113 protein-coding genes, 1 tRNA gene and 2 rRNA genes (1 of these 116 only partly in view) are annotated in these 113,322 nt (G+C 65.4%); 39 read left to right on the top strand and 77 right to left on the bottom strand.

Annotated elements, in window-relative coordinates:
* The 3 genes from H977_RS0122395 to H977_RS0122385 all read left to right on the top strand — a co-directional run.
* Positions 1–5: the end of a TetR/AcrR family transcriptional regulator gene (locus tag H977_RS0122395; protein ID WP_081681804.1), read on the top strand. Its footprint begins 715 nt before the window's first position; 5 of the gene's 720 nt are visible here — the last part of the coding sequence; its start codon lies beyond the left edge, outside the window; it ends in the stop codon at positions 3–5.
* A gap of 49 nt (positions 6–54) precedes the next feature.
* A complete protein-coding gene (locus H977_RS0122390; protein ID WP_029109967.1) occupies positions 55–384 on the top strand; it encodes a hypothetical protein in 330 nt (109 codons plus the stop codon).
* A gap of 148 nt (positions 385–532) precedes the next feature.
* Positions 533–1,378 (top strand): mycofactocin-coupled SDR family oxidoreductase, encoded by an 846-nt coding sequence (locus tag H977_RS0122385; protein WP_029109966.1) that lies wholly within the window; start codon positions 533–535, stop codon positions 1,376–1,378.
* Positions 1,379–1,385: 7 nt separating this feature from the next.
* Here the strand turns inward: H977_RS0122385 and H977_RS0122380 are convergent, their stop codons facing one another.
* The 11 genes from H977_RS0122380 to H977_RS0122330 form a co-directional block, all read right to left on the bottom strand.
* The gene (locus tag H977_RS0122380) at positions 1,386–2,195 is read right to left on the bottom strand and encodes an SDR family NAD(P)-dependent oxidoreductase (RefSeq protein ID WP_029109965.1); all 810 of its coding nucleotides are present in this window, start codon (positions 2,193–2,195) and stop codon (positions 1,386–1,388) included.
* Between the two features lie 72 nt (positions 2,196–2,267).
* Positions 2,268–4,685 carry a CaiB/BaiF CoA transferase family protein gene (locus H977_RS0122375; RefSeq protein ID WP_029109964.1) on the bottom strand — a complete coding sequence of 806 codons (2,418 nt, stop codon included), beginning with the start codon at positions 4,683–4,685 and terminating at the stop codon, positions 2,268–2,270.
* Positions 4,686–4,717: 32 nt separating this feature from the next.
* The gene (locus H977_RS0122370; protein WP_029109963.1) at positions 4,718–5,701 is read right to left on the bottom strand and encodes an enoyl-CoA hydratase/isomerase family protein; all 984 of its coding nucleotides are present in this window, start codon (positions 5,699–5,701) and stop codon (positions 4,718–4,720) included.
* Positions 5,694–6,827, bottom strand: coding sequence for a M24 family metallopeptidase (locus tag H977_RS0122365; RefSeq protein ID WP_029109962.1), 1,134 nt, complete (start codon positions 6,825–6,827; stop codon positions 5,694–5,696). Before H977_RS0122365 ends, H977_RS0122370 begins: the two co-directional genes overlap by 8 nt.
* Positions 6,817–8,085: a M24 family metallopeptidase gene (locus H977_RS0122360; RefSeq protein ID WP_029109961.1), complete on the bottom strand. Its 1,269-nt coding sequence runs from the start codon at positions 8,083–8,085 to the stop codon at positions 6,817–6,819. The genes H977_RS0122365 and H977_RS0122360 overlap by 11 nt, the downstream gene beginning before the upstream one ends.
* Positions 8,086–8,146: 61 nt before the next feature.
* A complete protein-coding gene (locus H977_RS0122355; protein ID WP_036476787.1) occupies positions 8,147–9,310 on the bottom strand; it encodes an amidohydrolase family protein in 1,164 nt (387 codons plus the stop codon).
* A gap of 51 nt (positions 9,311–9,361) precedes the next feature.
* Positions 9,362–10,537: a cytochrome P450 gene (locus tag H977_RS0122350; protein ID WP_502691197.1), complete on the bottom strand. Its 1,176-nt coding sequence runs from the start codon at positions 10,535–10,537 to the stop codon at positions 9,362–9,364.
* A gap of 55 nt (positions 10,538–10,592) precedes the next feature.
* The gene (locus H977_RS0122345; protein ID WP_029109958.1) at positions 10,593–10,787 is read right to left on the bottom strand and encodes a ferredoxin; all 195 of its coding nucleotides are present in this window, start codon (positions 10,785–10,787) and stop codon (positions 10,593–10,595) included.
* The gene (locus tag H977_RS0122340) at positions 10,784–11,452 is read right to left on the bottom strand and encodes a TetR/AcrR family transcriptional regulator (RefSeq protein WP_231396039.1); all 669 of its coding nucleotides are present in this window, start codon (positions 11,450–11,452) and stop codon (positions 10,784–10,786) included. The genes H977_RS0122345 and H977_RS0122340 overlap by 4 nt, the downstream gene beginning before the upstream one ends.
* Positions 11,453–11,545: 93 nt before the next feature.
* Positions 11,546–12,352 carry an SDR family NAD(P)-dependent oxidoreductase gene (locus H977_RS0122335; RefSeq protein ID WP_029109956.1) on the bottom strand — a complete coding sequence of 269 codons (807 nt, stop codon included), beginning with the start codon at positions 12,350–12,352 and terminating at the stop codon, positions 11,546–11,548.
* Positions 12,353–12,492: 140 nt separating this feature from the next.
* The gene (locus H977_RS0122330) at positions 12,493–13,011 is read right to left on the bottom strand and encodes a CGNR zinc finger domain-containing protein (protein WP_029109955.1); all 519 of its coding nucleotides are present in this window, start codon (positions 13,009–13,011) and stop codon (positions 12,493–12,495) included.
* A 26-nt stretch (positions 13,012–13,037) separates the two neighbouring features.
* Here H977_RS0122330 and H977_RS33690 point away from each other — a divergent pair, with 26 nt between their 5' ends.
* Positions 13,038–14,435, top strand: coding sequence for an MFS transporter (locus H977_RS33690; RefSeq protein ID WP_051289001.1), 1,398 nt, complete (start codon positions 13,038–13,040; stop codon positions 14,433–14,435).
* Here H977_RS33690 and H977_RS0122320 read toward each other — a convergent pair.
* The 9 genes from H977_RS0122320 to H977_RS0122280 are packed head-to-tail and all read right to left on the bottom strand — an operon-like array spanning position 14,427 to position 24,285.
* Entirely contained in the window at positions 14,427–15,260 is an 834-nt protein-coding gene (locus tag H977_RS0122320) for an alpha/beta fold hydrolase (RefSeq protein WP_029109954.1), read from the bottom strand. The genes H977_RS33690 and H977_RS0122320 overlap by 9 nt on opposite strands.
* Positions 15,257–15,838 carry an NADPH-dependent FMN reductase gene (locus H977_RS0122315; RefSeq protein WP_029109953.1) on the bottom strand — a complete coding sequence of 194 codons (582 nt, stop codon included), beginning with the start codon at positions 15,836–15,838 and terminating at the stop codon, positions 15,257–15,259. The genes H977_RS0122320 and H977_RS0122315 overlap by 4 nt, the downstream gene beginning before the upstream one ends.
* Positions 15,839–15,844: 6 nt before the next feature.
* Positions 15,845–16,831 (bottom strand): cyclase family protein, encoded by a 987-nt coding sequence (locus H977_RS0122310; RefSeq protein ID WP_155946785.1) that lies wholly within the window; start codon positions 16,829–16,831, stop codon positions 15,845–15,847.
* A 14-nt stretch (positions 16,832–16,845) separates the two neighbouring features.
* Positions 16,846–17,679 (bottom strand): coniferyl-alcohol dehydrogenase, encoded by an 834-nt coding sequence (locus H977_RS0122305; RefSeq protein ID WP_029109951.1) that lies wholly within the window; start codon positions 17,677–17,679, stop codon positions 16,846–16,848.
* Positions 17,680–17,708: 29 nt separating this feature from the next.
* Positions 17,709–19,016 (bottom strand): LLM class flavin-dependent oxidoreductase, encoded by a 1,308-nt coding sequence (locus H977_RS0122300; protein ID WP_029109950.1) that lies wholly within the window; start codon positions 19,014–19,016, stop codon positions 17,709–17,711.
* Positions 19,013–20,821: an FAD-binding protein gene (locus H977_RS0122295; protein ID WP_029109949.1), complete on the bottom strand. Its 1,809-nt coding sequence runs from the start codon at positions 20,819–20,821 to the stop codon at positions 19,013–19,015. The genes H977_RS0122300 and H977_RS0122295 overlap by 4 nt, the downstream gene beginning before the upstream one ends.
* Positions 20,818–21,741, bottom strand: coding sequence for a 3-carboxyethylcatechol 2,3-dioxygenase (locus H977_RS0122290; RefSeq protein ID WP_029109948.1), 924 nt, complete (start codon positions 21,739–21,741; stop codon positions 20,818–20,820). Before H977_RS0122290 ends, H977_RS0122295 begins: the two co-directional genes overlap by 4 nt.
* Positions 21,698–23,380, bottom strand: coding sequence for a bifunctional 3-(3-hydroxy-phenyl)propionate/3-hydroxycinnamic acid hydroxylase (locus tag H977_RS0122285; RefSeq protein ID WP_029109947.1), 1,683 nt, complete (start codon positions 23,378–23,380; stop codon positions 21,698–21,700). The genes H977_RS0122290 and H977_RS0122285 overlap by 44 nt, the downstream gene beginning before the upstream one ends.
* Positions 23,377–24,285 (bottom strand): alpha/beta fold hydrolase, encoded by a 909-nt coding sequence (locus H977_RS0122280; RefSeq protein WP_029109946.1) that lies wholly within the window; start codon positions 24,283–24,285, stop codon positions 23,377–23,379. The genes H977_RS0122285 and H977_RS0122280 overlap by 4 nt, the downstream gene beginning before the upstream one ends.
* A gap of 130 nt (positions 24,286–24,415) precedes the next feature.
* Between H977_RS0122280 and H977_RS0122275 the strand changes: the two genes are divergently transcribed.
* The 4 genes from H977_RS0122275 to H977_RS0122260 all read left to right on the top strand — a co-directional run bounded on the left by H977_RS0122275 (position 24,416) and on the right by H977_RS0122260 (position 29,310).
* Positions 24,416–25,141 (top strand): IclR family transcriptional regulator, encoded by a 726-nt coding sequence (locus H977_RS0122275; protein WP_036476780.1) that lies wholly within the window; start codon positions 24,416–24,418, stop codon positions 25,139–25,141.
* A 6-nt stretch (positions 25,142–25,147) separates the two neighbouring features.
* Positions 25,148–26,824 (top strand): FAD-dependent oxidoreductase, encoded by a 1,677-nt coding sequence (locus tag H977_RS33685; protein ID WP_051289000.1) that lies wholly within the window; start codon positions 25,148–25,150, stop codon positions 26,822–26,824.
* 162 nt (positions 26,825–26,986) lie between these two features.
* Positions 26,987–27,922, top strand: coding sequence for an SDR family NAD(P)-dependent oxidoreductase (locus tag H977_RS33680; RefSeq protein WP_051288999.1), 936 nt, complete (start codon positions 26,987–26,989; stop codon positions 27,920–27,922).
* A 221-nt stretch (positions 27,923–28,143) separates the two neighbouring features.
* The gene (locus H977_RS0122260; RefSeq protein WP_029109944.1) at positions 28,144–29,310 is read left to right on the top strand and encodes an amidohydrolase family protein; all 1,167 of its coding nucleotides are present in this window, start codon (positions 28,144–28,146) and stop codon (positions 29,308–29,310) included.
* Positions 29,311–29,370: 60 nt separating this feature from the next.
* Here H977_RS0122260 and H977_RS0122255 read toward each other — a convergent pair whose 3' ends face one another.
* The 10 genes from H977_RS0122255 to H977_RS0122210 form a co-directional block, all read right to left on the bottom strand.
* Positions 29,371–30,123 (bottom strand): SDR family oxidoreductase, encoded by a 753-nt coding sequence (locus tag H977_RS0122255; protein WP_036476777.1) that lies wholly within the window; start codon positions 30,121–30,123, stop codon positions 29,371–29,373.
* Positions 30,124–30,189: 66 nt separating this feature from the next.
* Complete coding sequence (locus tag H977_RS0122250) at positions 30,190–30,597, bottom strand: SRPBCC family protein (RefSeq protein ID WP_029109942.1); 408 nt, start codon at positions 30,595–30,597, stop codon at positions 30,190–30,192.
* 36 nt (positions 30,598–30,633) lie between these two features.
* Positions 30,634–31,116, bottom strand: coding sequence for a hypothetical protein (locus H977_RS0122245; protein ID WP_155946773.1), 483 nt, complete (start codon positions 31,114–31,116; stop codon positions 30,634–30,636).
* Between the two features lie 182 nt (positions 31,117–31,298).
* Positions 31,299–31,682, bottom strand: a complete 384-nt coding sequence (locus H977_RS33675; RefSeq protein WP_036476773.1) for a nuclear transport factor 2 family protein — start codon at positions 31,680–31,682, stop codon at positions 31,299–31,301.
* Positions 31,683–31,739: 57 nt separating this feature from the next.
* Positions 31,740–32,942, bottom strand: coding sequence for a cytochrome P450 (locus H977_RS0122235; protein WP_029109940.1), 1,203 nt, complete (start codon positions 32,940–32,942; stop codon positions 31,740–31,742).
* Between the two features lie 70 nt (positions 32,943–33,012).
* Positions 33,013–33,285, bottom strand: coding sequence for a hypothetical protein (locus H977_RS0122230; RefSeq protein ID WP_155946772.1), 273 nt, complete (start codon positions 33,283–33,285; stop codon positions 33,013–33,015).
* Between the two features lie 149 nt (positions 33,286–33,434).
* The gene (locus H977_RS33670) at positions 33,435–34,748 is read right to left on the bottom strand and encodes an amidohydrolase family protein (RefSeq protein ID WP_081681801.1); all 1,314 of its coding nucleotides are present in this window, start codon (positions 34,746–34,748) and stop codon (positions 33,435–33,437) included.
* Between the two features lie 31 nt (positions 34,749–34,779).
* Positions 34,780–35,310, bottom strand: a complete 531-nt coding sequence (locus H977_RS34495) for a VOC family protein (RefSeq protein WP_051288998.1) — start codon at positions 35,308–35,310, stop codon at positions 34,780–34,782.
* A 26-nt stretch (positions 35,311–35,336) separates the two neighbouring features.
* A complete protein-coding gene (locus H977_RS0122215) occupies positions 35,337–36,152 on the bottom strand; it encodes a phytanoyl-CoA dioxygenase family protein (protein WP_196808300.1) in 816 nt (271 codons plus the stop codon).
* Positions 36,153–36,227: 75 nt separating this feature from the next.
* Positions 36,228–37,595 (bottom strand): amidohydrolase family protein, encoded by a 1,368-nt coding sequence (locus tag H977_RS0122210; RefSeq protein ID WP_051288997.1) that lies wholly within the window; start codon positions 37,593–37,595, stop codon positions 36,228–36,230.
* A gap of 142 nt (positions 37,596–37,737) precedes the next feature.
* On the opposite strand from H977_RS0122210, the gene H977_RS0122205 reads away from it, so the two are divergent.
* Together H977_RS0122205 and H977_RS0122200 are read left to right on the top strand one after the other, a co-directional pair.
* Positions 37,738–38,382 carry a TetR/AcrR family transcriptional regulator gene (locus tag H977_RS0122205; protein WP_029109936.1) on the top strand — a complete coding sequence of 215 codons (645 nt, stop codon included), beginning with the start codon at positions 37,738–37,740 and terminating at the stop codon, positions 38,380–38,382.
* A 30-nt stretch (positions 38,383–38,412) separates the two neighbouring features.
* Entirely contained in the window at positions 38,413–38,970 is a 558-nt protein-coding gene (locus H977_RS0122200; RefSeq protein WP_029109935.1) for a TetR/AcrR family transcriptional regulator, read from the top strand.
* Here the strand turns inward: H977_RS0122200 and meaB are convergent.
* Together meaB and H977_RS0122190 are read right to left on the bottom strand one after the other, a co-directional pair.
* On the bottom strand, positions 38,959–39,837 hold the full coding sequence (gene meaB / locus H977_RS0122195) for a methylmalonyl Co-A mutase-associated GTPase MeaB (RefSeq protein WP_155946771.1): 879 nt from the start codon (positions 39,835–39,837) through the stop codon (positions 38,959–38,961). The two genes, H977_RS0122200 and meaB, sit on opposite strands and share 12 nt — an antisense overlap.
* Positions 39,838–39,863: 26 nt before the next feature.
* On the bottom strand, positions 39,864–41,039 hold the full coding sequence (locus H977_RS0122190) for a thiolase family protein (protein ID WP_029109933.1): 1,176 nt from the start codon (positions 41,037–41,039) through the stop codon (positions 39,864–39,866).
* A 79-nt stretch (positions 41,040–41,118) separates the two neighbouring features.
* Between H977_RS0122190 and H977_RS0122185 the strand changes: the two genes are divergently transcribed.
* The gene (locus tag H977_RS0122185; RefSeq protein ID WP_029109932.1) at positions 41,119–41,883 is read left to right on the top strand and encodes an SDR family NAD(P)-dependent oxidoreductase; all 765 of its coding nucleotides are present in this window, start codon (positions 41,119–41,121) and stop codon (positions 41,881–41,883) included.
* 12 nt (positions 41,884–41,895) lie between these two features.
* A complete protein-coding gene (locus tag H977_RS0122180) occupies positions 41,896–42,636 on the top strand; it encodes an SDR family NAD(P)-dependent oxidoreductase (RefSeq protein WP_029109931.1) in 741 nt (246 codons plus the stop codon).
* Between the two features lie 85 nt (positions 42,637–42,721).
* Here the strand turns inward: H977_RS0122180 and H977_RS0122175 are convergent, their stop codons facing one another.
* Genes H977_RS0122175 through H977_RS0122160 form a run of 4 tightly spaced genes read right to left on the bottom strand, consistent with a single transcriptional unit; the run spans position 42,722 to position 46,744 of the window.
* A complete protein-coding gene (locus H977_RS0122175; RefSeq protein ID WP_029109930.1) occupies positions 42,722–43,486 on the bottom strand; it encodes an enoyl-CoA hydratase/isomerase family protein in 765 nt (254 codons plus the stop codon).
* Between the two features lie 4 nt (positions 43,487–43,490).
* Positions 43,491–44,579 (bottom strand): acyl-CoA dehydrogenase family protein, encoded by a 1,089-nt coding sequence (locus H977_RS0122170; RefSeq protein ID WP_029109929.1) that lies wholly within the window; start codon positions 44,577–44,579, stop codon positions 43,491–43,493.
* The gene (locus H977_RS0122165; RefSeq protein WP_029109928.1) at positions 44,566–45,396 is read right to left on the bottom strand and encodes an acyl-CoA dehydrogenase family protein; all 831 of its coding nucleotides are present in this window, start codon (positions 45,394–45,396) and stop codon (positions 44,566–44,568) included. Before H977_RS0122165 ends, H977_RS0122170 begins: the two co-directional genes overlap by 14 nt.
* Positions 45,374–46,744, bottom strand: a complete 1,371-nt coding sequence (locus H977_RS0122160; protein ID WP_036476766.1) for a class I adenylate-forming enzyme family protein — start codon at positions 46,742–46,744, stop codon at positions 45,374–45,376. Before H977_RS0122160 ends, H977_RS0122165 begins: the two co-directional genes overlap by 23 nt.
* Before the next feature lie 143 nt (positions 46,745–46,887).
* Here H977_RS0122160 and H977_RS0122155 point away from each other — a divergent pair, with 143 nt between their 5' ends.
* Positions 46,888–47,199 (top strand): 2Fe-2S iron-sulfur cluster-binding protein, encoded by a 312-nt coding sequence (locus H977_RS0122155; RefSeq protein ID WP_029109926.1) that lies wholly within the window; start codon positions 46,888–46,890, stop codon positions 47,197–47,199.
* A gap of 58 nt (positions 47,200–47,257) precedes the next feature.
* Here H977_RS0122155 and H977_RS33660 read toward each other — a convergent pair whose 3' ends face one another.
* From H977_RS33660 to H977_RS0122135, 4 genes are read right to left on the bottom strand one after another with little or no spacing between them, the layout of a single operon-like run.
* Positions 47,258–48,337 (bottom strand): CaiB/BaiF CoA transferase family protein, encoded by a 1,080-nt coding sequence (locus tag H977_RS33660; protein ID WP_155946769.1) that lies wholly within the window; start codon positions 48,335–48,337, stop codon positions 47,258–47,260.
* 28 nt (positions 48,338–48,365) lie between these two features.
* Positions 48,366–49,322, bottom strand: coding sequence for an LLM class F420-dependent oxidoreductase (locus H977_RS0122145; protein ID WP_029109925.1), 957 nt, complete (start codon positions 49,320–49,322; stop codon positions 48,366–48,368).
* Positions 49,319–49,720: a cobalamin B12-binding domain-containing protein gene (locus H977_RS0122140; RefSeq protein ID WP_029109924.1), complete on the bottom strand. Its 402-nt coding sequence runs from the start codon at positions 49,718–49,720 to the stop codon at positions 49,319–49,321. The genes H977_RS0122145 and H977_RS0122140 overlap by 4 nt, the downstream gene beginning before the upstream one ends.
* Position 49,721: 1 nt before the next feature.
* The gene (locus H977_RS0122135) at positions 49,722–51,323 is read right to left on the bottom strand and encodes a methylmalonyl-CoA mutase family protein (RefSeq protein ID WP_029109923.1); all 1,602 of its coding nucleotides are present in this window, start codon (positions 51,321–51,323) and stop codon (positions 49,722–49,724) included.
* A 268-nt stretch (positions 51,324–51,591) separates the two neighbouring features.
* Here H977_RS0122135 and H977_RS0122130 point away from each other — a divergent pair, with 268 nt between their 5' ends.
* From H977_RS0122130 to H977_RS0122120, 3 genes are read left to right on the top strand one after another with little or no spacing between them, the layout of a single operon-like run.
* The gene (locus H977_RS0122130; RefSeq protein WP_029109922.1) at positions 51,592–52,440 is read left to right on the top strand and encodes an SDR family oxidoreductase; all 849 of its coding nucleotides are present in this window, start codon (positions 51,592–51,594) and stop codon (positions 52,438–52,440) included.
* Positions 52,437–53,942 (top strand): class I adenylate-forming enzyme family protein, encoded by a 1,506-nt coding sequence (locus H977_RS0122125; protein WP_029109921.1) that lies wholly within the window; start codon positions 52,437–52,439, stop codon positions 53,940–53,942. The genes H977_RS0122130 and H977_RS0122125 overlap by 4 nt, the downstream gene beginning before the upstream one ends.
* A complete protein-coding gene (locus H977_RS0122120) occupies positions 53,939–54,241 on the top strand; it encodes a hypothetical protein (protein ID WP_029109920.1) in 303 nt (100 codons plus the stop codon). Before H977_RS0122125 ends, H977_RS0122120 begins: the two co-directional genes overlap by 4 nt.
* Before the next feature lie 28 nt (positions 54,242–54,269).
* Here the strand turns inward: H977_RS0122120 and H977_RS0122115 are convergent, their stop codons facing one another.
* The 8 genes from H977_RS0122115 to H977_RS0122080 all read right to left on the bottom strand — a co-directional run bounded on the left by H977_RS0122115 (position 54,270) and on the right by H977_RS0122080 (position 61,821).
* Positions 54,270–55,007, bottom strand: coding sequence for an SDR family NAD(P)-dependent oxidoreductase (locus H977_RS0122115; RefSeq protein WP_029109919.1), 738 nt, complete (start codon positions 55,005–55,007; stop codon positions 54,270–54,272).
* A 54-nt stretch (positions 55,008–55,061) separates the two neighbouring features.
* On the bottom strand, positions 55,062–56,138 hold the full coding sequence (locus tag H977_RS0122110; protein WP_029109918.1) for a phosphotransferase: 1,077 nt from the start codon (positions 56,136–56,138) through the stop codon (positions 55,062–55,064).
* 59 nt (positions 56,139–56,197) lie between these two features.
* The gene (locus tag H977_RS0122105) at positions 56,198–57,400 is read right to left on the bottom strand and encodes a cytochrome P450 (RefSeq protein ID WP_029109917.1); all 1,203 of its coding nucleotides are present in this window, start codon (positions 57,398–57,400) and stop codon (positions 56,198–56,200) included.
* A gap of 101 nt (positions 57,401–57,501) precedes the next feature.
* Positions 57,502–58,488: a LacI family DNA-binding transcriptional regulator gene (locus H977_RS0122100; RefSeq protein ID WP_029109916.1), complete on the bottom strand. Its 987-nt coding sequence runs from the start codon at positions 58,486–58,488 to the stop codon at positions 57,502–57,504.
* On the bottom strand, positions 58,485–59,831 hold the full coding sequence (locus H977_RS0122095) for an MFS transporter (protein ID WP_502691194.1): 1,347 nt from the start codon (positions 59,829–59,831) through the stop codon (positions 58,485–58,487). Before H977_RS0122095 ends, H977_RS0122100 begins: the two co-directional genes overlap by 4 nt.
* 97 nt (positions 59,832–59,928) lie before the next feature.
* Complete coding sequence (gene ahpD / locus H977_RS0122090; protein WP_029109914.1) at positions 59,929–60,462, bottom strand: alkyl hydroperoxide reductase AhpD; 534 nt, start codon at positions 60,460–60,462, stop codon at positions 59,929–59,931.
* A 2-nt stretch (positions 60,463–60,464) separates the two neighbouring features.
* Positions 60,465–61,052 carry a peroxiredoxin gene (locus H977_RS0122085; protein ID WP_029109913.1) on the bottom strand — a complete coding sequence of 196 codons (588 nt, stop codon included), beginning with the start codon at positions 61,050–61,052 and terminating at the stop codon, positions 60,465–60,467.
* A 118-nt stretch (positions 61,053–61,170) separates the two neighbouring features.
* Complete coding sequence (locus H977_RS0122080; protein WP_036476752.1) at positions 61,171–61,821, bottom strand: nucleoside/nucleotide kinase family protein; 651 nt, start codon at positions 61,819–61,821, stop codon at positions 61,171–61,173.
* Between the two features lie 99 nt (positions 61,822–61,920).
* Here H977_RS0122080 and H977_RS0122075 point away from each other — a divergent pair, with 99 nt between their 5' ends.
* The 3 genes from H977_RS0122075 to H977_RS0122065 all read left to right on the top strand — a co-directional run bounded on the left by H977_RS0122075 (position 61,921) and on the right by H977_RS0122065 (position 65,825).
* Positions 61,921–63,354 carry a neutral zinc metallopeptidase gene (locus H977_RS0122075; RefSeq protein WP_029109912.1) on the top strand — a complete coding sequence of 478 codons (1,434 nt, stop codon included), beginning with the start codon at positions 61,921–61,923 and terminating at the stop codon, positions 63,352–63,354.
* 27 nt (positions 63,355–63,381) lie between these two features.
* On the top strand, positions 63,382–63,900 hold the full coding sequence (locus H977_RS34955; protein WP_231396037.1) for a DUF4333 domain-containing protein: 519 nt from the start codon (positions 63,382–63,384) through the stop codon (positions 63,898–63,900).
* Between the two features lie 92 nt (positions 63,901–63,992).
* Entirely contained in the window at positions 63,993–65,825 is a 1,833-nt protein-coding gene (locus H977_RS0122065) for a fatty acyl-AMP ligase (RefSeq protein ID WP_036476749.1), read from the top strand.
* A gap of 115 nt (positions 65,826–65,940) precedes the next feature.
* Here H977_RS0122065 and H977_RS0122060 read toward each other — a convergent pair whose 3' ends face one another.
* The 5 genes from H977_RS0122060 to H977_RS0122040 form a co-directional block, all read right to left on the bottom strand.
* Positions 65,941–66,687 carry an alpha/beta fold hydrolase gene (locus H977_RS0122060; RefSeq protein ID WP_029109909.1) on the bottom strand — a complete coding sequence of 249 codons (747 nt, stop codon included), beginning with the start codon at positions 66,685–66,687 and terminating at the stop codon, positions 65,941–65,943.
* Positions 66,688–66,725: 38 nt separating this feature from the next.
* On the bottom strand, positions 66,726–67,094 hold the full coding sequence (locus H977_RS0122055) for a SpoIIAA family protein (protein WP_029109908.1): 369 nt from the start codon (positions 67,092–67,094) through the stop codon (positions 66,726–66,728).
* A gap of 42 nt (positions 67,095–67,136) precedes the next feature.
* Positions 67,137–67,550 carry a hypothetical protein gene (locus H977_RS0122050; protein WP_196808299.1) on the bottom strand — a complete coding sequence of 138 codons (414 nt, stop codon included), beginning with the start codon at positions 67,548–67,550 and terminating at the stop codon, positions 67,137–67,139.
* Positions 67,551–67,639: 89 nt separating this feature from the next.
* On the bottom strand, positions 67,640–68,335 hold the full coding sequence (locus H977_RS33655; protein ID WP_051288996.1) for a TetR/AcrR family transcriptional regulator C-terminal domain-containing protein: 696 nt from the start codon (positions 68,333–68,335) through the stop codon (positions 67,640–67,642).
* Between the two features lie 124 nt (positions 68,336–68,459).
* Positions 68,460–69,089 (bottom strand): nitroreductase family protein, encoded by a 630-nt coding sequence (locus tag H977_RS0122040; protein ID WP_036476833.1) that lies wholly within the window; start codon positions 69,087–69,089, stop codon positions 68,460–68,462.
* Positions 69,090–69,264: 175 nt separating this feature from the next.
* On the opposite strand from H977_RS0122040, the gene H977_RS35660 reads away from it, so the two are divergent.
* The 7 genes from H977_RS35660 to H977_RS0122005 all read left to right on the top strand — a co-directional run bounded on the left by H977_RS35660 (position 69,265) and on the right by H977_RS0122005 (position 75,663).
* Positions 69,265–69,570 carry a hypothetical protein gene (locus H977_RS35660; RefSeq protein ID WP_196808298.1) on the top strand — a complete coding sequence of 102 codons (306 nt, stop codon included), beginning with the start codon at positions 69,265–69,267 and terminating at the stop codon, positions 69,568–69,570.
* A gap of 257 nt (positions 69,571–69,827) precedes the next feature.
* Complete coding sequence (locus H977_RS0122030) at positions 69,828–70,436, top strand: UCP032817 domain-containing protein (protein ID WP_231396036.1); 609 nt, start codon at positions 69,828–69,830, stop codon at positions 70,434–70,436.
* 103 nt (positions 70,437–70,539) lie between these two features.
* On the top strand, positions 70,540–71,856 hold the full coding sequence (locus tag H977_RS33650; RefSeq protein ID WP_231396035.1) for an MFS transporter: 1,317 nt from the start codon (positions 70,540–70,542) through the stop codon (positions 71,854–71,856).
* Between the two features lie 10 nt (positions 71,857–71,866).
* Positions 71,867–72,532 carry a response regulator transcription factor gene (locus tag H977_RS0122020; protein ID WP_029109903.1) on the top strand — a complete coding sequence of 222 codons (666 nt, stop codon included), beginning with the start codon at positions 71,867–71,869 and terminating at the stop codon, positions 72,530–72,532.
* A 1-nt stretch (position 72,533) separates the two neighbouring features.
* Positions 72,534–73,919: a sensor histidine kinase gene (locus tag H977_RS0122015; protein WP_029109902.1), complete on the top strand. Its 1,386-nt coding sequence runs from the start codon at positions 72,534–72,536 to the stop codon at positions 73,917–73,919.
* On the top strand, positions 73,916–74,857 hold the full coding sequence (locus tag H977_RS0122010) for a TAXI family TRAP transporter solute-binding subunit (protein WP_029109901.1): 942 nt from the start codon (positions 73,916–73,918) through the stop codon (positions 74,855–74,857). Before H977_RS0122015 ends, H977_RS0122010 begins: the two co-directional genes overlap by 4 nt.
* A gap of 38 nt (positions 74,858–74,895) precedes the next feature.
* On the top strand, positions 74,896–75,663 hold the full coding sequence (locus tag H977_RS0122005) for a potassium channel family protein (protein ID WP_353588940.1): 768 nt from the start codon (positions 74,896–74,898) through the stop codon (positions 75,661–75,663).
* Between the two features lie 51 nt (positions 75,664–75,714).
* On the opposite strand, the gene H977_RS0122000 is transcribed toward H977_RS0122005, so the two are convergent.
* Positions 75,715–75,798 (bottom strand) — tRNA-Leu (locus H977_RS0122000).
* Between the two features lie 89 nt (positions 75,799–75,887).
* Between H977_RS0122000 and H977_RS0121995 the strand changes: the two genes are divergently transcribed.
* Genes H977_RS0121995 through H977_RS0121985 form a run of 3 tightly spaced genes read left to right on the top strand, consistent with a single transcriptional unit; the run spans position 75,888 to position 77,406 of the window.
* The gene (locus tag H977_RS0121995) at positions 75,888–76,622 is read left to right on the top strand and encodes an LAGLIDADG family homing endonuclease (protein WP_029109899.1); all 735 of its coding nucleotides are present in this window, start codon (positions 75,888–75,890) and stop codon (positions 76,620–76,622) included.
* A gap of 41 nt (positions 76,623–76,663) precedes the next feature.
* Positions 76,664–77,047, top strand: a complete 384-nt coding sequence (locus H977_RS0121990) for a hypothetical protein (RefSeq protein WP_029109898.1) — start codon at positions 76,664–76,666, stop codon at positions 77,045–77,047.
* Positions 77,044–77,406, top strand: coding sequence for a DUF3817 domain-containing protein (locus H977_RS0121985; protein WP_029109897.1), 363 nt, complete (start codon positions 77,044–77,046; stop codon positions 77,404–77,406). Before H977_RS0121990 ends, H977_RS0121985 begins: the two co-directional genes overlap by 4 nt.
* A 3-nt stretch (positions 77,407–77,409) precedes the next feature.
* On the opposite strand, the gene H977_RS0121980 is transcribed toward H977_RS0121985, so the two are convergent.
* Positions 77,410–77,862: a MarR family winged helix-turn-helix transcriptional regulator gene (locus H977_RS0121980; RefSeq protein ID WP_051288994.1), complete on the bottom strand. Its 453-nt coding sequence runs from the start codon at positions 77,860–77,862 to the stop codon at positions 77,410–77,412.
* Between the two features lie 52 nt (positions 77,863–77,914).
* Here H977_RS0121980 and H977_RS0121975 point away from each other — a divergent pair, with 52 nt between their 5' ends.
* Positions 77,915–79,147, top strand: a complete 1,233-nt coding sequence (locus H977_RS0121975; RefSeq protein ID WP_029109895.1) for a multidrug effflux MFS transporter — start codon at positions 77,915–77,917, stop codon at positions 79,145–79,147.
* A gap of 20 nt (positions 79,148–79,167) precedes the next feature.
* On the opposite strand, the gene H977_RS0121970 is transcribed toward H977_RS0121975, so the two are convergent.
* The 11 genes from H977_RS0121970 to clpS all read right to left on the bottom strand — a co-directional run bounded on the left by H977_RS0121970 (position 79,168) and on the right by clpS (position 86,624).
* A complete protein-coding gene (locus H977_RS0121970; protein WP_029109894.1) occupies positions 79,168–79,773 on the bottom strand; it encodes a non-canonical purine NTP pyrophosphatase in 606 nt (201 codons plus the stop codon).
* The gene (gene rph, locus H977_RS0121965; protein ID WP_029109893.1) at positions 79,774–80,553 is read right to left on the bottom strand and encodes a ribonuclease PH; all 780 of its coding nucleotides are present in this window, start codon (positions 80,551–80,553) and stop codon (positions 79,774–79,776) included. It abuts the gene before it with no gap.
* 17 nt (positions 80,554–80,570) lie between these two features.
* On the bottom strand, positions 80,571–81,338 hold the full coding sequence (locus tag H977_RS0121960) for a cyclic nucleotide-degrading phosphodiesterase (RefSeq protein ID WP_029109892.1): 768 nt from the start codon (positions 81,336–81,338) through the stop codon (positions 80,571–80,573).
* Positions 81,339–81,402: 64 nt separating this feature from the next.
* Entirely contained in the window at positions 81,403–82,227 is an 825-nt protein-coding gene (murI, locus tag H977_RS0121955) for a glutamate racemase (RefSeq protein ID WP_029109891.1), read from the bottom strand.
* A gap of 4 nt (positions 82,228–82,231) precedes the next feature.
* The gene (locus H977_RS0121950; RefSeq protein WP_029109890.1) at positions 82,232–82,900 is read right to left on the bottom strand and encodes a rhomboid family intramembrane serine protease; all 669 of its coding nucleotides are present in this window, start codon (positions 82,898–82,900) and stop codon (positions 82,232–82,234) included.
* A gap of 6 nt (positions 82,901–82,906) precedes the next feature.
* Positions 82,907–83,878, bottom strand: coding sequence for a cysteine synthase (locus H977_RS0121945; RefSeq protein WP_029109889.1), 972 nt, complete (start codon positions 83,876–83,878; stop codon positions 82,907–82,909).
* 10 nt (positions 83,879–83,888) lie between these two features.
* Positions 83,889–84,170, bottom strand: a complete 282-nt coding sequence (locus tag H977_RS0121940; RefSeq protein ID WP_029109888.1) for a MoaD/ThiS family protein — start codon at positions 84,168–84,170, stop codon at positions 83,889–83,891.
* A gap of 9 nt (positions 84,171–84,179) precedes the next feature.
* On the bottom strand, positions 84,180–84,599 hold the full coding sequence (locus tag H977_RS0121935; RefSeq protein ID WP_029109887.1) for a M67 family metallopeptidase: 420 nt from the start codon (positions 84,597–84,599) through the stop codon (positions 84,180–84,182).
* A 97-nt stretch (positions 84,600–84,696) separates the two neighbouring features.
* Positions 84,697–85,716, bottom strand: a complete 1,020-nt coding sequence (locus tag H977_RS0121930; protein ID WP_029109886.1) for a P1 family peptidase — start codon at positions 85,714–85,716, stop codon at positions 84,697–84,699.
* A gap of 8 nt (positions 85,717–85,724) precedes the next feature.
* Positions 85,725–86,303, bottom strand: a complete 579-nt coding sequence (aosR, locus tag H977_RS0121925; protein WP_029109885.1) for an oxidative stress transcriptional regulator AosR — start codon at positions 86,301–86,303, stop codon at positions 85,725–85,727.
* A gap of 6 nt (positions 86,304–86,309) precedes the next feature.
* Positions 86,310–86,624, bottom strand: a complete 315-nt coding sequence (gene clpS / locus H977_RS0121920) for an ATP-dependent Clp protease adapter ClpS (protein ID WP_029109884.1) — start codon at positions 86,622–86,624, stop codon at positions 86,310–86,312.
* 104 nt (positions 86,625–86,728) lie between these two features.
* On the opposite strand from clpS, the gene H977_RS0121915 reads away from it, so the two are divergent.
* The 3 genes from H977_RS0121915 to H977_RS0121905 all read left to right on the top strand — a co-directional run bounded on the left by H977_RS0121915 (position 86,729) and on the right by H977_RS0121905 (position 91,629).
* Positions 86,729–88,006: a nicotinate phosphoribosyltransferase gene (locus H977_RS0121915; RefSeq protein WP_502691196.1), complete on the top strand. Its 1,278-nt coding sequence runs from the start codon at positions 86,729–86,731 to the stop codon at positions 88,004–88,006.
* Between the two features lie 18 nt (positions 88,007–88,024).
* Positions 88,025–90,097, top strand: coding sequence for an ATP-dependent DNA helicase (locus H977_RS0121910; protein WP_029109882.1), 2,073 nt, complete (start codon positions 88,025–88,027; stop codon positions 90,095–90,097).
* 89 nt (positions 90,098–90,186) lie between these two features.
* Complete coding sequence (locus H977_RS0121905) at positions 90,187–91,629, top strand: neutral zinc metallopeptidase (protein ID WP_029109881.1); 1,443 nt, start codon at positions 90,187–90,189, stop codon at positions 91,627–91,629.
* A 17-nt stretch (positions 91,630–91,646) separates the two neighbouring features.
* Here the strand turns inward: H977_RS0121905 and H977_RS0121900 are convergent, their stop codons facing one another.
* The 3 genes from H977_RS0121900 to H977_RS0121890 all read right to left on the bottom strand — a co-directional run bounded on the left by H977_RS0121900 (position 91,647) and on the right by H977_RS0121890 (position 95,917).
* A complete protein-coding gene (locus tag H977_RS0121900) occupies positions 91,647–92,372 on the bottom strand; it encodes an MspA family porin (protein WP_029109880.1) in 726 nt (241 codons plus the stop codon).
* A 78-nt stretch (positions 92,373–92,450) separates the two neighbouring features.
* A complete protein-coding gene (locus H977_RS0121895) occupies positions 92,451–93,299 on the bottom strand; it encodes a virginiamycin B lyase family protein (protein ID WP_029109879.1) in 849 nt (282 codons plus the stop codon).
* Positions 93,296–95,917: a glycosyltransferase family 1 protein gene (locus H977_RS0121890; protein ID WP_029109878.1), complete on the bottom strand. Its 2,622-nt coding sequence runs from the start codon at positions 95,915–95,917 to the stop codon at positions 93,296–93,298. Before H977_RS0121890 ends, H977_RS0121895 begins: the two co-directional genes overlap by 4 nt.
* 184 nt (positions 95,918–96,101) lie before the next feature.
* On the opposite strand from H977_RS0121890, the gene H977_RS0121885 reads away from it, so the two are divergent.
* Together H977_RS0121885 and glgB are read left to right on the top strand one after the other, a co-directional pair.
* On the top strand, positions 96,102–98,180 hold the full coding sequence (locus tag H977_RS0121885; protein WP_029109877.1) for an alpha-1,4-glucan--maltose-1-phosphate maltosyltransferase: 2,079 nt from the start codon (positions 96,102–96,104) through the stop codon (positions 98,178–98,180).
* A 7-nt stretch (positions 98,181–98,187) separates the two neighbouring features.
* Complete coding sequence (gene glgB / locus H977_RS0121880; RefSeq protein WP_029109876.1) at positions 98,188–100,395, top strand: 1,4-alpha-glucan branching protein GlgB; 2,208 nt, start codon at positions 98,188–98,190, stop codon at positions 100,393–100,395.
* 77 nt (positions 100,396–100,472) lie between these two features.
* Here glgB and H977_RS0121875 read toward each other — a convergent pair whose 3' ends face one another.
* From H977_RS0121875 to H977_RS0121865, 3 genes are read right to left on the bottom strand one after another with little or no spacing between them, the layout of a single operon-like run.
* Positions 100,473–101,378: a tetratricopeptide repeat protein gene (locus H977_RS0121875; RefSeq protein WP_029109875.1), complete on the bottom strand. Its 906-nt coding sequence runs from the start codon at positions 101,376–101,378 to the stop codon at positions 100,473–100,475.
* A gap of 13 nt (positions 101,379–101,391) precedes the next feature.
* A complete protein-coding gene (locus H977_RS0121870; RefSeq protein WP_029109874.1) occupies positions 101,392–101,775 on the bottom strand; it encodes a DUF3817 domain-containing protein in 384 nt (127 codons plus the stop codon).
* A 44-nt stretch (positions 101,776–101,819) separates the two neighbouring features.
* Entirely contained in the window at positions 101,820–103,013 is a 1,194-nt protein-coding gene (locus tag H977_RS0121865; protein WP_036476740.1) for an acetyl-CoA C-acetyltransferase, read from the bottom strand.
* Positions 103,014–103,096: 83 nt separating this feature from the next.
* Between H977_RS0121865 and mce the strand changes: the two genes are divergently transcribed.
* The gene (gene mce, locus H977_RS0121860; RefSeq protein ID WP_029109872.1) at positions 103,097–103,570 is read left to right on the top strand and encodes a methylmalonyl-CoA epimerase; all 474 of its coding nucleotides are present in this window, start codon (positions 103,097–103,099) and stop codon (positions 103,568–103,570) included.
* A gap of 4 nt (positions 103,571–103,574) precedes the next feature.
* Here mce and H977_RS0121855 read toward each other — a convergent pair whose 3' ends face one another.
* Together H977_RS0121855 and nucS are read right to left on the bottom strand one after the other, a co-directional pair.
* The gene (locus H977_RS0121855) at positions 103,575–103,856 is read right to left on the bottom strand and encodes an Rv1322 family protein (RefSeq protein WP_036476737.1); all 282 of its coding nucleotides are present in this window, start codon (positions 103,854–103,856) and stop codon (positions 103,575–103,577) included.
* The gene (nucS, locus tag H977_RS0121850) at positions 103,856–104,527 is read right to left on the bottom strand and encodes an endonuclease NucS (protein ID WP_036476825.1); all 672 of its coding nucleotides are present in this window, start codon (positions 104,525–104,527) and stop codon (positions 103,856–103,858) included. The genes H977_RS0121855 and nucS overlap by 1 nt, the downstream gene beginning before the upstream one ends.
* Positions 104,528–104,573: 46 nt before the next feature.
* On the opposite strand from nucS, the gene H977_RS0121845 reads away from it, so the two are divergent.
* The gene (locus H977_RS0121845) at positions 104,574–106,178 is read left to right on the top strand and encodes an adenylate/guanylate cyclase domain-containing protein (protein ID WP_029109869.1); all 1,605 of its coding nucleotides are present in this window, start codon (positions 104,574–104,576) and stop codon (positions 106,176–106,178) included.
* Here H977_RS0121845 and glsA read toward each other — a convergent pair.
* Positions 106,175–107,458, bottom strand: coding sequence for a glutaminase A (gene glsA / locus H977_RS0121840; protein WP_029109868.1), 1,284 nt, complete (start codon positions 107,456–107,458; stop codon positions 106,175–106,177). The two genes, H977_RS0121845 and glsA, sit on opposite strands and share 4 nt — an antisense overlap.
* An 87-nt stretch (positions 107,459–107,545) precedes the next feature.
* Here glsA and H977_RS0121835 point away from each other — a divergent pair, with 87 nt between their 5' ends.
* Positions 107,546–109,039, top strand: coding sequence for a DNA-3-methyladenine glycosylase 2 family protein (locus H977_RS0121835; protein ID WP_029109867.1), 1,494 nt, complete (start codon positions 107,546–107,548; stop codon positions 109,037–109,039).
* Positions 109,036–109,533 carry a methylated-DNA--[protein]-cysteine S-methyltransferase gene (locus H977_RS0121830; RefSeq protein WP_029109866.1) on the top strand — a complete coding sequence of 166 codons (498 nt, stop codon included), beginning with the start codon at positions 109,036–109,038 and terminating at the stop codon, positions 109,531–109,533. Before H977_RS0121835 ends, H977_RS0121830 begins: the two co-directional genes overlap by 4 nt.
* Before the next feature lie 101 nt (positions 109,534–109,634).
* On the opposite strand, the gene rrf is transcribed toward H977_RS0121830, so the two are convergent.
* Positions 109,635–109,748: ribosomal RNA gene (gene rrf / locus H977_RS0121825) — 5S ribosomal RNA — on the bottom strand.
* A 158-nt stretch (positions 109,749–109,906) separates the two neighbouring features.
* Positions 109,907–113,033, bottom strand: a 23S ribosomal RNA gene (locus H977_RS0121820).
* Positions 113,034–113,322: the final 289 nt, after the last annotated feature.

Genomic DNA, 113,322 nt, shown 5'->3' with positions numbered 1-113,322 from the left:
GCTAGTTGAGAATTTCGTTCTCCTAACGAAAGAATTCTCCTTACACTCAAGCGCGTGGCCGATCTCCGGACTCACCGCCATCGCATCGCGCAATGCGCAGCCGGCACCACCGGAACCCACGGTTTGCGCTCGATCATCGAGCATCCGCACCTGGATCTGAGCGCTGTTCATGTCTTCGGCGCCGACAGGATCGGCGTCGACGCAGGAGATCCGCGCGGCCTGAAGCCAACGACATCGTGTCCCCCACTGCGTGGCCTGCATGCCCGCAGCGCCCAGAAACCGACCAGTTGCGCAGGGCTGCTCGCCACGGGAATGGACCGTGGTCAGCCGGGGATCCGTTCGACCATGCACCCGCCGCAGATTGCGGCGCAGATTCGTGTCTGAGAACTGCATTCTTCTAAGCAGAGAGTACAAAATGCCCGAAACGTATCTGTCGTTGACACGATGGGCGACCCGGTGACAGAGTGCTGAGCAGCTGCACAGATTTTCGCCGTATTCGTAGCAGACACGAGCAGAGAAGTGGGGATAACCAATGACTGGACGGGTGGAAGGCAAGGTCGCGTTCGTCACCGGCGCGGCCCGCGGCCAAGGACGTAGCCACGCTGTACGGCTGGCACAAGAGGGCGCCGACATCATCGCGATCGACATCTGCGGACCGATCCGACCCGGCGTGGAGACCGCCATCCCAGCCTCCACGTCTGATGACCTTGCCGAGACCGCGAACTTGATCAAAGGTCTCAATCGCCGCGTCGTCACGGCCGAGGTCGACGTGCGCGACGCCGACGCCATCAAGGCCGCCGTGGACAGCGGTGTCGAGCAACTCGGTCGCCTCGACATCATCGTGGCCAACGCAGGCATCGGCAACGGTGGCGATGTCCTGCACGAGACCAGCCAGCTGGACTGGGACGAGATGATCGACATCAACCTGTCGGGCGTCTGGAAGTCGGTCAAAGCCGGTGTGCCGCACCTGATCAAGGGTGGCAATGGCGGGTCGATCATCCTGACCAGCTCCGTCGGCGGCCTCAAGGCCTACCCGCACTGTGGTAACTACGTCGCCGCCAAGCACGGCGTCGTCGGCCTCATGCGCGGATTCGCAGTCGAGCTGGGACAGCACAACATCCGGTGCAACACCGTGCATCCCACGCACGTCGCGACCCCGATGCTGCACAACGACGGCACGTTCAAGATGTTCCGGCCCGACCTGGAGAACCCGGGCCCCGACGATATGGCGCCGATCTGCCAGCTTTTCCACACCCTGCCCATCCCGTGGGTTGAGGCCGTGGACATCAGCAACGCCGTGCTGTTCCTGGCCTCCGACGAGGCCCGTTACATCACCGGTGTGACGCTGCCGGTCGACGCGGGAAGCTGCCTCAAGTAGGTCCGCGTCACCGGGCCGGACCCAGCGTCGCGACTCCGGTCTGCGGGTGGCGGTACCAGCCGCCCGCAGCCCGGGTGCCACCGTCGACGTGAATGGTCTGTCCGGTGACGTAGCCGGACAGTCCGGAGGCAAGAAAGACTGCTACTCCTGCGATTTCGTCGACATGGCCGGCACGCTCCATCGGGATCGCATCGGCGATGCCCGAGGGCAGGCCATCCGGCGACAGGGCCAAGAGGCCTTCGGTGATGGTGAGGTCGGGCGCGATCGCGTTGACCCTGATGTTGTGCGGCGCAAGTTCGAACGACGCGGTCTGGGTGTAGTTGATGACGCCGGCTTTCGCTGCCGCATATGCGGCATAGCCGGGTGCGGCGCGCACCCCCTCGATCGACGTGAGATTGATGATGCTGCCGGGCAGATCCTCGGCAACGAGCCGGCGCGCCACCCGCTGCGTGCACAGCAGCACGTGGCGCAGATTGCTCTTGTACAGCGCGTCCCAGCCGTTCTCGCTGGTCTCCAGCAGCGGCGAGGCGAACACCCCGCCGGCGTTGTTGACCAGGATGCCAACGGGCCCCAACTCGGCGGCGGTCTGCGCCAACGCCGCATCCACCTGCTCGCTGTCGCGCACATCGGTGACGATGCCCAGGCCACCGATCGATCGAGCGGATTCCGCACAGCTGTCCGCATCGCGCTCCCAGATCGCCACCGAGGCTCCGAAGGCCGACAAACCGGCGGCGATGCCCCGGCCTATACCGGTGCCGCCGCCGGTGACGACAGCCACCTGTCCGGTGAGCAGAACGTCAGAGGGATTGATAGCCATGGTTGTTGAGGCTAGATGCAACGCTGGGCGGCCGGGGAGATACCGGCCTGTGATTTTCCCGGCCGAGCACGTTCAGCGGGTCGCCTTCCGGCGGCCACCCACCCCGGGTTCGTTACCGATCACACCGTCCTCGACCAGTCGGTCGATCTCATCGTCAGAGAGTCCCAGCTCGGTGAGCAATTGGTGATTGTGCTCCCCGAGCAGCGGTGCCGCCTGCCGATGAAATTCTCTCGGACCGTTGGCCAGTGATACGGGCAGGGTGCTGTGGGGCGCGGCGTTGTTCACCGGGTGTCCGACATGTTCGAAGAACCGGCGGAACCGCACTTGCGGCAGTTCCAACTGGCGGTGCGGTTGCATCACCTTGGCCACCGGAATACCAGCAGGCCACAGTGTTTCGACGATCTCGTCGCCGCTGCGGGCCAGGCACCAGGCCGCCAGCTCCTCGTCGATCAGATCGTGATGTGCTCGTCGCCCCTGGGCCGTGTCCAGGCGTGGGTCCATGGCCCATTCCGGCTGTCCGATCGCCGAGCGCAGGGCGACCCATTGGGCATCGGAACTGACCGCGATCGCCACCCAGCTGTCGGCACGGCCGAATTCGTCGATCTCGGCGCTCTGGTAGATGTTCTGCGGTGCCGCCGCGGGTCCCCGATTGCCGTCGCGCTGCAGCAGGGCGCCGTACGCCGAGAACTCGATGACCTGCTCGGCGGCGATGTTGAGCGCCGCGTCGACCATCGCCGCCTCGACCAGCACTCCCTGTCCGGTCCGCCGACGGTGTTCCAGCGCCAACATCAATCCGGACAGGGCGTGCACCCCCGCGTTGGGGTCACCGATCGAATACGGTTCGAAGGGGGCACGATCCGGATATCCGGTGAGCCAGCTGAGCCCGGAGGCGTCTTCGATGATGTAGGCGAATGCCGGGTTGTCTCGCCACGGTCCGTCCAGCCCGAAGCCCGGCATCCGCACCATGATGATGTCCTCGCGCAGCACCCGCAGCGAGTCGAAGTCGAGCCCGATCTGTTCGATCACCCTCGGAGTGAAGTTCTCGACCACCACGTCACAGGTGGCGATGAGACGGCGCAGTAGATCCCGGCCCTGCTCGGTCTGGAAGTCCAGCGTCAGGCTCTGCTTGTTGGTATTGAGCGCGCTGAAGATCGGCGAGCGCTCCCACCACTGTTCCACGGTGGCCGGAATACCGGCGATCAACCGGGTTCCGTCCGGCCGGGGAGTCGACTCCAGGTGGATCACCTGAGCGCCGAGCATCCCGAGTGGGTGCGTGCAGGACGGCCCCGCCCAGAACGTCGTCATGTCGAGCACCCGTAAACCGCTGAACGGCAGCCGATCCGCGTCGGGCCGACCGGTCGGGACACCGCGCTTACTCAACTCGGCCGCCGCGACCTGGGCGGTGTGCTCGCCGAGTCGCGGGGCCGGCGCCGGCTCACGCAGGCCGACACCTGATAGCCGGTACGGCAGCGCCGGCTGGGTGAACCCGTCCCGAGGATTGCGCACGAATGCGCGGCGCTGGACGAAATGATCCATGGCGGTGACATTCTCACCATTGCCGACCGGTGAGTTCGGGATCCGGAACGCCGACGCCAACTCGCGAACGTCCTCCACTTTCTGATCGCGCACCCACGCGTACAACTCGTCGGCATGCAGATTTGCCTGCTCGGTGATGGTGAGCTCCGAGGTTTCGTCGATCCAGTCGTCATGGCCGGACATCGCGCACAAATCCCACCACTGTTGGGCGGTACCGCATCCGAGTGCCACCAGACCGTCGGCAGCCTGAGCCACGCCGGGCACGGTCGGCTTGCGTTCGGTCCGCCACGGCCTCTCGAGCATTTCGAAGTACGTCACCGGGTAGTACGTCAGGCCCAGGATCTGGGCCTCCAACTTGGAGAGATCGATCAACTCGCCGTGTCCGTCGCGCAGCGCCCTCACCCGGAACGCCAGCGTCATCGCCGCGGCGAACGCGCCGGCCAGCCACTCGCCGACCTGACCGCCGATGGACACCGGCGCTTGGTCCTGCACACCCCGGCCGATTCCGATGGCGCCACCGGACCACGCCTGCAGGGTGAACTCGGTGGCCGCCCGATCGCTCCACGGCCCATCCAGCCCGAAAGGGGTGATGGTCGTGACGATCAGATGCGGATATCGGCGGAACAGGTCCTCGGGTGCAATCGACTGGGCCACCGACGATTCCGGGGACCAGATGACCGCGTCGGCTGCAGCCAGCAACCGCTCGATCAGCTGTTGGTCACCGGGTGGGGCGACCACACTGCGTTTGCCGCCGGCCAGGAAGGCAAACAGTGCCCCATCCTCGTCCGGCCCGATGTGTGCACCCGACGCCGACCAGCGGCGCAACGGATCGCCCTCGGGTGCTTCGACTTTGATCACATCGGCGCCGCCGTCGGCGAGAATCTTCGTGGCGTAGGCCCCGGCGATCCCCGACGACAGGTCGACCACGGTGTAGCCGTCAAGTGGTGCAGTCATATCCGCTTTCTCGCCGAAAAGCCGTTACGGCGCTATTCGGGTTTGGCCCGGTTCTTCTTGGACAGCCGGAAGTCCGGCGGGAACTTGTTGTCGTTGTCGTTGACGGCAGCCGACAGTCCGGAGTCGATCGATTCGAACATGTCCAGGTCGGCGTCGCTGTCGTTGGCCACGCCGTTACCCATCGATTCGAAGAATGCGCTCAGCAGGCTGCCCATGTACTCGCCCTGCTGCTGCTTGAAGATCTCGAAGAACATCTTCTGCTGAAAGACCGTGTCCACCGGACGATTTCGCGTACATGCCATCGCGTACTTGGCCACCTCGGCCTCGAGCTGATCGCGTGGCACCACCTTGTTCAGGAAATTGCAGTCGTACATCTCCGCAGCGGTGAACGGGCGACCGGTGAACACCATCTCCTGGAACTTGCGCAGGCCCATCATCTGAACCCACGTCCACATCCGCGGGCCCCAGCCGTGGTACCGGAACGACGGGTGACCGAACAGGGCGTCGTCGGACGAGATCACCAGGTCGGCGTCGGCACACTGGTAGAAGTGCCAGCCGTAGCAGTAGCCCTTCGCCTCGACGATGCTGATCTTCTTGAAATCCTGCAACGCGCGGTTGCCGGCCTGGGAGTTGGCGTACCAGGAGCTGATGGTGGCACCGTTGCGAAAAGTTCCCTTCGGCGGGTAGGTCACCTCGCCGACACCGTCGTCTTCCAGCCGCAGTTCGGCCAGCCGCACCGCCGGATTGTCGTTGCCCTCCATGAATTCCGGCAGATCCGCTCCACTGCCGAGGTTGTCGCCGACACCTCGGATGACCACCACCTTCACGTCGTTGTCGGCGTTGGCCGCACGCAGTACGTCGGCATAGCGCAACCGGGCCATCGACGTCGGGGCATTGAGGAACTCCGGCCGATTGAACGTGATGGTCGCGATCTTGGTCTTGGGGTCCTTCTCGTAGAGGATGATCTCTTCGGGTTTGGGCCGCTCTGCGGCAGAGGGCTCGAGTCGCTCAGGCATGTGCCGCCTCACTGTCCGACGGGAGCTGGGTCAGCACTTCGGGACCGTTGGCACCGACCAGGACCGCATCGCGGGTGAACACCGCGCCGACTCCCCGCTCCCAGACGTAGCTTGTGACCGCGAGCACCATGCCCTCTTCGAGGATGTCGGTCTCGGCGGTCGCCCACAGGTTCGGCGACACCACCGGCGGGTCGAATCCCAGCCCGAGGCCGTGGGCCACCGGCATCGCAGGTAGTGCCTCCCCCGCCTGCTGGTATGCATCCAGCAGAGCGCTCGTCGGGTTGCCGGGGCGGCAGGCATCGATCAGCTTCCGCCACAGGTCATCCCGACGTCGGTACAGCGACCGAACCGCATCCGTAGGTTCACCGACACATGACGTGCGCGCAATCTCGGCGACATAACCGTCGGCGAGCACGCCCGCCGACAGCGCCACCAAGTCGCCCTCGCGCACCCGTCCGTCGCCTTCGGCACGTTGCCACGGATGGTCCTTCGACGTCACCCATGCGGCATCCTGCGTGGCCGGAGTGCTCACGCCGCCGGCGGCCTCTGCCTCCAACACCGCGCCGGCAAGGCGCTTCTCGGTAGTTCCCGGGGCCAGCTCGGCGATGCCCTTGGCCAGGCCTTCCTCGGCGACTGTCAGAGCCCGCCGCAGCGCCAGGACCTCCTCGGGAGTCTTGACCCGGCGCGCCGCACGCATCGCCTGCTCACCGTCGACCAACTCCGCGTTCGGGAATGCCATCGGCAGCAGCTTGGCGAACGTCGGCGTCAGGGCGTCGGTTCCGACGCGTCGCGCGGAATCTGCCCCCGCGATGTTCTGCAGCACACCGATCAGGGTCATCGGATTCCAAGCCAGGCCATAGAGATTCTCGTGAGGAATCTCCTCGGGTATTCCCTCATCCCAGGTGCTGTTCAGGTGGATCTCACCGGTGGCTCGGACGAAGGTACAGATCGGCCCGAACGGCCGGGTACCCACCACCCACAACTGCGGGGCGCCCGAGATATAGCGGACGTTGGCCTGTCTACCCAGCACCAGCACATCGAGGTCGTACGCCTCCATCTGTGCCAGGGCCCGCTTCCGACGGCTCACCCGCAGTGCGCGGCCGTCGGCCTCGATTTCAATTCCCACGGGACACCTCATAGGGGTCGTACGGATATTCGGTCAGCGGCATCCAGCCGCCTTCGGTGACGACCACGATCTCCTCGCCGCGGTAGCCTCCGGTACCGTCCTCCCACACCACCGGCTCGAAGACCAGCAACATGCCGGCCGGGAAGACGAAGTTGTCGTCCCAAGCTTGGCCGAGATCTGTTCCGATCATCGGCATTTCGGCTGCACTCGTGCCGATGCCGTGCCCGAGGTAGAAGTGCGGCAGCCACGGCTTTTGTCCGCCTGCAGCCGCGGTCGCGGCACGGCCGAGGTCACCACAGGTGGCACCGGCCCTGGTCACCGAGAGCACCGCGTCGACGATCCGGCTCCACTTGCCGAATTGCTCCTGCTGCGCCGCGGTCGGATCCTGGCCGACGATCCAGGTGCGTCCATGGTCGGAGCAGTATCCGTGGTAGGCGATCGACACGTCGGTCCAGAGCACATCGCCTTGCTGCAGCTCGCGCTCGGTGGTCAGCAGGGGAAGCGCGAGATCGCCGGTGGTGGTCCAGGCGCCTTCGGCTCGCGACGCGGGCATGGCCTGCCAGATCGAGTCGAACATGTTGGTGGTGGCACCGAGTTCGAAAGTGCGGCGCACGAATTCGGCGGACAGATCGATCTGCCGCACACCGGGCACCACTGATTTGTGGATCTCGGCAATGGCCTGCTCGGTGATCTGGCACGCCCGCCGGACACAGGCGATCTGGTCGAGAGTCTTGACGAGTTTGGCTGCACCGACCACCGGGGCGGCATCCACCGGGGCACTGGGGAACAGTGCACTGCCGGCCCGGCGCATCGCGCCGGTCAACTCGTCGGTGGCAACCGTGGCACCCGCGGGCACCAAGCGGGCCAGGACCTTCGCGAATTCCGCCACGCCCTCGTCGAATTCGAGATACACCGGTCCGTGTAGATGGTCATCGGGCAGCCCCGATTCCATCGCCGCGCCCTCACGGAACGGGAGGAACAGGTGCGGGTGTTCGTCATCGGCCAGCACCACCGCGATCGGCCGCTCAACGTGCGACAAGCCCGCGTCGGCTAGCGGCCAGGCGATGCCGGTGGCGTACATGACGCTGCCATTGCCGAGCAGCACCAGCGCGTCCACTCCCTGCTCGGCCATCGCGGTACGCAGGCGGGCACCGACCTCTCGACGCATCCGGGCGAGGTCTGGCTCGTCGGGAATCTCGAGCGGCGTGTATCCGGTTCGCGCGATCTGTGTGACGCCCGTTTGAGTCAGAGCGCTCATGCGGTTGCCTCGCAAGCTCGGCTCCCGCAGGTCAGATCCTTCATTCGCTTGCAAGCTGCGCTCATGCCAGCCCCAGGAACTTCTGGATGTTGGTGGACACGATCTTGGTCGCATCATCGGGGCCGACCGCCTCCACAACGGTGGCCAACGACTTTTCGGAGTAGCCGAAAGTGCTCTCGTTGTGTGGATAGTCGCTCGACCACATCACATTGTCGACACCGATCTGGTCGATCAGCCGCAGCCCGAGCGGATCCACCATGAACGAGGCTGCCATGTGCTTGTCCCAATAATGCCGCACATCGTGCTGCAGCTCGTGGTTGAACATGTGCCGGTAGGAGGCCAGCATGTGCTCGGCATCCTGCAATGCCGTGGGCACCCAGGCGATTCCACCCTCGAACCAACCGATCTTGAGCTTCGGATGCCGATCGAGGATCCCGGAGAAGACGTACTTGGCGAACTGCTCGCGGAACGAGTCGACGTTGACCATCATGCCGACCACGACACTGTTGTTTTCGCACGGCGTCTTGGGCGGGGTCTCGCCGATGTGGTGGCTTACCGGGATTCCCGACGCCTCGATCTCGTCCCAGACCGCATCCATGGTCGTGCTGCCGTAGTCGTAGATGTTGCCCTCGTCGTCCTTACCGGGGTTCAGCGGCAGCAGGAACGTCTTGAGGCCGAGTGACTTCAGCTGCTCAAGGGTGCTGCGGGTGCCGGCGGGATCCCACCAGTTGATCAGCCCGACCCCGTAGAAGTGGCCATCGCTGTTCTCCTGCAGTTCGGCCATCACCTCGTTGTAGATCCGGAACACCCGCTCGCGGATCGCCTTGTCGGGGTAATGGAACAGGGCCAGGACCGCGTTGGGAAACGCGAGCTCCTTGTCGATACCGTCCTCTTTGAGCTCGCGGATCCGGGCGGAGATGTTGTTCGATGCGGCACCGGCGAGATCGTCGTACTGCATGAGCACGCGGCCGAAATCGCCTCCGGTCCAGGCTTTGCCCTTCATTCCCACCATGTAGGCGCCGTCCTCGTACCAGATGCGCGGGGCGGCACCCTTGAGGTCATCGGGGAAGCGCTCGTAGAAGATGTCGTCGGCCACCGAGATGTGATTGTCGGCCGAGAAGACCGTGGTTCCTTCAGGAAGCCCCAGGTCACCGGTCGCGTGGCCGCGTCGATTCTTCGGTGCGCCAAAGCCTTCCGGCGGATAGAGGGTCGTCGAAGCAGTCATCTGTGGTACTCCAATCGGGCTGTAGGGGGCTGAAGGCCGGCTGATCGGCAACTACCACACAACGGGAAGTTCGTAGACGCCGTAGGCGAGGCGGTCGTGCTTGAAGGGCACCTCGTCGAGTGGAATGGCCAGGCGCAGGGACGGGATGCGGCGCAGCAGCGTGTGGAACACGATCTGCAGTTCGGCGCGTGCCAGTTGCTGACCGACGCACTGGTGGCGGCCGTAGCCGAAGCCCAGTTGCTGGGTGGCGTCGCGGCTCAGGTCGAGCTTGTCGGGCTCCGGGTAGGCCTTGGCGTCCCAGTTGGCGGGGGCGAGGTCGATGATGACGCCGTCACCGGCGCGGATCGTCTCGCCGCCGATCTCGATGTCCTCCAGCGCCACCCGGCGCTGGCCGGTCTGGATGATGGACAGATAGCGCATCAGCTCCTCGACCGCGTTGGCGATCACCTTCGGATCCTCGGCGTTACGCAGGAAGTCGGCCTGCTCGGGGTTCTCCAGGAGCGCCAGGATGCCGATGCCGATCATGTTGGCGGTGGTCTCGTGCCCGGCGATCAGCAGGCCGGTGCCCAGCTGGGCGGCCTCCTTGACGCTGATCTCGCCGGCCGTCACCCGCTCGGCCAGATCGGACACCGCGTCCTCGGACGGGTTGGCCTGCTTCTCCTCCACGAGATTGATCAGGTACTGGTGCAGGCTCATCGCGCCCTTCTGCATGGCGTCCGCTGCGGCATAGCGGGCCAGACCGGCGTTGGCGTGCTCCTGGAAGAACTCGTGGTCTTCGTAAGGGACACCGAGCATCTCACTGATCACCACGGTGGGCACCGGCAGGGCCAGTTTGGCGACGAGGTCGGCGGGCTGCGGCCCGGCCAGGACTGCGTCGATGCACTCGTCGGTGATCTTCTGGATGGCCGAACGCAATCCCTCGACGCGACGGAACGTGAACGGCTTGGACAGCATGCGGCGAAACCGGGTGTGTTCCTCGGCATCCGAGGTGAACACCGAGCGCGGCCGCTTGTCCACCGTGGACAGCATGTGCTCGTTCCAGTGCGGGAAGCCCGCGATCCGGTCGTCCACACTGATCCGGGAGTCGGAGAAAAGCGCGCGGGCCTCCTCGTGGCCGGTGATCAGCCACGGCGTGCTGCCGTTCCAGATCTTCACGCGGAACAGGCCTTTGGGGTTCCCCAGCATGGGCGGCGGCGGTGCGAACGGGCACCGCGCGTCGCGCTCCATCGGGTACTCGGGGATGGCTACTTCGGTCACGGTTTCGGACACGTCATTCCTCGGGTCAGTCTTGGATCTCGATGGCTAGAGCTGGGCAGGCCGCCGCGGCGCGGCGGGCATTGTCGGTCTGGTCCGGACCAGGGTTGGGTTCGAGCAGGACGACGACGCCGTCTTCGTCGCGCTGGTCGAACACCTCACTGGCGTTCAGCACGCACTGTCCCGACGAGACGCACTTGTCCTGATCGACAGAGACTTTCATCTGAGGTCGCTTTCGTGAGTAACCGGCGCCGTCCACAGGCCGACGATCGCGTCGATCAGTCCCGATGCCGCGCCCTGCCAGGACGCCCGCGGCACGTTGCCGCCCTGGGCCATCGCACGTTCCCGATCGGCACAGCTGTGCATCAACAAGTTGCGCGCCATGATGTTGCGTTCGGCGCGGACCTCGTCGGGCAGTTCGGGCAGGCAGTTGTTCATTCCCTCGATGACCTGCACCAGCGACTCGGAACTCAGCGCGTCGCGGACGACGATGTTGTGGTAGGCCGGGTCGGTCATCACCTGGGCGGCGAACCTGGCGTACCAGGTCGGGTTACCCAGTGCGGCAAGGTGTTCGGTGAGCGGCTGCACCAGGCAGGCAACCCACTCCCGCAGCCCGGCGGAGTCGCCGGTGTCGGCCACCATCTGCTCGCGCAGACACTCGATCGGTCCGCGGTGTTTGTGCTCGATCGCGCGGACCAGATCGGTCTTGGTGCCGAAGTGGTAGCCGACCGCGGCATTGTTGCCCTGCCCGGCCGCCTCGCTCACCTGCCGGTTGGACACTGCGAACACGCCGTGTTCGGCGTAGAGCCGTTCGGCCGCCTTGAGGATCGCCTCCTGGGTGCCACTGGCCCGGTCGGCCCGCGCGCTCCGACTGGCTGCTGCTGTCACCGTTACAGTCAACGCGTCTCCTGTAATTAAGTCAAGCAGTTGATTTAAATCGACCAGACATCCGAGACAACCGGGTCAGAGGCCCCGCCGGGACTACTTGGCCTTCCGGACGATGACCTTGCCCGCGACGGTGCCGCCGTCGATCGGCAGCACCGTCCCGGTCACATAACGAGAGCGGTCGGTGGCGAAGTAGACCGCCGCCTCGGCCACGTCCTCGACCGTGCCTTCCCGCTTGAGCGGCCGGTCGTTGCGCATCTGGGCCCGGATCCCGGCCTCGAACTCTTCGATGCGCTCACGCTCCTCCGGCGCGGCCGACTTGGCCACGATCGCGGTGCGGATGTTGCCCGGCGCGATGGCGTTCACCCTGATCTCGTAGTGCGCCAGCTCGATCGCCGCCGACTTGGTGAACTGGATGACCGCGGCCTTGGACGCGCGGTACGTCATCACGCCGCCGCCGGCCTGGATCCCACCGATCGAGGTGAGATTGAGGATCGAACCGCCGCCGTGCTCGGCCATGTACCGCGCGGCGTCACGGGTTCCGGCCATGACGCCGAGCACGTTGACGCCCATCACCTTGTGGAAGTCGGCGAGATCGTCATCGAGGAAGCGACGGTGCATCGTGCCCGACACCCCGGCGTTGTTGACCATGACGTCCAGACCGCCGAAGGTGTCCACGGCCGTCGATACCAAACGCCCGACCTGCTCCACGTCGCCGACATCGGTGAAGAGAAACCGGGCGTGCTCACCAAGCTCATCGGCCAGCGCCTTGCCTCGGGCTTCGTCGACATCGCCGATCATCACCTTGGCGCCCTCGGCGGAGAACCGGCGCGCCAGCCCTTCACCAAGACCCGACGCCCCGCCGGTAATGACCGTGACTTTTCCCGCCAGTTCATTGCTCATGTAGGCCGCAAGCCCCTTCCTCGTCAGCCGCATCCCGCGGCGCTTCGCACTCAACCCGGTCAACCACAGTCAGTCAAGCGACTGATTTAAATCGGGCCGGTCGGCGCCCGGACCGTCACTGGCCCGACGAGCTCGATACCTCAGCGCGCTCGCATCCGGTGCCGCCGCACCGCGTCGCGATTGGCGCAGCGATGGCAGCAATATCGCTGGGTACCGGGTCGGCTGAAATCCACGAACGCACAGGTACATTGCGGCGCCGCGCACCGACGGATGCGGTGCATTCCGCGGTCGGTGAGGTACTGCGCGGCCGCGGCGGTGGTCGCACCGGCCAGCGTCGCGGCAAACCCCGCGTCGGGGTCGCGGTAATGCAGATGCCAACCGCTGCCGTCATGGTCGGTGATCGACGGACCGGCGGTGAACCGTGCCAACAGTGCGTTGAGCACGTCGACACGTTCGTGTTCGGTCGCGGCGTCGACGACGCCCTCCCAGGCGCGGAGAAAGTCGCGAACCTCCCGCAGATCTTCGACAGTGGCACGACGCTGAGCAGGCATACCCCGGGCGGTCCAGCGGTCTTCCAGTTCCGCGGGCATCGAAGCGGGCCGGTTGAGCAGTGCGGTCACATTGTCCAACAGCGGCTCGATGTAAGGGTTTACACGCATAAGCCTATTACACCAGGTTGACCCACATGCGTTCCGAACATGAGGTGGCCCATCGGTCCACAACCGACCGGCGCACCGACTGGCGCCCGCTCGTGACATGCTGCCTGGCGACGTTCCTTCTGCTGGCCTACACCACGGTCGTGACGGTCAGCGCGCCGGTCATCGCGCAGTCGGTCGATTCCGGATTTGCCGTGTCGCAATGGATCATCGACGTGTACACCCTGGCGCTGGCCGCGCTCGTGCTGGCCATGGGCTCCCTCGGCGATCGGGTCGGACACCGGCAGCTGTTTCTGATCGGCTTGGCCGGTTTCGGCACGGCGTCGGTCGCTTGCGCAGTGGCAACCACCGGCGGCGTGCTCATCGCCGCCCGCGGAGCCCAGGGCATCGGCGGCGCCGCGATCTTCGCCACGGTTGTTCCGCTACTGACGCTGCGCTACGACGGCCGCGCCCGTGGGGTGGCGTTCGCGGTGTGGGGTGCGGTCGCCGGCGCCGGAAGCACCGTCGGCACCGTTGCCGGCGGCGCTGTCACCGAATTCGTCAGCTGGCGTTGGCTATTCGTGGCGGCAGTCCCGATATGTGCAGTCGCGGTGACGATCGGCGCGATCTCGCTTCCCCGCGAACGTCCGGCGCACACCCGCGTCGACGTCGCGGGAACCGTCCTCCTCATCGCAGCGATGACAGGAGTGACCTTCGCCGTGATCAATGGCGGGGAGCACGGGTGGACCAGCGCGGGCACCATCGGCGGCATCGCCGTGGCCGCTGCAGCGGTGTTGGTCCTCATCCCGGCCCAGCGCCGTGCCGCCCAGCCGGCGCTGCCCGGCGTTCTCTTCGCCACCCGCGGCTTCACCGCCGTACTCCTCGTCGGCTTCGCCTACTACTTCGCCGCGTTCGCCGCACTGCCGGTGCTCTCGCGTTGGCTTCAGGGCTCGCAGCACATGGGTCCGTTGCAGGCTGCGTCGATTCTCTCCATCCAGCTGGCCGCGTTCATCGTCGTATCGTTGGGACTTGGTGCCCGATTGCACGACTCATCGCGCGCGGGGGTCCTGGGTGGCGGGACGGTGTTGACCGGCCTGGCCTGCCTGTCCGGGGCCGCGCTACTGCATTGGCCGTACTGGACCACGTTGATCGTCGCACTCATCCTGAGTGGTATCGGAGCCGGCGTCGTATCCCCCGTGCTGCCTGCGGTGGCCGCAACGTCGGTACCGGCCGAGCGAGCCGGAACCGCCGCTGCCGCGGCCAACTCGGCACGTCAGCTCGGACTCACCATCGGCATCGCGGTCTGCGGCGCGTTGAGCCAGACCACCCGCCCGACACAGGGTTTGGTGGCGGCGCTGATCGTGTCGGGGCTCGTCGCACTGTTCGGCGGCGGCACCGCCGCCGCACTACTGCGCCGCAAGGATGCGTCTCCATCAGTCTCACACTGACGACAGGAAATCCAGCAGTACCGTTGTGAGCGCAGCGGGTTGCTCGATCTGCGGGCAGTGCCCGGCACCGGCGATCACGGCACTTCGGGCGCCGGCGATCTGGCCGGCGATTCCGGCGGCCCAACCGGCCGGCAGCAGCTTGTCACGATCCCCCTCGATGATCATGGTCGGCACACCGATGCGGTCATATGCCCGTTGCGACGACGGCATCGCCGGCGCGTCCAGGCCGGGCCGCCGAAACCGGGCCGCGGCCAAGGTTTCCCAGGCCCCCGGCGCGATGCTCGACTCGTACCGCCGTTGCACGTACGCCTCGTCGGCCGGATAGGCCGGGTCGGCGAACAGAGCGGTGACGATGCGTCGCATCCCGTCTAACGTGGCGTCGTAGTCGTACAACGCCGCCGAATGTTCATTGCGCTGGATCTCCCCTCCCCCGCAGATCGCGGTCAGCGATCGCGCCGGGAGATGCGGGGACTCCGAGGTGGCATCGACCAGCAGGTTGATCGCCCCCATCGAGTTACCCACGAAATGCGCTCCGGTGACGCCGAGTTCGGCGCAGAAGCGGGCGACGTGACGGATTCGCATGCCCCGGCCGTCGTTGAAATCGATGACCTTGGCGCTCTCACCGAAACCCAGCATGTCCGGTGCGAGCACCCGGTAGTGCTCGGCGAGCGCGTCGATGACACGCTCCCAGCCCAATTCGGCCCCCGCGCCGAACTCACCGCCGTGCAACAGGACGACGGGTTCGCCCGACCCTGCTTCCAGGTAACTGGTGATGAGGCCGTCGACGTCGATGCCGCGACGCACGAACGTACGCTGAGCCGTCACCGCGCCCCTCCACCGGACTTGCCGAAGGTCAGCAGTTGGGTGGCGAGCATGTCGAGCTGGCCGCGAACCGTAGTGTCAGCCAATTCGCCTGTCTCGGACCAGATCTTGTCCGCAGAGTTGATCGCCACGCCGAGCGGGGTCGGCCACGCCCGCAACGCGTGACCGATCGAGCGCAGCTGCCCCAGCGTTCCCACGGCAGCCTGCCAGCCGTAGGCGCAGCTGATACAGCCCCACGGGGTGTTGTCCAGGTAGACCCGCGGATCCTCCCGCAGATCCTCGATGTAGTCCAACGCGTTCTTGACCAGACCGGAGATCGCACCGTGATAGCCCGGCGATCCCACCACCACCGCGTCGGCGTCACGCAACGCGGACACGAATTCCAGGGCTGCGGGTGTGCGCTCCAACGAATGTGGTGCGTACATCGGCAGTTCCAGGTCCGGCCCGGCGAACATCCGGGTCGTGCCTCCTTGCCGCTCGACCGATTCCAGGCAGTACCGCACGGCGCGCTCGGTAGAGGAATCGGCGCGCAGGGTGCCACCGAGCCCGACGACGAACGGCACCTTGTCAGTTGACGTCATACTTCCTCACTTGATCGCAATGGGGTTCACCGGCGAACCGACAGCCCCGGTCACCCGCAGCGGCGGGGCGATGAGCTGGAATTCGTATACCCCGTCGGCCGAGCAGTCATCCGCCAGCGCCCCCAGATCCCAGTACTCGCCCAGCATCAGGCCCATATCGCGCAGGCAGAGCATGTGCATCGGCAGGAACGTGCCCTCGACTCCGTTGGCCGGATCGGGATCTTCGACCATCAGATTGTCAGCGGCCACAGCAGCCACCTGGTGGTCGTGCAGCCACGAGGCACAGTGCCAGTCCAGGCCCGATCCGGGCTCTGCCCCGTCGCCGGTGCTCAAGAACCTGGTCCACCAACCGGTGTGCACCACGACGATGTCGCCTGGCGTGATCTCCGCCCCCTGTGCCCTCGCCACCTCATCGAGTTCTGCCGGGGTGATCGGATTGCCCGGTTCGAGGAACGTCCCGGCACCGCGGTGGCGCACCACATCCAGCAGCACGCCGCGCGAGGTGATGCCCTTCCCGTCCACTTTGTCGATGCCGCAGTGGAAGGCGCCGAAGCTGGTGACCGAATCGGCCGGGAAGCCGTTGTAGAGCTTGTCGTCGTAGTAGACATGCGACAGTGCATCCCATTGAGTGGCGGCCTGCAGCGGCATGATGATCATGTCGTCGTTGAAGCGGAACGGGTTGTCGACGAAGAACTCGCTGACTTGATGGGCCACCGTGTTGCGCAGCCACTGCGGGCCGTACTGCACCAGGGTGTTGGCGTCCCCGCCGTCGACCGTCATCACGTGCGTCGGGTTCTGCCGAAACTGGAAAGCTCCCTGCGGTCCGGCCGAGGAGAAGTCCCCGCCGAGCGCGAAAACCTTACCGTGGGTGACCAATGACGCACCCTCGGCAACCTTGTCCGGGGTGATCAGGTTCAGCGTCCCGAGCTCGTCGGCATCGCCCCAACGGCCCCAGTTGCGCACATCGTCAGCGACCTTGCGGAAGTCGCTCATCGTCCCGGCCAAACTCAGCTCCTCTGCTCAGCGTCGGCTACAGCATCGCCCAGCGCCGCCTCCCGCTGGGCGAGAATGCCGCCGTCGGCCCAGATCACCTGCCCGGTCACATAACTTGCGGCCGGACTACCCAGGAACGCCAGGAGAGAGGCCTGCTCGGCGGCCTCGGAGTTGCGGCCCAACGGCGTGGTGAACGAATCCAGGTACTGCTGTCCGTAGGCCGAGCGCAATTGGTCGAGAATGGGTGTTTCGGTGACGCCCGGTCCCGTGCAGTTGATCCGGACACCGCGGGCGCCGAGTTCGGCCACCCGCCGCATCCCGTACAGGATCATCGCTTCCTTGGACAGCCGGTAGCCACCGTCGGACAGCGCCACGGGATGGTCGGCGCACCACTGAAGGCCCTCCTCGACGGATCGGGTTTTGAGCAAACCCGCTGTCGTAGATGCATTTTCGCGGTATCCCGATGCCGCCAACGAGGACACCGACGTGATCGCCCCTCCCCGTTCGATGCGACCCTCAACCGCCTCGGTGAACTGGCGCGTACCCAGGAAGTTGATTCGCACCACCAACAGCGGATCGCCGATTCCGGAAGACACTCCGGCCACGTTGAACAGCGCGTCCACCGGTCCGTCGACCGCTGCGGCAGCGCGGTCGACGGACTCTGGGTCCGCCAGGTCAAGTTCGATGAACTGCTCGGGCAGGTGATCGGGTGGCCGGACGTCGAGGCCTGTCACCCGGGCCCCGAGTTCCCCCAGCATGCGGGTGACCTCGGCGCCGATACCCGACCCACAGCCGGTGACCACGACATGCTTGCCGTCGTAGCGCACCAACTCGCCGGTCGGGGTCACGTGTGCGGTTCCTCTCGGCCGACTACTTCTCAATCCGACTTCCCGCGGGCTTCCTTCTCGGCCTGGGCCGCCTTGACCCGGCCTTCGTTGATCTCGGCCATCGCCTCGGGGATCTCGCCGGCGGTGAACTTGTCGCGCCCGGTGGGCAGTCCGCCGAAGGCGTAGGTCTCGTCGAACAGAGGAGCCTCCGACGGTCGGCGACGCGCCTCGACCTTCTCGATCACCGGCTCGAGGCGCTTGACCTTGTCCGCCACCGCCTTTGCGTCCCGCTCGATGAACTCGGGCAGCACCTCCTTGCCCATGATCTCGATGGACTCCATGGTGCCCTCGTGACTGCGCGGGTTGAGCAGCAGGATGATCTCGTCGACACCACTGGCCTCGTAGCTGCGCAGAAATTCGCGCACGGTGTCGGGCGAACCGATGGCGCCACGGCCGGGACCGTAGGCCAGTGTCGGATCCTCCTTGACCGCCTCCTGGTACCGCTCCCACACCTTGGTGCGGCCGGGCGTGTGCATCCCGGTCAGGTAGTAGTGCATGATCCCGAACGAGAAGAAGCCACCCCCGATACCGAGACGCTTGAGTGCCTCATCGTCGGATTTGGCCACCATCATCGACAGGTCACCACCGATGGCGAGAACGTTGGGATTGATCGCCGGGGTGATGGGGGCGCCCTGCTCTTCGAATTCCTTGTAATACCCGTCAACCCGCTCCTTGAGCGCCTCGGGGCCGGTGTAGGCGAAGCTCAGCGCACCGATCGCCTTCTGCGCCGCCATCTGCACCGAGGACGGGCGGGTGCAGGCCACCCAGACCGGCGGGTGCGGCTTCTGCAGTGGTTTGGGGATGACGTTGCGGGCAGGCATCTCGACGTGCTCGCCCTTGAACCCGGTGAACGGCGCCTCGGTCATACAGCGGATCGAAACCTCAAGGGCCTCTTCCCACATCGTTCGCTTGTCGGCTGGGTCGATGTCGAACCCGCCCAGCTCGGCGACCGAGGAGCCCTCACCGGTGCCGAACTCTACCCGCCCGTTGGACAGGTGGTCCAGGGTGGCGACGCGCTCGGCGATACGAGCCGGGTGATTGATCGGCGGGGGCAGGTGCATGACACCGAAGCCCAACCGGATGTCCTTGGTGCGCTGGCTGGCCGCGGCCAGGAACATCTCCGGGGCGGTGGAGTGGCAGTACTCCTCGAGGAAGTGGTGCTCGGTCAGCCAGACGGTGGAGAAGCCGGCCTTGTCGGCTGCCTCCACTTCGGTGAGGCCGTGCTGGAACAGTTGATGTTCGTCATCCTCCGACCAAGGCCGGGGCAGCGGGAACTCGTAGAACAGCGAAATCTTCATCGGTTTCCTCCTGATGGGTTGCTGACGGTGTCCTGGATCGTCGGATTGGCAGCGGGTGAAACTGGTTGTGCGACAGGCTGTTGGGCCTGTGCGATATGCCTGGCCGCCACATACCCGAATGTCATCGCGGGCCCGATGGTCGCTCCGGCACCGGCGTAACTTCGGCCCATGACCGCCGCCGAGACGTTGCCGACCGCGTAAAGGCCGGTCACGAAGGTCTCGTCGGCCCGCAGGACCCGCGCGTGCTCATCGGTGCGCAGGCCGCCTGAGGTGCCCAGATCCCCGAGGATGATCTGGAACGCGTAGTACGGCGGCCTGCCGAGCGGGCGCAGATTCGGGTTCGGCAGCGTCGGATCTCCGTAGTAGTTGTCGTACGCGCTGTCGCCACGGTTGAAGTCGTCGTCGTGGCCACCGTGGGCCAACTGGTTGAACCGTTCGGCGGTGGCCCGGAGATTGGGCGCGGGCACCCCGATCTTGCCGGCCAGCTCCTCCCAGCTGTGTGCCTCGACCACGACGCCGGAATCCAGCCACGCCTGAGGAACCTTGCGCCCGGTGGGAACCGGGGCGAACGGAATCTTCGGGATGGGCAGGTGCCCGGCCACCACGTACCGGTGGAACGAGTCGATGTCGGTGATCAGCCAGCACGGGATGTGCTCGATACCCGACTGCTGCCCCTCGATCATCGCGTGGGCGAAGTCCATATAGGGGGCGGCTTCGTTGATGAACCGCTTGCCCTCTCCGTTGACCACGAACTGTGACGGCATCATCCGCTCGTTGAGCATGAACTGCAGCCGTCCGTCGGGCCAGCAGATGGCCGGGAACCACCACGCCTCGTCGAGCAGTTCGGTGGCACCGCCAACCTTTTCGCCGGCCCGGATACCGTCGCCGGTGGCCGCCGGATTGCCGAAGCTCCAGTCCTTTTCCAGTACCGGGAGGTGCTCCTTGCGCCACGCGATGTCGTGGTCGAACCCGCCGGAGGCCAGGATCACACCGCCGGTGGCCCGGATCCGCAGCGGTTTACCGTCGCGTTCGACGACAGCGCCCAGCACCGTGCCGTCCGGACCGGAGATCAGCGAGGTCATCGGCGCATCGAGCCACAGCGGGATATCGTGCTGTTGGAGCGCCATCCGCATCCGGGCGGCCAGGGACTGGCCGATGGCCGCCATCCGGTCACCGAACACCCGGGCCCGCACCATCCGCCAGATCAGCTTGAGCAACACTGCTTTGCCGCGCCAGTTCTGCCGAATCTGGTAGAAGAGGCGAAGGTCCTTGGGCGCGAACCAGATTCCCTTGGGCGCCAGCGCGAGCGGAGCGAGCAGTTCCTTCTCGTGCTCACCGAGCTTGCGGAGGTCGATGGCCGGGACATTGATCGTGCTGCCCTGCGCGGAACCACCGGGCAATTCGGGATAGTAATCGGCGTAGCCCGGCTTCCAGACGAACTCGAACCAATCGCTGTTGTGCTCGAGGAAGTCCATCATCTCCGGTGCGGCCTCGACGTACTTGCGCAACCGGGCATCACTGACGGTGCCGCCGGTGATCTTCTTGAGATAGTCGAACACCCCGTCCGGCGAGGGGACATAGCCGGCCCGGCGCTGTGACGGCGCTCCCGGAACCCAGATCCCCCCGCCCGACAGGGCGGTGGAACCGCCGAAATGGGAGGACTTCTCGACTATGAGCGTATCGAGACCGGACGCGTCGGCGGCCAGCGCCGCAGTCATGCCGCCACCCCCCGATCCGACGATGAGCACGTCCACCGTTTTGTCGAACGCCTGCCCGGCAGTCTGTGCACTGGTGTCTGAAGTCATGCTGCGATTCCTACCGCCGTCCTGATTGCGAATCCTGCGATCAATTCCGGTGCCGCCCGGTAAAAGTGGTTTCCCGTCCGGTACGGCCCATTGGCTTTCAGCGCCGCGAAGGCGGCCACCCAGGTACGGATCTCGTGTGCCGAATTGCCCCCTTCTGTAGCGATGAAGGCGTTGGACCAGCTGTCCAGATCCGTCAGGCGGCCCTCGTCGAAGACGTCCAGCAGGGCGTGATCCCATTCGGGGTTCAGCGGCCGCAGTGCACTGTCACCGTGCGCGAAGTCATGAGCGGCCTGACTCACCGCGCTCTGGCGGGCCATGCGCTGCTCGGCAGTCATCGGGACGCCGTGCACGATCCGGTCCATCGCCGCCGGAGGTGCTGTGGCCAACGTCGGCACCGGCGGATCATGCGACAGCCCACCGGAACCCAGCACCAGCACCCTCTTGTCGAGGGTCGACAGGTAGGCGCCCACGGCCGCGCCCAGCGCACGGGACCGCGACAGCGGACCCAGCGGGGTGGCGACCGAGTTGATGAAGATCGGCACGATGGGACACGCGGTCGCCTCGCCGAACAACTCCTGCAACGGCTGCACGGTGCCGTGGTCGACGTCCATGCTGGTCGAGATCGCGATGTCGACGCCGGACTCCCACAGCGCTTCTGCGCACTGCTGGGCGATGTCACCGGCAACGTTCAGCGCACCCTCGTATGTCCCGTAATCGCCGACTCCGGCGGCGGCAGTGCCGATGCAGAACGGGGGCATCAGCCGGTAGAAGAACCCGTTGTAGTGATCGGGTGAGAAGGTCACGACCAACTCAGGGTCATAGTCGGCAACGAACTCGCGGGCACTGCCGACCGCTGACCTGATCTCGTCGAGGAGCTCAGCCGACGGTCCCGGAAGATTCAGCAGTGGGCTGTGGGACATACAGCACAGGGCTACTGGCACCGTTCACGCCTCCCTCCAGCACATGCAGTACGTCGAACACGGCCTTGCTCAGCTCGGGCGCACGCTGGGCGATGTCGGCACCGGCGATGCACCGGTCCGGACGCAGCACCAGCACCGATTCGGCGTGCACGTCGAACCAGGATTTGAGCGCACCGGTGCGGTCGCCGACGATCACCACGGCGCCGTCATCGCCGTCGGCGTCGTGCCCGGTCCAGAACAACTGGGTAAGTGGTCGGGCCGCAATGAACTTCGCGCCCAAGGCTTTCCACCGCTGATAGGTCTGCTCGCCGAGCAACGCGCGCGGGTTGTTGTTCCAACACAGCACTGCGAAGTTCAGTCCGATCACGTCGTCGAGCAGCACGTTGGTCTGCTCACGGGTGTCGACCCGGGGCTGGATGAACAACGTGCCTGCCGGTGCGTCCGGCGTCGGTGGCTTCGGGTGGTAGACCGCACCCTGGTCGTAGCGGGGCATCGGCTTGAACCGCATCTCCAGCACATAGCGCTTGAGTGCCGGTACCACCGAGGCACCGCGAATCAACTTGTCGCGCACCGCCGCAACCTTGCGGTTGGTCGGCGAGATGACGCGCCCCACCAAGGTGGAGAGATCGATCATGGCCCGCGCGTGCTTGCGGCGCTCGGTGTCGTAGCTGTCCAGCAGTGCATCGCCGGCCTGGCCATTGACCACCGCGGCCAGCTTCCAGCCGAGGTTGGCCGCATCCCTGATGCCGCTGTTGTAACCCTGGCCCTGCCACACCGGCATCAGATGCGCGGCGTCACCGGCCAGCAGGAAGCGGCCCTTGCGGAAGTTCGCGGCGATACGTGAATGGTGGGTGTAGACCCGGCGACGGATCACATCGACCTTGTCCGGATACGGCACGAACGGGGCGAGCAGCCGAGCCACGAACTCGGGATCCTCGGCCTGCTCGTCGGTTTCGTCGGCGTGGATCATGAACTCGAACCTGCGGATGCCGTGGGCGATCGAGATCGAGGCGTACGGCCGATCCGGATCGGCGCCCACCTCGCTGTTCGGATGTCCCAGCGGATCATTGGCCAGATCGACCACGACCCAGCGGGTCGACGAGGTGGTGCCGTCGAACGGCACACCCATCAGTCGTCGGGTCGCACTGCGCCCGCCATCGCACCCCACCACATAGCGGGCCTGCACCGTGGGCCGATCGGGACCGAACTCCACCGTCACACCCTCGGCGGTTTCGACCGCCGTTTCCATCCGGCGACCCCAGGCCACCTGGACGTGCCCGAACCGGTCCAGCCCGGCCAGTAGCTGCGCGTCGACCAGTGGCTGCACGAACCCGTTTCGCTTGGGCCAGCCGAATCGCGCGTCAGGAGGGGCCATTTCGGCCAGCAGCCGGCGGTGACCGTCGTAGAACCGGAGGATCTGGTTGGGCACGGTGTGCGGGAGGATCTCCTCGACCAGCCCGATGGATTGGAAGGTGCGCAGGGATTCGTCGTCGAGCCCGACGCCCCGCGGGTAGTCGATGAGGCTGTCGCGTTCGTCAACCACGAGGGTGCGGACACCGTAGATACCAAGGATATTCGCCAGGGTCAGGCCGACCGGCCCGGCCCCGACGATGACGACGTCGGCCTCTTGGTCGCTCACGCGCGGTCCAACAGGAAGTCCAGATGCAGCTTGTTGAAGGTCTCAGGGTCTTCGTACTGCGGCCAATGCCCACAGTCCGGCATCACCTCGAAACGCGCACCGGGAATCATCGATGCGATACGCCTACCCTCGCTGACATCGGCGGTCGGGTCGTCACTGGTCCACAACACCAGCGTGGGCGCGGTGATCGACCCGTACTCCCTCTCCCCCAGCAAGTTCCGCGCACGGATCTCCGGATCCTGCAGGGCCATGATGTCGCTCATCGCGGCGACGAAACCGGGCTGGCGGTACACCGCCTGCCGACTCGCCACGATGTCGTCGTAATCCTTGGTCTTGTCGGCCATCAACCATTTGATCCGAGCCTGCACCGTCTCCCAGGTCGGGTTCTCCGCAGCCGCCATCGACAGCGTGATGATCCGCTTCATCACGTCGGGGTCAGCCTGTGACCCACCCGCGGTGTTGAGGACCAGGCGGTCGACGCGGTCCGGATGATCAGCGGCGGCCCGCGCAGCCACCCAGCCACCCAGCGACTCGCCGGAGATGTGGGCCCGCTGCGCGCCGATCGCGTCGAGAAAACCGATGAGGTGATCGACGTAGTGCGCGACCTCCAGCGGGTGGCCGGGCTTGTCGGTGTAGCCGTGCCCGAGCATGTCGATCGACCACGTCGAGAAGTGCGCGGCATGAGATTCCAGATTGCGCACATAGGCCTCGGCATGGCCGCCCGACCCGTGCAACAGAACCAGCACGGGCCGATTCGGATCACCGGCATGCAGGTATCGGGTGCGTACGCCGCCCACCTCGATGTAGCCCTGCGAGAACGCGACACCCTGCAGGTCAGCCCACACGCTCTCGTGCTCGGTGGCCGAAACGGAATCGGATGCCGGCCCGGCGGCAGTGCTTGTCATGTTCCCCTCTCCGGAGGTTGCGAGAATGATATTCTCCGAATTTGTAAGCACTTTGCTCATATAGCGCACACGTACGTGCATTATTATCAGAGCATCACTCTCGCGGTTCTATCTGTCAAGGAGGGGCGCGATGCCGGCCAAGGCAATCAAGCCGCAGGCACAATCGAAGACCGACGACGCCCCCGCCCGGGCGCCCGGTTCGCAGACGCTGGCGCGCGGCCTCAGCGCGCTCGGTGCCATTGCCGCGGCGCCCACGGGGCTCACCGTGCAGCAGGTGGCCGACCATGTCGGCGCGCACCGCACGATCGCCTACCGGTTGCTGGCCACCCTGAGCCAGTTCCGTTATGTGACAAAGGGTGAGGACGGCCGCTACCGGCCCGGCGCCGGTTTGGCCGCACTCGGTTCGTCTTTCGACAACAACATGCGCCAGCTCAGCGTCCCGACGCTGCGCGCCCTCGCCGACGAGCTCGGCAGCACGGTGTCCCTGCTGGTGGCCGAAGGCGATCAGCAGGTGGCCGTCGCGGTGATCGTTCCGACGCAGGTGTTCTACCAGCTGTCCTTCCACGAGGGCAGCCGCCACCCGCTCGACCGAGGGGCGGCCGGAGTGGCCTTGCTGGCGAGCATGCCGCCGCGTCCCGGTGAACGCGAACTGGTCCGCCAGACCCGCGAACAGGGCTGGGTGATCACCCACGGCGAGATCGAACCCGACACCTACGGTCTCGCGGTACCCGTGCGGCGGCGGCTGCCGTCACCGCCCACCTGCATCAATCTCATCTCGCACCGCGAAGACGTCGTGCTGGGCGGCAAGGACGCGGTGGTCCGAGCGGCAAACGAACTATCGGCGATCCTGTACTGAAAGGGAATGACAGTGACCCGTACCGAATCTGACGAGGCCGGCCGGAACGAGGGCGTCGACTGGGACGCCGAAGTCGACGTCGTCGTCCTGGGCAGCGGTGGCGCCGGACTCACCGCCGCACTGACCGCGGCGGTCAACGGCGCATCGGTCGCGATCTACGAGAAGGCGCCCACAGTGGGCGGCACCACCGCGGTCTCCGGCGGCATCGTGTGGATACCGGCCCACGACCGCAGCGCCGACGGACCATTGCCCGTCTCCGACGCCGTCGACTATCTGCAGGCCCAATCGCTCGGTTACATGGACGCCGATCTGGTGGACACCTTCGTGCGCACCGGCCCGGCGATGCTCGATTTCGTCGAGGAACACAGTGAGCTGCGCTTCGCGGTCGCCGAGGGCTTTCCCGATTACAAACCCGAACTGCCCGGCGGGCGGCCCGGTGGTGGGCGGTCCCTGAGCGCGGGCCCGGTAGACCGGGGCAAACTCGGCGTTTGGAAAGACCGGATCACTTCCTTCCCAGCGGATTTCAGCAATGTCGGCATCGATGCCGAAACGCGCGCGCGGATCCACGCGGTCTACGACGATCCCGCCGCCGACCTCTGCGTCGCCGGTACCGCGCTGATCGCCGGTCTGCTTCGCGGCCTGCTCGATCGCGGTATCGAACCGGTCACCGAGGCCCGCGCGGTCGAACTGACCGATGACGCCACCGGCATCACCGGGGTGCGCATACACATCGATGGTGCCGATCTTCGTATCCGCGCCCGCAGCGGCGTCGTGCTGGCCACCGGCGGATTCGAATGGGACGCCACGCTGGTCGAGACCTACCTGCGCGGGCCGATGCGCGGCGCGGTGTCGCCGCCGAACAACACCGGCGACGGCCTGCGGATGGCCATGGCACACGGCGCCGACCTGGCCAACATGGGTGAGGCCTGGTGGGTTCCGATCGTGCAGATCCCCGGCGACACGATCGACGGGCACCCGCGTAGCCGCAGTGTGCGACTGGAGCGAACCCGGCCCCGCAGCATCATCGTCAACCGGGCCGGTAAGCGTTTCCTCAACGAGGCAGGCGAATACAACTCGATGGCCGGCGCTTTCCAGTACCTCGATCCCAAAATCGGCTACGCCAACGACCCTGCCTGGATCGTGTTCGACTCCGGGCACCTGCAGCGCTACGGCTTCCTCGGCGTCGAACCAGGCGACGCGGTACCGGAGTGGTTTTGCGAATCGGCCACTCTCGCCGAACTCGGCGCCAAGACCGGAATCGATCCCGATGGTCTGGCCGCGACCCTGGCCCGATGGAATGACAACGTCGCCAACGACATCGACCCCGACTTCGGCCGCGGATCCAGCGCCTACGACGGCTACTGGGGAGACAATTCGGCGGCCACTCCGGCCGGCCAGACGCTCGGCCCGCTCGACACCGCGCCGTACTACGCGGTACCGGTCAAGATCGGCGCAATGGGCACCAAGGGCGGGCCACGCACCGACCGAGACGGCCGTGTCCTGCACGTCAACGGCGCTCCGATCCCCGGCCTGTTCGCCGCGGGCAACGCGATGGGCGGCGTGACAGGCAAGGCATACGGTGGCGCGGGCGGCACCCTTGGGCCGGCCATGGTGTTCGGTTACCGCGCGGGGCAGACCGCCGCCAAAAGCTCGAGAGCACCCATGGAAGCAGTCGTCGGCTGACACCACTCGCCTGAGCTCGTGAGGTTCGCGTTTGCCACGGCGGATTAAAATTACAACACCGTTGCACTATTGAACGGCTTGTGGTTAGCATCACATCGCCCATTGCCCGCCGGTCTCAGGTCGCGGTAGCGACTGCGTCCAGCCAATCGAGAAAGGCACTCCGTGACTGAACTTCGGTTCGACGGCCGCACCGCGATCGTCACCGGCGCAGGCGGTAATCCCAGCATCGGCCGCTCCCACGCATTACTGCTGGCCCAGCGCGGCGCGAACGTCGTCGTCAACGACATCGGCCGGAGCGCCGCACCGGGCTATGAGGGAACCGCGTCGGCCGACGCGGTGGTCGATGAGATCCGCCGCGCGGGCGGAAGCGCTGTCGCAGACCACAATTCGATCGCGACAGAGGAGGGCGCGGCCGCGCTGATCCACACGGCGATCGACGCGTTCGGCCGGGTGGATGTCCTCGTCAACAACGCCGGCATCTCGATCGCCGCGGCGTTCGACGAAATGACCTCGCACGATATCCGCCAGCACATCGACATCAATCTGATGGGCACCATCTGGACGTGCCGCGCGGCGTGGCCGCACATGAAAGCCAACGGATATGGACGCATCGTCAACACCGGCTCGGGGGCGTTCGCCGGCGCACCGCTCCTCGTGGCGTACAGCACCAGCAAAGGCGGAATATTCTCGTTCACCCGCGCGCTCGCCGGCGAGGGCGCCGCATATGGCATAAAGGTCAACAACCTCAATCCCGGTGCGTTCACCCGCATGGTGGCCGCCCAGCAGGATGAGAGCTCACCGATGTACCAGATGGCGAAGGCCGCGCTGCCACCGGAATTGGTGGCCCCGGTCGCCGCGTTTCTGTCGCACGAAAGTTGCCCGGTGAACGGCGACACCATCAATGGTGCCGGTGGGCTCGTGAATCGGGTCTACCTGGCCGAAACCGCCGGCTTCACCGAGAAACCGTTGACGCTCGAGGCCGTTGCCGAGCGCTGGACTGAAGTGATCGACGGGACGCCCGAGCGCGCTGTGCCGATAGCGGCCCACGATCCCCGCGAATGGAACGTCAAGCAGTATGTCGCAGCCGAACGCGGTTGAATCGAAATATGTTGCGCCGCCTTCAGTTCCAACGCCTGGACCACGACGCACCCTGCGCCTTTTAACACTCTGAGCTATAAGTACAACAGTGTTGCAATTTAAGGCCGATGTGGTTAACATCACAATGTCGCGCGGCGAGGTCAACAGTCAGACCTTGGCCCCTGAGCGCTTCATGGCCCGGAAATCGGTGCCGTGCAAAAGAAATCGACGGAGAGGCCGACATGCTCGACGAACGTCTGACATTTGAGAATCCGCTGACCGCCGAAGCCGGCATGATCGTCGACCGGACCAGCCAACCTCGAGAGGTCGCAAAGCTGCCTCAAGACCTCGTTCTGGTTTCGGCCGACAACCACATCGAACTCACCGAGGACATCTTCTACGAGCGCTTTCCGGCGGACCGCCGCCAAGCGGCGCCCCGGGTCTGGTTCGACCGCTACTGGCGTGTCGGCTTCCCCGACTCGATGCAGGCATACCCGGAAAGCGCTGACGTCGACACCGCGCTTGCCCGCTCCGTCCTCAACGACGGGTTCGAATTCGGTGTTCGCAACCGCCATCTCGACGCCGAGGGCATCGACAAGGAAATCGTCTATCCGCAAAGTCTGCTGGCCTTCATCCGCTATCCGGACCAAGAGATGCAAGAGCTCATGTACCGGACCTACAACGAGTACATCGCCGAGCTCGACAAGAAGAATCCCGGCCGCTTCTACGGCGTCGGCATCTGCAGCAATTGGTGGGACCCGGATCATGCGGAGAAAGCGATTCAGCAGATCGTGGACCTCGGACTCAAGAGCTTCATGCTTCCCTTCAGCCCGGGCAAGAATGCGCACGGCGAGGCCATCGACTACGACAGCCCTGACATGGACCGCTTCTGGGCGTGCGTGGCCGAGGCGAACCTTCCGGTCAACTTCCACATCGGAGAAGTGCCGTCCTCGGGCGGCCGGGGCGGCTTCGGGACGTTCTTCCTGATGCAGGCCGCACCCTTCCGCCGCGCCTTCGGCGCCCTCATCTTCGGTGGCATCTTCGACCGCCATCCGAACCTGCAGGTCGTTTTCGCCGAGGGTGGCATCAACTGGATTGCCGGTGCGCTCCAGGACGCCGAGCTCACCTACGGCGCCCATCGCGAACTCTTCGACTGGCCGATGAAACACCGCCCGAGCCACTACTGGCAGAACAACATGTTCGCGACGTTCCAGACCGACACGATAGGCCTGAAGCTGCTGGACTATCTGGGTGCTGACCGCGTCATGTGGGCCCAGGACTATCCGCACAGTGAAGGCACATTCGGATACTCGGCCAGCGCGATCAACGACGTCGTCGCGGCAACCTCGCCCGAGAACGCCCGAAAGATCCTCAGCGAAAATGCGATCAACCTGTACAAGCTGAGTTGAGCAACTGAAGGTGCGTGGCCCTGATGCGCTTCGAACCGCCTCAGGGCCGCCCCCACCCGATCACCAGCCCGCGGCTTGACCGCCGTCGACGAAATGGTCCCCGCCGGTGATGAAAGAGGCTGCGTCAGAGGCGAGAAACGCGACCATGTTCGAGACCTCGCGTGGCTCGGCGCAACGATCCATCGCCGCACCACTGCCCGCCAGTCTGCGCACATCATCCATGCCGGAATTGAGCATCATCGGAGTGGCGACCGGTCCCGGCATCACACAGTTGACGCGGATTCCCTTCTTCGCATACTCGACAGCGGCCGCACGGGTGAGGCCACGCACCGCGAATTTTGCTGCGGTGTAGCCGGCGTTCGGAACATGCCGGACGTGCGCGAATCCTGCCACGGAGGCGATGTTGACAATCGAACCGCCGCCGGTGTCGGCCATGCCCGGAATCACCGCCCGCATGCCGTAGAACACCCCGTGTTGATCGACGGCGATAGTCCTCAGATAGTCGTCTACGGTCAGGTCAGCGGTGTGGACGAATGGACCGGGAACGCCGGCGTTGTTCACGAGGACTGTCACAGGGCCCCACTTTTTCGTGACGCGGTCGACCACATCAGTCCACTGTTCCGGGTCTGTCACGTCCAGATCGAAAAACTCTCCCTCTGCGCCGAGCTCTTTGGCTACAGCCCGCCCCTCGTCCCTCAACACATCGGCAATTGCGACTTTCGCGCCGAGTTCCACGAATGTCCTGGCATGCTCGGCGCCCATCCCCTGGGCACCTCCGGTGATGATCGCGACCTTGCCTGCCAATGTCAGCACGAGCTCCTCCTCCAATCGGTGGGATCAAGATGTACGCCTGCAAGGCCTGATGCGGCCAAAAGGCCGTCACGCCAGGCGGTTCCGGACCGCGGTCAAACCATCGCGATAGGTCGTGGCGACCGACTCCGCGATAAGACTCCCGTGCGCCGGCTCGATGGCGTCGAACTGCCCGCTCCACTTCATCCGTGCACCGCCGCCGTCGATACCCAGCACTTGGATGCGTGATCGATAGTCGACCATTCCGAACTGTCCGCCCACTACCACGTAGACGTAGTAGCGCTGCCGATCACAGTGCTCGACAATCTCCTCAGCGACCTCTCCCCCACCCATCAGCGTGCAATGACGCACGCCGTGCACGATCGATGAGGACTCAATGCCCGGGTGCCAACCGCAGATCGCCGCCGGATCACCCACCAGCGACCAGACGACCTCCGGCGCTGATGCAATATCGATGCTCTCCTCAACACTGAACAACTGGACCTCCCACTATTCGCGTTACCTCAGTCGGTTTCAGGCAAGGGAGCCGGCTTGCGCGACTGCAGGCCGGGGACGGACGCCACACCGAAATGACTCTCTTGCGTCGACGCCTCGATCGGGGCGGCCGACCGCCACGAGTGCGTGCTTCTTGAACACCTGCGCCGCAATGGTGGGTTCATAGCTCACCTGAAGCAGGCGTGCCCTGAATTCCGCCGGACACACATCTCCCCACACGATCAACTCGGCCGCGCCGCTGTCCATGACGCGGCGGATGAGTTCGCGGGTCCTAGGATCGCTCGAATAGTGGTGGCCGGCAAAAGAAACGACACCTGCCGGAAACGCGGGAGCATATGCCGACAACACGGAGTCCAGTTCCGCCGCACCAACACCGAGAATGCGTAACGGGCGCACATCGGAATCTTCGTTGACAAGTGCGGTGACGTCCCATCCCGCCATTGCCCGATCGAAGAGCCAGCCGCCGATAACGGTCACGAGCTCGGGGATGTCGGGCGCCACAACCATCAGTCGATAGCGCTCCCGATCTTCCTCTACTCCTACACCTTCCGCACGGCAAGGTTCTTGGTGTCGCACGTGTCAGCCGGCGATCTGGACAGCGCGGCAGCGACATTGGCGAACCGCTTCACGAATCACAGGGTCTCGCGCTCGGTGAGCCGAGCGAGCATTCCAGCACATCAGGCTCAGGACACCCCGGCCGAACCATATCCGGGATCGCCGTCCGCCGGCCAGAAGTACTCGCGCCAAGCGACCACCTTGCCGTCTCGGACCTGATAGGAACCCATCACCGGCCAGCTCAACGGTGTGCCTTCCATGACCCAGTGATCGAAGCGCTCCATCAACACAACATCGTCGTCGACGGCCAGGTGGCGTATCTCTAGATCGACGACCTTGCCGCGGCCGAAGAATACCTTCATCAAGTCGTAGATTGCTTCGCGCCCAGCTAGTTTCGGCCAGTCCGGGCCGATGTCGAAGGTGGCATCTTCGGCGAAATGGCGCATCACTTCGTCGACATCGTTGGTCGCCCAGGCCGCAATCTCCGCGCGTACGACATCCTCAGGGGTCATCGGCAACTCTGCCTTTCCTTGCTATTTCTCAGGACAACATGGGCAGCGCATTCGGCACTACCGAAGAACGACAGGCATGGATTCCCAGCCGCGCACGGCAGAGGTCGATGTCAACGTCGCTCGTGCGAGATCGACGTCCCACTCGGGGAAACGTTTCAGGATCTCCTCCAGTGCGATCCGTCCCTCCAGTCGGGCCAGCGCAGAGCCGAGGCAATAGTGGACACCGCGGCCGAACCCCAGGTGCTGAGGGGAACGGCGATGGATGTCGAAAACATCGCCGTCGGGCGGGAAGTGACGACGATCGCGGTTGGCCGCAGCGAGCATCAACAGCATCACACTGCCCGCCGGCACCGTCTGTCCGTAGTAGCTGACATCCCGGGTGACATATCTGGCCATGTTCGGGCCCGACGGCTCGAAGCGCACAAGCTCTTCGATCGCCTTGGCTATCAGTGAAGGATCTTCGACGAGCTGGCGCCGCTGGTCCGGATATTCGGCCAGCACCTTGCCCGCCCATCCGATCAGCCGGTTGGTCGTCTCGTTTCCTGCGCCGACGACCAAGCTCGCGTAAGCACGGAGTTCGTCGCGTCGCAGTCGCCGGGTGGTACCGGTCTCGTCGACGAACTCGACGTTGGCCAACTCGGAGATGATGTCGTCCGATGGATGCTCGACGCGCCACTCGACGTACTCGGCGAAGAGTTCGCCCGCGTCGATCGCCTCGGGGGCGACCTCCATCGGTTTACCGGCCTCGGTTCGCAGGTTGTCGTCCCATCGTTTGCGGACGGCCTCGAGATGCTCGTCTGGCATTCCCAACAGCATTCCGATCACCCGCATGGGCATCCGAGCGCCCAGATCAGCCACGAAATCGAACCGCTCGCCGCCGACGAAGGGATCCAGACATTCAGCACAGAATTCACGGATCTTGGGTTCGAGAGCACTGATCTTGCGCGGGGTGAACATCCTGGCCAGCAACTTGCGATGGATGTCGTGGATCGGCGGATCCTCGAAAATGATGAAGCCCGGCGGGATGTCGATGTTGGCCTTCACGGTTTCCAACACGTCACCCCGGGCCGAGCTGAACGTTTCGACGTCGACAGATGCACTGTCGACGTCCGCGAATCGGCTCAGTGCGTAGAAGTCGTACTCGCTGTTGTAGTACAGCGGCGCTTCCTCCCGAAGCCGCGCATACGTCGCGTACGGACTGACATTCAGCTCGACGTCGTAGGGGTCATAACAAACATCGCTCACAGCTCCAACTGTCATGGATTCCGCCTCTCAGAACGATTTCGTGCCCGATCCGGGAAAATTTGTTGTCGTCGGTAGTCGGTTCGACTCAGGTGCCGCACTCGGGGCCGCCAGAGACATGGCAGTCGGGAATGAGCCAGTCACTCATCGGGTCGTCCGGATTCACGCGTACAGAGCCGACCGGGAGCTCGACCGCGCTACCCGGCTCGAGCTTGAAGGTGTCGGAGATGAACGCCGGCATGGATTTTGACAACCGTTCCAGGACACCGCCCTTCCTGGCACACACGGTTCCGAACGCGTCCGGACGAGGCATTGCCTGCGACGTCGGCCAGATCGAGTTGCACAGATCTTGCGCGCTCATGATGTGGAAGGTCGCTTCATCACCGAACGCATTTGGTGCCAACCCGATTCCAGCACACAACATCCCGAGGCAGGCACCTGCTGCGACACGCCGTTGCACGTTTCTTGCCATGGCTCCTCGTCAGTTGTTCGTCGGAAGGCCTACGCCGGCTATCGCAGCGCAAGCTCCCGATGCAGGACATTGGATTCCGAAGTTCCTTCGGCGCCGACGGCACCCATTCGATCGATGACGAACACACCGTCGCGGATGACCGCTTTGAGCGCCTCTGCCGGACGGGACAACAACGAAAGATCGGCAAGCGGGTCGCCATCGACGACGATGAGATCCGCCAGGGCGCCCGGCTCTATCACACCCAGCCGCTCCGGTTCGTCGGCCAAGAACTGGCCGGCGTTGCAGGTACCCCAGCTCAGCACCTCGGCTGCCGAGAGCCCGTCGATCGCTCCGTAGTAGGCGAACTCGCGACCATAGTTTCCGACCTGGTGGTCGAGCGGATCGTCGTCGAGCAGATCGCGGAAGATGCCGCTGTAGTCGTCGCCGATCAATATCCGGACCCCGGCTGCCTGCGCGAGCGGCAGGATTGCCCGGGTGTGCTCGTATTGCTCTGGCGTGACCCCGAATTCAGCGGCGTAGCCGAGTTCGAGCAGGCTCCACGGGTAGATGAGGCTCGGCACCCAGAACGTTCCCGCCTCCACCATGGCCGCGATCACTTCCTCGTCGATCTCGTCGCCGTGGTCGATCAGATCCAGTCCGAGCTCGATGCACTCCAGCATCATCGCCTTGTCGGAAACGTGGGCACGTACCTTCGCGCCGCGCTCATGGGCCGTGCTGATGATCGTGGCGATCTCGTCGCGCGACATGTTCCGTGTCGTGCGGTGCAGCTGGCCGTGGCCGGCGCTGGCGAAGATCTTGATCGTCTCGACACCCCGATTGATCTCTTCGCGCACCAGCGAACGCATGGCATCGGGCCCGTCAGCGCAGACGTCGGTTCCCGGTGTCTCGTACCGCTTCCACCAACGCCCACTGTTGTTCATGTCGCCGGTGGTGCCGAGATGGTGCCCGCAGGCACGAATCCGCGGTCCGGGGATGATGTCCTCGGCGATGGCCATCTTGAGCTGCGCATCGATGTCGTGCGCGCACGAGGCCCCGGAGTAGCCGGTGAACCCGCTCTCCAGCAGCACGCGACAGGTGCGCACGCCGATCGCCATCATGACGCCGGGCGGCAGCTCCTTTCCGGGGCGTTCGGTGGCGGCGATGGCGATGCTGAACTTGAAGAAGTCAGGATGCAGATGTGACGTGATCAGGCCGGGCATCAACGTCATTCCGGCGACATCGACTGCCCCATCGGGAACCGGCCCGGAATGCGGATGGATGGCGGAGATCCGATTCCCTTCGACGGTCACCGTCTGGCTGCCGGGCAGCATCCTGCGGCCATCGAACACTCTGGCATTGGCGAGTACCGGCATTTGTCATCCCTCCGTAGATATTTCGGCCATGTCAGAACGTGACGACCGGATCGCTGCCATCCCACTTCTCAGCAGCAGCCCGCATGGCGGCGAACCCCGCATCCCGCGCCGCGCTCGGCTCGAGCAGCTCGACCATGAAGCCGAGCGTGGAAGAGGTGTCGACCCAGCACGTGCGGATGCCATCGAGCTTGCCCTCGAATGCCAGCTGCGCGCCCGCATCGATGTAGGCGTCGCGCTCGACTTCGTAGTCGTTGCAGTACAACGCCATGTGGTGTAATCCGAACTCGCCGTCTCCGAAGAGATCCCGGAAGACGCCGGGCTCGTCGTTGTCCTGGCAGACCAGTTCGATCTGCACCTCACCGGCGTAGGCGATCGCCGCCTGAACCTTCGGGAAGTCGGCGGGTGTCCCCCGGTGTCTCCCATCGGTGAAATCGACCCCGTCGAACCAGAAGAACGGTCCCACACCGGCGTTGCGCACCCAGGAATCGATGGCACTCCGAAGATCGGGCACGGTCCAGCACATCTGCATGAAGTTCCGGTTCGGGAAGGGTGTTGCCGCCATGTCTGTGCTCTCCTGGAGTCCTTGGCTCAGCCGATCAGCGGAAAGCGCTCGTCATCGAGCGGCTGCCATTGCGCCATTCGACTGGAATCGAAGTTGGGCGTGGCGGACCCGTTCCAGCACACGTCAGCGGGCTGAGTGACCAGTAGGTAAGCCCAACGCGGCCGATCCATCGCGTTCGCGCCCGCGCCGTGGATCGTGAGGTGCGTATGAACCGAGATGTCGCCGAGCTCGTACGTCAGCTGTTGGCTCATCTCCAGATCACGAAGCTCGGGAAACGCATCCAGAGCATCACCGGCACCGTAGGTGGTGTAATCACCCATCACGCCGGCGCGGTGCGATCCGTTCACGAACGACATCGTCCCGGCTTCAGGTCCGTACGCCTCCAACGGAAACCAGAAGGTCATGCCCCCGGACCTGTCGACGGAGAAGGTGATGAAATCCTGATGGAACGCGGTGGGTCCGTTCCCGCCGTGCCGTGCAGTCTTGGTGCTGGGTAGTTTTGGTGCAAAGAAGTCCGCGTAGTACCGCGTGCCGACGGCCGTACCGTCGGGAGCTCGCCGCCGTTGCAGCACGCTTGCACTCTTGCCTACCTCATCGATCAACGGTCGCATCACCGGGTCCGTCAGGCCGGCACTCTGCCCGACGTTGAAGTACGCCAGACCGCTTTGCTCCTCACCGTCGGCTTCGGCCGGTGCGTCGGCCTGCCGCGGGTTGCTGTCCGCATCGTCGCCCATCTCGTCGCGAGCGATCGCAAGCATCTTGCGCACCACGTCAGGGTCCACGAAGCCTTTCAGCTGCACCCAACCGAATTCGTGCAGATGGTCGACTTCGTCATCCGTCACCGACCGGCACGGGGACGTCACAGCCGTTGGCTCTCCCACGATTTCAATGTCTCCTCGTCGCTGTCGACAGATTGGCTAGATGAAGCGGCCGGGGCCGGTACGGAACGCGTAGAGCCCCATGACGGCATCCTCGGGAACCGTGTAGGGCGTTGCCACCTCGTCGACCGTGGGGCCGATCTTGGCTGCCACCTCGGCCAATTTCGTGCGATCGAGACCGTAAACGTCGATTGCGTTGCCGCCGATGTACTTGCGGACGTTCTCGGGCTCAATGTCGTTGAATGTGAACCGAATAGCTTCCCTGGTGTCGGGCCAGGTTCCCTCCGCGTGCGGATAGTCGTCGCCCCACATGACCTTGTCGGTGAGGCCCTTCTCGACTCCCAGCTTCGCCTCCCAATTGGACATGAAGCTGGCACCGATGAAGCAGTTGCGTTTGAAGTACTCCGACGGCGGCATGGACAGTGCCGCACGAACCCATTCACCGGTTCGCGAGTGGTAGAGCCCGTCCATGTCGTCCATGACTTCCGGGGCCCAATCCATCCATTGTTCGGTGAGCACCATCTTCAGCTTGGGATGGCGCTCGAACACGCCGCCGAGGATCATTACCCATACGCCGCGACGGGTGCGGAACAGCGTCTCCATCATGTACATCGCCTGGGCGCCCTCACCCTCGTACGGATAGTGCTCACCCCCGCCGCCGTGTGTGTTGAGCGACATTCCGGTTTCTTCGCATATCGACCAAAGCGGCTCCCACACCTGGTCGTTCAACATCGGAATGTCATTGCGGGGAGCGGGCAGGTTGATACCTCGCAACCCCGCCTCGGCCGCCCACTTGACCTCACGCACACAGGCGGCCGGGTCGGAGATCGGAATATGGGCGATGCCGGCGCTGCGCTCGGGCGCCGTTGACACGAAATCGGCCAGCCACCTGTTGTAGATACGAACCCCGAGGTCCTCCAGGTGGTCGTATTTCGAGTCACCCCAACTGATGAGACCCGTCGTCGAAAACGGAATCGACTCACCGTTGAGACCGCCGTGATAGATCACGGATGCGGCGACGCCCTGTTCGTCCATGTCGGCAAGCCGAGCCGCCGGGTCCTGAAGGCCGGGAACGAAACTGTGTTCGTAGCTGCGGTTCAAAAAGCCCAGGTCCATCTGGTCCGGATTGCGAATGCCCGCTGTCTTGGCGAAATCCTCGGCCTGGGACTGATCCAGTGACCAGTTCTCGTCATAGCCTTTGTCGCCGGCTTTGGACGAGCGCAACGAGAACATGCCGTGCTTTTCCATCTCTGCGACGAACTCATCGAATTCTTCGAGGTATTTCGGTTCGCAGTACTGCCGCAACTGGTTCTTGAGCGACGGTCCGACGTGGCTGTCCGTCGAGACCACGATGTAGGGCTCCTCCGCCACACCGTTGGTAGCGGAGTCGGGCTGTTGCTGCGCCATGCTTGTCCCTCGCAAGTTCGAGATCGTCTATGTGGGCGCTGTGATGCTAACCACACTCGGCTGCAAAGTGCAACGGTGTTATACATTTGAATCGCCGTGGCAAATATCGCCCACTGTGGCATAACTGAGTACAGTGACATCCATGGCCTCACGCGCCCTGCAGCGAACCCGCGCGCACGTCCTCGATGCTGCCCGCGACTTCGTCGAACAACACGGTGTCGAACAGCTGTCCATGCGTCGCCTCGCCGATGAAGCCGGCGTCAGCGTCCGCACTCTCTACAACCATTTCGGCGATAAAGAAGGCCTACTGGCCGCCCTCATCCAACGCTCACTCGACTCCATGGACGTTGCCGTACACCAACTCTCGGCGACAGACCCGATCGAACGGATTTGGGAAGCCATCACATTGTCGATCGACAAAGTCGTCGCCGACATTCCGAAAGCTGTCGTTCGTGCCGTGCTCATGGACGACCGGCTCCTCGATCAGGTGAATCTGCGCTGGAGCGGCTGGGATCTCATCGTCACCGAAATCAGAGCCGCGACCCGCCGCGGTGCACTGCGCGACGACATCGACCCCGACGTCCTCGCCGACCATGCCGCGATGGTCCTGTTCCACCTTCAACGCCGATGGACAGCCGGCGATATCACCGCCGAGCAACTGCGCGCCGGTGCACTGCACGCTTTCGACATCTGTCTACTGGCCATCGCCCGTCCGCGCGCGCGGACCGAGATCCTCGCCCACGCCAACTCGATGCTCTCGACCGAGCAAACCGCGGCAGAAGCCTGATCCGCCCGGCCTTCCGGTTACTGTCGACACGTGCTCTGGACCCCACGCAGCGCCGCCCAGACCCGCATCCTCGATGCGGCTCTGGAGCTGATCGCCGATCACGGCGTCAGCGGAACGTCGCTGCAGATGATCGCCGATGCCCTCGGCGTCACGAAAGCCGCGGTCTACCACCAGTTCAAGACCAAAGAAGCCATCGTCATCGCACTCACCGAACGTGAACTCGGCCAGTTGGAGGATGCGCTCGAAGCCGCCGAGGCCGAAGGGTCCCCCACCCGAGCCCGCGAACTGCTGCTCACCCGGGTGGTGGAGACGGCCGTGGCGCGTCGACGTGCCGCCAGCACACTCCGGTTCGACCCCGTCGTGATGCGACTGCTGACCGAACATGAACCGTTCCAGCAGTTCATCGGTCGGCTCTACGCGGCCATGCTGGGCGATCAGTCGGGCAACACGGCACGCGTCCATGCGGCGGTACTGTCCGGCCTGATCAGCGTCACGGTGATGCATCCGCTGGTGGCCGATATCGACGACGACACACTGCGCACCGAGCTGCTGCAGACGATGCGGCGGGTCCTGGATCTACCCGGCTGAATCAGCGATCAGATTCGCCGCGGCGCTGTAGGGATCGGTGGTGCCGTCGGCCACCGCAGCGGCCAAACCATCCAGCTCGGCGTGATTGCGCAGCAACGTCTGCGCCAGCGAGAGAATCTGGGTGCGGGCCCGTGCCGTGCGGCGCGCAGGCGTATCGGCCCGGTGGTGGGCGTCAATGGCCTCCACCAGCTCCGCCACACCTTCCCCTTGTGCCGCAACAAGTTTGAGCACCGGCACGGTGGCCTCGGCCCTCAGATCGCGAGCGGTCTGGTCGGCGCCATCACGGTCGGCCTTGTTCACCACCACCAGGTCAGCGACCTCGAGCAGCCCGGCCTTGGCGGCCTGCACGGCATCTCCGGCACCGGGATTCAGGATCACCACGGTCGGATCGGCGATCGCGGCGATCTCGATCTCGGACTGCCCCACGCCGACGGTCTCCAGGACGATCAGATCGTAGGACAGCGCGGCCAGTAGCCGGATCGCCGCCGGCACCGCGGCGGCAAGCCCGCCCAGGTGCCCGCGGGTGGCCACCGACCGGATGAGCACATCGGGGTCGTTGATGTGGGCGGCCATCCGGATCCGGTCACCGAGCAGCGCACCACCGCTGTACGGGGACGACGGGTCCACCGCCAGCACCGCAACCCGCAGGCCACGTTCGCGATACGCACCGACGAGGGCGCCGACCGTCGTCGACTTTCCCGCCCCAGGCGGACCGGTGACTCCGATGACCCGTGGTGAGGCTGCGCCCAGCACGGCCAGAACCTCGTCGCGGCGGTCACTTTCGACCAAGCTCAGCAACCGCCCGACGGCGCGCTGGGAACCGCCGCGCGCGGCGGCGATGAGTTCTTCGATATCTGCCATCGTCATCGGGAAAAAGCCTACGGCGCTGTATTTCATGTCGCCGCCGGGGCGCCTCCGTCCACCTCGATGACCGTGGCCGAGCCCATCCCGCCGCCCGCGCACATCGCGGCCACCCCGATACCACCGCCCCGCCTGCGCAATTCATGGACCAGGGTGACCAGCATCCGTGCCCCGGTGGCGGCCACGGGATGGCCCAGCGAGCACCCGCTGCCACTGACATTGACGATGTCCGGATCGATGTCGAGAAGCTTGATGGTGGCCACACACATCGCAGCGAAAGCCTCGTTGATCTCGAACAGATCCACGTCTGACAATGAAAGCCCGGCTCTGCGCAGTGCTTTGGTGATCGCCTCCACCGGTGCCAGACCCGTCGAGGCGGGGTCCACCCCGACCGATGCCCAGGACTTGACGGTGGCCAGGGCAGGTAACCCCAGCTTGTCGCTGGCGATGGTCAGCAGCGCAGCCGCATCGTTCGCGCCGCACGCATTGCCCGCGGTGATGGAGAAGCCGTCGATCTCCGGGTGCAGCGGCTTGAGCGCGGCCAGCTTCTCCAGGGTGGTGTCCCGGCGCGGGTGTTCGTCGGTGTCGAACAATCCGTGCGGAGTGTCGATCGCGACGATCTCGTCGGCGAACCGGCCCTCGTCGATGGCCGCGATCGCCTTGCGGTGCGAGCCCAATGCCCACCGGTCCATCTCCTCGCGACTGACCCCGGCCTTGACCGCGGCGTTCCAGCCGACCGTGATGGACATGTCCATGTTCGGCGCGTCCGGCCGGTCAGGATGGGTGGGCGGGAACCAGTTCACCCACTCGGCATCCTTGGCGCTGCCGGTGGCCCGGACGAACCGGGGCGAGGTGGAGGCGGAGTTCACCCCGCCGGCCAGAATCAACTGGTCCATACCAGCGCGGATACCTGCGGCCGCACTCTGCACCGCGGCCTGGCCCGCTGCGCAGTGCCGGTTGTTGGAGAGGCCGGGCACCGAGGTCAGCCCGGCGGTGATCGCGGCATGACGGGCGATGACGCCGCCACCGTAGAGACCCTCACCGAGGATCACGTCGTCGATGGGCACGGTGTCGTGCCCGGCCAGTTCCTCGACCGCAGCCCGCACCACGTGGTCGGCCAGCGCATAGGCGTCGGTATCGCGCAGCGTCCCCTTCTTGGCGGTGCCGATAGGGGTACGCAGTGCGGACACGATGACGGCTTCAGGCATTGATCGACTCCCTGGTTCACCCGGTAAGAGAATGTTATTCTCGCAGTCAGAGAGTCTCAGTTGCAAGAAGGGGAACCGTATGCAAATCGCCGGTAGTTCAGCGATCGTCGTCGGCGGCGCGGGCGGCCTGGGTGAGGCGACCGTCCGCCGCCTGCAGGCCGCAGGCGCCAAGGTGGTCGTCGCAGACCTCGCCGACGAGAAGGGCACCGCTCTGGAGAAGGAGCTGGGCGTCCGCTACGTGCGCACCGACGCGACCTCCGAGGAATCTGTGCTGGCCGCCATCGCCGAGGCCGAAGCCCTTGGCCCGCTGCGCATCTCGGTCGATACCCACGGCGGCCCCGCCGCCGGGGGCCGGCTGGTCGGCAAGGACGGCTCACCGCTGGACCTCGACGGGTTCAAGAAGACCATCGAGTTCTACCTGACCGCGGTTTTCAACGTGATGCGGCTGTCGGCCGCGGCGATCGCCAAGGCCGAACCGCTGGAGGAAGGCGGGCGCGGCGTGATCGTCAACACCGCCTCGATCGCCGGATACGAGGGCCAGATCGGCCAGCTACCCTACTCGGCCGCCAAAGGCGGTGTGTTGGGCATGACTCTCGTGGCCGCGCGTGACCTGTCGCCGCTGGGCATCCGGGTCTGCACCATCGCCCCCGGCACCATCAACACCCCGGCGTACGGCAAGGCCGCTGATCAGCTCGAGCAGTACTGGGGTCCGCAGGTGCCGTTCCCCAAGCGCATGGGCCGCTCGACCGAGTACGCCCAGCTGGCTCAGAGCATCATCGAAAACGACTACCTCAACGGCGAAATCATCCGTCTCGATGGGGCATTGCGCTTCCCGCCCAAGTAATAGTCTGTCGCGATGAACCTGACCGGAAAGGTCGCCTTCGTCGCCGGCGCAAGCCGCGGCATCGGCGCCACGATCGCTGCCGCACTGGCTGCCGAAGGTGCAGCGGTGGCTGTGGCGGCGCGTTCCGAACAACCGGGCAAGCTGCCCGGCACCATCGGCTCGGTGGCCGCTGCCATCAACGACGCGGGCGGGAGTGCGCTGCCGGTCACCTGCGACGTCACCGATGAGGAATCGGTGAACAAGGCTGTCGCCACGGCGGTTTCGGAGTTCGGCGGCATCGACATCCTGGTCGCCAACGCCGGTGTGCTCTGGCTCGGGCCCATCGAGACCACGCCGCTCAAACGCTGGCAACTGTGCCTCGACGTCAACCTCACCGGGGTGTTCCTGGTGACCAAGGCAGTCATACCCGAGGTCCGCAAACGTGGCGGAGGATCACTCATCGCGATCACCACCACCGGAGTCGACATGGTCGAGCACGGCGCCAACGCGTACTGGGTGTCCAAGGCCGCCGCTGAACGCCTGTATCTGGGACTGGCCGCCGACTTGCGCAGTGACAACATCGCGGTCAACTGCCTGAGCCCGTCCCGCGTGGTGCTCACCGAGGGTTGGCAGGCCGGCGGTAGCGGGTTGCAGATCCCGCCGGAGATGGTCGAGCCGCCGGAGGCGATGGGCCGCGCGGCGATACGCCTGGCCGGTCAAGATGCCGGCGGCGTCACCGGAACGGTCCAGCGCTCCGAGGCGCTCACCTTCTAGGAATCACCCCCAGCGGCCACCTATGACGCGTTCTTCACAGATCCGCGTGCCATAAGTGGCCACTCGAGCCAGAAAGCCGGCGAGCTCAGCTCTTGGCGATCAGGCCGTCAACGATCCGGTTGAAATCAGCGGTGCCGAACGACACATACTCGGCGAGGTTGGCGTAGTCCAGCGACGCCATCACCTGCTGCTCGAGCTGGATGTTCATCAACCGCTTGGTGGCCTCGACCGCCTGCTTCGGCAGATCGATGAGCTTCTTGGCACATGCGATCGCCTCGGCAAGCGGATCCTCCACCACATGATTGGCCAGGCCCAGTTCGAGGGCCCGCTGAGCCTTGATCCGCACACCGGTGAGGGCAAACTCCTTGGCCTGCAACAACGAAATCTGCGAACCCCACACCAGGGGACCACCGTCGGCGGCCACGAGTCCGATCTGCACGTGCGGATCGGCGAAATGCGCGGTCTCTGCCATGTAGACGACGTCGGACAGCGCGGCCAGGCTGCAGCCCAGCCCGACGGCCGGGCCGTTCACCGCGGCGACCACCGGGATGCGGCAGCGCACCATGCCGATGACGAGGTCGCGCCCGTGCTTGATCGTCTTCTGGCGCAAGGCTTCATCGCGCCGCAACTCGTCGAGGTAGTTGAAATCGCCGCCGGCCGAAAACGCCCGACCCGCACCCGTGATCACCGCCGCCCGAGCGTCGGCGTCCTCGTCGAGCGCCTCCCACAACCGAGCCAACCCGACGTGCAGGTTGTCGTTGACCGCATTCAGCGCATCGGGACGGTTCAGCGTGATGATGCGCAGCGCTCCGTCCGCCTGCACATCGATTTCGTCTGGCATTCCGTACATCTGGCTAAACTCCCAGTCCGAGGATTCGTGACGCGATGATGTTCTTCTGGATCTGCGACGTGCCACCCATGACACTCTGCGCGCGGCTGTAGAGATAGGCGCTCAGCAGTTCGGGATCCTTGGTTCCGGTCACCGCGAGCGCGGCATGCCCCACGGACTGCTCGACCCAGGTCATGAGCAGCTTGTCCAGCGAGCCCTCGGGACCGTGCTTGAGTCCGTCGAGCTGTTCGGACAGCCGCCGGCGCACGTGCAGGCGCAGCATCTCGGCCTGCACACCAGCCCAGGCGAGGTCTTCGGGGACCTTTCCGTCCACCCGAGACGCCATCTCCCGCACCAGTTTTCCGTAACGCGCCGAGTATCCGAGAGTCGACGGTTCACGCTCGTGGCTGACCACCGTCATGGCCAGGCGCCAACCGTCACCGGGTTCACCGACCATGTGGGAGGCCGGCACCACCGCGCCATCGAAAGCCACCTGGCCGAACTCCGTCGTGACACCGTTGATCATCTGCAACGGCCGCTGCTCGATGCTGTCCTGGTGCATCGACACGATGAACGCCGAGATGCCCTTATGGCGCGCCACGTCCTTGTCGGTGCGGGCCAGCACCAGACACCAGTCGGCCACGTCCGAATAGCTGGTCCAGATCTTGTGCCCGTTGATGATGTAGTTGTCGCCGTCGCGGGTCGCCGTGGTGGTCAGCGAGGCCAGGTCCGAACCTGCGCCCGGCTCGGAAAAACCCTGGCACCAACGCTCGGTGCCATTGATCATGCCGGGCAGAAATCGCTGCTGCAGTTCCTTGCTGCCGTGGTGCCCCAGCCCCACCACCAGGTAGCCCAGGCTGGGCCGCGGCGGGGCTCCGGCCCTGGCCAGCTCCTCGTCGACGATCACATCGTAGACGGGCGGCAGATCCTGGCCACCGAACTCCTCTGGCCACGAGGTACCGAAAAACCCTGCGGCATAGAGTGCTTGATGCCACTCCCCCATCCGGGCCCAGTAATCGTCGCCGGACGCCTTGAACGATGCGGCATTGTCCGCCAACCAGGACCGCAGGCGGTCCCGGAAAGCAGCTTCCTCGGGTGAATCACGAAAGTCCAAGATCAGTGACCTCCAAGTCCTCTAGCTTGACGGGCCACAACTCGGTGGCCACCAGAACCCGACGCAGGTAGACATGCGCCAGGCACTCCCAGGTGTTTCCGATACCGCCGTGCACCTGGATCGCGGTCTCGCACACCGTGCGCGCGGCGCGGGCACAGTAGACCTTGGCGATCTTCCCGGCCCGGACCGCTTCCTCGGCAGGAAGTTCGTCGACCGCCCATGCCGCGTGCCGCAGCACACTGATCGAACCCTCGATCAGGGCAAGCCCCTCGGCCAGCAAGTGCGCGACAGCCTGGTACGACCCGATCGTCGAGCCGTACTGCTCACGAACTTTCGCGTAATCGACCGCCAGCGCATGCGCACCGCGCGCAGCACCGACCAGGTCGGCGCTGGTCGCGGCGAGCGTCAGGGCGTGCCACCGCAAGGCGTCCTCGCTCGACAGCTCACCGAGCTCGGCGGGTGCCTCGATGACACCCACCGTGCTGCGGGTCAGATCCACACCGGCGGTCGCAGCCTCATCGCCCCCGATCACCACCTCCCGATCCAGCCGGCGGGCCAGATCGTCGGCGAGCACCGGACCGAGGAAGGGCACGTCGACCAGACCGCGTCCGAACTCCTCGGCGACAATCGCCACTTCCACGCCGGAGGCACCGTCGGACCGCAGGGTGCGCCACTCGGTTGCGGCGACCGTGCTTTCCAACCGGGCGCGCCGGCCCTCATCCGACAGCTCTCCGACCGCATCGGGCCCGAGGTCGTCGGCCAGTTTTGCTGCGGCCTCTCGCAGCTGCTGCTGTTCAGACGTCAGACGAACGTCCATGCCGCTCCTTCAGCACTCGTCGCAATACCTTTCCGGAAGGTAACCGGGGTATCTCGGTTACGAACTCCACGCGGCTGGGCCGCTTGTACGAAGCCAACTGATCGCCGATGAGGGCGATCAGTTCCATGGCCGACACCTCAGAACTTGTCGTCACGGCGGCCACGATGGCCTCGCCGTCGGCGGCATCGGGTACTCCGAAAACCGCGCAGTCGGTGACGGCCGGATGGCCGTGTAACACCGCCTCGACCTCGGCCGGCGCGACCTGAAAGCCGCGAACCTTGACCATCTCCTTGGATCGGTCGGTGATGTGCAGGTATCCGTCGTCGTCGAGGTAGCCGATGTCGCCGGTGCGGTACCAGCCGTCGCGGAATGCGCCCGCGGTCACGTCATCGGGCAGATAGCCGGCCATCACCGAGTCCGACCTCACCTCGATCTCGCCGTCCTCGCCGATGCGGACGTCGACTCCGCGCACAGGGGTGCCGACAGTGTCGATGCGGGTGGCGTCCATCGGATTACAGGCGATCACCGGGAGTTCGGTGGTGCCATAGGCTGTCAACCACCGGATTCCGGCGCGCTGACTGACGGTGTCGGCGACGCTGCGGGTCACCGGGGTCGCGCACCACATCACGTAGCGCAGCGACGACAGATCGTAACGCCCCGGATCGGGATGCGCGGCCAGCGCCAAAGCCATTGGTGCCACGGCCATTTCGATCGTGATTCGATCAGATTCGATGTGTCGCAACATGGTGTCGATGTCGAAACGGCGGTGCAACCGCATCCACGCACCGGTGTCGAGCACCATGGCGATGTTGAGCAATCCCAGGATGTGCGACGGCGGCGTCATGATCTGCATGCGATCGGCGGAGGTGAAACCCAGTGCTGTGCGCCAATGGTCGATGGCCGCGGCGAACCCGCCATGGGTGTGCCGGACCGCCTTGGGCAGGCCGGTGGTCCCTGAGCTGAAGACGAACAGCGCGTCGCTGTCCGGGTCGGGCCGGTCGAACTGCCGCAGTCCCGGAATGATCGGCTCATCCAGATGCAGCATCGGCATCAGTGACGCCAGCACGTCGTGATCGCCCACCGCATGAGCGGGTGCGGTCAGGGCAAGGGCGTGGGCAGCCTCGCGTTCCTTCCAGGCCGGGCTGATCAGCACCGCCGCAGCTCCCAGTCCCCAGATCGCCCGCAGTGCCACCACGAACTCGGGGCGGTTGGACGACATGATCGCCACCCGATCGCCCGGGCGTACGCCCCGGTGCTCCAGCTCGGTGGCCATCCCGCTGGTGAGCGCGTCGAGTTCGGACAGGCTGTACTCGCGGTCATCGAACGCGAGCACCGAGGTGGTGCCCACACGAGGAGCAGTCGTGGCCGCGGCCAAAATTCCAACCCCTCTCAGCAGGCCTCTGTTGCGCGCTCAACACGCCGAGAAGATACTATCACTTTGCGAGAATGGTATTCTCTTCATATCAGAACGTGCGTGCACAGGGGAGTGAGATGACGGCAGAACCGACGGCCAGCAGCGGAGCGGACGGCAAGGTCACGATCGTGTTCGACCGCGAGCAGTTGTCCGTGCCGCGCAGGCAGGGCGAGACGCTGCTGGAGAGCGCGCGCCGCGCCGGAATGACACCGCCGTTCTCGTGCGAGGCCGGCAACTGCGGCACCTGCATGGCCAAACTGCTCGAGGGAACCGCCACGATGCGGGTCAACGACGCCCTCGACGACGACGAGGTGGCCGAGGGCTACGTGCTGACCTGCCAGGCCGTCCCGGACTGCGATTCGGTGACGGTCTCTTACGACGAGGATTGAGCAGCCGCCCGTCACGGGTGCCGCCGGTTTCTACCGCAGGGCTGCCTATTTTGGGCGATCACGACCTCGGTGTGGAAACCGGCGAGGCCGCGGTCGATCCGAGGCACTGCCCGTACTCGTCGAATGCCGGGGGCGGCCGGTAGTCCGGCGTATACCCGGCGACGTGCACCGGACTACCCACCAACCGGAAATCACCTGCGGTGACAAGCACCTCGGGCGTCGCGTCCAGTGCCTGCGGCAGGCTACGCACGGCGGCCGCCGGGATCCCCAGCGGCTTGAGCCTGGATTCCCATCCTGCCGCGGTGTCGGTCGCCAGCGCGGCAGTCACCACGTCGAGCACTTCGTCCCGCCGGCCGGCCCGCTCGGCCATTGAATCGAACCCCGCGACACCCGCCTCAGCGGCGAACGACTTCCAGAACCCGTCGTGGGTGATGAACAACGCCAGATAGCCGTCGGCAGTCGGGAACAGTTGCGCCGGTACGTAATACGAATGCGCGCCGAAGGGGTGGCGGCGCGGCTCCACACCGTCGTTGAGGTACGCCGATGCGCGGTAGTTCAACTGCGACAGCATGACATCGCGCAGCGAGACATCCACCTGACCGCCGTCGCCCGAGACGATCATCGCCAGCAGACCCAGCGCGGCCGTCAGCCCGGTCGAGTTGTCCGCCGAGGAGTAGCCGGGAAGCGTGGGTGGGCCTTCGGGATCACCGGTCATCGCGGCCACCCCGGTTGCGGCCTGGATGACGTAGTCGAACGCCGGGTCGTCTCCCCCGTCGAGCCCGAATCCCGTCATCGCGACGCAGACGATCTTCTCGTTGAACTGCCGCAGATTCTCATACGTCAGGCCCAGCCTGCGGATCACCGACGGCTTCATGTTCACCAGCAGCGCATGCGAATCCGCCACCAGATCACCGAGTTTCGCCTGGCCTGCCTCTGAGGCGAGATCGAGGCAGATGCTGCGCTTGCCCCGGTTGAGGCTGGCGAAATAGCTGTCGCTGACCTGACGGGAGATCTCGCCGCCGGGTGGTTCGACCTTGATCACCTCGGCACCCAGGTCGGCCAACATCATGGTGGCGTACGGGCCGGCCAGCATGACGCCGACCTCGATGATGCGGATGCCGGCGAGCGGCGCGTTCACGCAGCCACTCCGCTCGTCGCCCAGCCGCTCATCGAACCTGCTTGGCGAGCTCGGCGATCACCTCACGCGTCCGATACTTCGACGCGATCAGCTCGTCACGATTGTCCCCGATCGGCAGCAGCCGCACCGACAGATCCGTGACTCCGGCATCGGCGAACTGCTTGAACCGCTTCAGGATTGATTCCTCGTCACCCGCCGCACACAGATCCCCAACGCTGCGGGCCTCCCCACGATCCAGCAGGCGCTGGTAGTTCGGCGACGTCTCGGCTTCGGCCAGAATGCGGTTGGCCCGCTCCTTGGCCGCCTCGATCTCGGAGTTGGCGCACAGCGTGACCGGGATTCCGGCGACGATGCGCGGCGCGGGCTTGCCCGCTTCGGCCGCGGCCTTGTTGATCTTGGGTGCGATGTGCTCGCCGATCGCCTTCTCGTCGGCCATCCACAGCGAGGTGCCGTCGGCGTGCTCGCCGGCGATCTGGAGCATCACCGGCCCGAGTGCGGACACCAGCACCGGCATCGGGGTGTCGGCACTGAGCACAGTCGGGTTGTGCACGGTGAAGGAGTCGTTCTCCACGTCAACAGGTCCCGGACCGGCGATCGCGGTGTTCAACACCTGCAGGTAGTCCCGCGTGTATGCGGCCGGCTTCTCGTAGGGCAGGCCGAGCATGTCACGCACGATCCAGTGGTGCGACGGCCCGACGCCCAGTGCCAACCGGCCACCGGACATCGCGTGCACGGACAGCGCCTGGCGGGCCAGCGCGATCGGATGCTGCGCCTGCAACGGCACCACAGCGGTACCGAGTTCGATGCGCGTGGTGTTGGCCGCCATCAGCGCCACCATGGTCAAGCAGTCGAAATCGTTGGGCACCTGCGGCATCCACGCACTGTCCAGGCCCGCCGATTCGGCCCACTGGATGTCGGAGACCAGCTTGGACACCTTGCGCGCCATATCGCCGCGCTCGGCTCCGATCATCACACCCAGTCTCATGACTCCGAAACCTTCTCCGTCAGCGCACGCACGTCGGTCACCAGTGTTTCGAGCGACGTACCGGTCGGGAACACCGCTGCCGCACCGGCGTCCAACAGCTTCTGCACGTCGGACTGCGGGATGGTGCCGCCGACGACGACGGCGATGTCACCGGCATCGGCTGCGCGCAGCGCCTCGACGGTGCGGGTGGTCAGTGCGACATGCGCGCCCGAGAGAATCGAAAGGCCTACCAGCGCAACGTCTTCCTGAAGCGCTATAGACACGATGTCCTCGATGCGCTGCCGGATGCCGGTGTAGATGACCTCGAATCCGGCATCACGCAATGTACGCGCGACGATCTTTGCCCCGCGATCGTGTCCGTCGAGACCGGGCTTGGCGACAAGTACTCGAGTGGCCATGCTAGAACACCACCGGCTGCTGGAACTCGCCCCACACCGACTTCAAGGTCGACACCATTTCTCCCACTGTGCAATACGCATTGGCGCAGTCGATCAACCGGTGCATCAGGTTGTCTGCCCCCGGTCCACTGCCCTCGGCTCCCCTGGCCAACGCAGCCAGGGTCTCTTTGACGGCGACATCGTCGCGGTCGGCCTTCACCTTCGACAGTCGCTTGAGCTGCAGATCGCGCCCCTCGGCATCGAGCTCGTAGGTGTCGATGTCAGGCGCCGGCTCGTCGGTGACGAACCGATTGACCCCGACCACCGGCCGCTCGCCGGACTCGATCTCGTTGTGGATCTTGAACGCCTCGTCGGCGATCAGGCCCTGCAGGTAGCCGTCCTCGATGCATCGCACCATGCCGCCGTGCTTTTCGAGGTCATCCATGATCTCGATGATCTTGGCCTCGGTGGCATCGGTGAGGGCCTCGACGAAGTAGGACCCACCGAGCGGATCGGCCACCTTGGTTACACCGGTCTCATACGCCAGGATCTGCTGGGTCCGCAGAGCCAGCGTCGCCGATTCCTCACTCGGCAGGGCAAACGGCTCGTCCCATGCGGCGGTGAACATCGACTGCACGCCGCCCAGCACCGCCGCCAACGATTCGTAGGCCACCCGTACCAGGTTGTTCTGCGCCTGCGGCGCATACAACGACGCCCCGCCCGCCACACAGCCGAATCGGAACATCGAGGCCTTGTCGGTGGTGGCGCCGTAGCGTTCCCGCACGATCGTGGCCCAACGCCGCCGGCCGGCACGGTATTTGGCGATCTCCTCGAAGAAGTCACCGTGGGTGTAGAAGAAGAAGGAGATCTGCGGGGCGAATTTGTCGATGGTCATCCGCCCGCGTTCGACCACGGTGTCGCAATAGGTGACACCGTCGGCCAGCGTGAACGACATCTCCTGCACCGCGTTGGCGCCGGCGTCGCGGAAGTGCGCACCGGCCACCGAGATCGCGTTGAACCGCGGCACCTCGGCCGCACAGAACTCGATGGTGTCGGCGATCAGCCGCAGGGACGGCTCGGGCGGCCATATCCAGGTGCCGCGCGACGCGTACTCCTTGAGGATGTCGTTCTGGATGGTGCCGGTGAGCTTCTCGCGCGGCACGCCCTTCTTCTCGGCGGCGGCGACATAGAGGGCCAGCAGGATGGCCGCGGTGCCGTTGATGGTGAAGCTGGTGCTGATCTTGTCCAGGGGGATGCTGTCGAACAGGATCTCGGCGTCGGCAAGGGTGTCCACCGCGACACCCACACGACCGACTTCCTCCCCGTACTCCTCATCGTCGGAGTCGTAGCCGCACTGCGTTGGCAGGTCCAGCGCCACCGACAGTCCCGTCCCACCCTGATCGAGCAGGTATCGGTAGCGGCGGTTGGATTCCTCGGCGGTTCCGAAGCCCGAATACTGCCGGAAGGTCCAGGTCTTACCGCGGTAGCCGGACGCGAAGTTGCCGCGCGTGAAGGGGTAGGTCCCCGGGGCAGGCGGCTCGACCGCGCGGTCGTCCGGTCCGTAGACGGGCGCCAGCGGGATGCCAGATGGGGTCTCTACAGGAGAGACATCTTGCTCGCTCATCAGTGGATAACGTACTTGCTAAAAATGAGAATGCCAATACCGCCGCGTGGAAATGTGGCCCCTGTACTGGCAAGGAGGCCTCCTACCTGCACACCGAGGCGATCCGTCGGCGTTGAGGAACGGGTCTGGTCGACGCCCATTCTCCAGGCGCCCCGCGCGACGATTACGCCACTTGCTAAAAATGAGAATGCCAATACCATTTGAGTACGGTCGACAGTACCGTTGACGACGGCGCAACAGCGGATTGCTGCGCTCGACGAGGAGGACCATGTCCAGCCAGCAAGATTCATTCACCGATCGCACGCTGGTCGTATCCGGCGGCAGCCGCGGTATCGGGCTGGCGATCGCGCTCGGTGCCGCCCGCCGAGGGGCGAACGTGGTGCTGCTGGCCAAGACCGCAGAACCCCACCCCAAGCTCCCCGGCACCGTGCACACCGCGGTCGCCGAGGTCGAGGCAGCGGGCGGCAAGGGGGTCGCGGTCGTCGGTGATGTGCGCAAGGAAGAGGACGTGGCCCGCGCAGTGGAGGCGGCGGTCGAGCGCTTCGGCGGCGTCGACATCGTGATCAACAACGCCAGCGCCATCTCCACCGACCCCACCGAGGCGCTGTCGGCCAAGAAGTTCGACCTGATGATGGACATCAATATCCGCGGCACCTTCCTGCTGACGAAGGCCGCGCTGCCGCACCTGCGGAAGTCGGCCAACCCGCAGGTACTGACACTGGCCCCGCCGATGAACATGAACCCGTACTGGCTGGGCGCACATCCCTCTTACACGCTGTCCAAATACGGCATGACGCTGCTGTCGCTGGGCTGGGCCGCCGAATATGCCGACGCCGGAATCGGATTCAGCTGCCTGTGGCCCGAGACCTACATCGCCACCGCCGCGGTGACCAACCTCGCCGACGGCGACACGATGGCCGCACAGTCCCGCAACCCCCAGATCATGGCGGACGCGGCCGTGGAGATCCTGTCCCGCCCGGCCGCCGAGGTGAACGGGCAGACCTTCATCGACTCGGAGGTGCTCACCGCTTCCGGCGTCACTGATCTCTCCCACTACGGCGGCGGGGATAATCCGATCATCGACATCTTCATCGACGCACCGGGGCAAGGCCTATGAGCATCTCGCTACTGCTGGAGATGGCGGTCTCGGGCGGCCCCGACCGCACCGCAGTGGTGTCCGACGATCTCCGCCTGTCCACCGAAGAACTCAGCGCTCTGGCCGACGGCGGCGCGGGCGTCATCGCAGCCTCCGGGGCGGCCCACGTCGCGTACGTCGGCACCGGTGGCGCGCTGCTGCCGCTGCTGCTGTTCGCCTCGGCCCGCGCCGCGGTGCCGTTCACCCCGCTGAACTACCGGCTCAGCAAGGACGGCCTGCAAGAGTTGATCGACCGCCTGCCCGAGGCATTGGTGGTCGCCGACACCGAATACGCCGATGTGGTCGCCGGGGCAGGCAAGCAGGTCATCACCGCCGAGGAGTTCCTGGCCGCGGCCCGCGCCTCCGAGCCTGCGGCAGAGTTCGCCGATCCTGACGCAGTGGCGGTCGTGCTGTTCACCTCGGGCACCACGTCGCGCCCCAAGGCCGTCGAGCTCACCCACAACAACCTCACCAGCTACATCACCGGAACGGTCGAATTCGCCTCGGCCGCAGAAGAAGACGCAGCGCTGATCTGCGTCCCGCCGTATCACATCGCCGGGGTCAGCGCGGCCATGTCGAACCTGTACGCCGGCCGGAAGATGGTGTACCTGCGCCACTTCGACGCCGACAAATGGGTCGAGCTGGTCCGCGCCGAAGGCGTCACCTCCGCCACCGTCGTGCCGACCATGTTGGACCGCATCGTCACGGCACTGGAAAGGGCGGGCCTGGAGCTACCCACGTTGCGCAACCTCGCCTATGGGGGCTCGAAGGTCGCGCTGCCCCTGGTGCGCAAGGCGTTGCAGCTGCTGCCGAACGTCGGCTTCGTCAACGCCTACGGATTGACCGAAACCAGTTCCACCATCGCTGTTCTCGGGCCGGACGATCACCGCGAGGCGCTGGCCGCCGAGGATCCCGCCGCTTCCCGGCGGCTCGGCTCGGTGGGACAGGTGGTGCCCGGCATCGAGGTGCAGATTCGCGCCGACGACGGGACTGTGCTGGGTGCCGGCGAGACCGGTGAACTGTTCGTACGTGGTGAGCAGGTGTCGGGCCGCTACACCGACATCGGATCGGTGCTCGACGCCGAAGGCTGGTTCCCCACCAAGGATGTCGCCATGCTCGACGAGGGCGGCTACCTGTTCATCGGCGGACGGTCAGACGACACCATCATCCGCGGCGGGGAGAACATCGCGCCGGCCGAGATCGAGGACGTCCTCGTCGAGCATCCCGAGGTCCGCGACGTCGCGGTCGTCGGTCCTGAGGACCCGCAGTGGGGCCAGATCATCGTGGCCGTCGTGGTGCCCGTCGAGGGCGCCTCACCCGACCCGGACGCGCTGCGCGATCATGTGCGCAAGCAACTACGCGGATCGCGTACCCCCGACCGGGTGGTGTTCCGCGATGAACTGCCCACCAACCCGACCGGCAAGGTCCTGCGCCGCCAGCTCGTCGATGAACTCGCACCCATCTCGAAGGAGTCAGCATTGTGATCAAGAACGGCACCCGCCTGCAGAGCCAGGTGTGCGACACCCAGGTCATCGTCGTGCGCAGCGCCGACAGCCTCGACGATCTGCGCGCCGGTGGCGTGCCCATGGTCCCGCTCGATGCCCAGAAGGACTCAGCCGCAACGATCGACGCGGCATTTTCCGATGGCAACCTGATGGGCAAGCGCTACGTCGACGACGCAGGCGCAGAGGTGCTGGTCACCAAGGCCGGCGCCGGCACCTTGTCGGTCGGGACCACCGCGCTCAGCCTCAAGGAGGCCAAGCCGCTGCCGGCCAGCGACTGACACCAAGACAGTTGCCTGGGCCCCCGATTCAGGCGTGACGGCTGGTCACTCCCCCGTCCACAACGAGCTGCGTGCCGGTGATGAACGACGCCTTCGGTGACATCAGGAACGCCACGGCGGCCCCGATCTCGTGGGGCTGCCCGAGCCTGCCCAGCGGCGCGGCCTGTTCGAAGCCGGCGCGAATCTCCTCGACATCCAACGCGATCTGCAGCATCGGCGTGTGGATGAAACCGGGGCACACCGCGTTGACCCGGATACCCAACGGCCCCAACTGCGCAGCCATCGAGCGGGTCATGCCGAGCAGCCCGGCTTTGGAGGCGCAGTAGGCCGGGATGAACGGATTGGCGGCCAAACCCTCGATGCTGGAGATGCCGACCACCGCCGGTGATCCCCCGTCCTTCGCGGACCTCTCCAGGTGCGGCAACAGCAACTGCATCAACAACGCCTGCGCCCGCAGATTCACGTCGAGCACCGCATCCCAGGACTCCTCGGTGTAGGCGCCCACGGGTTCGGGAAGTACCCGGCCCGCAGCGTGCACCAGTCCGTCGATACCGTCCAGTTCCTGCGCCGCCTCCTCGACCGCCGCCGACAACGCAGGGGTGTCACACACGTCGATCACCGTGCAGGGCATGCCCAGGCCCGCGGCCACGTCGCGAACCTCGGGCGCTATGTCCCACAACGCAACCCGCCGGCCGTCCGCGATCAGCGCCTCCACGCTGGCCCGGCCGATCCCCGACGCTGCACCCGTCACCACCACACCTGTCATGCCGGACAGGTTAGAGGGTCGATGTCCCGCCTGGAGCCTTTTTGGTTATACCGGCTAATTGATGAGATCAGCCAACGCCTGAGCTGTCTGCAGGTCCTCGTAGGCGGCCGAATACCGCTGGGCGAGCGCCAGAGCGATGTCCGGGCGTTGCCACAGTTCTCCCGCACTGGCGGTCGCCAGCCAGGTGGTCAGCCCGTGCGCGACCGAGGCCCGGTAGCGCAGCCAGATCTCGTCGGGCGACGGCAGTTCATCGGCGGGGAGTCCGAGTTCGTCGCGATATTCCTCGAGCAACTGACGTTCGGACACCCGGCGATCCTCTGTGGTCAGCGCGCCCTGCAAGAAGTAGCCGAGATCCAAGGAGAAGTTGCCGCGGCGGGCCACCTGCCAGTCGAGGAAGCCGACGTCGCCGTCGCGCAGCACATAGGTGTTGCCGATGTGCGGGTCGCCGTGCAGCAGCGTCTGCGAGGTACCCGGCGCGGTCAGCGTGCCGATGAATGGCTTCCAAATGCCTTCCACCAGATGGTCGATGGTCAGTGCCTGCACCGACGGGGGCGCGTCGTCGCCGAGACGCTCGAGCGCCGCGGGCAGCGGCGCCCATTGCATGCCGTCCCACGGCTCGAACGGCTCCAGCCAGGCCAGGGCGGGACGGTGCACACGCTCACCCCAGAACGCGCTGTGCAACCTGGCCAGGCCACGCACGCCATGCGCCGCCTGCTCCACGGTCAACGGCCGAGTCGCATCACGTGGATCGGCGGCACGGGCGGTGAGGTCCTCCATGATCAGGACGAAATCTTCGTCGCCCTCGTCGATCGGCGCGGCGTAGACCGTCGGATGTTCCAGCGGCAGGTCAATTTCCGAGTTGAACAACCTGGGCTCGTGCAGCAGCCCGCTGGTGTACTTGATCATCTCCTTGTGGTCGGGGTCGACCGCCTTGGCGAACACCGTGGATGGGCCGGCTGGGCCCGGCCTGTAGGTGACCGACAGGCGCGCCCGGCGATTGGTGCCGTCGTCGCGCATGTCGACGGTCACGCAGTCCACCACCGCATCCGGGTGATGGCCGGCCAGCGCCGCCGTCATCCATTCCGGCGTGACCTGGTTCCAGTCCTTGGGGACGGTGAGTGCGACGGTCATCGGATGAACGCCGGCTCGACTCCCGCGTGTCCAGCTACGGTTCGCTCCGCAAGCGTCGCTCATCGGATGAACGCCGGCATCGAATCCCAACCGCGCACAGTCGAAGTCGGCGACAGTTCGGCGTTGTCAAGATCCACATCCCACTCCGGGAACCGCTTGAGCATCTCTTCCAGCGCGATCCGGCCCTCCAGGCGCGCGAGTGCCGAGCCCAGGCAATAGTGAGTCCCGACACTGAATGCCAAATGCTGGCGCTGCTCACGATGGATGTCGAAAACCTCACCGTCAGGCGGGAACTGGCGGCTGTCGCGGACAGCCGCACCGATCAGCATCATCATGACGCTGCCCTCGGGCACGGTCTGCCCGTAGAACTCGACATCGCGGGTGACGTAGCGGGCCACGTGCGGAGCGGGCGGCTCGAAGCGCAGGAGCTCCTCGATGGCCTGCGGGACGAGCGCCGGGTTCTCGACCAGCTGCCGCCGCTGATCCGGATGTTCGGCGAGCACCTTTGCCGCCCAACCGATCAGCCGCGTAGTCGTCTCGTTACCCGCCCCCGCCACCACGTTGATGTAGATGAGCAGTTCCTCGCGGGTGAGCTTGCGAGTCACACCGTGCTCGTCGGTGAACTCGACGTTGAGCAGGTCGGTCATGATGTCGTCGGACGGATTGTCCTTGCGCCAGTCGATGTAGGTCTCGAAGATCGAACCGTCGACCAGCCCCTCCTGGGCCGCCTTCATCGGCTTGCCTGCCTCGGTGCGGAGTTGATCGTTGCCGTGGTCGCGGATCATCTCCTGATCGTCCTCGGGGATGCCCAACAGCGCGCTGATCACCCGCATCGGCATGATCGCGCCGAAGTCCTTGATGAAGTCGATCTTGCCGGTGCCCATGAGCGGGTCCAGCGACTGTGCGCAGAATTCCCGGATCTTGGGCTCCAGAGCGTTGATCTTTCGTGGCGTGAACATCCGGGCCAGCAACTTGCGGTGGGTGGTGTGGATCGGCGGATCCTCGAAAATCAGTGCACCGGAAGGAATGTCGATGTTGGCCTTGATCAGTTCGATGATCGCGCCACGGGCCGAGCTGAAGGTCTCGTGGTCCACGAGACCCTTGTTGACGTCGGCGAAGCGGCTCAACGCATAGAAGTCGTGCTGTTCGTTGTAGTACAGCGGCGATTCCTCGCGGAGCCGGGCGAACGTCGGATACGGGTTGGTGTTGATCTCGACGTCGTAGGGGTCGAAATACACCTTCTGGGTCGCGCTCGCTGTCACGGAAATCCACCTCTCTGTGTCCGAGAGCGGAGTTTACACATCGATGGTTATGCGCGTAAGTAGATCGTCGGTTTGGCACCTGAGAATGAGGAAACGTCAGATCAGGTGGACTCGCGTGCGATCAGGGTGGCAACCTCTGCGGCACTGGGTTCGGCCTCGGCGGGATAGCCCAGCTCCGACATCATCGCGGCCACCGCAATATCGACGATCGCCTCCGCATCGAAGGCCACCGATGTCAGCGGCGGGGCGCTGACCGCACCCAGATCGATGGCGTTGACTCCCATCACCGCCATGTCCTGCGGGCACCGCAATCCGGCCTGCCGCAGCCCGTGGAGCACCACGAAGGCGGTCTCGTCGCTCTGCGCGCACACCGCCGTCACGCCGTCGGCGGCCCAGCGCCCGAGGATCTCGGCGGCGTTGGACCCGTCGGCCGCGAAACTGGCCACGGTGATCTCGGGCATCCCACGCAGTGCCACGGCAGCACGCAACCCCGCCAGCCAGTAGTCGCCGAGCGGACGGAGTTCCTCCTCGGTGGTGTAGGCGAATGCCAGTCGCGTATGACCGCGCTGAGCCAGATGGTCCACCCGCATCTCGCCGATACTGGCGTCCAGCGAACCGATCGCATGCAATTGCGAGCTGCCGAGGTGGATTTGCGGGATGCCGGCCGCAGTCGCCGCCTTCAGCGCATTGCCCGTCAGCGGGAAGGTACTGGTGACCGCCATCGGGTTGAGGTCGGCGATGGCGTCGACCACATTGCGATCATCCTCGGTTTCGAACTGCAGCGACAGCACGATACCGTGCCGGGCCAGGGCCGTGGTGAGCCTGCTGCCCACCTCGATCGGCAGGTTGCCCAGCGAAAGCCGCCCGACGATGTAGAGCACCACGCCACTGCCACCGACCGCGAGATTTCGGGCCGCCAGGTTGGGACGGTAGCCGAGATCGGCTGCCGCCTTGCGCACCGCCGCCTGGGTCTGCTCCGAGATGCGTTGCCCCGGAACATTGTTGAGTACATAACTGACCGTGGCCGTAGAGACGTTGGCCAGCCTGGCAACGTCGGCTTTGGTCGGGCGTCCTCTTGTCGTACTCACGGTGTCATCGTGACACGTTGCTGACCGGAGGGGTCGTCCACGCCCGATAACTGGCGTCCAGCGCTCTCGCGCAAGGTCAGGACGGTCACGGCCGAGATGATGCCCGCGGCAACCAGATACAACGCAGGCGCCAGGTTGTTGCCGGTGGTCGCGGTGAGCCAGGTGACCACATACGGCGTGGTACCACCGAACAACGCCACCGCGACGTTGTAACCGATGGAGAAGCCGCTGTAGCGCACGCGGGTGGCGAACAGCTCGACACCGGCCGTCACCGCGGTTGCCACGTACACCGATTCGATGGCAGCCAACAGACAGTGACCCGCGATCGCCGCCGCCACCGATCCCGAATTCATCAGCAGGAACAGCGGATAAGCGCACACCACGAATCCGAGCGACCCGGCGATCAGCAAGGGCTTGCGCCCGACCCGGTCCGACAACGCGGCCAGCGGCAGGATCAGTATCAGGGCCACCAGACTCGCCAGGGTGATCGAGACGAAAGCCTGCGTCTTGCTGAAGTGCAGCGACTTGATGAAATACGTCGGCAGGAAGGTGAAGACGACGTAGTAGCCGACGTTGAACACGATGAACAGGCCGATGACTTGCAGGATCGCCCGTCGTGCCGTGCCCACGGCTTCGCGTAGCGGTGAGGCGGCCACCCGATCGGCCTCGTCGAGTTTGGCGAATTCAGGGGTGTCATCGAGACGCAGCCGGATGTAGAGGCCGACCAGTCCGAGCGGTGCGGCGACCAAGAACGGGATGCGCCAGCCGTAGCTCGCCATCGCGTCGGCCGGCAGATAGGCCTGCAAGACGGTGACGGTGATCGAACCCAGCAGGAAGCCCAGCACGCCCGACCACGCGATGAACGTGACAGTGAGCCCGCGTCGGCGGGTGGTCGCGTACTCGGCGAGATAGACTGCGCCGCCGCCATATTCGCCGCCGGCGGAGAAACCCTGCAGGCATCGCAGCAGGAGCAGCAGCAGCGGCGCCGCCACACCGATGGTGGCGTAGGTGGGAAGCAGACCGATGCCAAGGGTGGCGGCCGACATCAGCAGGATCACCACGGCCAGCACGCGTTGACGGCCCAGCCGGTCACCGAGCGGACCGAACACGAAACCGCCGAGGGGACGCATGAAGAACGCGGCGGCGAAGATGGCGAAAGTGTTGAGCAGCGCGGCTGTTTCATTGCCGGACGGGAAGAAGTTGGCCGCTATGTACGTGGCCAGGAATCCATAGATGGCGAAGTCGAACCACTCGACCGCGTTGCCGATCGACGCGCCCGTGATCGCCTTGCGCACGGTGGCGTTGATATGGGAGGTCTCGGTATTTCTTTCCGGTGCCGTCAACAGAAAACTCGCCTCTCGGATCGCGAGAGGCGAGTTTATCTGTTGGGTTATGCGCGAAAGCCTGTTTTCCCGTGGCTTGAGCCCGGAGGCCTACGTGTCAGACCGCCGCGAGGGCGTCCGCGGTCAGGAGTGCCTGGGCCACTCCGGAGACGATCGACGCCAACCGGATGGCTTCGAAGATCGTCGTGCGCGACACATCCGCGTCGCGCAGCACGGTCTCGTGCGCCGACAGGCAGTGCGAGCAGCCGTTGATCGCCGACACCGCGAGCGACCACAGCTCGAAGTCCGCCTTGGGCACACCAGGGTTGGCGATGATGTTCATCCGCAGCCCGGCCCGCAGGTCGTCGTAGCGACCGTCGAGCTGTCCCTTGGTGCGGTAGAACACGTTGTTCATGCCCATGATCGCGGCAGCGCCGAGGGCGCCGTTATAGGCCTCCTCGCTGAGCACGTCGAGGGCATCCTCGGAGATCTCCTTCAGCAGCCGCTGCGACTTGGTCGCCGCCGCGGTCGCCACCAGAGCACCCCACAGCTGCTGCTCGGTGAGCTCCGTGGACTTCACGATGCTGCCGAAATTGAGCTTGAGGTCCTTCGCGTACTCCGGCAGCGCTTCCTTGATGTTGTCGATGCTCACGATCAGACCGCCTCGGCCAACAGCTCACCGGCGTTCAGCGTCGGATCGCCCTTCTTCCAGTTGCAGGCGCACAGTTCGTCGGACTGCAGCGCGTCGAGCACCCGCAGGACCTCATCGACGTTGCGCCCCACCGAACCCGCGGTCACCGAGACGAACTGGACCTCGTTGTTGGGGTCGACGATGAAGGTGGCGCGGTCGGCGACACCGTCGGCATTGAGGACACCGGCGGCCTGCGACAGATCGCGCTTGAGGTCCGAGGCCATCGGGAACGGCAGCGTCTTCAGGTCCTCATGCTGCGCACGCCACTGGAAGTGCACGAACTCGTTGTCGACCGACACCCCGATGACCTTCGCGTCGCGATCCTCGAAGTCCTCGTTGAGTTTGCCGAACGCAGCGATCTCGGTCGGGCACACGAAGGTGAAATCCTTGGGCCAGAAGAAGATGATCCGCCACTTGCCCTCGTCGTCCTTGCTGGTGACCCGGGTGAAATAGTCATCGGGCTGCTTGGCATCGACCTTGGACAGATCTCCGCCAACCACGGCCGTCAGGTCGTATTCCGGGAACTGAGAGCCAATCGTCAAAAGCGCCATCGCAACCTATCCAATCTCGCATGATTTTCTGGAATCATTCCAGATTTACCCCATGATTCTGTCCGTCGGCAGACGGTTATGGCAACTCATTCCGCCGTGATTATCAGCACAAGCGACCTCAGTGTGAGGTGGGCATCACGGCCGTGACGTCGACGGTCAGATCGGCCCGCGTCGCCGTGGCCGCCACCAACCGGGCATTGGGCTCGTCAACGTCGGCCACCCAAGCCCGCGCCGCATCCGACGCCTTGCCGAAAGCGATGTGACGGGCCACAAGACGCTCGACCCGCACATCGTCTCGTATTGCGCAATACCAGATTTCGTCGATTTCGGCGGCGACCGCAGACCAGCCCGCGTCGTCGATCAACAGATAATTGCCCTCGGTGAGCACCACGGCCGTGCGCGGAAACACCGGAATGGCGCCGGCGATCGGCTGCTCCACGTCTCGCTCGAACGCTGGGGCATAGACGGTCTCGTTGCCCGCACGGATCCGGCGCAACAACGCCGCGTAGCCGGCAACGTCGAACGTGTCGGGCGCGCCCTTGCGATCGAGCCGTCCGAGCCGGCGCAGTTCCACATCGGCGAGGTGAAATCCGTCCATCGGAACGTGGCCCACGGCCTCGGTACCGAGCTGGACACGTGCGGCGGCGACCAGCGCCTCGGTGAGCGTGGACTTGCCCGCTCCCGGCGCCCCGGTGATCCCGATGACCGAGGTTCCCGGCTGTGCGGCGCACACCAACACCCGGGTGAGCAGATCGTCGAACGTGCACATTGCGCTGCCATTGTCGCCCAGGTCATCGACGGCCGGTGCCGAACGTCGGCGCGACCAGGTAGAACTGGCTGGGGTGAATCGCGTGAAAGGCGGCTCAAAGTGGCGAGGCTTCGCTGGTGGCTCGGTCTGGCCTGTTGTGCCATATTGCTGGCCGGGTGCGGCAACGCCACGCTGATCGGCGGCCGCGCGACCTCGATGTTGTTCCTGCCCGACCGGGTCGGCGGCCTGCCGGTGACCGACGGCCACAGCGGCATCCGGTCCGACGCACCAGGGCCCGCCCGCCGCGCCGAGAACACCGACGGCGGCCAGATCGACGATCTGGCCCTGCTCGCGATCGACGACATCGAAGATTTCTGGTCGCAGAACTACAGCGGCGGTTCACTGCCCGGAACCTTCACGCCGGTCTCCCGCCTGGTGTCCTACAACTCCGATGTCTCCCCCGGCCTCGAGCTCTGCGGCGAGAACACCGCCGGGCTGACCAACGCCTTCTATTGCCTCAAGAACGACGTCATGGCCTGGGACCGCGGCGTGGCGATCCCCGTTGCGGCACAGTATTTCGGCCAGATGGGCGTGGTGGGGGTGATGGCCCACGAGTACGGCCATGCCGTCCAGCAACAGGCCCGCCTGATCAACGAGAGCACGCCCGTACTGGTGGCCGAGCAGCAGGCCGACTGCCTCGCCGGGGTCTACCTACGCTGGGTGGCCGCAGGCAAATCGCCGCGTTTCGAATTGAGTACCGGCGACGGCCTCAACCACGTTCTGGGCGGCCTGATCTACATCCGCGATCCGCTGATGACGCGGGTCGACGCCGTGCTCACGGGCAACGAGCACGGGTCGGCTCTCGACCGGGTCAGCGCGTTCCAGATCGGCTTCAGCGGAAATGTCGACCAATGCGCGGCCATCGATTCCGACGAGATCAAGAAGCGCCGCGGTGATCTGCCCAAGTTCCTCGACCTCTTCGGCGGGGCGCAGACCGCGAACAGCACCATCACCGCCGATCTACTGGACAAGACCATGCAGTCGCTGCAGCAGGTCTACATGCCCGCCAAGCCACCCACGTTGAGCACCGAGCCCAGCGCATGCCCCGACGCGGGCCCGTCGCCGCCTGCGTCATACTGCCCGGCCACCAACACCATCGTGGTGGATCTGGACGGCCTGAAAGCCTTGGGGGAAGCCAGGAACGAGAACGACGAGCGCGAACTCCTACAGGGCGACAACTCTGCCATCTCGGTGCTGACGTCACGTTATGCGCTGGCCGTGCAACACGAGAAGGGTCTGGTGCTCGACACTCCGGTCGCTGCCATGCGCACCGGCTGCCTGACGGGCGTGGGGCAAGCCAAGATGGCCGAGGACGGCCTGCCGATCACGCTGTCAGCCGGTGACACCGACGAGGCGATCAGCAGCCTTCTCACCAACGGGCTGGCCGCCAGCGATGTCAACGGCAGGGTCCTGCCCGCCGGATTCACCCGCATCCTGGCCTACCGCTCCGGCCTGCAAGGCGATGACGCGCAGTGCTACGAGAGGTTCGCGTGAAGCGATGAGCCCAGTCGAGGAGATCCGATGAGCGGACCCGAGCAACCGTGGTGGGCACGGCCGGGCGGCGCACCCGTACCGGGCGGCACGCCGCCACGAGCCGCTAGCCCGGCTCGACCCACCGAGATGCGACAGCCGCCGCGGCATCCGTCGCCACCTCAGCCGCAGCACCACGCGCGGCACGTGCCGCCGGCGCGACCGAATCCCAGGCACTCCGACCGTCGTCTGCTCATCGGTGCGGCCGTCGCCGTCGTGGCAGTCGCGGGGATCGGCGGCGGGCTCTGGATGTGGCACCGCGCGGATGCCAACAGCACCCGGCTCGACGTCCGCCAGGCCGAGGCCGGCGTGGCGCAGATCCTGTCCGACCCCATCAACGGATACGGGGCCAACCGCGTCGTCGCGGTGGCATGCAACGACGGCGAGAATCCGGTCGTGCGGACGGGCGCGACGTTCACGTGCGCGGTCGAGATCAACGACACGCTGCGCCGGGTGATTGTGGAATTCACCGACAATAACGGGACTTATGCAGTTGACGGGCCCCGATAAGGAGGCGCACGTCACATTTGAGGGAGGCGGTGACAACCCACACCCGACCGCGCTGCCAGGCTTTATTAGAGCCGCTATTAGTCTTACCGGTTATGGGTCGGGATCCCGCAACAACCAGTGCTGTTGATTCGTCGACGTCGAACATCGAGAACTACGTTCGCGACGACGGCACGATCGTCGTACCCGACGGTGTCACCCTGACGTCGTTCCTGGATCGGAACCGGTTCACGTTCGGGGACGAGCCGTCGTACCGATTCCTCGACTACTCGTCCGACTCGGACGGCCGCGTCGTCGAGCTCAGCTGGAATGCACTCTGGTCGCAGGTCTGCGCAGTCGGCGCCCGACTGCAACAGGTCACCCAGCCGCGCGACCGGGTGGCCATCCTGGCTCCCCAGGGCGTCGAGTACGTCGCCGCGTTCTTCGCCGCCATCCACGCGGGCAACATCGCGGTGCCGCTGTTCGCACCCAGCCTGGCCGGTCATGCCGAGCGCCTGGCCGCGGTGCTGGCCGACGCCAAGCCCACCGTGGTGCTGACGACGGCCGCGGCTTCGGAGTCGGTGCGGAACTTCCTGCGCACCCTGCCTGCCGCCGAGCGTCCGCGCCTGATCGCGATCGACGCCGTCCCGGATTCGCTGGCCTCGATGTACCAGGCTCCGACCGTCGACACCGATGACATCGCCTACCTGCAGTACACCTCGGGATCGACCCGTATCCCGGCCGGCGTGGAGATCACCCACCGCAATGTCTGCACCAACGTTCTGCAGATGATCCTCGCCGGAGATCTCAGCATGGGTGTCCGCAGCGTCAGCTGGCTGCCGCTCTACCACGACATGGGCCTGATCATGGTCATGTTCCCGGCGTTGTGCGGCAGCCACATCACCCTGATGGACCCGATGGCGTTCGTCCGGCGGCCTTACCGCTGGATCAAGCAGCTGTCCGCCGAGGCCGCCTACGGCCGAACCCTGGCCGCCGCACCCAATTTCGCCTTCGAGCTGGCCGCTGAGCGCGGCCTGCCGCCGGCCGGTGAGACGCTGGACCTGACCAACGTGGTGACGCTGCTCAACGGGTCCGAGCCCGTCACGATGGCCGCCGTCGAGAAGTTCACCTCCGCATTCGCGCCGTACGGACTGCCCGCCACCGCAATCAAGCCCTCCTACGGGATGGCCGAGGCCACGCTGTCGGTGGCCAGCATCGCACCGAGTGCCGCGGCGAGCGCGGTCTACCTGGACCGCGAGCAACTCAGCGCCGGGCGAGCGGTCACCGTGGCACCCACGGACGAAGGCGCCGTGGCGCACGTGTCGTGCGGACAGCCGATCCCGAACCAGTGGGCGGTGATCGCCAGCCCAGACGGCATCGAGGAGCCCGACCGCACCATCGGAGAAATCTGGCTGCACGGCAACAATGTCGGCCGCGGCTACTTCGGCCGGGTCGAAGAGAGTGAGCGGGTGTTCGGCAACAAGCTGCAGACCCGGCTCGCCGAAGGCAGCCACGCCGAGGGGGTGCCGGACAACGGCTACTGGCTGGCCACCGGCGATCTCGGGGTCTACATCGACGGCGAGCTGTACCTCACCGGCCGCATCAAGGACATGATCCTGATCGACGGACGCAACCACTACCCACACGACATCGAGACCACGGTCAGTGCGGCTTCCCCGGCCGTGCGCTCAGGTTATGTCGCGGCCTTCTCCGTCGTCGGCGACCGCGGCGAGGAATTGGTCATCGTCGCCGAACGTGCGGCCGGTGCCGGACGCGCCGAGCCCGGTCCGATCGTCGACGCCATTCGCGCGGCGGTGTCACGCCACCATCAGCTCCGGGTCGCCGACGTGCGTATGGTCGCCGCCGGCGTGATCCCCCGCACGACGAGCGGCAAACTCGCCCGAAATGCCTGTCGCACTGAGTATTTGAGCGGGAAGTTCAACAAGTAGGGGTTGGCGGTTCAGCGGGGCCTGTGCCCTGCGGCTGTTCGCTGCGCTGGTGCGCCGAAATCGACGCCAGGGTCGCGCTGAGCGAGATTCAGCAGCCATGGCGTCGATCTCGGCGTCAGTCGAGTGATTCCCAGAAGCGGGATAGCGCCCTCGCACCCCGAGCCGGGTCCTGCACCATCCACCAGTGATCCAGCCCGTCGAGCACCTCTGTGGAGGCACCGGCTCGTGCGGCCGCCCGACGCCGGATTTCCTCGGACCCCACGTATGGATCCGCGGTGGCCAGCAGCGAGAGCCCAGGGCGCGCAGCCGCCCGATCGAGCCCACCACCGAACTCGGCCATATCACCGGGCTCCCCTGCGGAGCGATACAGCTGCAGGGTCGCCCGCCCCATTTCCGGACCCTGCGCTTGCGCCATCGATGTGGCAATGTCCTCCGGTAGCAGCGCAGCCCATATGGCAGCCCGGTCCTGCACCGTGCCACCCAGCATGTTCTCCACAAGCCGCTCGCCCTTACCCGGCGTTCGCCATGCCTGGGCCATGTCAGGCCAGACGTAGTCGGCGTCGAACACTCCGACAATGTCACTGGCCCAACTACGCACCAGTTCGGGTCGATGCATCATCACGTTCACGACATGCACGCCGCCCCAGTCGTGTCCGACAAGGTCGACCGGCTCCGCCATGACCTCGAGCTCGGCCTCGAGCCAGTCGCGGTAGGCCACAAATGTCGCCGAGAACCCGTCGGGAAGCGGGGCGCCGAAACCCGGCGGCGACAACCGCACGACATCCCGACGTCCAAGAGCATCGACGAGCGGACCCCAGATCGCGTCAGACTCAGGGTTACCGTGCACCAGAACGACCGTCATGGCCAATATGGTGACACCGTGCAATGACGCACCGGCTCTCAGCCCGCGGCCCACTCCTTGGCGGCATCGAGCTCATCGAGCCCAAAGACCTTGAGCTCGCCGGGAATCATCCACGCGAAAGCGTGCATGGCGTGGGCTACCCACTCCATGTCGGATACGACGGCGATACGTTTGAACGCCGAGTGATGGCGGAACAGCGCGCCCAGGCCGAGCTTCAAATCCTCGACCAGCCCACCGCTTCCGAAGCCTTCATAGTCCGGTGAGATGACCTCGACGATCCGGATCTCGCCCCTGTCCAGCAACTCGTCCATCGTCGGCCGGAATTCGCGCAGATCATCACCGCGCACGCGGCCCGAAACTCGGATACCGAACACACCCTCGGGCATGTCGGGAAGAACGTCGATCATCGGTACTCCTCCCGTCTCATGCCTCGAGTCTGCCCAACCGGCTCAGGAACGCCAAGACTCCCAGAGCGTTGATATTTCCGACGGCACGTTCTCGGATTTGACGCCGGCGCGGGTCCACCCACCTTGCTTGCCGGGCGCGATCCGGTAGACCCCGCTATCACCCGAATACACCCACAGCTGTTCGGGTTCGGACGGCAGCCAGGTGATCATCACGCCGTTGCCGTAGGAGGCATGGTCGTGAAAAACCTCCTTGCCCGCCTTGTCCCGAACCACCACCGTCCAGGGTTTCTCCCCGTTCACTTCCGAGCCTTCCTCGGCGATGGCGGTGTAGGTACCCGACGGAGACGCCTGGGAGTGCTCGGGGGTGACGGTTTTAGCCGCGACGTCACCACCGCTGCCGCAGCCGGCGACTAGCGCCATCACTGCCACGATCAACGCGACTATCCGTTTGTTCACCAGTATCGACATCCTTCCGCGTTGACGAGATGGAACGATACGGTCTGCCTGCCAGGACCGATCAGCGCCCCGCCAGCATCATCAGAAAGTCAGTGAGCGCGCCGCTGCAGCATCGACGTGAGTCCGGCGATGACCACGTCGAGATTGAACTCCAGCTGGGCGTCTTCGTCGGCCTCTGCTGCCATCGACCTGAGAACTTGGCGCAATATCTTGTAGGCACTTTCGTCACCAATGCCTATGGCCGCCAAGGCCTCTTCGTGTTGAGGATGGATGCCACGGCCGGCGCGCAACAGGGCGTCCCGCGCTGCGGACAATGCCAACTCAGCGACGGTGTTGGCCGCCCGGCCTGCCTGCTCGACGGCAAAGCCGGCGTCGACGAGACTCCGGAGGACGAACTCCGCCTGCTCCAGGGCTGCGAGTCCGATGGCGCCCTCCATGGGGAACGCATCGTGGACTCCGAGCCTGGTTATCGCGTTGGCCGCCCTTCGGGCATACCAACGCAGCACGTCGCGCCAGTCTCCGTCGACCGGCGGTGGGACACGCTCGAATTCCGCTTCGAATACCGCCGATGCCATGAGCGCCAACAACGTTTCGCGATCACCGATGTGGTACTTGACGGACTTGCGGTCGACGCCCAGAGCGTCAGCCACCGCCTGCATGGTCAAAGGCTCGGGCACGACACCGAGCGCCGCGGTAACGATCTGCTCGCGGTTGATCCGCGCAGGCCGACCTCGCCGCGCCGGGGACGCGGCGTCGCCGCCGCTGTCGAGATCATGACCACTCACCTCTGCCAGCGTAGATACTCGCGCTTCGAACGACGGGAGTGCTCGCCACCCAGCTGGGTCAGCGTGCCCACCAGCGAACCCATTGGGTGAATGCGTTCAATGGCCCCACATCGTGGACGCCCGCCTACAGAAACGCTCTGTTTCCGTAGCGATCAAGGGAGACGAATTCTCCGACCGGCCGACGTGTCGTGGGACCGTACTTGCCCTTCGGCCAGCCCAGCGGGATGACCGCGCACGGAGTGACGTTCCACGGCAAGCCCAGGGCGCGCCGGGCCAAGAACTTGCTCCACAACGGCATGGTGATCAGTGCCGCGCCCAATCCAGCGGCACGCGCCGCCAGCAGGAGGTTCTGCACCGCCGGAAAAATAGAACCGTAGGCACCGCTCGCCGCCACCGACGGCCAGGGCGGAATGACGCCCTTGAGGCAGGCGACGACCACGACAGGGATCTCGTCGAAATGATCGGCCTGCCATTGCACCGCCTTCACGATCCGGAGCATCTTGTCATCCATGCGGCGCACAGCGCGCCGCTCGTAGATCGGGCCACCGACCTTCAAGACCCGGCGATTCAAGCCACCAAGTTTGGCGACGACCTCGCGGTCCCTGACGACGATGAACTCCCAGTTCTGTGCGTTCGAACCCGTCGGCGCCTTCATCGCAAGTTCCAGAATGTGGAGCACGAGAGCGTCATCAACGGGATCACTCTTGAGCCGACGGATCGCCCGTTGCGTGCGCATCGCCTCTTCGAGTGGCATGGCCAGGGCTTCGTGTTGCGTCATGACCTCAAGTTCAACATGGCTCGTTTCACCAGGGGTCGTTCTGAGACTTTGGGAGATCTGGGTCGTGACCAAGGCTGCCCCGTAGAGCCGGCAGGAAGTCGCCGCGCTTGCGGCGAAGTTCAAAGCACAGGACGAGGCTCATGCCAAGGCGTTGGCCGAGCACAAGGAGTTGGCGGGGGCAAAGGACGCCGAGATCGCCAAGCTGCGTGCGGAAGTCAAGAAAGCTCAGACGGCCAACGAGCAATCTGACGACCGCGACTACACGGAAGCCGAAACCCGCGACACGTTCATCGACCTCATGCTTCAACACCGTGAAACACAACGCCGTACCAGTCGACGGGGTTGCTTGAGCTTCACACTGGACTGCGCATCCGTCTCGCGCACTACGCACTTCACCTCGCGCTTTGTGATGCCGACCACGCCAATCTGTGGATCGTGCAAGGAAAGCGTCGGCTGACGGCCATCACTCTTGTCCGCGCTGTGACCGCCCTCACATGATGAGCAATCAGCACTGGAAGGGGGCCCGAAATGTCACAGCTGCAACGGGTTGCGGCCCGGGAGCATCGGAACAGCGGACCGAGGCGGCCGTCATGATCGCCGTCCCCATCGCCGCCTTCGTCACGTTCATTGCGGTCGCCTGCCTGGTGGCGTGGAGCAAGGCGGCCCGACGAGAAACCGTCTGGCAGGCCGGCGGAAGCTACGACGACGATAGCCATGGAAACTGCGGCACCATGGGCGCCGCCTCAGGTGGATGCGGTGGCTGCGGTGGCGGTTGCGGTGGCTGCGGTGGGTGCGGTGGTTGCGGTGGGTAACGCCTCGACGCCGCGCCGATACCGGTTGAGTCATGTGTCGAATAATGTGTCCAATCTCGAGTTCCCCCCGGCCGTCTTCAAAACCTGCCCATGGGAACCACGACCGCTGATCGAGCTCGGCCTGCGGCAATGGCTGCGCTTGTGCGCACCCGCATTGCGGGACAACAAGGCGATCGGGATGCCGTCGCACGCGGTCGACGAAGCCTGGCACGGCCTGATCCTCTGCACGGCAGTCTATTCCGCGTTCTGTCTGAACACCTACCGCAAGTATCTCCACCATCATCCGGTCGACGGTGTACCCGCCGCGGTCGAAGCGGCGACCGAGCCAATGCACGAACGACTACGCCGGACTGTGGTGGCGTGGTCAATTGTCGCCGGCCCCGGCGAGGAGTGCGTGCTGTGGGACGTCGACCAACGCCTCGGCCTGGAGGACCCCTGGGGCCTGCCTGCAGAACGGATCGCTGAGATTCAGACGTCGCTCGACGGACTTCAAGCGTCTCAGCCTTTATAGAAGCTCGAAATCACCCTGGTTACAAAGAATCTGAAAGGCAACCATGAAATCGTCAGAGCACGAAGAACTAATTCATCGACCTCGGTCGGTGGCCGGTAACGTGATGCGTGGCTCCCTCGGAAACCTCATCGAGTGGTACGACTGGTACGCCTACGCCGCGTTCAGCATCTATTTCGCGAGCGTATTCTTCCCGTCGGGCAATCAGACCGCCCAATTACTGAACACCGCCGGCATCTTCGCGGTCGGCTTCCTGGTCCGGCCGCTCGGCGGTTGGCTGTTCGGCAGGTATGCGGACCGCTTCGGGCGCCGCGCGGCATTGACTCTGTCGGTGACGTTGATGGGTATCGGTTCCCTCGGCATTGCCGTCCTGCCGGGCTACGCTCAGATCGGATTCCTCGCGCCGATCCTGCTGGTCATGCTGCGCCTACTGCAGGGATTGTCCCTAGGCGGTGAATATGGCACCTCAGCAACGTATTTGAGCGAAGTCGCCACGCCACATCGGCGCGGTTTCTATTCGTCATTCCAGTATGTGACCCTGACCAGCGGTCAACTCCTGGCACTTGGCGTGCAGATCATCCTGCAACAGGTGCTGACACCGGACCAGATGCACAGCTGGGGCTGGCGCATCGCATTCCTGGTCGGTGCCGCCGCAGCCGTGACGGTGATGTGGCTGCGGCGCACCATGGACGAGTCTGCCAACTACCAGCTCGCGGTCAGCGAGACCACCGAAGATGCCGAGCGCGGCAGCTTGCGCGTGCTGCTCTCCTACCCGAAAGAGTGCCTGACCGTGGTGGGCCTCACCCTCGGTGGCACCATCACGTTCTACACGTTCACCACCTACATGCAGAAGTTCATGATCAATACGACCGGTCTACCCAAAGAGCAGGTGACCATCATCAACTTCGCCGCGTTGGTCATCTTCGTCGGCTTGCAACCCGCGATGGGCGCGCTGTCAGATCGGGTTGGTCGTCGGCCGCTGTTGATCGCTTTCGGTTTGGGGGCAACGCTTTTCAGCGTCCCTCTGCTCATCGCGGTATCCCGGGCCGGGTCGGCACTGACTGCCTTCGGCCTGATGATGCTGGGGCTGATCATTGTGTCCGGATATACCTCCATCAACGCCGTGGTGAAGGCCGAGCTGTTTCCCGCCCGCATCCGCGCACTCGGAGTCGGACTTCCCTATGCGCTGACCGTCGCGATCTTCGGCGGTACCACGGAATATGTTGCGCTGTGGCTGAAGAACATCGGACACGAGCAGTGGTTCTTCGTTTACGTCGCCGGGGCCGCGTTGATTTCGCTGTTGGTCTACATGTTCATGGGTGAGTCCTCGAGTTCGTCGCACCTGGAGCGCGAATCGGCAGAACTGCCGACCGCGGGCACCGAACTCGCCGATACCGTGGCGTCTGCGGGGAAAGGTTCCTAGCATCAGCGCCATGCACGTGCTGCTTGTCGAGGACGACGACGGGGTCGCGTCGGCGCTGGCCGATCTTCTCGGCCAGACCGGCGCATCCGTTGTGCGCGCCTCCCGCGGCACCGATGCATTGCACCGGGTGAAAGGCGCCGATCTGGTGCTGCTGGACCTCGGACTACCCGATATGGACGGCCTGGATGTGCTGCGCACCCTGCGGCGGGCGTCGTCGGTACCGGTCATCATCATGACTGCCCGGGACAGCGACGGCGCGGTGGTCCTCGGCCTGCGCGCGGGCGCTGATGACTACCTCGTCAAACCCGTACGGAAAGCGGTGCTGTTGGCGCGTATTGATGCGGTGATGCGCCGCTTGCGCCGCGCAACAGGTGAAACCGCAACGCCATCAGTCCCCGTCGTCGCCGGACCAGTGACCATCGACAGGGAACGCCGGGAAGTAACGCTCGCCGGCGCCGGCCAAACCCTGACCCAAACCGAATTCCAGATCCTCTCGACGCTGGCAGCCCGACAGGGCGAGGCGGTCAGTCGCGAGGAATTGATGCTGCAGGTGTGGGGCACGGCGGTCGTCGGCCGCTCCAGATCTTTGGACTTCTTCATCGGTCAGATCAGGGCCAAGCTTGCCGGTTTGCCGCTGCACACGGTGCGCGGCTTCGGTTTTCGGCTGGACAGCTGACATGGGTCTACGGGTCCGTATCGTCCTTGTCATCCTGCTCCTGCTCGCGGTCGTGGCACTCGCTGTACCCCTGGCGCTGAGCATGTCCGATCGGCGCACCGCGGCACTGGCCGCTGAACGGGACCGCCACCTCGCCGCGCTCACCGATGCCGCCGCCATGCCCGGCATCCCTCTGCAGCCCCTCGTCGACCGGTACTACGACGTTTACGCCGAAGGCCTGCTCATCGTCGACGCCGATGGCCGCACCCTGGCCTCCCGAGGACTCGACATTTCGACGCCCGGCGTGCAGACAGCCGCGGATCACGCACTGGTCGCCGCACCGGTCTCGCCATGGAGCCGGATTCTGCCATGGGACGGCCGTCGACCGCTGGCAACCTCCGCAATCAGACGCGACGGTGAACTGATCGGCGCAGCCGTGCTGGCGGTCGACACCGGCCCGGCCACAAGCGATGTCGCGAAGGGCTGGCTGTGGATCGGTGCCGGGTGTCTGGCCTTCCTGCTGTTGGCGGCGGTGGTCGCTCGCATGTTGACACGGTGGGTGCTGCGGCCGCTCGACGGGCTGGAGCGCGCCGTTGCCGAGATGACCGAGGGCGTCGCCGGGCCGCCCGCCAACGTGGCCGGGCCACCGGAACTGCGCCACTTCACGTCCGCCTTCAACACCATGGCGCAGGTCGTGCGTGCGTCACTGGACCGTCAGCGCCGCCTGGTGGCCGATGCGTCCCATCAGATGCGTAATCCGCTTGCCGCAGTTCGTCTTCGGGCCGACACCTTGGAGAGCTATGTGGCGGAGGAAGGACGATCGACCTACGATTCGATGACATCGGAGCTGGACCGTTTCGAGAACCTCCTGCAACAACTGCTCCGCCTTGCCCGCGCCGAGCAGGTCAGCGGCAGCCGAAAGGTGGGATTGTCCACCGCGGCTGCCGAAGTCGCCGATCTCGGCGACGTCATCGCCGAGCGACTGACGTTCTGGGAACCGCTCGCAGCAGAAAACGAACAGCGACTGTGCAACAGATCCGACCCCGTCGGACTGGCCGTACAGGTGCCCCGTCACGAGGTGGAGCAGCTACTCGATGTCGCTCTGGACAATGCGGTCCGCTACGCAGGGTCTGACGCGACCATCACGGTGTCGGCAGCCCGTGTCGACAACGCGTCAGTCGAATTGGCAATCAGCGACACCGGTTCCGGTCTACCCGAGGAGGATCTCCCGCGGGCGGCGTCACGATTCTGGCGCGGACGGGACAGCGGCTCCGGCACCGGCCTCGGCCTGGCGATCGCCTCCGAGATCGCCCAAGGACACGGCGGCCGGATCGAAGTGCACCGAGCCCGCGAAGGTGGCCTCTTGATCCGCTACGTGTTGCCGGCAACGGATGAGCCGGCCTCATGAGCATCCGGTCTGTGACGCTGAACCGCCGTACCTTCGTCGCCGTAACGGCACTGTTGGCCGCCGGCTGCGTCCGCAGCTCGCCGTCCGGACGGCTGAAACTGGCTGCCGGAGACCCCGGCGGGCTGTATCTGGCCTTTGCGCAAATTCTTGCCGAGCGGGTCCAGGCCCGTTACCCGAACCTCATCGTCGACGTCATCCCTACCGAGGGCAGTGTGCAGAACCTGACCCAGCTGCGTGCGGGCGAGGTCGACATGGGCCTGGCCCTGGCCGATATTGCCGAACACGATCGGGCCGCCGGTCTCAAAGCCACCGCGCCGCAGGCCGTGGCCCGAGTGTACGAAAACTATCTTCAGGTGCTTGTCCGCAAAACCGCACGCGCACAGAATATTTCAGATCTCTCGGGCAAGCGCGTCTCCATCGGCCCGACAGGTTCGGGGGCGGCGGCGACCGGTACGGTGCTGTTCGACGCGGCGGGGCTACACGGCCGGGTGATGATGGAGAACTACCGGCTGCGCGACGGCTTGGCCCATCTCGCCGACAGTCGCGTGGAGGCCGTGGTGTGGTCAGGCGGGGTACCTACTCCCGCGATCGCCGACCTGCACAACCAGGTGCCGCTGCGCATGCTCGACATCGGCGCGCTGGTGGCACCGATGAGCGAGCTTGCCGGATACCCCTACACCGTTCGCTTCGCGCCGTCTGGCGGATACGTACCACCCGGAACACGCACCATCGGGGTGCCCGACCTGCTGCTGTGTCGGCACGACATCGCGTCCGAGCTCGTCGCCGCGGTTGTCGACGTCCTGGCCACCGATGCGCCTCTACTGATACCCCCCGGCGTCCGAGGACTGCAGTACCTCGACGCACCGTCAATGATCCAGACAGGTGACATCCCACTGCATCCGGGTGCCGTCGATGCCTACCGCACGCTGCACGGCTGAGGACCGGAAACCGACGGTTGACGGCGCCTGTTGCAGATTTGTGCTGCACACTCTCTTTCGTGACGACACGCCTCGACAATTGGGAACACCGCGCAGAGTGGCCGCTTGCTGCCGTCGCCGCCGTCTTCCTCGCCGCCTACACGGTCGAGGTACTCGTGCAACCCCGCGGCCTAGTTGCACACGCCGTCACCCTGGCCACCTGGCTGTCGTGGGCGGTGTTCAGCGCCGACTACGCGGCACGGCTGTACCTCGCTCCTGATCGCAGGCAATGGTTCGTGCGCCACCTCGCCGACCTGGCGATCGTGCTGCTGCCCCTGCTGCGACCGCTGAGGCTATTGCGTCTCGTCGTGCTCATCGGCGTGCTGCAGAAGGCCGTCGGGCACGCGATCCGCGGCAAGGTCATCCTCTACACGATCTCTGGCGCCGTCCTGCTCGTCTATGTCGCGTCCCTGGCCGTACTGCAGGCCGAGCGCGACCAACCCGACGCCCACATCAACGACTTCGGAGACGCGGTCTGGTGGGCTATCACCACGATCACCACGGTCGGATACGGCGACATGTACCCGGTCACGACTACGGGACGAGTCATCGCCGCGCTGTTGATGATTGGCGGAATCAGCCTGGTCGGTTCGATCACCGCGACGATCGCGTCGTGGATCGTGCAGACCGTGGCGGTCGACGACGCGGCCACCGCGGCCGCGACCGCGGCGCACATCAATGAGCTGCGGGCCGAGATCGCGTCGCTGCGGGACGAACTGCGACGGGAGCCCGCCGTCGATGGCGCTGGGCGCGACCACCGACCGTGAAGCATGGAACCGTGCGGCACCAGGTTTGGGATCACATGTTGAGTTGAAGAGTGCGGGCGGTGGGACTCGAACCCACACGCTCTCTCGAGCACCGGCACCTAAAGCCGGCATGTATGCCAATTTCATCACGCCCGCGGCGTGCCGATCTTACAGCCCGAAGTACAGCCAGATCTGTCGGAGGTCGCCGATAGGTTTGATTCGTCGGCGGTCGAGAGGGGCGCGATGTGCGGTCGGCAGACGAGTTCAACAAAGTTGAGAAGCTCATTGCGGCCGGCCTCAATGACTGCGCCATTTCGCGGGAAACGAGCATCCCTCGACCAACAGTCCGGGACTGGCGCAGACGACCGCCCAAGCGATTGCTGTTGCCTGCGTCGTCATTGTGCGGCATCGACCATAACTTCGCCGCGTTGCCCCCACCCGAATATTCATACCTACTCGGCCTCTATCTGGGAGACGGCGACATCTCGCGCAACAAACGCGTCTGGCGCCTACGGATCACGCTCGATAAGAAGTACCCAGCGATAATCGACCGCTGCTGCCAGGCCATTCAGACTGTCATGCCCGGTCAACGGACAGGTCTCGTGGCGAAGAAAGGGTGCGTACAAGTTTCGCTCTATTCCAAACACTGGCCGTGTCTGTTTCCGCAGCACGGTCCGGGCAGGAAGCACAACCGCCGGATCGTCCTGGAACCGTGGCAGCAGGAGCACGTAGACCGGTCCACCGAGGAGTTCGTACGTGGCCTGATCCACAGCGACGGCTGCCGCGTGGTCGCGAATGATCGCGGTATCAAGAGCATCCGATACCACTTCACGAATCATTCGGAGGACATCCTCAACCTGTTCACCGACGCACTCGACACCCTCGGCATCCCGTGGACCCGGTCCACCAAGTACGTCGTCTCGATCTACCGCAAGGCCGCCACGGCTCGTCTCGACGAATTCATCGGTCCAAAGGTTTAGTGGCCGTGTCGGCCCCAAGACCCGCGCCGTACCATGGACGAATGTCCACTACACGGCGTAGGAGACCAGCGCTCATCGCGTTGGTGTTCCTCGGCGCCGCCGGTTGCCTGGCGCTGGCGTGGTGGCAATGGACCCGCTACGAATCAGCGTCGGGCACCTTCCAGAACTTGGGCTACGCCTTGCAATGGCCGATGTTCGCCGGGTTCTGTTTCTACGCGTACTACAAGTTCGTCCGCTACGAGGATGCGCCGCCTGAGCGCTCCTCCGACGAGATCACCGAGATCCCCGCCGGCCTGCTTCCGGAACGTCCCAAGTCCACGTCTTCGGACGCCGGCGACGAAGAACTCTCCGAGTACAACGCCTACCTTGCCGAGCTGGCCAAGTCTGACGCCCAGCCCGAGAAGAAAGACAGGACCGACAGATGACCGCACCCGAACCGGGCGCCGAGGCGACGCCGCTTGTTTCCACGCCCAAGGAGACCATCCGCAAGGCCTTGCTCGGCTACCGCGTGATGGCCTGGGCGACCGGTATCTGGCTGATCGCGCTGTGCTACGAGATGGTGCTCAAGTACATCGTCCAGGTCGACAATCCCCCGAGCTGGATCGGCATCGTGCACGGCTGGGTGTACTTCGTCTACTTGTTGTTCACGGCGAACCTCGCGGTCAAGATCCGCTGGCCCATCGGCAAAACCATCGGCGTCCTACTCGCGGGCACCATTCCGCTGCTGGGCATCATCGTCGAGCACTTCAACACCCGCGACATCAAAGAACGCTTCGAGCTGTAACAGCTATCCCATCGAAGCCAGGCGCTGAAGCAACGGCCCGGCTTCGGTCAGCGTCGCCACTTCTTCGTCGGTCATCCGCGCCAACTGTTCGCGGACTGCGGCAGTCCAGGCCGCGTCGATCAACTTCTTGTGCTCGGCCGCCCTGGGCGTCAGGCGCAGCCGAATGCAGCGCCGGTCGAACTCGTCGGGCACCCGCTCGATCAAGCCGCGCTCAACCAGTTTTCGCACGGTGGTACTGACGTTGCTGGGCTGCAACGCCAGCACATGGGCAGTCTCGGAGACGCTGATTCCCGGGCTGTCACCCACCGTGCGGATGACTTCGAACTCCGAGTGCGGCAACGGTTCCAGGCCGACCTGCTTCTCGCCGAACCGCCGCAGCGACCAGACCAGTGTCCGCACCGCAGCGGCGATGTCGCGCACATCACGTGCGGGTGTGGGTACTCCCGGGGGCGTCATATCGGCTATATTACCTATAACTTTATACATAAACCATTGATCTAAGGCCTGAATGAGCACTCGAACAACCACCACCACCGAGAACACGACCCAGACTCCGGCGCTGCCGCTGAGCTGGCTCGGTGTGCTTGCCCTGCTGACCGCGGTGGCACCGCTGTCGATCGACATGTACCTGCCCGCTTTCCCCGCGATGGCAGAGGAGTTCGGCACGTCCGCCTCGGCCGTGCAGTTCACCCTGACCGCCTTCATGGTGGGCTTGGCCAGCGGGCAGCTGATCATCGGTCCGCTGTCTGACCGCTTCGGCCGGCGCCCACTCATGCTGGCCGGCACCCTGGTCTGCGTTCTGGCCGGCGTCGCGTGCGCTCTCGCCCCGAACATCGCCCTGCTGACCGCGTTCCGCTTCGTGCAGGGGTTCAGTGGCGCCGCCGGCGTGGTGCTGAGCCGAGCCGTCGTGGCCGATCGGGCGCACGGCGCCGTGGCTGCCCGCGCCTTCAGCCTGATGATGATCATCAACGGCGCTGCCCCGGTGCTTGCGCCGCTCATCGGTGGATCGCTGATGGGCATCATCGGCTGGCGCGGCATCTTCTGGATCCTGGCCGGACTCGCCGTCGCGATGTTCGTCGGTGTCCTGGCCGTGCTCCCCGAGACCCACCCGACCGACCGGCGCCACACCGGCGGCGTGACCGCCATGCTGCGCGACGCCCGATCGGTGCTGACCAACCGCGGCTACCTCGGTTACACGCTCGCCTTCGCGTTCGGGTTCACCGTCATGTTCGCCTACATCTCGGCATCCCCGTTCGTGCTCCAGAATGTGCTCGGGCTCTCCCCTCTTCACTATTCGTTCGCGTTCGCCGCCAACGCCGCAGGCATCGTCATCGTCAACACCGTCAATGCCAGAATCGTGGGCCGCTTCGGCCAGCGCCGATTGCTGCACCTGGGCATCGGCCTGCTCGTCCTGTTCTCGGCCCTGCTGTTGATCGACGCACTGCTCGGTCCGGTGTTGTGGGCGTCCTTGGCGCTGCTGTGGGGCGCGGTCGCGAGCCTCGGCCTGGTCGCCGCCAACGCGACGTCTCTGGCACTCGACCAGGTTCGCCATGCGGCCGGCACCGGCTCTGCGGTCTTGGGTGCCTTGCAGTTCGGCCTGGCCGCGGTCGTATCGCCGATCGTGGGGATCGGCGGGGACCACACCGCGCTGCCGATGGCGGTGGCCATGGTGATCAGTTCCGGTATCGGCGCGGCGGCACTGCTCCTGACCCGCGAGCGTCGAGCCGTAGCCGTCGATTGACGCGGCGGGCACGCAAAGCCCTACGAGCCGGCCAACTCCCGCAGTGCCGGCACCAACAAGGTCAACGCACGGCCGCGATGCGATGCCGCGTCTTTCTCGGCGGGTGAGAGCTCAGCTGCGGTGCGGTCAGACCCCTCGGGCAGGAACACCGGGTCGTACCCGAATCCACCGTCGCCGCGAGGTTCGCGGATGACCGCACCCGGCCACTCCCCCCGCACCACGGTCTGACCAAACGAGGAGACCAACGCACACGCCGACACGAACGCGGCGCCTCTCCGCGAGTCGGGAACATCGGCCAGTTGCCCGAGCAGCAGTGCGGTGTTGGCGGCGTCGTCGCCGTGCCTGCCGGACCACCGCGCGGACAGCACGCCAGGCATCCCATTCAGGGCATCCACGGAAATCCCCGAATCGTCTGCCACACAAGCCAATCCGGTCGCACGAAAGCCGTCGACCGCCTTGGCCAGGGCATTGTCCTCGAACGTCGCACCCGTTTCGGGCGCCTCGTCATAGGCAGCCACGTCGGCCAGGGACAACAACTCCAAACCGACTATCCCGGCGGCGTCCAGCACCCGCCGCAGCTCTGCCAGCTTTTTGGCGTTACGGCTGGCTACGAGGAGCGAGGGCACTCAGCTTCCAAACGCTTTCTTCGGCGCCGGGCCCTCGGGCAGCACACCGGGATACGGCAGCTCCAGCGCCTCCTGCTGGATCACGAAAAGCTGTTCGCAGGCACCGAGCGCGACGTCGAGCATCTTGTCCAGAGTGGACCGCGGGAAGGTCGCGCCTTCACCGGTTCCCTGGATCTCCACCAGCGTGCCGGTGTCGGTGGCGACGACGTTCATGTCCACCTCGGCGCGGGAGTCCTCGACATAGGGCAGGTCGACGCGGACACGACCGTCGACCACGCCCACCGACACCGCGGCGATCGCGCACGACAGCGGCCGCGGATCCGAAAGACGCCCTGCCGCAGCAAGATAGGTGACAGCGTCGGACAGCGCGACGTAGGCGCCGGTGATCGCCGCGGTGCGGGTACCGCCGTCGGCCTGCAGCACGTCGCAGTCGATGGCGATGGTGTTCTCCCCCAGCGCGCCGAGGTCGATGCATGCGCGCAGTGAGCGGCCGACCAAACGGCTGATCTCCTGGGTCCGCCCGCCCACGCGGCCCTTGACCGATTCCCGGTCCGAGCGGTCGTGCGTGGCGGCCGGCAACATGGCGTACTCGGCCGTCAGCCAGCCCTGCCCGGAACCTTTACGCCAGCGCGGCACACCCTCGGTGACCGAGGCCGTGCACATGACACGCGTCTGGCCGAACTCCACCAGTACCGAGCCGGCGGGATGGGAGGTAAAACCGCGGGTGATGGTTACCGGGCGCAGCTCGTCGTCGAGACGACCGTCTTCTCGCTTGGACACCCGCCAACCCTAGCGGGTCAGCCCCGGGTCACGTCGAAGGTCTCGCCGCACACCACGGCGTGCACCGGGCCGTCGAACTCGGCCTTGGCTTCGCTGATCACGTCCTCGCGGGAAGTCCACGGCGGAATGTGGGTGAGCAGCAGCTCGCCCACACCGGCTGCGGCCGCCGCGCGCCCCGCCTCGGTGCCGGACAGGTGCAGCTTCGGCGGGCGGGACGGGTCGTGTGTCCACGACGCCTCGCACAGGAATACGTCGGCTCCACGGGCCAGCTCGACGAGCGCATCGCAATATCCGGTGTCACCGCTGTAGACCAGCGTCGCCCCGGACGGATCGGTGAAACGCATGCCGTAGGACTCGGTGGGGTGACACACCAGCCGTGGCATGACGTTGAGAGTGCCCAACTGCACCGGGGAGCCGTCCTCCCAGTTGCGCACCTCGAAGATGTCGGTGAAGTCGTCGATCTCGCCGCCCTCCGGCGACGAGGCCGCGCCGAGCCGAGACCAGGTGTTGGCGGGCCCGTACATCAGGCCGCGTTCGGTGGCCGGGATCGGGTGGTACCGGCGCCAGACGAACAGCCCGGGCAGATCCAGGCAGTGATCGGCATGCAGATGCGACAGCAACACGTTGACCGAATTCGGGTCGGCGTAGCGCTGCAACGCACCCAGAACGCCACCACCGAAGTCGACGACCATCGGAATCGTGTCAGGTGCGGTGACGAGATAGCCGGAGGCTGCCGAATCCGGGCCGACAACGCTGCCGGAACATCCCAGGATGGTCAATCGCACAGTGTCCAGCTTGCCATGCCCGGTACGCGCATTGCCAAGACATGGCCGGTTTGGGCGACGGAGATCATTTTCCAGCGCCCGCGTGACGCCGGACCTGCCGCGCACCGTCCAGACCTGGTCCCAGGAAGCGAGCGGCCAACGTGGTGAAGGCCTCCGGATCTCCGGTGGCCTCGAACACCCGTTGGGCCGGGCCGGATTCGTGAGGTTTCAGCAAATCGAGCTCGGTGAGCACCCTGAGAAGGTCTTTGGCCGTCTCCTCGGCCGAGGACACCAGGGTGACGTTGTCGCCCATGGCCAACTGGATGAGCCCGGACAACATGGGATAGTGCGTGCACCCCAGCACCAGGGTGTCCACCTCGGCGCGCTGAAGCGGCTCCAGATAACCCTCGGCCAGCCCGAGCACCTGACGGCCGCTGGTGACCCCGCGCTCGACGAAGTCGACGAACCGCGGGCATGCCACCCCGAACACCTCGGTGTCGCGGGCGGCGGCGAACGCGTCGTGATAGGCGCCAGAGGCGATCGTCGCGGCCGTACCGATCACGCCGATGCGACCGTTGCGGGTGGCGGCCACCGCACGGCGCACGGCCGGCAGGATCACCTCGACCACCGGCACCGGCGAGTAGCGCTCGCGGGCGTCGCGCAGGGAGGCCGACGAAGCCGTGTTGCACGCGATCACCAGAGCCTTGACGCCCCGGGCCACCAGATCGTCGCCGATGGTCAACGAATGGGCCCGGATCTCCGGAATGCTCAGCGGACCGTACGGACCGTTGCCGGTATCGCCGACGTAGATGATGTCCTCGTCGGGCAGCTGGTCGATGATCGCGCGGGCCACGGTCAGTCCGCCGACGCCGGAGTCGAAGATGCCGACGGGTGCCAGGGCGTCGCTCATAGGTTCATGCGCTCAGACGCGGCTGGGCGGAACGCTTCTTCGATTCCCGTGACTTGCGTTCCGGTCCGGACAGAAGATAGGCCGCCACCACACCGGCAATGGCCCCGCACAGGTGGCCCTGCCAGGACACCCCCGGATTGCCGGGCAGCATGCCCAACAAGACGCCGCCGTAGACGAACAGCACGACGACGCCGACGACGATCTCCCACACCTTGCGGGTGAAGAAGCCGAACACGATCAGGAACGCCAGCCAACCGAAAATCAGGCCGGACGCGCCGATGTGCGTGCTGGTGCACGGCACGCTCACGTAGGGGCAGTGCAGGCCGATGTTGCCGATCAGCCAGGTGCCGAAGCCGCCGACTACCCAGATGATGGCGGTCGCCGCGATGAATCGCCCCATGCCGGCCAACGTCATCAGAAACCCGAGCACCAGCGCCGGCACGGTGTTGGCGATCAGATGCGGCCAGCCGCCGTGCAACAGGGGCGCCCACAGGATGCCCCACAGGCCGTCCGTCTGCAGAGGCCGGATGCCGTCCTGGTCCAGCCGGTGACCCATGGCGGTGTCGACGATTTCGATGACGTAGAGCAGCGCGACGAAGCTGACGATGGTCAGGCCGCCGACGATCCACGCGGGCGGCTTCTTCGGCGCGGTGGACGACGGCAGACTACTCATCGCTGCTCACGCCCATAGCTGCCCTTCCAACGCGTCCTCTGCGTCATCAAGGCTACCGGCGTAGGCACCGGTGGACAGATACTTCCAACCGGCGTCGGCGACCACGAACGCGATGTCGGCGCGCTCGCCCGCCTTGATCGCCTTGGCGCCCATGCCCAGTGCCGCGTGCAGCACCGCGCCGGTGGAGATGCCGGCGAAGATGCCTTCGCGGGTCACCAGATCGCGGGTGCGCTTGACGGCGTCGTAGGAGCCCACCGAGAACCGGGTCGTCAGCACCTCTGGGTCGTACAACTCGGGGATGAACCCTTCGTCGATGTTGCGCAGCGCGTACACCCCCTCGCCGTAGCGTGGTTCGGCAGCCACTATCTGCACGCCGGGTACCTGTTCACGCAGGAAGCGGCCGGTGCCCATCAGGGTGCCGGTGGTGCCGAGCCCGGCGACGAAATGGGTGATCTCGGGCAGGTCGGCCAGCAGCTCCGGGCCGGTGCCGTAGTAGTGCGCGTCGGTGTTGGCCGGGTTGCCGTACTGGTACAGCATCACCCACGAAGGGTTCTCGGCCGCAAGCTCTTTCGCGGTGGCCACCGCCGTGTTGGAGCCGCCCTCGGCTGGACTGAAAATGATTCTCGCGCCGTACAGTTCAAGGATCTGACGCCGCTCGATCGAGGTGTTCTCGGGCATCACGCAGATCATGTTGTAGCCCTTGAGCATTGCGGCCATGGCCAGCGAGATCCCGGTGTTACCGCTGGTGGGCTCCAGGATCGTGGCGCCGGGGCTCAGTAGCCCGTCACGCTCGGCCTGCTCGATCATGCGCAGCGCGGGTCGATCCTTGATCGAGCCTGTCGGGTTGCGATCCTCGAGCTTGGCCCACAACCGCACGTGCGGCCCGTCAGGACCGTCCTCCCACCGGGGCGACAGGTGCTGCAGCCCGACCAACGGGGTGTTGCCGAGGGCCTGCAACAGCGAGTCGTATCTGGTCATGACCTGCCCGTCATCCGCCTGCCACGGCAGGCAGGATCGTCACCGAGTCGCCATCGGCGACGGTGGTGTCCAGCCCGCCGGAGAACCGCACGTCCTCGTCGTTGACGTAGATGTTGACGAACCGGTGCAGCTTGCCCGGATTATCGGGGTCCACCAGGCGACCGGTAATCCCGGAGTAATTGGCCTCGAGGTCGGTGATCACCGCCTGCAGGGTGTCACCGGAGGCGCTGACACGCTTCTGGCCGTCGGTGTGCGGACGCAGGATGGTCGGGATGGAGACGGTTACAGCCATGAGAGCTCCTTAGGAGGTGTACTGCTCGACGATAGTGACGGGTTCTTCGGTGACGACGCCGTCGACGATGCGGTAGCTCCGCAGCTCGTGCTGTTGCGGGTCGCGCGTGGAGACGAGCACGTAGTGGGCGTCAGGCTCGGAGGCGTAGGAGATGTCGGTGCGGCTCGGGTAGGCCTCGGTTGCGGTGTGCGAGTGATAGATGACGATAGGAGCATCGCCTGCGTCTTCTAACGCACGCCACACCTTGAGCTGCTCACCTGAATCGAAGCGGTAGAAGGTCGGCGAGCGCTCGGCGTTGACCATCGCGATGAACCGGTCCGGCCGGTCGGAGCCCTCCGGCCCGGCGATCACCCCACACGCCTCGTCGGGGTGGTCGGCGCGGGCATGCGCCACCATCGACTCGACGAGATCCCGGCGGATCACCAGCACGTCAGCACTCCTTCATTCGCTGTCCTCACCGCGAAACTGTATTCGGGCAGAAAAATGGCGAGTCGACCCCTGCTGGAAGTTTCGGCGGAGAGCCGACTCATTCGAACGCTCCCGGCAACATGTCACGGTAAGTCGGTATTCCTGCCACCGGTTCGGCGGCCAGCAAGCCGACCAGCACGGCACGGGCCAGCACGTCGGCCGCAGCGGCCCCGACCCGGGTGAGCAGTGCGGTCTCCGGCGACATCGCCACAGGGGTCTTCTCGTCGGGTTCGACCTGCACCGCGCCGGTCGCCAGCGCGAACACCGTATCTCCGTCCAGTGGCGTGTGGCACGGTGAGATGGTCCTGGCCAGTCCGTCATGGGCGGCGACCGCCATCCGCCGGCAGCCGGCCGGGCTGAGGGCCGCATCGGTGGCGACCACAGCGATGGTGGTGTTGAGCGGACCGCTTTCCCGATGCAGGTCGGCATAGCCGGCGAGCTGATCGGCGGGCGGGGCGGTCAGCCCGAATTGCGCCGTCAACCGAGTCATCCACGGCAGGCCGGTGGCCGGATCCACCACGTCACCGGCGGCGTTGAGCACGACCAGGGCGCCCACGGTCACTCCACAGTCCAACGTGAGCGAGGCGGTACCGACACCGCCTTTCAGCACTCCGGCCCGCGCGCCGACCCCGCCGCCGACAGTGCCGAGCGCGAACTCGGTGGAGGCTGCCGCGGCGGCGGCATAGCCGAAGTCCGCCGTCGGCCGGTTGCCCCAGCCGCCCACTGGCAGGTCGAAGATCACCGCGGCGGGCACGATCGGGACCACGCCGCCGTCCATCGCGACGCCACGGCCCTGCTCCTCCAGCCAGGTCATCACGCCGTCTGCGGCGGCCAGCCCGTAGGCGCTCCCGCCGGTGAGCACCACGGCGTCGACGTGGCGCACGGTGTTTATCGGGTCGAGCAGGTCGGTCTCGCGGGTACCGGGCGCACCGCCTCGCCCGTCGACCGCGCCGACGGTCCCCGGCGGGGCGAGCACGACGGTCGATCCCGATGCCCATCCCGATCCGAGAGTCGCATCCCGGTCGATGCGGTGATGGTGGCCGACGAGGATGCCGCCGACGTCGGTGATCGAACCCATCAGGCTTCCTACCTCCCCATGAGGCTCAGGACGAGGTACTCCTGCAGCACGGTCAGCCACTGGTAGACGTCGAGGTGCCCGGCCATCGGATGCTCGGCAGGCAGCTGATCGGGCGCCTGCGCGCCGATGTCGAGCATGGTGCCCAACGCCAGCCGGATGTCGTTGACGGCAGCCGCCCACGCCTCGGCGTCGTCCTCGGTCAGCTCGAACTTGCCGCCGCCGTCGGGAACGGTGTCCAACAATCGTTGGGCTGCTTCGCGTTTGGCTTCGATGATGGCCGGTTCATGCAGACCTCGCAGCGCACTGTTGAGGCTCTCGGCGGTGCCAGAGCCGGCCGGATGCTCGGTCTGCGGCCGATAGAAATCGGGCAGCAGACGCTTCATGGTGGCGTCCTCGGGCGGTAGTGGATTGCCGGTCTTCATGCCGGTGATCATCTCGAGTTCGTCTGTGGAGCCAGATGATCCACGCTCGTCGAGCATGCCCAGCATCGAGGTGCCCAGGCTCGACAACAACGCGGCCTCGTGAGCCTCCAACGCCGAGCGCAACCGCAGACCGTTCACGGTCTCGACCCGTTTCCATTTGCGCACAGTCGATCAGCGGTCCTGTTGCATGGTCGCCCACAGCCCCGCTGCGTGCAGTTTGGACACGTCGGTTTCCATCGACTCGCGGCTGCCTGCCGACACCACGGCCTTCCCCTCGTTGTGCACCTGCAGCATGAGCTTGGTGGCATGTGGCTCGCTGTAGCCGAACAGTTTCTGGAACACGTAGGTGACATAGGTCATGAGGTTGACCGGATCGTCCCAGACGATGGTCACCCATGGGCTTTCGGTGGCCGCATCTTCCCGGGGCGCCGCCGTGACGCTGCGCTCTTCGCGGGTCCCCGGTCGGGCCTTCGCCGGTGTAACCATGGGCCCACAATACCGGCCGGGGTGCCGCGCTATTGAGGCAGCCGCGAACGGCTACGGTTGCTGATGTGACCGTCGCGTTGCTCACCGACAAGTACGAGCTGACGATGCTCTCCGCCGCCCTGCGCGATGGCACGGCATCCCGCCGGACCACGTTCGAAGTCTTTGCCCGTCGATTGCCCGAAGGACGCCGCTACGGCGTCGTCGCCGGCACCGGGCGGCTTGTGGAAGCGTTGGCAGAGTTCGCCTTCGCAGCCGACGAACTCGCCGTGCTGTCCGACTTCCTGGATTCGGAGACCCTCGATTTCCTGTCGAACTACCGGTTCGGGGGTGACATCGACGGCTATGCCGAGGGCGAGCTCTACTTCCCGGGTTCACCGGTGATGTCCGTACACGGGACCTTCGCCGAGTGCGTGGTCCTGGAGACGCTCGTGCTGTCAATCCTCAACCACGACACGGCGATCGCCTCGGCAGCGGCCCGAATGGCCAGTGCGGCGCATGGCAGGCCGATGATCGAGATGGGCTCACGGCGCACCCATGAACAGGCCGCGGTGGCCGCAGCCCGCGCCGCCTACCTCGCGGGGTTCGCCGGATCGTCCAATCTGGCCGCCCAGCAGCGCTACGGGGTGCCCGCGCTGGGCACCGCGGCACACGCCTACACGCTGCTGCACACCACAGAGTCCGGGCCCGACGAGCAGTCGGCGTTCCGCGGCCAGGTGGCAGCCCTCGGCGTCGGCACCACCCTGCTGGTGGACACCTATGACATCACCGCGGGCGTGGCCAACGCGATCGCGGCCGCCGGCCCGCAGCTGGGCGCGGTGCGCATCGACTCGGGCGATCTCGGTGTGCTGGCCCGTCAGGTGCGCCAGCAGCTCGATGATCTCGGCGCGACGGGTACCCAGATCGTGGTCTCAGGGGATCTCGACGAGTTCGCGATCGCCGCGCTTCGCGCCGAGCCCGTAGACAGCTACGGGGTGGGCACCTCCGTGGTCACCGGATCCGGCGCACCGACTGCGGGCATGGTGTACAAACTGGTCGAGGTGGACGGGATGCCGGTGGCCAAACGCAGTAGCCACAAGGAATCCCACGGCGGACGCAAAGAGGCGGTTCGGCTTGCCAAGCCCTCGGGCACCATCGTCGAAGAGGTGGTCCACCCGTACGGTCACCAGCCGCCGGAGGCATCGGGGCTCACAGTCCGCCGGCTCACGGTGCCGCTCGTGACGGGCGGCGTCCCCGTCGAAGGGCACCACCCCGCCACCGATCTGTCCGCCGCGCGCGAGCGGGTCGCCGCAGGGCTGCACAGTCTGCCGTGGGACGGCCTGAAACTGTCCCGCGGTGAGCCGGCCATCCCCACCCGGGTCGCGCCGACCGAACCGGCTCGTTAGCAGCGGCCGTCACAGATCATGAGGACCAAATCGAAGCCATCCCCCGAGATGGCCAACGTGGTGACCAACCTTCTCAAGATCGCCGTCAAGGGGCTCGGCGGCACCGGCCGCCCGGGCCAGGTCGAGATGGCCGAGGCGGTGGCCAAGGCCTTCGAGTCCGGTGAACACCTGGCCGTGCAGGCGGGCACCGGCACCGGCAAATCGCTGGCCTATCTGGTGCCCTCGATCGCGCGCGCGTTGCAGACCGAACAGCCGGTGGTCGTGTCGACGGCCACCATCGCGCTGCAACGGCAGCTCGTGGACCGCGATCTGCCCCGACTGGTCAATTCGCTGGCCGACGCGCTGCCCCGCAAACCCACCTTCGCACTGTTGAAAGGGCGCGGAAACTATCTGTGCCTGAACAAGATTCACAACGGAGCGGCGGAGGATCCCACCGCACTTCCCCAGGACGAACTGTTCTCACCCATGGCGGTCAGCGCGATGGGCCGCGATGTGAAAAGGCTGACCGAGTGGTCGTCGGACACCGAGACCGGTGACCGTGACGAGCTGACCCCCGGTGTGCCGGACCGGTCGTGGTCACAGGTCAGCGTGTCGGCACGCGAGTGCATCGGGGTGTCGCGCTGCCAGTTCGGAACCGACTGCTTCGCGGAGCGGGCGCGCGAGAAGGCCGGTGCCGCCGACGTCGTCGTCACCAATCACGCACTGCTCGCCATCGACGCGCTCTCCGACTTCTCGGTGTTACCGGAGTACGAGCTGCTGGTCGTCGACGAAGCCCACGAGCTCGCCGACCGGGTCACCGCGGTGGCCACCGCCGAACTCTCGGCGACCTCCATGGCTGTGGCGCACCGCAGGATGTCGCGGCTGGTCGATGATGAACTGGCACAACGCTTCGAGGCCGCCACCGCGACGCTGTCCTCGCTGCTGCACGAGCTCGACGCCGGCCGTATCGATGTTCTCGGTGAGGAGTTGGGCATCTACCTGACCGCATTGCGCGACGCGGCCAACGCGGCACGCACGGCGATCGACACCTCCCCCAGCGACCCGCAGGCCGCGTCGGCCCGCACCGAAGCGGTCACCGCGCTCAACGATGTCAGCGACACCGCCACTCGCATCCTCACCTCGTTCGTCCCGCCGATCCCCGACCGCGTCGACGTGGTCTGGGTGGCGCGGGAAGAAACCGCGAACGCGACGCGGGTGATCCTGCGGGTGGCCCCGATGTCGGTCTCGGGGCTGTTGCGCACCAGATTGTTCGCCAACACCACGGCGGTGCTCACCTCGGCGACCCTCACCCTCGGCGGCAACTTCGATGCGATGGCGCGGAACTGGGGTCTGGGCGCTTTCGTCGACGCCGGCGGGCCGGCCAAACCGGGTGACGCCGGCGGGCCGGCCAAACCGGGTGACGCCGGCGGGCCGGCCAAACCGGGGTGGCGAGGCCTCGACGTCGGGTCGCCTTTCGACCACGCAAAAGCGGCAATCCTGTACGTGGCCAAGCATTTACCGCCACCGGGCCGCGACGGCACCGATGCCCGCACTCTGGACGAGATCGAGGGCCTGATCACCGCGGCAGGCGGTCGTACCCTCGGTCTGTTCTCGTCGATGCGGGCGGCCAAGGCCGCGGCCGAGGTGATGCGCGGGCGGCTGTCCACCCCGGTGCTGTGTCAAGGCGAAGACACCACTTCGGCTTTGGTGCAACAGTTTTCCGACGATCCCGAGACCTCACTGTTCGGCACGCTGTCGCTGTGGCAGGGCGTGGACGTGCCGGGGCCGTCGTTGTCGCTGGTACTCATCGACCGGATACCGTTCCCCCGCCCCGACGATCCGTTGTTGACGGCGCGGCAACGCGCCATCAGCGCACACGGCGGCAACGGATTCATGGCGGTCGCGGCCAACCATGCCGCGCTGCTGCTCGCCCAGGGCACCGGGCGGCTGCTCCGGCACACCGACGACCGCGGCGTGATCGCGGTGCTGGACTCCCGGTTGGCGACCGCCCGCTACGGCGGGTACCTGCGTTCGTCGTTGCCACCGTTCTGGTCCACCACCGACCCTGACCGGGTGCGTCAGTCGCTGAAACGGCTTCGCGGCGCGGGCTGATATCGCACCCTGCGCGCGCCGAGTTAACTAGTGTGTGCGGCATAACCGCGCGGGCAGTTGGCCGCCAGAGTGCACCGGAAGGTAGCGATATGAGCCGACGCACCCTGTTCGGCTTCGCGGTCGCGGTGTGCACGCTGTTGCCATCGGCCGCATGCTCATCCCTGGTCGGTGGCACGGCGGTATCCGTGTTCAGCGACCCCTTCTCAGTGGCGGGCATGCCGGCCACCGACGGCTCCAGCGGGCTGCGCCCCGACGCCGCGACACCCACCCGCAAGGTGACCAACACCGACGGCGGCAAGATCGACAATCTCGCCGCCAGCGCCGTCAGTGACCTCGAGGAGTTCTGGTCGGACGCGTACTCCGAGGTGTTCAAGGGCGAGTTCCAACCGGTGCGCGCGCTGATCTCCTGGGACGCCGAAGGATTCGACGGACAGTTCTGCGGGATGGACACCTACGGGCTGGTCAACGCCGCGTTCTGCAAGCCAGACCGGACCATCGGCTGGGACCGGGGCGTGCTGATGCCCGGCTTACGCCAGAACAACGGCGACATGGGTGCCGTCATGGTGCTCGCGCACGAGTACGGTCATGCGATCCAGCAGCAGGCCGGGCTGATCAACCGCAAGACACCCACCCTGGTCGCCGAGCAGCAGGCCGACTGCCTCGCCGGCACCTACATGCGATGGGTCGCCCAGGGTGATTCTCCGCGGTTCGCGCTCAGCACCGCCGACGGGCTCAACAAGCTGCTGGCGGCGGTGGTGGCGTTCCGTGATCCGCTTCTGACCGAGGCGCAAGCCCAGGTCGGGATCGATGAGCACGGGTCGGCGTTCGAACGGATCTCGGCCTTTCAGTTCGGGTTCACCGACGGGCCGGGGGCCTGTGCCGCAATCGACGTCAAGGAGATCGATCAGCGCCGGGGCGAGCTTCCCGTCCTGCTACCCGAGGACCAGAGCGGCGACCTGGACATCGCCGAACGCTGGGTCCGCTCGTTGGTCGACGCGCTCAACGTCATCTTCAAACCCGACGCTCCCCCGCAACTCGATTTCCGGCCCGACGCTGCCCTCGACTGTCCGGGCGCACGGCCAAGCCCGCCCACCTCCTACTGCCCCGACACCAACACCATCGTGATCGATCTGGACGAACTGCAAGCGTTGGCAGCGCCGTCCGACGAGGCCGACGTCGGCGGTCTGGCCGGCGGCGACAACACCGCCTTCTCCGTGCTGATCTCGCGCTACACGCTGGCCCTGCAGCATGCCCGCGGCCTGGTCCTCGACAACGCCGAGGCAGCGCTGCGCACGGCCTGCCTCACCGGAGTGGCCACGGCAAAGATGACCAAACCCGTGAACCTGCCCAACGGCGACACCATTCTGCTGACCGCGGGTGACGTCGATGAAGCGGTATCAGGGATCCTCACAAACGGGTTGGCGGCCAGCGACGTCAACGGCGAGTCGGTGCCGTCGGGCTTCGCCCGCATCGACGCGTTCCGGGTCGGCATCCTCGGTGACGAGGAACGCTGCCTCAAGCGGTTCGCCTGACGGCGGGCGGTTTCTGCTCAGACCACTTTCGTGGTCCCGTACCACGCCAGCACCGCTTCGGATTCATCGGTCGAACGGGTCAGCACCGCATAGGACCGGATGAACGACTGCCCCACGCAGCCGTCGATCTTCACTCGGAAGTTGCTGATCATCACCCACGGCTCGGTGCCCTTGAACTCCTTTTCGACCACCGGGATGAGGTTGATGATGCCGGGTTTGAGACCGATCGTGATTCCACCGCCGATGTTCGCGCCGACTCCCGGCAGGATGCCCTCGGGCCATGGCGAAACCACATCGGTGCCGAGAAGGCCGATGGACGTGTTGAGTCCGGCGGTACCCGTCAAGGAGACGCCGTTGGAGGTGCTCATGTCGATCCCGCAGCCGATTTGGTAACCGGCCTCCAAGGTGCCGCGAGGATCACCGTGGTCGGGACCGGACATCGCACCGCGGTACGTCCCGCCGACCACATATTCGCGTGAGGACACCGCGGTGGTCAGTGGCGGTACGACGGCCTGTGTTTCGTCGGCCGCCGACACGATCAGTGTCCAGCCATCCGGGGTCTTGAGGTTGGCCGGCGGGGTCGACTCGACCAGCTCGGCGGCGGCCGGTTGGTCCGGCGCGGGCACCACATCGGCGACGACCTCGGCGTCAGGGGGGACGACGGGATCGGCCCAAGCCGGTGTGATCGATACGGCGCAGGCCGTGAACAGGGCGGTGAACAGTCCGAACGAGCGAATCAACACAGGCGGCCTCTCGTTACGGTTTCCCCGCGGGAACAAGACTGCCTATGTACTTACCCGACCGTCAGTGCGCCCCGTCACTCAGGTGGGCATTTTCAGGACGAAACCACACTCCAGCGCCACCCAGCAGGCGCCGTCGGGACCGATGGCCAATCCGTGCGGCTCGCTGCCGGACGGCAGGTCGATGGTGACCACTTCCCCGTCGCCGCTGATGCGGGCGATCTGATCTGCACCCCACAGACTGACCCACACTCCGTCGGTCGGGTCGGCGACCACCGCATGCGGTTTGCCCGGCAGGTCCAACTCCTGAATGGCGTCGTTCACCGGGATTCTGCCGATCTTGTCCGCACGGATCTCGGTGAACCACACGGCATCGTCGTGAGTGGCCGCGATACCGACGGGACCGGCTGCGGCAGTGGGCAATTCGCGGACTTTGAGGGATCCCTCGACGGTCAGCCGGCCCACCGCACCGGTCTCGTTGAGCGTGAACCACAACGCGCCATCGGGCCCCTCGGTGATCATCGACGGCATCCCGCCCACCGTGGCCGCGGTGCTGATCTCACCGTCGGTGCCGATTCTGCCGATCTCGCCCGAGGACATCGTGGTGAACCACAACGCGTCGTCGGGACCCGCGGTGATCCCGAACGGCGCACTGCCCCCGCGCAATTCGAAAGAGCTCAACTCCCCCGCGGTGGTGATGCGGCCGATCCGATCATCGCCGGACCGGGTGAACCACAATGCCCCGTCCGGTCCGGCCGCGATGATCGACGGACGTGAGCCTTCTCCGACCGAGTAGGTGCTGACCTCACCGGTGGACGAAACCCGGGCGACGGCGCCACCATGCACCAGCGTCACCCACATCGCGCCATCGCTTCCGGCAGCCAGCGCGTACGGTCCACCATCGAGCTGAACTTTGAGCGCTCTACTCAAGCCAGCGCCACCAAGCCGAGCTCGTTGTCGGCGGTCAGCAGCCGGTGGTGCGGCAACACGCGGACGGTGTACCCCACCGGCCCGGCCACCGGCAGCGGCGTGCTGATCGAGAACACCTCGGTATCGCCCTCGGCCGAACCGGTGTGCGCCATCTGCACGGTCACCGGGTTCAGGATCACGTCACCTGCGTCCACCCGGCCCAGCACGGCCTGCACCGTCACCTCGTCGGGCCGCAGACCAGCCAGCTGCACCGTGGCGGTCAGCGTCAGCTGTGACCCGAGCAGCGGCGTATCGGGCAAGCCGTAGCTGTCCACGTCGGTGATCTGAATCTTCGGCCAGGCTTCCTGCGCACGGCGCCGGTAATCGGCCAATTCCCGGGCCGCCCCGAACGGCTCCCCCGATGGCGCCTCGACGGTCTGGCGCAACGACTGCGCCGCAGGCAGGTAGTACTTCTCGGTGTAGTCCCGCACCATGCGCGACGCCAGTACCTTCGGCCCGAGCACCTGCAGCGTGTGGCGAACCATCTCGACCCAGCGGGTCGGCACCCCGTGCTCGTCGCGCTCGTAGAACTTCGGTGTCACGGCGTGTTCGAGGAGGTCGTAGAGGGCCGCGGCCTCCAGGTCATCGCGCCGGGCCTCGTCGTCCACTCCGTCGGCCGTCGGGATCTCCCAGCCGTTCTCGCCGTCGTACCACTCATCCCACCAGCCGTCCCTGATAGAGAGGTTCAGCCCGCCGTTGAGTGCACTCTTCATGCCCGACGTGCCGCAGGCCTCCAACGGCCGCAGCGGATTGTTGAGCCAGACGTCGCAACCCCAGTACAGCAACCGGGCCATCGACATGTCGTAGTCCGGCAGGAACGCGATGCGGTGCCGCACCTCGGGCCGGTCGGCGAACCGCACGATCTGCTGGATCAGCGCCTTGCCGCCGTCGTCGGCAGGGTGCGATTTGCCCGCCACGATCAGCTGCACGGGCCGCTTCTCGTCGAGCAGCAGTTTCTCCAGCCGCTCCGGGTCGCGCAGCATCAGCGTCAGCCGCTTGTAGGTGGGCACCCGCCGGGCGAACCCGACAGTCAGCACCGACGGATCGAAAGCTGTTGCGATCCAGCCCAGTTCGGCCTCAGACGCGCCACGTTCCAGCCAGGAGCGACGCAGGCGGTCACGCACGTCGCCGATCAGCGTCTCGCGCAGCTGGGAGCGGATCCACCACATGTGTCCGGGTTCGACCTCCTGCAGCCGCTCCCACACCGCCGGTTCGGCCGCCTCCGAACCGATCAGCTCCCGTCCCAGGGCCAGCCACTGCGGGGCCGCCCAGGTCGGGGCGTGCACACCGTTGGTGATCGATCCGATCGGCACCTCGGCCTGGTCGAACCCCGGCCACAGGTCGTTGAACATGCCCCGGCTGACCTGACCGTGCAGCAGCGACACCCCGTTGGCCCGCTGCGCGAGCCGCAGACCCATGTGCGCCATGTTGAACTTCGACGGATCGTCCTCGGCACCGAACGCGACCACCCGGTCCAGCGGCACTCCGGGCAACAGCCGGGAGTCGGCCGGACCGCGCGATGGATCCTCTTCGCGCGAGGGCTCATCGGCCGGGCCGCCGAAGTAGCGCTTCACCATCTCGACCGGGAACCGGTCGATGCCGGCCGGCACCGGGGTGTGGGTGGTGAACACGGTCGAGGACCGCACCACGGTCAGCGCGGTGTCGAAATCCAGTCCCGCCGCGACCAATTCGCGAATCCGTTCGACCCCGAGAAAGCCCGCGTGGCCCTCGTTCATGTGGAAAACCTCAGGGGCATGCAGATTCTCGATCTCGGTGAAGGCTCGGATCGCACGCACCCCGCCGATACCGGCCAGGATCTCCTGCTTGATGCGGTGTTCCTGGTCGCCGCCGTACAGCCGGTCGGTCACCCCGCGCAGTTCGTGCTCGTTCTCCGGAACGTCGGAATCGAGCAGGAGCAGCGGAATCCGGCCGACCTGCGCGATCCAGACCCGAGCCCGCAGCTCACGGGCATCCGGCAACGCCAACTTCACCAGCACCGGCGCGCCGGACGCGTCGTTGAGCAACCGCAACGGCAGCCCTTGCGGGTCCAGCGACGGATAGGTCTCATGCTGCCAACCGTCGGCGGTCAGGGACTGCCGGAAATACCCCGAGCGGTAGTACAGGCCCACCGCGATCAGGGGCAGCCCGAGATCCGAGGCGGATTTCAGATGGTCACCGGCCAGGATCCCCAGACCGCCCGAATAGTTGGGCAATACTTCGGCGACACCGAACTCCATCGAGAAATAGGCGATTCCCTTCGGCATCTCGACGCCGTCGGCGATCTGTTGCTGGTACCACAGCGGCCGGCTGAGGTAGGTGTCCAGGTCCGCGGCCAACTCGTCGAGGCGGCCCAGAAACGATTCGTCGGCGGCCAGTTCGTCGAGCCGCTGCGGACTGACCGCTCCCAGCAGGGCCACCGGGTCGCCGTTGGTCTGCTGCCACAGCTCGGCGTCGATGACAGCAAACAAATCCTGGGTCGGTTTGTGCCACGACCACCGGAGGTTGATCGACAGTCGTTCCAGCGCCGCCAACCGCTCGGGAAGGTGAGTGCGGACGGTGAACCTTCTCAGGGCTTTCACGCGTCCCAACCTTACTGACAATTCCGACCCGTGCAGCGGTGAGGGATATCCGTTCAGGCAACGTATCCCTGCGCGGCTCTTAACGCCCGCGAGATTGAACAGCCCACTACGGTGGGTATCAGACGCGACAAGGCAAGTGAACGACAGACAGCCGCTTGACCGTGGCGACGTGAGGAGTGGATGGGTGGCCGGTCGTATCGGAATCGACGATGTCGCGCCCGTGGTCTTCTGCGGGCAGTTCCCGGCAAAAGCCGTCGTCGGCGAGGTCGTCCCGGTGCGGGCCACGGTCTGGCGCGAAGGCCACGACGCCGTCGCGGCCACGCTGGTGGTGCGTTACCTCGGCACCGAGTACCCGCGGCTGGCCACCGGGCCGGGCACCGCGCAGGTACCTGTGCCGATCGGCGAGGTGATGCGTCCCACCCAGCGGATCAAGCCACAGGCCCTGCCCATGTCCACCGGGCACACCCCCGATGTCTTCCACGGCCAGTTCACGCCGGACAGCGTCGGTCTGTGGACGTACCGCGTAGACGGCTGGGGTGATCCGCTGGCGACCTGGCGGCACGCGGTCGAAGCCAAGCTCGGCGCCGGCCAGAGCGAGGCCGAGCTGGCCAACGACCTGCTGATCGGGGCACGCCTGCTCCAGCGCGCGGCCACCGGGGTGCCCCGCAAACTACGCGATCCATTGCTCGAGGCCGCCGCAGTGCTCCGCACGCCCGGCGATCCCTTCATTCGCGCCGGTGCAGCGCTTTCCGACGAGGTCACCGAACTGCTCGACCAGTACCCGCTGCGCGAGTTGGTCACCCGCGGTGAGCAATACGGTGTCTGGGTGGACCGTCCGCTGGCCCGGTTCTCCTCGTGGTACGAGATGTTCCCGCGCTCTACAGGCGGCCGGGACAAGGCCGGACATCCGGTGCACGGGACGTTCGCCACCGCCGCCGATCAACTGCCCCGCATCGCCCGCATGGGTTTCAACATCGTCTACCTGCCGCCCATCCACCCCATCGGCAAGGTGCACCGCAAGGGCCGCAACAACGCAGTGACCGCGGCGCCGGACGACGTCGGTTCGCCATGGGCCATCGGGAGCGACGAAGGCGGTCACGACGCCGTACACCCCGCACTGGGCACGATCGACGACTTCGATGCCTTCGTCGCAGCGGCCCGCGAGCAGGGCGTGGAGGTGGCCCTCGATCTGGCGCTGCAATGCGCGCCCGATCATCCTTGGGCCGCAGCGCATCCGGAGTGGTTCACGGTGCTGCCGGACGGCACGATCGCCTACGCGGAGAACCCGCCCAAGAAGTACCAGGACATCTATCCGCTCAACTTCGACAACGATCCCGCCGGGCTGTACCACGAGGTGCTGCGGGTGGTGCGATTCTGGATCTCGCACGGCGTCAAGGTTTTCCGCGTCGACAACCCGCACACCAAACCGCCGAACTTCTGGGTCTGGCTGATCGCCGAGGTCAAGAACGAGGATCCGGACGTACTGTTCCTGTCCGAGGCCTTCACCCGGCCGGCCCGGCTCTACGGCCTGGCCAAACGCGGCTTCACCCAGTCCTACACGTACTTCACGTGGCGCACCAGTAAGTGGGAGATCACCGAATTCGGCAACGAGATCACAGAAAACGCCGACAGCGCACGGCCCAGCCTCTGGGTCAACACCCCTGACATCCTGCACGAGTCGCTGCAGCACGGCGGTCCGGGCATGTTCGCGATCCGCGCGGTGCTGGCCGCCACCATGAGCCCGTCGTGGGGCATGTACTCGGGCTTCGAACTGTTCGAACACCGGGCTGTCCGGGAGGGCAGCGAGGAGTATCTGGACTCCGAGAAATACGAGTTGCGCCCCCGCGACTTCGCCACGGCGCTTGCCGAGGGACGCTCCCTTGAGCCATTCGTCACCCGCCTCAACGAGATCCGGCGTCTGCACCCCGCGCTGCGCCAGCTGCGGACGCTGACCTTCCACCACGTGGACAACGACGCACTGCTCGCCTACAGCAAGTTCGACCCGATCACCGGCGACACCGTCCTCGTGGTGGTCACCCTCAACCCGTTCGGCCCCGAGGAAGCCACATTGTGGTTGAACATGGAGGCACTGGGTATGGAAACACATGACCGGTTCTGGGTACGCGACGAGATCACCGGCGAGGAATACCAGTGGGGGCAGTCGAATTACGTGCGCATCGATCCCGCCAAAGCGGTGGCGCACGTGTTGAACATGCCGCTCGTACCCTATGAGCAACGACTGAGCTTGCTACGCAGGGAATGAGAACGAGATGACACGAAGTAACCACCTCACCGATCTACATCTGCGCCCCGATCCCACCGACATCCAGCGACTGCGGACGGGCCAACACCACGACCCGCATTCGGTACTCGGCGCCCACGAGTACGCCGGCGAGACCGTTATCCGGGCCTTCCGCCCCCACGCCTCCAAAGTCGTCGCTTTGATCGGCGGTGAACGATTCCCGCTGCAGCACATCGATTCCGGACTCTTCGCGGTTGCCGTTCCGTTCACCAATCTCGCGGACTACCGTCTGGAGATCGGCTATCCGGGCGCCGACGACACCATCTTCACCCACACCACCGCCGACGCCTACCGGTTCCTGCCCACGCTCGGCGAGCTCGATCTGCACCTGTTCGCCGAGGGACGCCACGAACGCCTGTGGGAGATCCTGGGAGCCCATCCGCGCAGTTTCACCACCGCCGACGGAGTCGTGGAAGGAGTCTCGTTCGCGGTATGGGCGCCGAATGCCAAGGGCGTCAGCGTCGTCGGTGACTTCAACCACTGGGACGGCAACGAGGCACAGATGCGTGTCCTCGGTTCGTCGGGCGTCTGGGAGCTGTTCTGGCCCGGGTTTCCCGTCGACGGCCTGTACAAGTTTCGGGTCCACGGCGCGGGCGGGGTGACTTCCGACCGGGCCGACCCGATGGCCTTCGCCACTGAAGTTCCGCCGCAGACGGCCTCCCGGGTCACGAGCAGCTCCTACACCTGGAACGACGGCGACTGGATGACCCGGCGCGCCGCGCAGAATCCGGTGTTCGAACCGATGAGCACCTACGAGGTGCACCTGATGTCCTGGCGGCCCGGCCTCAGCTACCGACAGCTGGCCACCGAGCTCACCGAATACGTTGTGGAACAGGGCTTCACCCACGTCGAGCTGCTGCCGGTGGCCGAGCACCCGTTCGGCGGGTCGTGGGGATACCAGGTCACCTCGTACTACGCACCCACGTCGCGGCTGGGAACCCCCGACGATTTTCGACATCTGGTGGATACCCTGCACCAAGCGGGGATCGGGGTGATCGTGGACTGGGTTCCGGCCCACTTCCCGAAGGATGCCTGGGCGCTGGGCCGATTTGACGGAACCCCGCTGTACGAGCACTCCGACCCGCGCCGCGGAGAGCAGCTCGACTGGGGCACCTACGTTTTCGACTTCGGCCGACCCGAGGTGCGCAACTTCCTGGTCGCCAATGCGTTGTATTGGCTGGAGGAATATCACATTGACGGACTGAGGGTGGACGCCGTCGCGTCGATGCTCTACCTCGACTACTCACGTCCGGAGGGTGGCTGGACGCCCAACATCCACGGTGGCCGGGAGAACCTGGAGGCGGTGCAGTTCCTGCAGGAGATGAACGCCACCGTGCACAAGGTCGCCCCGGGAATCGTCACGGTCGCCGAGGAGTCGACGTCGTGGCCAGGCGTCACCCGCCCCACCAACCTTGGCGGCCTTGGTTTTTCGATGAAGTGGAACATGGGCTGGATGAACGACACGCTCGACTACGTCAGCCATGACCCGGTGCACCGCAGCTATCACCACCACGAGATGACGTTCTCGATGCTGTATGCGTTCAGCGAGAACTACGTGCTGCCGATAAGCCATGACGAGGTCGTGCACGGCAAGGGCACCCTGTGGGGCCGGATGCCGGGTGACGATCACGCCAAGGCCGCGGGACTGCGCAGTCTGCTGGCCTACCAGTGGGCGCACCCGGGTAAGCAACTGTTGTTCATGGGCCAGGAATTCGGACAGCGGGCCGAGTGGTCGGAAGAGCGTGGGCTGGACTGGTTCCAGCTCGACGAGCAGGGCTTCTCCGGCGGTGTGCAGCGATTGGTGCGCGATCTCAACGGGATCTATCGCAGTCACCCGGCGCTGTGGAGCCGCGACACCAGCCCCGAGGGCTACTCCTGGATCGACGCGAACGATTCGGCCAACAACGTGCTGAGCTTCCTGCGGTTCGGTGCCGACGGTTCCGTGCTGGCCTGCGTGGTGAACTTCGCCGGCAGTGAGCACAGCGAGTACCGGCTGGGGCTGCCGCACACCGGCGCCTGGCAGGAAGTGCTCAACACCGACGCGACCATCTACAACGGATCGGGCATCGGCAATCTCGGCGCGGTCCAGGCCACTGCGGAACCATGGCACGGTAGGCCCGCATCGGCAGTGATGGTGTTACCGCCGTTGGCGATGCTGTGGTTCGAGCCTGCCTAGGTCCACCCGCGAGCAGACACAAACCTGCCCCTTTTCGAGCGAAAAGGGGCAGGTTTGTGTCTGCTCGGCGGAAGAAATCAGTACAGGGCGTTGGCCAGGTTGCGCCGGCCCGCGACCACGTCGGGATCAGCCGGGTCGAACAAGTCGAACAGCTCGACGAGCCGGGTCCGCACGGCGGTCCGGTCGTCACCGGCAGTGCGCTTGATCAGCGCGATCAGCCGGTCGAAGGCCGCCGACACGTTCTGGGCCAGGATCTCGGCGTCGGCAGCGGCGAATGCCGCCTCGATGTCGTCGGGTGCCGCGTCGGCCGCCGCCACCGCATCGGGACGCTGCGCGGTTGCCCGCTGCAGGAATGCGATCTGCCGGACCGCTCCCTTGGCCTCGGCTTGGTTGGGCTGCGCGTCCAGAATCGCCTGATAGGCAGCTGCCGCCGCGTCGAGATCCCCTTCGTCCAGGTATGCCCTGGCTGCGGCCAGCTCCGGATCGACCTGCTCTGATTCGTCGTCGCCGGCTTCGGATCCGGTCAGCTTGCCCGCCGTCGCCTCGAGCAACGAATCGACCCAGCGCCGCAGTTCGTCGGCCGGTTGCGAGCCCTGGAAGCTGGCGATCGGCTGACCTCCGGCGAGGGCGACCACCGTGGGCACGCCCTGGATGCCGAACATCTGCGCCACCCTCGGGGTGGTGTCGACGTTGACCAGCGCCAGTGACCATTTGCCGTTGTCGGCAGCAGCCAGACCCGCCAAAGCGTCTCCCAGCGCGGCACTGGAATCGCTGCGCGGCGACCACAGCAGCACCACCACCGGTACCTGGCCCGAGCGGACCAGCACCTCGGCTTCGAAGTTGGCTTCGTTCACCTCCGTGACGTTCGCGCTGCCGGCCGCGCTGGGGCTGCTGCCGCCGCCCGTCGCAGGCCGCTGTTTGAGTGCCGAGAGGTCAACCGCGCCGGCCAGCGCCGGCCCGACAGAAGGTCGTGGACGAGTCACGTCATCAAGTCTGTCACGTCGTTTCCGGCACGGCGCCGCCCGGTTGCGCCACCAGGGCCGGAGCCGCACCCGAGCCCAGCCGCGCAGTGCGATCAGCCCACATGACGAAGATCACACTGCCCAATGGCACGATGCTGGCCAGCAAAGCCAGAATCCACGTGCCGACGCCCCACTTGCAGGCCAACCCGACCAGCACGGCGGCCACCACGAAGGCGATGAAGATACCGCCATGGATCGGGCCGAACACCTTGACACCGACCTCGGTGCGGGGGCTGCCCAGGTACTTGAAGTACATGCCGACCAGCAGGCCGGCCCAGCTCACCGCCTCAGCGAGAGCGATGAGCCGGAACCAGCCGGTAACCGTGCGCAGGTCGAAGGAGGTCGTCATGGCCGCCATTGTGCCGGAGCGGCAGTCGAGCTACTACGTTGCGTCGTTGATTGCTACGGACGACGCAGGATCAGGGCATCACCCTGGCCACCGGCGCCACACAGCGCGGCGACGGCGTAGCCGGACCCCTTACGTGCCAGTTCCAGCGCCGCATGCAGGGTGATGCGCGCGCCCGACATCCCGATCGGGTGGCCGATGGCGATGGCGCCGCCGTTGACGTTCACCTTGGCCGGCTCGACACCCAGTTCCTTCGTCGAGGCCAGCGACACCGCAGCGAATGCCTCGTTGATCTCAAGTACGTCGAGTTGGTCGACGCTGATGCCCTCACGCTCGACGGCCTTCTTGATCGCGTTGGCCGGCTGGCTCTGCAGAGTGGAGTCCGGACCGGCCACGACACCGTGCGCCCCGATCTCACAGAGCCAGTCCAGACCCAGTTCCTGAGCCTTGGACTTGCTCATCACGACCACCGCGGCGGCACCGTCGGAGATCTGCGACGACGAGCCGGCGGTGATGGTGCCGTCCTTGCGGAAGGCCGGGCGCAGGCCGCCCAGCGATTCGGCCGTGGTGTTGGCGCGGATGCCCTCGTCCTCGGCGAACTCGATCGGATCGCCCTTGCGCTGCGGGATGGACACCGGAACCACCTCGTCGGCGTACACGCCGTCCTTCCACGCCGCGGCTGCCTTCTGGTGCGACTGGGCGGCGAACTCGTCCTGCTCGGCGCGGGTGAACTTGTCGACGTCGTTGCGCTGTTCGGTGAGCGCGCCCATCGGCTGATCGGTGAACACGTCGTGCAGACCGTCGTAGGCCATGTGGTCGACCAGCGTGGTGTCGCCGTACTTGAAGCCCTCGCGGCTCTTGGGCAGCAGGTGCGGGGCCTGCGACATCGATTCCTGGCCACCTGCGACGACGACCTCGAATTCACCGGCCCGGATGAGCTGATCGGCCAGGGCGATGGCGTCGATGCCGGAAAGGCACATCTTGTTGATGCTCAGCGCAGGCACGTCCCAGCCGATTCCGGCGGCCACCGCGGACTGGCGCGCAGGCATCTGGCCGGCTCCCGCGGTCAGCACCTGGCCCATGATCACGTAGTCCACCAGCGAAGGGCTGACCTTGGCCTTCTCCAGGGCACCGCGGATCGCGATCGCTCCCAGGTCACTGCCGGAAAAATCCTTCAACGAACCCATCAACCTGCCAACCGGAGTACGCGCTCCAGCAACGATCACCGACGTGCGATTTTCCGCAGTCATTTCCTACCTCCAAAGCCTGGGTCCAAGAGCTGTGTGGGCGATCACACATGCGCAAACGTTCGGGTAAAGGTTACCGTTACGTTATGACTGCCGATCAGGTTGACGCCCGTCCACTGCTCGCCAGCGCGCTGGTGACGGCCATCGATCACGTCGGCATCGCGGTCGCCGACCTGGATGCCACCGCGAAGTGGTACCACGACAACCTCGGCATGATCGTCCTGCACGAGGAGATCAACGAGGAACAGGGCGTCCGCGAGGCGATGCTCTCGGTCCGTGGAGCGCCCAAGGGCAGTGCGCAGATCCAGCTCCTGGCGCCGCTGAACGACAAGTCGACGATCGCCAAGTTCATCGACAGCCGCGGCCCCGGCCTGCAGCAGTTGGCCTACCGCACCAGCGACATCGACGCGCTGTCGGAGCGGTTGCGCAGCGGCGGCGTGCGGCTGCTCTACGACGCCCCCCGCAAGGGCACGGCGAACTCGCGGATCAACTTCATCCACCCCAAGGACGCCGGCGGCGTTCTGATCGAGCTGGTGGAACCCTCCAGCGACGAGCACTGAGCGCTCAGGACCACTTCCTCGTCGGGCCGCGAGTAGCTCGGTTCGCCCAGCACGGCGTATGCCAGTGCCTGCGGTCGTCGACATCGCCAACATCGATCGGCAGCACCACCACATGCGCGGTGGCGACACGGATCTCTTGGTCACATCCGGGGCATCGGTATATCTTCACGGCCCGCGACGCGGTCACCGTCCGCACCTCGTATTCGTAGCCGTCGGGCCCGGTCTCGACACGACGCGACGGCGGCAGCGATGCCAACCGACGGTGCTCGCGGGACCGACGACGCATCAGAACAGCCGGTACTCGTCGCTGACCAAGCCCCGCATCTGGTCGTAATCCAGGGTGACACAACGAATTCCACGGTCATTGGCCAACGTCCTGGCCTGCGGCTTGATCTGCTGGGCGGCGAACACGCCTGCCACCGGAGCCAGCACGGTGTCGCGGTTGAGCAGTTCGAGGTAACGCGTCAGCTGTTCGACACCGTCGATCTCCCCGCGGCGCTTGATCTCCACGGCCACCGATCGACCCAGCTCGTCACGGCACATCAGGTCCACCGGCCCGATCGCGGTCGGATACTCGCGGCGCACCAGCGTGTAGCCGGCGCCCAGTAGCTCGACGTGCTCGGCCAGCAGCACCTGCAGATGGGCCTCCACGCCGTCTTTCACCAAGCCGGGATCGACGCCGAGCTCGTGGCTCGAGTCGTGCTCGACGTCCTCGACCGTGATGCGCAACTGCTCACCGGCCTTGTTCTCGACCACCCAGACCGGCACGCCCTCGTTGTCATCCTCAGTGAGCCAGCACGGCGGACTCATCCAGTTCAGCGGCTTGTAGGCGCGATCATCTGCATGGACACTGACCGAACCGTCGGACTTGAACAACAACAGCCGCCGGGCCGATGGGAGGTGGGCGGTCAGCCGCCCGACATAGTCGACGGTGCACTGGGCAATCACGAGGCGCACCCGATCCACCTTAAGGGCATGTCCGACGAACTAGGCTGGCGCCACAATGAACTCCGACAAATCGCTGGCACGACGGCTGGGCCGGGTACTCGAGGGTGTCACCCGCCAGAGCGGCAGGCTCCCGGCCACGCCGGAATACGGATCCTGGGTCCTGGGCCGGGTATCGGAGAGCCAACGCCGGCGCAGAGTACGCATCCAGGTCATTCTCACGACGTTCGTGATCCTCGTGAACCTGCTCGGCATCGGGATCTCGATGATCATCGTCACGCTGCTGTTTCCCTCTCCGAGTGTGTTCGACCCGTCGGTCCGCTGGATCACCTTCATCGTGGCGCCGATCTACATGGCCTCGGCGTTGATCGTCGGAGTGTTCTGGGCGACGACCCGGGTGATCGACAACGTGCGGTGGGCAATCGAGGAACGCCCGCCCACCGTCGCCGACCAGCGGAACACCTTCTTCGCGCCGTTCCGGCTCACCCGCGTACTGCTGGTCTTGTGGGGTCTCGGCACCGCACTGCTGACCACGCTGTATGGGCTCGTCGATACCGATTACATTCCGAAGTTCCTGCTGGGCATCAGCTTTCCCGGCATTGTGTTGTCGGTCAGCTGCCATCTGTTCACAGAGTTCGCACTGCGGCCGGTCGCTGCTCAGGCACTGGAAGCCGGCCCGCCACCCAGCCGCCTGGCCCCGGGCATCATGGGCCGCACCATGGTGGTGTGGGCGCTCAGTTCGGGCGTACCGATCCTGGGCATCATGCTGGCCGCAGTCTTCGCTGTGACGCTCAACAACCTGACCCCGACCCAATTCGCATACGCCGTCATCGGTCTCGGCTCCTTTGCGTTGGTGTTCGGCTTCCTGCTGATGTGGATCCTCTCCTTTCTCACCGCCACCCCGATCAGGGTGGTGCGCGCGGCCCTCAGTCGCGTCGAGCAGGGCGATCTGGACACCAACCTGGTGGTGTTCGACGGCACCGAACTGGGCCAGCTGCAACGCGGATTCAACTCGATGGTGCACGGCTTGCGCGAGCGCGAACGGGTCCGCGATCTGTTCGGCCGTCATGTCGGTCGCGAGGTGGCCGCCCTGGCCGAGCAGCAGAACCCCGTCCTCGGTGGCGAAGAGCGCCACGCCGCAGTGATTTTCGTCGATGTCATCGGTTCGACACAGTTGGTGACCACGCGGCCCGCGGTGGAGGTCGTCGAGCTCCTCAACCGGTTCTTCGCCGTCATCGTCGACGAGGTCGACAACCATCGCGGTCTGGTCAACAAATTCGAGGGTGACGCGATACTGGCGGTCTTCGGTGCACCGATCTCGCTTGCCAATGCCGAGGACGAAGCCCTCGGCGCCGCGCGGGCGATCGCCCAGCGGCTGCGGACCGAGATACCGGAGCTCGAGGCAGGAATCGGGGTCGCGGCCGGGCAGGTGGTGGCGGGCAACGTCGGCGCCAAGCAACGCTTCGAATACACGGTCATCGGCGAGCCGGTCAACGAAGCCGCGCGACTGTGCGAGTTCTCCAAGCAGGTACCCGGGCATTTGGTGGCCTCATCCGACACCATTGCCAACGCCTCCGAAACCGAAAGGGCCCGATGGTCACTGGGCGAATCGGTCACCTTACGGGGCCTGGCCGAGCCGACCCGCGTGGCCGTCCCGGCCTAGCCAGCGGCCCACTGCCGTGCCGCTTCGATCGCCTCGTCGAGGGTGAGGAACACGATCGCGTCGTAATCGTCGCGCCGGTCGGCCGGCACCACGCGACCGTCGGGGTCGACGAGATAAGCCTCCTTGCCCGCTGCGGTCAGACTGGCCCGCATCCCGGTGAGCATGCCGCGCGCGGCATCGTTGATGTCGTCGACCCTGGTGACGTCCAGCACGGCCACGTCGTACTCGCCACGATCCAGCTCGGCGGTCCGCAGCACCTGCTCGGCCCCGGCGAACAACAGATCGCCCTGAACCTCGTAGACCCGAATGCCCGGGCTGACCTCGAACACCGCCCGCAGCGTCGAGGACGATTCTCGGCCGACGGTGAGGAAGTGAAGCCCCAGCTGCGAAGACAAGTCGCGGCACACCTGCACTCCACGGACGCTGTTGCCACGCGAATCCAGGCGTGGTGAGTAGACGCCGATACCGAGTTGACCGGGCAGCACCGCCACGATGCCGCCGCCGACGCCGCTCTTGGCGGGCATGCCCACACCACTGACCCAGTCGCCTGTCGCGTCGTACATCCCGCAGGTCACCATCACGCTGAGGGTGCGCCGGACCACCTTCGCATCGATGACGCGGCGGCCGGTCAAGGGATTGAACCCGCCGCGGGCCAGCGTGGCGGCCATCCGGGCCAGGTCGGTGCTGGTCACCTTCACGGAACACTGGCGGAAGTACACGTCGAGGACCTCGTCCGGATCCCCGTCCAGCACACCGAAACTCGTCAACATGTACGCGATAGCCCGGTTTCGGTTGCCCGTCGCCTTCTCGGAGGCGTACACATCCATGTCGACCTCGAGTCTTCGGCCCGCACATGCGGAGTAAAAGTCATGGATACGGTCGAACCTCTCATCGGCACCGGCGCCGGGAATCAGCGAAACCGCCGCAATGGCACCCGCATTGATCATCGGGTTCTTCGGTGTCTTGGTCACATCGTCCACGCTGATCTCGTTGAACGCCTCACCTGAGGGTTCGACACCGATCCTGGCGTCGACGGCATCCTGGCCGATACGGTCCAGCGCCAGCGCGTACGTGAACGGCTTGGAGATGGACTGGATCGTGAATTCCACTGCGGTGTCGCCAGATTCGTAGACATAGCCGTCCGACGAGGACAGACTCAGCCCGAACCCCTCGGGGTCGACTTTGGCGAGTTCGGGAATGTAGCTCGCCAGGGCGCCTTCGCGCAGTCCGATCTGCTCGGCACGGATCCGGTCCAGGTAGTGCTGTACCAGCTCGGCCACGGGTCGCAGTCTAGCTGCGAGCACACTCCCACGACCATGTCGTTTTTCCGCTAGTGGATCACCGGCAGCCGTGCCATCGTGGAACTCATGCACGAGGATTTCGACCGCTGTTACCGGGCCGTCCAGTCGAAGGACGCCCGGTTCGACGGCTGGTTCGTCACCGCCGTGCTGACCACCGGTATCTACTGCCGCCCCAGCTGCCCGGTGCGGCCGCCTTTTGCCCGCAACATGCGGTTCTATCCGACCGCCGCTGCCGCCCAGGCAGCGGGCTTCCGGGCATGCAAACGGTGCCGGCCGGACGCCTCGCCGGGTTCCCCGGAATGGAACGTGCGCGGCGACGTCGTCGCGCGGTGCATGCGACTGATCGCCGACGGCACCGTGGATCGCGAAGGAGTGACCGGGCTGGCTGCCCGTGTCGGCTACACGACACGGCAGTTGCAGCGCATCATGCAGGCCGAGCTGGGGGCCAATCCCCTTGCGCTGGCCCGGGCGCAACGGACCCAGACGGCCCGGGTGCTGATCGAAACCACCGAGCTGCCTTTTGCCGATGTGGCGTTCGCCGCCGGCTTCGCCAGCATTCGTCAGTTCAACGACACCGTGCGCGCGGTGTCCGACCTGACGCCCACCCAGCTGCGATTGCGGGCTCGCACACGATTCGCCGCCGACGTCTCCGCCGCACCCGGCGTCCTGTCACTGCGACTACCGGTGCGAACCCCTTTTGCCTACGAAGGATTGTTCGGCCATCTGGCGGCCAGCGCGGTGCCGGGGATCGAGGAAGTGCGTGACGGTCAGTACCGGCGGACCCTGCGGCTGCCGCACGGCAACGGCGTCGTCGGCCTGACTCCACGACCCGATCACGTTCTGTGCCAGTTGGTGCTCGACGACTTCCGAGACCTGGCAGCCGCCATCGCCCGGTGCCGGCGCCTGTTGGACCTCGACGCCGATCCCGAAGCGGTGGTGGAAGCGCTTCAGGCCGATCCGGACCTCGCGGCTGTGGTGGCCAAGGCGCCGGGGCAACGCATTCCACGCTCCGTCGACGAATCCGAACTCGCGCTGCGGGTGGTCATCGGACAGCAGGTGTCGATCAAGGCGGCCTGTACACATGTCGGCCGCCTCGTCGCCGGCTACGGAACCGCTGTTCACGACGAGGCCGGAGAGCTGACCCATGTGTTTCCCAGCATCACCGACCTCGCCGGATTGGATCCTGGCGATCTGGCCATGCCGGCGTCGAGAAAACGGACGGTGAAAGCGCTCGTGGAAGCCATCGCCGACGGCGATCTCATCCTCGATCCCGGTTGTGACTGGGACAGGGCCCGCGAACAGTTGCTGGCCCTGCCCGGCGTCGGGCCCTGGACGACGGAGGTGATCGCCATGCGCGGCCTCGGTGATCCAGATGCCTTCCCCGCCACCGATCTCGGTGTGCGCGCCGCCGCCGGGCACCTGGGCCTCCCGCCCGACGAGCTCGTGGGCCACAGCAGCAGATGGCGACCATGGCGCGCATACGCAACACAACATCTCTGGACCACACTGGACCACGCGGTGAACGAATGGCCCCCGCACGATCTACAGGAGAAGTCATGACGACACTGCACTACCGCACCATGGACAGTCCGGTCGGCCTGCTCACGCTGGCGGGGCGCGACGGCAGGCTCATGCACCTACGAATGGTCGATCAGACCTACGAACCGAGCCGCGAAGGCTGGGAGAACGACGACACCGCCTTTGCAGATGCCGTCGACCAACTTTCTGCCTACTTCGCGGGCGAACGTACCGATTTCGACCTCGAACTCGACATGGTCGGCACTCAATTTCAGCGCCGCGTATGGCAGGCGCTGCAAACCATTCCTTACGGGCAGACGTGTTCATACGGTGAGATCGCTCGGCAGATCGGCTCACCGGGGGCATCACGCGCGGTCGGGCTGGCAAATGGCCACAATCCGATCGGCATCATCGTGCCGTGTCATCGGGTGATAGGAGCCAACGGCAGCCTCACCGGTTACGGCGGCGGCCTGGACCGTAAGCGCGCATTGTTGGAATTGGAGAGAAGCCGCACGATGCCGGCTCTCTTCAATTGAAATAGGCTGCGTTTCAATTCCAATCCGGAATTGAAACGCAGCCATATACAAAAATGCCCGAGCCCTCCAATCGAAATTGGAGGGCTCGGGACTTAATTTGTGTTCGGCGGTGTCCTACTTTTCCACCCGACTGGGTAGTATCATCGGCGCTGGCAGGCTTAGCTTCCGGGTTCGGGATGGGACCGGGCGTTTCCCTGCCGCTATGGACCGCCGTAACTCTATTCACTCGTTTGTGAGTGTGAATCTTTGTGTTTTGGTGGTGGGGCGTGGGTTGCACGTCCGCACACAAAGTGAGTGTGGGTGTGTTTTGTGGTGTGGTTGCGAGACAGATGTGCGTCTTACTGAAACTCATCAAACATTGGTGTTTGTTGGTTGTTGTAAGTTTTCGGCCGGTTAGTGCCAGTTCCCTGCACCCATTGCTGGGCTTCCAGGTCTGGTCTATCAATCCCGTGGTCTGCGGGGGGCCTTATCCCTCTAAAAGGGTGAGAAGCCTGGTCTTGGAGGGGGTTTCCCGCTTAGATGCTTTCAGCGGTTATCCTGTCCGAACGTGGCTATCCAGCGGTGCTCCTGGTGGAACAACTGGTATACCAGAGGTTCGTCCGTCCCGGTCCTCTCGTACTAGGGACAGATTTCCTCAAGCTTCTGACGCGCGCGGCGGATAGAGACCGAACTGTCTCACGACGTTCTAAACCCAGCTCGCGTGCCGCTTTAATGGGCGAACAGCCCAACCCTTGGGACCTGCTCCAGCCCCAGGATGCGACGAGCCGACATCGAGGTGCCAAACCATCCCGTCGATATGGACTCTTGGGGAAGATCAGCCTGTTATCCCCGGGGTACCTTTTATCCGTTGAGCGACACCCCTTCCACTCAGAGGTGCCGGATCACTAGTCCCGACTTTCGTCCCTGCTCGACATGTATGTCTCGCAGTCAAGCTCCCTTGTGCACTTACACTCAACACCTGATTGCCGTCCAGGTTGAGGGAACCTTTGGGCGCCTCCGTTACATTTTGGGAGGCAACCGCCCCAGTTAAACTACCCACCAGGCACTGTCCCTGAACCGGATATACGGTCCGAGGTTAGAGGCCCAATACGATCAGAGTGGTATTTCAACAATGACTCCACCCACACTGGCGTGTGAGCTTCACAGTCTCCCACCTATCCTACACAAACCGTATCGAGCACCAATACCAAGTTGTAGTGAAGGTCCCGGGGTCTTTTCGTCCTGCCGCGCGTAACGAGCATCTTTACTCGTAGTGCAATTTCGCCGAGTCTATGGTTGAGACAGTTGAGAAGTCGTTACGCCATTCGTGCAGGTCGGAACTTACCCGACAAGGAATTTCGCTACCTTAGGATGGTTATAGTTACCACCGCCGTTTACTGGGGCTTAAATTCTCCGCTTCACCCCGAAGGGTTAACGGGTCCTCTTAACCTTCCAGCACCGGGCAGGCGTCAGTCCGTATACATCGTCTTGCGACTTCGCACGGACCTGTGTTTTTAGTAAACAGTCGCTTCTCACTGGTTTGTGCCACCCCCTCCCGCTGCCGGCCGTAAAAGCCTTGACGATATGGGGGTCCCCCTTCTCCCGAAGTTACGGGGGCATTTTGCCGAGTTCCTTAACCATAGTTCACTCGTACGCCTTAGTATTCTCTACCTGACCACCTGTGTTGGTTTGGGGTACGGGCCGTGTATGTCCTCGCTAGAGGCTTTTCTTGGCAGCATAGGATCACCGAATTCGCCTCAAACGGCTATGCATCACCTCTCAGGCACATGAAACGCGGATTTGCCTACGTTTCGCCCTACCGGCTTACCCCAGTACAACCACTGACTGGTACGGCTACCTTCCTGCGTCACCCCATCGCTTGACTACTACCCACCGGGGTCCCACGCAGCCCCGTCAACGCCTCACCCCGAAGGGATCGGTCACGACGGTTTTGGATGGTTAGCACAATGGATTCATCATGGACGCACATACACGGGTACGGGAATATCAACCCGTTGTCCATCGACTACGCCTGTCGGCCTCGCCTTAGGTCCCGACTCACCCTGGGAGGACTGGCCTGGCCCAGGAACCCTTGGTCTTTCGGCGGGCAAGGTTCTCACTTGCCTATTCGCTACTCATGCCTGCATTCTCACTCCCACACCCTCCACAGCTAGATCACTCTGCTGCTTCACCGGATGCAGGACGCTCCCCTACCCAGCCAAACAAGTTTGGCTGCCGCGGCTTCGGCGGTGTACTTGAGCCCCGCTACATTATCGGCGCACAATCACTTGACCAGTGAGCTATTACGCACTCTTTCAAGGGTGGCTGCTTCTAAGCCAACCTCCTGGTTGTCTTCGCGACTGCACATCCTTTTCCACTTAGTACACGCTTAGGGGCCTTAGCCGGCGATCTGGGCTGTTTCCCTCTCGACGCACGGAGCTTATCCCCCGCCGTCTCACTGCCACATTCTTGGACTTGTCGGCATTCGGAGTTTGGCTGACGTCAGTAACCCTGTGGGGCCCATCGGCCATCCAGTAGCTCTACCTCCAACAAGAAACATGTGACGCTGCACCTAAATGCATTTCGGGGAGAACCAGCTATCACGGAGTTTGATTGGCCTTTCACCCCTACCCACAGCTCATCCCCTCAGTCTTCAACCTAAGTGGGTTCGGGCCTCCACGCGGTCTTACCCGCGCTTCACCCTGGCCATGGGTAGATCACTCCGCTTCGGGTCCAGAACACACCACTACACCAACCCCTCTGGATTGGATACGCCCTATTCAGACTCGCTTTCGCTGCGGCTACCCCACACGGGTTAACCTCGCGACATGTCCCTGACTCGCAGGCTCATTCTTCAAAAGGCACGCCATCACCCCACGACAAAGTCGAAGGCTCTGACGGATTGTAAGCGCACGGTTTCAGGTACTATTTCACTCCCCTCCCGGGGTACTTTTCACCATTCCCTCACGGTACTAATCCGCTATCGGTCACTGGGAAGTATTCAGGCTTACCGGGTGGTCCCGGCAGATTCACAGCAGATTTCACGGGCCCGCTGCTACTCGGGAACACTGTTCAAGGCAGATGTCAGGTTTTCACGTACCGGGCTCTCACCGTCTACGGCAGGTCATCCCAAACCACTTCCGTTAACCACGACATTTTCTCACTACCCTCCAGCCAGGTAGAACTGGAAAAACAGGTCCCACAACCCCGCACACACAACCCCTACCCGGTATCACATGCATACGGTTTAGCCATCCTCCGCTTTCGCTCGCCACTACTCACGGAATCACTTTTGTTTTCTCTTCCTACGGGTACTGAGATGTTTCACTTCCCCGCGTTCCCCCCTGCACCCTATGTATTCAGATACAGGTAACACGACATCACTCGTGCTGGGTTTCCCCATTCGGACATCCTCGGATCAACGCTCGGTTGGCAGCTCCCCGAGGCATATCGCAGCCTCCAACGTCCTTCATCGGCTCCCAGTGCCAAGGCATCCACCATGCGCCCTTAAACACTTACAACACAAAAACCAAAAAATGAGTTTCAAAAGAAATTGCACATCAATACACACAAAAAGACAGCACCCACCTCAAAGGCCGGCGCCACACATTTTGCGTGCTAGATGCTCGCAACCACTATCCACAAATCAAACACCACACCCCACCACCAAAGTGTGAGGCAACAACACGCCGACACCCCCAACGGAATGCCACCCCCCAAAGAGGGCACGGGCCTGTTGTCTCAAAGCCCAATAGTGTGTTCAGCAGTTTCATCACCGACGCATCTCCCGACGCCGGCAAAACGTTTGTC

It is taken from the genome of Mycobacterium sp. URHD0025, assembly GCF_000426065.1.
Classification (GTDB): Bacteria; Actinomycetota; Actinomycetes; order Mycobacteriales; family Mycobacteriaceae; genus Mycobacterium.
The sequence above is the reverse complement of the archived record's forward strand: the minus strand, read 5'-3'. Positions and strand labels throughout refer to the sequence as shown.

What these genes read in the sequence shown, in the direction of transcription:
- H977_RS0122140 (WP_029109924.1), bottom strand. Translation starts at nt 49,720, where the DNA reads ATGGCCACTCGAGTACTTGTCGCCAAGCCCGGTCTCGACGGACACGAT.
- H977_RS0122110 (WP_029109918.1), bottom strand. Translation starts at nt 56,138, where the DNA reads ATGACCGTCGCACTCACCGTCCCCAAGGACTGGAACCAGGTCACGCCG.
- murI (WP_029109891.1), bottom strand. Translation starts at nt 82,227, where the DNA reads ATGAGCGACGCCCTGGCACCCGTCGGCATCTTCGACTCCGGCGTCGGC.
- H977_RS0122030 (WP_231396036.1), top strand. Translation starts at nt 69,828, where the DNA reads ATGGAAACTGCGGCACCATGGGCGCCGCCTCAGGTGGATGCGGTGGCT.
- H977_RS0122230 (WP_155946772.1), bottom strand. Translation starts at nt 33,285, where the DNA reads ATGAGCGCGCAAGATCTGTGCAACTCGATCTGGCCGACGTCGCAGGCA.
- H977_RS0122085 (WP_029109913.1), bottom strand. Translation starts at nt 61,052, where the DNA reads ATGGCGCTTTTGACGATTGGCTCTCAGTTCCCGGAATACGACCTGACG.
- H977_RS0122155 (WP_029109926.1), top strand. Translation starts at nt 46,888, where the DNA reads ATGACGGCAGAACCGACGGCCAGCAGCGGAGCGGACGGCAAGGTCACG.
- H977_RS0122235 (WP_029109940.1), bottom strand. Translation starts at nt 32,942, where the DNA reads ATGACAGTTGGAGCTGTGAGCGATGTTTGTTATGACCCCTACGACGTC.
- H977_RS0121865 (WP_036476740.1), bottom strand. Translation starts at nt 103,013, where the DNA reads ATGACTGCGGAAAATCGCACGTCGGTGATCGTTGCTGGAGCGCGTACT.
- H977_RS0121855 (WP_036476737.1), bottom strand. Translation starts at nt 103,856, where the DNA reads ATGCGTCGTCGGTCCCGCGAGCACCGTCGGTTGGCATCGCTGCCGCCG.
- H977_RS0122175 (WP_029109930.1), bottom strand. Translation starts at nt 43,486, where the DNA reads ATGTACGGAATGCCAGACGAAATCGATGTGCAGGCGGACGGAGCGCTG.
- H977_RS0122310 (WP_155946785.1), bottom strand. Translation starts at nt 16,831, where the DNA reads ATGAGCGACTTCCGCAAGGTCGCTGACGATGTGCGCAACTGGGGCCGT.
- H977_RS0121915 (WP_502691196.1), top strand. Translation starts at nt 86,729, where the DNA reads ATGCTCTCCGCCGCCCTGCGCGATGGCACGGCATCCCGCCGGACCACG.
- H977_RS0122330 (WP_029109955.1), bottom strand. Translation starts at nt 13,011, where the DNA reads ATGCGTGTAAACCCTTACATCGAGCCGCTGTTGGACAATGTGACCGCA.
- H977_RS0122010 (WP_029109901.1), top strand. Translation starts at nt 73,916, where the DNA reads ATGAGCATCCGGTCTGTGACGCTGAACCGCCGTACCTTCGTCGCCGTA.
- H977_RS0122275 (WP_036476780.1), top strand. Translation starts at nt 24,416, where the DNA reads ATGCCGGCCAAGGCAATCAAGCCGCAGGCACAATCGAAGACCGACGAC.
- H977_RS0122280 (WP_029109946.1), bottom strand. Translation starts at nt 24,285, where the DNA reads ATGACAAGCACTGCCGCCGGGCCGGCATCCGATTCCGTTTCGGCCACC.
- H977_RS0122205 (WP_029109936.1), top strand. Translation starts at nt 37,738, where the DNA reads ATGGCCTCACGCGCCCTGCAGCGAACCCGCGCGCACGTCCTCGATGCT.
- H977_RS0122355 (WP_036476787.1), bottom strand. Translation starts at nt 9,310, where the DNA reads ATGACTGCTTCGACGACCCTCTATCCGCCGGAAGGCTTTGGCGCACCG.
- H977_RS0122300 (WP_029109950.1), bottom strand. Translation starts at nt 19,016, where the DNA reads ATGAAGATTTCGCTGTTCTACGAGTTCCCGCTGCCCCGGCCTTGGTCG.
- H977_RS0121980 (WP_051288994.1), bottom strand. Translation starts at nt 77,862, where the DNA reads ATGACGCCCCCGGGAGTACCCACACCCGCACGTGATGTGCGCGACATC.
- H977_RS0121930 (WP_029109886.1), bottom strand. Translation starts at nt 85,716, where the DNA reads ATGGGTTCGATCACCGACGTCGGCGGCATCCTCGTCGGCCACCATCAC.
- H977_RS0122210 (WP_051288997.1), bottom strand. Translation starts at nt 37,595, where the DNA reads ATGGCGCAGCAACAGCCCGACTCCGCTACCAACGGTGTGGCGGAGGAG.
- H977_RS0121985 (WP_029109897.1), top strand. Translation starts at nt 77,044, where the DNA reads ATGACCGCACCCGAACCGGGCGCCGAGGCGACGCCGCTTGTTTCCACG.
- H977_RS0122185 (WP_029109932.1), top strand. Translation starts at nt 41,119, where the DNA reads ATGCAAATCGCCGGTAGTTCAGCGATCGTCGTCGGCGGCGCGGGCGGC.
- H977_RS0122065 (WP_036476749.1), top strand. Translation starts at nt 63,993, where the DNA reads ATGGGTCGGGATCCCGCAACAACCAGTGCTGTTGATTCGTCGACGTCG.
- H977_RS0122015 (WP_029109902.1), top strand. Translation starts at nt 72,534, where the DNA reads ATGGGTCTACGGGTCCGTATCGTCCTTGTCATCCTGCTCCTGCTCGCG.
- H977_RS34955 (WP_231396037.1), top strand. Translation starts at nt 63,382, where the DNA reads ATGAGCGGACCCGAGCAACCGTGGTGGGCACGGCCGGGCGGCGCACCC.
- H977_RS0122335 (WP_029109956.1), bottom strand. Translation starts at nt 12,352, where the DNA reads ATGAGCAATGAACTGGCGGGAAAAGTCACGGTCATTACCGGCGGGGCG.
- H977_RS33650 (WP_231396035.1), top strand. Translation starts at nt 70,540, where the DNA reads ATGCGTGGCTCCCTCGGAAACCTCATCGAGTGGTACGACTGGTACGCC.
- H977_RS0122370 (WP_029109963.1), bottom strand. Translation starts at nt 5,701, where the DNA reads ATGCCTGAGCGACTCGAGCCCTCTGCCGCAGAGCGGCCCAAACCCGAA.
- clpS (WP_029109884.1), bottom strand. Translation starts at nt 86,624, where the DNA reads ATGGTTACACCGGCGAAGGCCCGACCGGGGACCCGCGAAGAGCGCAGC.
- H977_RS0122115 (WP_029109919.1), bottom strand. Translation starts at nt 55,007, where the DNA reads ATGACAGGTGTGGTGGTGACGGGTGCAGCGTCGGGGATCGGCCGGGCC.
- H977_RS0122315 (WP_029109953.1), bottom strand. Translation starts at nt 15,838, where the DNA reads ATGACGTCAACTGACAAGGTGCCGTTCGTCGTCGGGCTCGGTGGCACC.
- H977_RS0122055 (WP_029109908.1), bottom strand. Translation starts at nt 67,094, where the DNA reads ATGATCGACGTTCTTCCCGACATGCCCGAGGGTGTGTTCGGTATCCGA.
- H977_RS0122350 (WP_502691197.1), bottom strand. Translation starts at nt 10,537, where the DNA reads ATGGAGCGCGACGCGCGGTGCCCGTTCGCACCGCCGCCGCCCATGCTG.
- H977_RS0122375 (WP_029109964.1), bottom strand. Translation starts at nt 4,685, where the DNA reads ATGACTGCACCACTTGACGGCTACACCGTGGTCGACCTGTCGTCGGGG.
- H977_RS0122295 (WP_029109949.1), bottom strand. Translation starts at nt 20,821, where the DNA reads ATGACTTCAGACACCAGTGCACAGACTGCCGGGCAGGCGTTCGACAAA.
- H977_RS0121975 (WP_029109895.1), top strand. Translation starts at nt 77,915, where the DNA reads ATGAGCACTCGAACAACCACCACCACCGAGAACACGACCCAGACTCCG.
- H977_RS0122020 (WP_029109903.1), top strand. Translation starts at nt 71,867, where the DNA reads ATGCACGTGCTGCTTGTCGAGGACGACGACGGGGTCGCGTCGGCGCTG.
- H977_RS0121845 (WP_029109869.1), top strand. Translation starts at nt 104,574, where the DNA reads ATGAACTCCGACAAATCGCTGGCACGACGGCTGGGCCGGGTACTCGAG.
- H977_RS0121835 (WP_029109867.1), top strand. Translation starts at nt 107,546, where the DNA reads ATGCACGAGGATTTCGACCGCTGTTACCGGGCCGTCCAGTCGAAGGAC.
- H977_RS0122145 (WP_029109925.1), bottom strand. Translation starts at nt 49,322, where the DNA reads ATGAGACTGGGTGTGATGATCGGAGCCGAGCGCGGCGATATGGCGCGC.
- H977_RS0122260 (WP_029109944.1), top strand. Translation starts at nt 28,144, where the DNA reads ATGCTCGACGAACGTCTGACATTTGAGAATCCGCTGACCGCCGAAGCC.
- meaB (WP_155946771.1), bottom strand. Translation starts at nt 39,837, where the DNA reads ATGACGATGGCAGATATCGAAGAACTCATCGCCGCCGCGCGCGGCGGT.
- H977_RS33675 (WP_036476773.1), bottom strand. Translation starts at nt 31,682, where the DNA reads ATGACCCCTGAGGATGTCGTACGCGCGGAGATTGCGGCCTGGGCGACC.
- H977_RS0122190 (WP_029109933.1), bottom strand. Translation starts at nt 41,039, where the DNA reads ATGCCTGAAGCCGTCATCGTGTCCGCACTGCGTACCCCTATCGGCACC.
- H977_RS0122290 (WP_029109948.1), bottom strand. Translation starts at nt 21,741, where the DNA reads ATGTCCCACAGCCCACTGCTGAATCTTCCGGGACCGTCGGCTGAGCTC.
- H977_RS0121830 (WP_029109866.1), top strand. Translation starts at nt 109,036, where the DNA reads ATGACGACACTGCACTACCGCACCATGGACAGTCCGGTCGGCCTGCTC.
- H977_RS33685 (WP_051289000.1), top strand. Translation starts at nt 25,148, where the DNA reads ATGACAGTGACCCGTACCGAATCTGACGAGGCCGGCCGGAACGAGGGC.
- H977_RS0122125 (WP_029109921.1), top strand. Translation starts at nt 52,437, where the DNA reads ATGAGCATCTCGCTACTGCTGGAGATGGCGGTCTCGGGCGGCCCCGAC.
- H977_RS0122385 (WP_029109966.1), top strand. Translation starts at nt 533, where the DNA reads ATGACTGGACGGGTGGAAGGCAAGGTCGCGTTCGTCACCGGCGCGGCC.
- H977_RS0122165 (WP_029109928.1), bottom strand. Translation starts at nt 45,396, where the DNA reads ATGGACGTTCGTCTGACGTCTGAACAGCAGCAGCTGCGAGAGGCCGCA.
- H977_RS0122380 (WP_029109965.1), bottom strand. Translation starts at nt 2,195, where the DNA reads ATGGCTATCAATCCCTCTGACGTTCTGCTCACCGGACAGGTGGCTGTC.
- H977_RS0122345 (WP_029109958.1), bottom strand. Translation starts at nt 10,787, where the DNA reads ATGAAAGTCTCTGTCGATCAGGACAAGTGCGTCTCGTCGGGACAGTGC.
- H977_RS0121945 (WP_029109889.1), bottom strand. Translation starts at nt 83,878, where the DNA reads ATGACCAGATACGACTCGCTGTTGCAGGCCCTCGGCAACACCCCGTTG.
- H977_RS0122135 (WP_029109923.1), bottom strand. Translation starts at nt 51,323, where the DNA reads ATGAGCGAGCAAGATGTCTCTCCTGTAGAGACCCCATCTGGCATCCCG.
- glgB (WP_029109876.1), top strand. Translation starts at nt 98,188, where the DNA reads ATGACACGAAGTAACCACCTCACCGATCTACATCTGCGCCCCGATCCC.
- H977_RS0121870 (WP_029109874.1), bottom strand. Translation starts at nt 101,775, where the DNA reads ATGGCGGCCATGACGACCTCCTTCGACCTGCGCACGGTTACCGGCTGG.
- H977_RS33670 (WP_081681801.1), bottom strand. Translation starts at nt 34,748, where the DNA reads ATGCCGGTACTCGCCAATGCCAGAGTGTTCGATGGCCGCAGGATGCTG.
- mce (WP_029109872.1), top strand. Translation starts at nt 103,097, where the DNA reads ATGACTGCCGATCAGGTTGACGCCCGTCCACTGCTCGCCAGCGCGCTG.
- H977_RS0121940 (WP_029109888.1), bottom strand. Translation starts at nt 84,170, where the DNA reads ATGGCTGTAACCGTCTCCATCCCGACCATCCTGCGTCCGCACACCGAC.
- H977_RS0121990 (WP_029109898.1), top strand. Translation starts at nt 76,664, where the DNA reads ATGTCCACTACACGGCGTAGGAGACCAGCGCTCATCGCGTTGGTGTTC.
- H977_RS0121910 (WP_029109882.1), top strand. Translation starts at nt 88,025, where the DNA reads ATGAGGACCAAATCGAAGCCATCCCCCGAGATGGCCAACGTGGTGACC.
- H977_RS0121950 (WP_029109890.1), bottom strand. Translation starts at nt 82,900, where the DNA reads ATGAGTAGTCTGCCGTCGTCCACCGCGCCGAAGAAGCCGCCCGCGTGG.
- H977_RS0122040 (WP_036476833.1), bottom strand. Translation starts at nt 69,089, where the DNA reads ATGCCACTCGAAGAGGCGATGCGCACGCAACGGGCGATCCGTCGGCTC.
- H977_RS0122080 (WP_036476752.1), bottom strand. Translation starts at nt 61,821, where the DNA reads ATGTGCACGTTCGACGATCTGCTCACCCGGGTGTTGGTGTGCGCCGCA.
- H977_RS0122060 (WP_029109909.1), bottom strand. Translation starts at nt 66,687, where the DNA reads ATGACGGTCGTTCTGGTGCACGGTAACCCTGAGTCTGACGCGATCTGG.
- H977_RS0121905 (WP_029109881.1), top strand. Translation starts at nt 90,187, where the DNA reads ATGAGCCGACGCACCCTGTTCGGCTTCGCGGTCGCGGTGTGCACGCTG.
- H977_RS34495 (WP_051288998.1), bottom strand. Translation starts at nt 35,310, where the DNA reads ATGGCGGCAACACCCTTCCCGAACCGGAACTTCATGCAGATGTGCTGG.
- H977_RS0122360 (WP_029109961.1), bottom strand. Translation starts at nt 8,085, where the DNA reads ATGAGCGCTCTGACTCAAACGGGCGTCACACAGATCGCGCGAACCGGA.
- H977_RS33690 (WP_051289001.1), top strand. Translation starts at nt 13,038, where the DNA reads ATGCGTTCCGAACATGAGGTGGCCCATCGGTCCACAACCGACCGGCGC.
- H977_RS0122180 (WP_029109931.1), top strand. Translation starts at nt 41,896, where the DNA reads ATGAACCTGACCGGAAAGGTCGCCTTCGTCGCCGGCGCAAGCCGCGGC.
- H977_RS0122130 (WP_029109922.1), top strand. Translation starts at nt 51,592, where the DNA reads ATGTCCAGCCAGCAAGATTCATTCACCGATCGCACGCTGGTCGTATCC.